Genomic DNA, 82,423 nt, shown 5'->3' with positions numbered 1-82,423 from the left:
TTCCCTATGCTTGGCAAGAGAAAGGGACGGGTTTAAGCTTACCCAGTCAACGCAGTAAGAGGTTAAATGTCGTGGGTTTGATGAATCGAAACAATGACTTATCTGCTTATGTTTTTGAACGCAGTATCACCAGTGCAGTCATTCTCGCTTGTATCGATGACTTTGCTCGTCAATCTACCAAGCCAACAGTGATTGTTATGGATAAAGCCTCTATTCATACCAGTCAAATGATTCAAGAGAAATTAGAGCAGTGGAAGAACCAGCAAGTTGAGATTTTCCAGTTACCCCCTTATAGTCCCCAGTTGAACTTGATTGAAATTTTGTGGCGTTTCATGAAGTATGAGTGGATTGAACTCAATGCATATGAATCTTGGGAAAGTTTAGTCTCTTATGTTGAAAAAGTTCTTCGAGACTTTGGTTCAACTTATGTAATTAATTTTGCTTAGCTACTTAAAAAATGCACTTCACGCCTTTTTTATTATGCACAACAAAAGAAAGTAGGGGCAATTCATGAATTGCCCCTACTTTCTTCTGTTGTATTTTTTAGACGAGGCGCACTAATTTAGCGCTCAAGTCCCACATCCGTTCTGCTCTCGCATCATCACGGGCTTGAGGAGAAACAGTCTGCACAAAGGACTGACCATCTTTTTTCTGGCGATTACCCCAGCTCCAATAAGCTCCTGACTGACGATATTCGGGATCGGCAACCACCGCCGCTACTCTTTGCCCTGATAGCTCTTGAGTGACATAGCCTTTGGTGATGTTCTTTTGGAACAATGGGAATAACTTCTGGAATAGGGGATAGTGGTTGCGGAACAGTGGCGTATCGGCAACACAACCGGGGTATAGAGAAGTAAAGGTAATACCTGTGGAATCATGGAAACGGCGGTGCAGTTCTCTCATGGTCAAAATATTGCAAACCTTGCTCTCTTTGTAGGCGCGCACAGGCTCAAATTTCTTGCCATTTGCCATCGAAATCGGTTCTTTAAAGCCTTTCTCGAAACCTTCCAAATTACCAAGGTCAGGCTGTGGTGGAATCTTACCACCCAACTCATCGGGGTTGTGGGTGACCGTTCCCAAAATCACCATGCGGCGATCGGGATAGGTAGATTTTTTCATATCCTCTAGCAAAAGATTGCAGAGTAGAAAATGGCTAAGATGATTGGTGGTCATGGTTAGCTCAAAACCTTCGGGCGATCGCAACGGGGCTTTGAGCAGGGGCATATAGATCGCAGCGTTACATAGGAGCGCATCAAGAGATAAACCTGTAGCCCGAAATTTCGCCACAAATTCACGCACGCTAACAAGAGAACCAAGATCAACTTGAATGATTGTGTAGTTATCTTTGGAAATACCGACGGATTCGGCAGCTTTCTCGGTTTTAGCGATATTACGACATGCCATGACGATATACCAGCCCTTATCGGCTAGTGCCTTGGCAGACCATAGACCCACCCCTGAAGATGCGCCTGTAATGATGACTGTAGGTTTATGTTGTTGTGCCATTATTTAAGAATAAATTTATTAACTTTGCTCAGAATTTTACAGCGATTCGGGGTGGCAAGACAAATCAGCGTCAGCATTTCATCGTGATCGGCTTGCGGGATCTATGGTTATCAGGATTTAGGAATCTTTAAGCATCGTCTTGCGATCGCAATCAGGTTTTTTAGATTTGAAAACCTTGAGTACATGGAATTGTGGTAACTTATAGAACTGCAAACAACATTTTAGAGATATTTTCGGCAACGAGCAAAAACTCCTCGCTCCTCGAAATGTTGCCCTAGAAATCCCAAACAAGCTTACTTAAATATGGCAGACATCACAACCCAACAAATTCAAGAGCTACGCGCAAGAACTGGCGCAGGCATTAAAGACTGCAAAGCAGCACTCGTTGAATCCAACGGCGATTTTACCAAAGCAACCGAATACCTAAGACAAAAGGGACTAGCCTCTGCTGTTAAAAAAGCAAGTCGTGCTGCATCTGAAGGCATTGTTCATAGTTATATCCACTTTGGCAGCCGTATTGGTGTACTAGTCGAAGTTAACTGCGAAACTGACTTCGTAGCCCGTCGTGAAGAACTCAAAGAACTAGCTGATAACGTAGCTAAGCAAATTGCGGCTTGCCCTAACGTTGAGTATGTCAGTGTTGCCGATATTCCTGCTGCCTTTGTTGAAGCAGAAAAGCAAATTGAAGCAGGTAAAGACGACCTCGCCAGCAAGCCTGCCGCCATCCGTGACAAAATTGTGCTTGGACGTATCGAAAAGCGCTTGAAAGAATTGTGCTTACTAGATCAACCATACATCAAAGATCAAAGCATTACCGTTGATGAGTTGGTAAAGTTAACTGGTACGAAACTTAGCGAAAACGTTAAAGTTCGTCGCTTTGTCCGCTTTGTCGTTGGAGAAGAATTGGCATCCGATAGCGCTGAGACCACAGCCTCATAAAGAAAAACATTTGAAAGTGCTGCAAAGCGGCACTTTCAAATGTTTTTCCAAATCATTGAGGCAACTAGCAAGAGTTGTCATTGCCTAGGCAAAACAAAAGTATTTTTAACTATGACCATGTTGTTGCGTATTGATCAAGATATTCAGAACACTCAACAGGCGATCGATGATGTGATCAGTCGGATTGATGCGATTCATCTTAAATATGCACAGGCGATCGCTGCGGCAACCCAGCAACAAATTTTATTAGCGGCTTTTAAGTTTTGCACTCAACAATGTCCTGAGGCATTTCTTGCCCTGTCATTATCAGAACGCCAAGATCTGCAAGAGCATCTCAGGGAGACGATCAAGTTACTCACTGATCAGATGCAAAGAGTTTTAGAAAATTGCGATCGCGATAGTCGCACCAACCAAGAAAATCTCGATCTCTTGCTCAGCAAACTCCTCAACGAGAGCATGGAGACATTAAACAAACTATTGGTTGAGCGCAAAATTTTAAACGCAGCCCCCACCGACGAAAATTCAACACGGATGAGTATTAGGCTTGCAGAAATTGAGTTTACAGATCGGCAAGTGATGTCCTGTCGTGGAGAATTGCGTGTTTTATCGGCAAGACTGGTGCATTTACATAAAGAACTAGACAAGAAATATCAACAAAAAACGATTGCTGAAGCCGAATTAGCATGGCGCTCAGCATGGGTAGAGTCATAAATCAAGCTAATCAAAATCAATGGTCAAAAATCGTGTAGTTTACCGCGAGTTCGGCACACCTGAAGACAACGACTCGGAACAAAATATTGTTGATTTACCACCACAGCAGCAAAATGTCCGCATTCAGGCAACAAGACGGGGCAAGGGTGGCAAAACCGTCACGGAAATCACAGGTTTTCAAACCACGCCCGAAACCTTAGCTAAACTAACAAAACAACTCAAAAATCAATGTGGTGCTGGTGGTACAGCCAAGGAGCAAGCGATCGAGATTCAAGGCGACTGTACCCAAAAAATCTTGCAGATTCTTTTAGGTCTAGGCTACAAAGCTAAAATTAGTGGCAAATAGCCAGACAACTATGAGCCACCCGCTATGTGGGTAGCTCATAAATTATTTAGCGTTAAATTATTCAGCGTAAATGCCAACATTCACGGGCAATTTCCCAATCCTCTTGGGTATGAATCACGAGAACACGCACCGACGAATCAGGTGCAGCAATATCAACATCTAATAATCTTTGATTATTCTTATTACTATCCAATTTCAGCCCTAAAAACTCAAATCCCGCACAGGCCGCCGCCCTAATCGTAGGCGCATTTTCACCGACACCTGCGGTAAATACGATCGCATCTAAACCACTAAGGCTAGCTAGCATTGCGCCAATATGCGATCGCAAGCTATGGACATACACATCAAAAGCCAATTGTGCCTGTGCATTTCCCGCCGCAATTTCCTTCAGGATTGAACGCAAATCCCCCGATATTCCCGATATTCCCCTCACGCCAGATTCGCGATTGAGAATACGATCCAGCTTCTCCACATCCATATCAGGTTGACGCAACAAATGAATGAGAATCCCTGCATCAATAGAACCTGAGCGACTTCCCATCACCAAACCTTCAAGGGGAGTAAATCCCATGGTTGTATCGATACTGCGCCCATGGCGAATTGCGGCTAGGGAACATCCATTCCCTAAATGACAAGTAATTAGTTTTAGATCTTCCAGTTTCCGATCAAGAAGCTGCGCCGCCCGATCGCTGCAATATTGATGACTAATGCCATGGAATCCATAGCGACGAATTCCTTGTTCTGTATATCGCTGGGGAATGGCATAGGTATATGCATCAGGAGACAAATGGGAGTGAAAAGCAGTATCAAATACTGCCACTTGAGGAGTCTTTCCAAATACCTGCTCGGCAGCTTCAATTCCTTCCAAATTCGCAGGATTATGTACTGGTGCAAACAATGCTAACTTTACGATCGCAGCTTTGACCACATCATCAATAATCTTACTTTGGCGATACTCTGCACCACCATGCACCACCCGATGCCCAATCATATCTATTTCCGCAGGACTGCTCACCACCGCAGTATCACCACTCCATAAAGTCTCAAACATATGGGCAATGATTTCAGGTCGGGAAGTCGCCTTCAGATCTTCTTGCAAAACTTTGCCATCATGAGTTTTGATCTTAATCTCCACAAAATCATCATGGTGTGTCCAATCTATGGCAGCTTCCCAAAGCGGTTCAGGAGCAGAACTGGGCAGCCCGTCGGCTAAATCATACAAGCAACTCTTTTGGCTACTCGAACCAGCATTGAGAACTAATATTTTCATCTTGTGATTGTTTTTTACGGGTAATGCCGAATTACTGGAGACTGTTACGCCATTTAGCTAATTGGGATCTAGTATTGCTATCAATACGATTGGCTAATAGGTTACTAGTATTGGCTTTTTTAGACTTCTGACGACTTTGGACAGATCGCAAAGTTGCCTCCACCTCCTGTGCTAGTGCCGTTGCCGATAGCCACTCTGCCCCAAAACCCACCGCCGTAAGTTGCTGGGCGCGATCGGAAGTAACCACAATAATTCTTTTTAGATGTCTCAGTGGGTCACGGCGATATTTACCACATTGTCGCTCGATATAAGTGTCCGCAGTTTCGTTGTGATCAGTAAAATACAACCTGAGATTTTTAGTAATTTTTTCAGCTTTAGCAGGAGTGGCTTGCACATAGGCATCAAAAACCAAAGTAGTTTTATAGCCATGATAGGCACTAAAGTTAACCATCGTTTCCGTTAACTGCGATCGCGCAATCTCAAACCCTTGCAGATCTCTAATTTCCTGCAAGTATCTCCATACTCCAATCACGTTATAAGCGTCCACCAACATAACTGGTGGATGTTCCGAAGCCATAATGGTAGACCGCTAGATAAAATTACCTATCTTAATTCTGACACTAGAATTTGCAAATGTTGAGTTTCTTTTGTCACAAATAAATAGTTCAAAGCTTGTGTCGCCCATTTAGCAAGATGCACAAGCTCTAGTTTTGTTTTTACCTCTGGCAGGTTGGGCTAGTTCACTGTCATAATGAGGCAGATGTATTAGACCAACTCAACCTCGAACGGCAATGGCACCGAAAAACTCCTCTGCGACGGCAAACAGTCAAGTTGATAAGTCTGCGAGCGCCCAAGCAGCAAAATCTAGCATCAGCCCTGAGAAAAAGAAAGCCCTTGATGCGATCATGCAAAAGATCGAGAAGGATCATGGCAAAGGCTCGATCATGCGGCTCGGCGATGCTACCAATATGCGCGTTGAAACCATCCCTAGTGGCGCATTACCCCTCGATCTTGCCCTGGGTGGTGGACTCCCCAAAGGACGAGTCATCGAAGTTTACGGGCCAGAAAGCTCAGGTAAAACCACCCTCGTCCTCCATGCAATCGCCGAAGTCCAAAAACGTGGTGGTGTCGCTGCCTTTGTCGATGCGGAACATGCCCTCGATCCTACCTATGCGGCGGCGGTTGGTGTAGATATTAACAACCTGCTCATTTCCCAGCCCGACTCAGGCGAAATGGCGTTAGAAATTGTTGACAACCTTGTACGATCGATGGCAGTAGACATCATTGCGATCGACTCCGTTGCAGCACTTGTACCCCGTGCCGAAATCGAAGGCGAAATGGGGGCATCCCATGTTGGCTTACAGGCAAGGTTAATGAGCCAAGCCCTGCGTAAAATTACCGCCAATGTAGGACGTTCAAACTGCATCGTCATTTTCCTCAACCAACTGCGTCAAAAAATTGGCGTATCCTACGGCAGCCCCGAAACAACCACAGGCGGTACAGCCCTGAAGTTTTACGCCTCAGTTCGTCTCGATATTCGCCGTATCCAAACCCTCAAAAAAGGCACAGAAGAATATGGGATTCGCGCTAAGGTAAAAGTTGCCAAGAATAAAGTTGCCCCACCTTTCCGTATTGCCGAATTTGACATTATTTTTGGCAAAGGTATTTCCACCCTTGGTTGTTTGGTAGACCTAGCCGAAGAAATGAGTATCATCGTGCGTAAGGGTGCATGGTATAGCTATCAAGGCGATAATATTGGTCAAGGTCGTGACAACACGATCAAATACATGGAAGACAAACCAGAGTTTGCTCAAGATGTCGAGCGTCAAGTCCGCGAAAAACTATCCGCAGGTGTAGCGGTTTCAGCAACTAAGGTTCTACCTGAAGAAATTGAACCCGAAGATGAAGACACTCTACCCGATGATTTTTAAAATCATTCTTTAACTGTCCATTACTAAAACACAAAATGACCTTGCTATTTTGTGTTTTGGTATAGTTTATTAAGTAGTGAAGCATAAATAACCTTAAAATCTAGGAGCGTGAGTCGTCTACTTTGCTAACGACTCACGCTCTGATTTTTGGTTTTAATTATGTTTAGCTAATTATTTCAAAGTATAAATAGGAGTTTGCCGTTATCGCTAAGCGATCATTAACAGCCTCAGCAGCAGGCATCAAAAAAGCTAAAAAGCGTTTTGCCAATAAGGGTTGGACTCAAGATTACCTTGCAGAAGAGGTGGGTCTAAAAACACGGCAATCAATTTGGCGTTTTTTTGCGGGAAAACCAGTTGAGCGCTATACATTTTTTGAAATTTGCGAAAGGTTAGACTTAGATTGGCAAGAAATCGCGATTATCACACCTCTAGAAGGTGAAGAGCCTGATATTAACGATAAACTTATCACTACTAGTCCCAAGAATTTAGTGACTATTGCGACAATTTCCAGTCCTCCTACAGCAGTTGATAATCGCCATTATGGACTAAATGAAAGCAGCCACTATTATTGCGCTCAGCGATCTGCCGAAGTCTTACAGAGAGATATTAAAAATTTGCGGTTAATTACTTGCAATTTGGATAACGGTTGTTCTCTTGCTGCCATTCACAATGGTCAAATTATCGATACAGCTACTGGATTTACGCCTTTAGAAGGTTTGATGATTGATTATAGTTCTGGCTCAGTTGATACTGATGTTTTAAATGAGATGATGCGACAGGACAATAACCCTGATGAGCCATCAAAGCAAGGAAGTGATCACAAATCCAATGATCCAAAATCAGTAGGCTCGGCGATTGATACAGATAACTCTCGGGCAAAGCAAGCTTTGGATATTTACATTCATCGTTTGCGGTCATGCCTTGGTTCTATGCTCATGAGCTTGGGGGGAATGGATGCGATTGTATTTACGTCAGAATTAAGTGAGAACTCAGAAATCATCCGCGAACTTATTTGTCAATCATTAGGATTTCTAGGCTTAAAACTTGACTTAAAACAAAATGAAGACGATCCTGTGGATTCAGACATTGCCACGAAGAATTCTAAAGTGCGCGTATTAGTAGTTAACCTGCAAGAAGATCCTGCGATCATCGCAAATCCATGAATTTTTGTCTTGCCCTTAATCAAGAACCTGTGGCGCTTGCACCACAGGTTCTTGATTTTTATATTTAATTACACCCAAATATTCATTAAAAATCCTGCTCAACAAGCTCACTAAAAGACCAACATCTCACGGATTAACCATTTGTCATTTTTGCGGATTAAGTCATATTCAACTTTGTAATTAGCATTCTCCGCAGATGCATCTCGATCCAGTTCACCATTGTTAAAATAATTACGAGACTCGGAGATATTAACGACGACCTTCGCCTTGTTATCACCATCGGGAATCACCTCTTGCACTTCACTAGATTTAGTTTCGTATTGCAAATAGGAATTGCTAGATTTGAGATCATTGGCTCGTCCTTGCCAATCACTCAGCGCTGGCTCATCGAGAATTTCTAATAGCAACTTATCCTCATAGTCCTTGCCCAAAGCTTTAGCTTTAGTTACTTGCCAAGTTTCAATTATTTTAATAGCCGTTTCCTTATCAAGGGGGCCAGGTTGCGCGACAGGAGACGTTGCGGTATTTTTACTAATTTCCTGAACTAGTGAAGCAATAGGCTTTTCCATTGCCACATAACTCTCTGAGTTTGAGCCGCCCATTAAGGCGCGTACTGCCAAAACCACTAACCAAATTGAGCCAACTAAAATTGCGATCGCAAGAACAATCACCGTTGCTAGTCGCTCAACCTTAAACTTCGGTTTTCCATGGGTGCTACTAGGCGCAGACTTACGCGATGACTGCTTTTTTTCCTTAACATTGTCAACAATATTTTTCGTTGCATTCTTAACAGTAGTCGAAGTACGACGAGAGCGGGAGGGATGATCTCGATTAGCAGGACTTGAGCGATTTAGTAGAGGTGCTGATGATCGCTCAAATCGATTGGGAGTCTCAGGCTCGTAAGTAGACAGTCTCGGTTCACGACTAGACACAGAATCAGCATCGCGATCATCCGCCTCATTAAAGGAGGATATCCCAGCAAAACGACTACCACCAACAGGCGAAGTCCATTCCGATGACATTGCCCCAGTATTAGGCAGTTCTTCGAGATAAGCCTGCACCTGCTCATCAGCAAAATAATCCTTAAGCGATACAATTTGGTGCATCAGATCACGGAAATGGGGATATACCTCCTCCTGCATCCAGCGTTCGCTATAGAGACATAATCCAGGGAGCAGATCGGGCGCACCCTCAGAATTTTGGCGAATAAAAGCAATCTGATCTTCTTCAGCACTATTTTCGATCGCAGTGCTAGCTTCTTCCGTCTGCCCTAGCAACAAAGCGCAAACTGCTTTTTCGAGATAAATATCCTGTTTCGCACTAAGTTTTACCAATAAACCCTTAGCACGGCGAATTAAGGCTGGCTGACGTTGCGAGAACCCCCGCGCAATTAGAGCATATACAGCCAAATAGGTCGCCACTGAGGATGGACGACGCGCTTCTTCTTCAAATAAAGTTTGCTGCTCCATCGCAGTCATATAACTGCGTAGTTGCTGAATAAATCGCAGAAAATCATCAATTCCCAGACTGGAATAGTCATTGCCTGAACCATCAATACCACGCCTTGCATCCAGCATCTCTTGCAAGAGTGACATCCCTTTGCGATGCTCGTTAGCCTGATTGTCAGGAGTCGCCAACAATTCAAGGATACGATAGGGGCGTAGGCGAAACAGATCAGCTTGGATTTCACTGCGAATACTCAGAAATAAGCCTTCCCGCAATAAAATCTCTTGGGCCGCTTCTAGGGATGCCGCCGCCGCCTCATATTTGCCCTGCTTCCAACATTCACGACCCAGATCTAAATATGCTAGGGATACAGAAAGCAATAAGTCAGGATCGTGGGGAGAGATTCTGGCTGACTGATATTCCGCCTCATCAGGGTCATAGTAGGGTTTGGCAAGGGCTAAAACTCGCTCAGACTCGCCAAGCTCATACAAAATCAGTAATAAACCGGCAAAATCCTTTTCATCAGCTTCAATTTGCGGTGGCAGAGTTAAGGATGGGCGAGCGTTCTCGACTGCATCAGTGACATCATCGGCATTTGCATTACTACCAAGGCGATCATGTTCGATCAAGGCTTCATAGGCTTTGTCAATAATGCGCTTACGGGAAGAGATCGCTGCATCAGAATATTCTCGCCTTGGCATAGAGAGTAGGCGATCGCGATGTGCTTGATGGATCTTTTCTATCCCTGATAGATGCGTCAGACCAAGGATGCGGTAGCAGTCTAGGGGAACTCTCACTGTGCTTTTCTACCCAAAACTTTAATTGGAAGTGCGGATTTGAATTTTGAGTACATCAAACGCCCGAATTATACACCAACTTCATGAGTATGTTAAAAATAGCTAGGTTTTAATCAACGTAATAGTTGCAGCATCTGAATTAAGAGTCAAGAGCGATCGCTTTATCAATTGCTAATTTTTCATTTAGACGCTGTTGATAAACTTGTAATTCCTTGGGTTTGATGCCGCTAATTATGCAAAAACTATCAGCATCAATACCACGGGCAAGCATTTCAATACACCAAGTATGGCGAGCTTGATCGATAGTCAGAGGCGAACCGTCCAAATTGCGATAGGGCTGTGTCCAACGTTCCCAGAGCTGTTCAATTGCTTCTAAAGATAGAGATTTGCGATCGCAACCCAAAAAGATGAGATCACTTTCTTCCATATTTTGATGATTACTTTGATGATTATTTCCCCCCTTCAACTCTTGCTTGAGAGAACTCTTACGACTTTTCAAATGGGCGCTTAGGGGATTATTGGTAGCCGAGCCATAACGATGACCAAGAATTTTTTGATTGAGGGGTACTGGTCGAGTTTGACCATGCAGATCACTAATTCGTAAAACACCGTGATTAGCTTGAATTTGATAATCTTGAATCCGCAAGCGAGTTATATCAATTGCAGTCATACCTGCACCAAATAGCAAATATGCGATCGCAAAGTCTTGGGCGCTACATTTCTTTGCCTGTAAAAGAATCTCGCGTACCGTCTCCGCAGGAATATCAACGATCGGTCTTGCCTGAGCAATCGGAATTACCTCTTGGATAAACATATCCACTAAGGTACTTACAAACTCATCACGATCGCGCCAGATAGTCTGTACATCACTGGTCAAGGTGATCACGGCATAACCCAAAATACAAGTGTTGAGGAGGTTAGCTAGCTTTAGTGGCGGCAACGCATACTGCAAACGTGAGTTGATCAAAACATCATGGATCGCCGTGGCAATTGTCTGATTAACCTGATTAATGCCTTGGGCAAGCGCTTGACGACTTTCGAGGGGATACTGCCCCGCTTCGCCAACTAGCGATCGCACCAATTCAGGCACACTTTCGAGCGCCCGCAATGAACTCTGGATGTAATATTTGAGAAATCTCCTTAAGTCACTCCGACTAGAGATATCTGACACCATGAGCGACTCTCCCACTTGCGCCAATACGAGATATTTTTGCAGACATTCTTGCAATACAGCTAGCAATAACCCATGTTTATTCCCAAAATGGCGAAATAAAGTTACTTCATTAACTTGAGCAAAATCCGCAATTTGGCGGGTAGTGGTCTCGGTGATTCCCTTGCTAGCAAATAACTCTAGCGCCGTATTGACAATACGTTGACGGGTGGAAATCCGAGATACAGACATGGGAGCATGTACCATTAAGATGATTTGCAAGTGATACTTGCATTATTATGTAAAAAACAGTTAGACTTAAATATAACTGTAAGTGATACTTGCATCTCCTCACCACCCCTTAAGTTACTATTTCATGACCGTCACTACTGAAGCCCCTTCAACTGAGCTGAAACTGAACTGGACAAATGTTGCGTTCTTCAGCGCTTTTCATATTGCTGCTCTAGCTGCTCCCTTTTATTTTTCATGGCAAGCTGTAGCCCTTACAGTATTCTTGCATTGGTTATTTGGTAGCATCGGCATTACTTTAGGATTTCACCGCTTACTTAGCCATCGTAGCTTTCAAGTGCCGCAGTGGTTGGAATATATCATCGCTACCATCGGAGCATTAGCACTCCAAGGTGGTCCGATATTTTGGGTGGGTGGACATCGCCAACATCACGGTTTTACAGAAGACAATCAAAAAGATCCCTATTCTGCGAATAAAGGTTTTTGGTGGAGCCACATGATGTGGATCATGTATTCCAAGCCTGAACACTTTCAGCGCTCTAACTACAGCAAATTTGCTCCCGACCTCGCGAGCGATCCATACTACAACTTTTTAGATGTGTACTTTTTGCTTTTGCAACTGCCCCTTGCTGCGTTGCTGTATGTAATTGGCGAATATGTATTGGGTGGACTTGGTATGTCTTTCTTGGTTTATGGCATGGCGGTACGTTCCGTTTTCTTATGGCACAGCACTTGGTTAATTAACTCCGCTTGTCATAAATGGGGCTACAAAAACTTTGCCGAAACTCCTGACCATTCGACTAACCTTTGGTGGGCAGCAATCTTGACCTATGGCGAAGGCTGGCACAACAACCACCACGCTTTTCCTAAGTCAGCCCGTTCTGGCTTGAAGTGGTGGGAAATTGATCCAACTTGGGGAGTGATCAATTTACTGCAATCGGTGGGTTTAGCGAAAAAAATCTATTTAGCTGAGCCTTGGCAAGCAAAGTAAGTAATTACTTTTAAATCGCTTACAACCTAAAAAAGAGGGCGCGTTGCGCCCTCTTTTTTAGGTTTTGTAAATTTCGCAAATACTGTAGCAAAAATCGATACATTGATGGGAGCAGCAATGTGTCAACCTTTTGGGCATAGGTTATTCGGTTATATAGACGCGGGAATACAAAATATATGGATCATCGTCACATTCGGTTTTGCGATCGCCACGAAGAAGTTGATTTAGTGCAGTTACAGAATTTATTGAGGGCTTCAGCATTTTGGGCGCAGGAGCGCACTCTCGCAGGACTTGCGATCGCAATAGCCAACTCCAAACCAGTGGTAACCGTTTGGGATGGCAAAAACCTAATTGGACATGCTCGCGCCACCAGTGACGGCATCTATCGCGCCACCATCTGGGATGTAGTCATTGATATCAAATACCGTGGTGCAGGCTTAGGACGCAAGCTAGTCCAAACCGTCCTAGCCCATCCCCATGTCTGTGATGTTGAGAAGGTATATCTGATGACCACACATCAACAAAAATTCTATGAACAAATTGGTTTTGTCCAAAACTCTTCGACGACATTAGTCCTACAAAACAGCACCTTACAAAATTGTAAAAGTGGGTTTAATAGTGAGCATCAATTTGCAACCTCAGAACTACCACAAGCCAATAGTCAATAAACTACTCTAAAATCAATGGCATAGTATTTGCAAATACTGTTAATCAAAACATCCTGAACTAAAATAAATATTAATTGCATGAAAGAAATATTTGTTAATTCTATTAATTCTATTAATTCTTTTTAAGTAATCTCGTGTGACATGCTGACAACTAATGGTCGAAACCTCATCTCAATCTCAAAATCAGAAACGCACAAGGAGCGACTTTGAACGCCAACTACATCGCCTAGAACAAGATTCTCTGCGAATGGGTGCGCTTGTCGAAAACTCATTTCTGTTAGCCCATGCGGCTCTATTTGAGCGGGATCTTGAAGCCGCAACTCGTATTGATCCTCAAGACAAACAAGTTGATGCCATCTATCGGCAAATTGAAATAGATTGTATTAATTTAATTGCTTTACAGTCCCCAGTAGCGAGAGATTTGCGATTATTGAGTGCTTTGATGCAGCTAATTCGTGATATTGAACGCATTGGAGACTATGCAGAAAATCTCGGCGATATTGCGATCAAACTTTTTCCCTATCCCCCATCTCCCTACCTCGGTGAATTAGAGGTGATGTCTAATCGCTGCCGCGCCATGCTAGCCATGAGCCTAGAGGCTTTGGCGAATCTTGATGAGAATATTGGTTTACAAATTAAAGCCAAGGATGATGCCGTTGATGACGACTATAAACAGATCTACAACCTTTTAGCGTCACAAAAATTATTTGGTGGAGAACCAATGGAGCCTGTCATGCTGATGGTATTAGCAATTCACCATCTAGAACGCATGGCAGACCATGCCACTAATGTGGGTTTACGAGTTGCTTATATCGTTACAGGCAAACTTGGCTAAACTAACCGAATAAAAGGCGATGCAATGCATCGCCTTTTATTTTCTGTTTTTTATAGCAATACTGACGCTATAGCAAGGTAATCTAAAGTAAGTGCTTCACAGCATATTGGACTATGTGGGAAAGTTTTAAGGATTGAAATGAAGTCATATTTGGCTGCCGCTGTGCAAATGACCAGTGTCTCGGATGTAGACAAGAATCTTACTCAAGCAGAAGATTTGATCCAACTGGCAGTAAATCGAGGTGCAGAACTAGTGTGTTTACCCGAAAATTTTTCATTTTTGGGTGATGAGAGTGAAAAGACGAAACTTTCCACAGAAATTGCCGAAAAGAGCGAAAAGTTTTTAATTACGATCGCCCAACGCTATCAAATTTTGCTCCTTGGCGGAGGGTTTCCTGTGCCTGTCACTGACAGCAATAATGGCAACCTCGGCAAGATGTATAACACCGCGTTGTTGATTGGTCGTGAAGGTGAAGAGCTAGCACGCTATCGCAAGATGCATTTATTCGATGTTAATCTTCCCGATGGCAACACCTATCAAGAGTCAGCCACAGTGCTGGCGGGTACTGAGATGCCCCCTGTCTATACTTCAGAAACCTATGGCAATCTGGGTCTATCGGTCTGCTATGACGTGAGGTTTCCAGAGCTATACCGTCATTTATCTCAAAATGGCGCAAATGTCATGTTTGTTCCTGCGGCGTTTACGGCTTTTACAGGCAAGGATCATTGGCAGGTGTTATTGCAAGCCAGAGCCATCGAAAATACGAGCTATGTGATTGCTCCTGCACAGGTGGGAATGCACACACCACGTCGTCAATCCCATGGACATGCCATGATTGTGGATCCTTGGGGCATCGTTCTTGCTGATGCAGGCGATCGAATTGGCGTTGCGATCGCAGAAATCCAACCATCACGTATTGATCAAATTCGTCGGCAGATGCCATCCCTACAACACCGTACTTTTTCGTGTTCTTAAAGAAAAGGCGGCGCAATGCGCCGCCTTTTCTTTGATATGTATTAAAATTATAATCAGAATTTCGTTGTAAATCCTTTAAGCATATTCCGCATCTCTCCTTTGACATTTCAGGTCAATCTAGATAACTACAAGACTTCAGACTTCATCAATTCCCTTTCTGGCGTGAGCAGCTATGCAACCTTTTCCAACGATTGGTAACACGATCCGTCCGCTACAACATCGTGACTTAGAGTTTATCCAGCGATTTGCTTCCCCTCAAGATCTGGAACAAATTGCTGTGAGCGATCTCAGTGGTTGCCGCAGCCGCCAAAAAGTTAGCCTACATCAGCTTGCCAGTTGGCTACCTGCTCCTGTGCAAACCCTGCTCAAGCCCTACGTCCGCGCCTATGTTTGTGAATACAACGGCATCATTCAAGGATTTATTCGAGTATCGCCATTTAATAACAACAGCAGCACTTGGCAGATTGATCGGGTCGTAGTTTTGCCCGAAGCTCAGAATGGTCAGCACAATGTCGGTACGCAACTAATTCGCTATTGCCTTGAGTCTTGTCTAGAGGCAAGAACTTGGGTATTGCAGGTTGATATCAATCAAAAAGATACGATCGCACTTTATCGCCAAAACGGCTTTCAGCCACTAGCTCAGTTTACCGATTGGGAACTTGACGCTAGCAGTCTGCATGAGCTAGCCCAGCATTCCCCCGATCTCCCCAACTTGATGCCTGTCAGCAATGCCGATGCCAGTTTGCTCTATCAACTTGATACGGCGGCGATGCCACCACATATTCGTCAAGTCTATGATCTCAATGTTGATGATTTTCGAGCAAAGACTATCGATAAGTTGGTGAACCATAGCTCTTTGCTAATTAATCATTTGCAAGATGTTTCAGGATATGTCTATGAACCACAACGCAAGGCTGCGATCGGTTATTTCTATCTTTTATTACAGCGCCCCAACATCAACCATGGCGATGAAAAACTAGTACACCACTGTCAGTTAACCGTCCATCCTGCCTATACATGGCTTTATCCTGAACTAACTTCCCAAATTGCCCGCATCGTCACTAAGCAAACCTCAGACAAAACTAACGATCAGGTCAGCTTGCAAATCTCCTCTGCCGATTACCAGCCTGAGCGCGAAGATTATTTAGAAAGCATCCATGCCCAACGGCAGGGACATTCCTTATTAATGGCAAGGTCGGTATGGCACAAAATTCGGGAAACTAAGCCCGTTCTTGATGGTCTGCAACTATCAAGAATGCTTTCAGGATTACAGCCAACGCAAAAGCCAATTCCAGGCAGAATTGACACCCTACCTCAATCTCATCAACATACTGATGAGCTTCTTTAGTATGTTCATTAATCGACAATTAAAATTAGTGAAATTATAATTAATCAATCTAATTTTGGTTCAATTGATACAAAATGATGATCCATAAGATCGCTAGGATTAATCACTGGACATATAGCCATTGGATGCACCTTTAAAAACGCTCGACTATGAAAATTCTCAAAATCCAAACATTACGTGGTCCAAATTATTGGAGTATTCAACGACATCAGCTTGTAGTTGTGCGATTAGATTTAGAGGATTTTCAGTTACAACGTGCTAGCTTTTATCAAAATCTATGCAAAGTGCTACCAAGCCTTGCGGGGAAAGAAATCGCTTATCGTGCTGATGTTAGCGACAATGATTTTTTAGCAGAAATTGTTAAAGACATAGCCCTTGCGATGCAGGGATATGTAAGTATGAAGGTTGAATTCGGCGCAGTTAAACCAACCGTCGAAAACAATATTTATCAAATTGTCTTTGAATACCAAACTGAAGAAGCAGGTCGCTATGCCGCAAGGGCGGCGGTCAGAATCTGCACCAGCATTTTGGAGACAGGAACCTATGCCACCCATGAGTTGCAAGAAGACCTCAAGGATCTTCGGGATATTCGTCTTGATGGACAATTGGGACCAAGTACCGAGTCCATTGTTGCCGAGGCAAAGGCAAGAAACATTCCTTGGTTAGAATTGGGCAGTCGTGCCATGATCCAACTTGGCTATGGTGTCCACCAAAGTCGCATTCAAGCAACTTTGTCCAACAAAACAGGGATCTTGGCAGTCGAGCTAGCCTGTGACAAAGAAGGTACAAAGAGCATTTTGCGGGCTTCTGGCATACCCGTGCCAAGGGGAACGACGATCAGATCCCCGAAATACCTTGAAGATGCGATCGCAGAAGTTGGGGGTTTTCCGATTGTAATTAAACCCCTCAGTGGCAACCATGGCAGAGGGATCACCATTGATGTGCGGACACTCAATGAAGCAATGGATGCCTTCGACATGGCACAGGAAGTGTCCGAAGAAGTAATTATTGAGCGCTTTCACACAGGGCGAGATCACCGTGTTTTGGTAATCAATGGCAAGTTTGTTGCCGTGGCAGAACGGGTTCCCGCCAATGTCACAGGTGACGGAGTTTCCACAATCTCGCAGCTAATTGAAATCACCAACCAAGATCCTCGCCGTGGCGACGGTCATGACAATGTGTTAACCCGCATTGAAATCGATCGCACTAGCATCGACATTTTGGCAAGGCAAGGATTCACCCTCGACTCCGTACCACCGAAAGGACAAATTTGTTATCTCAAGGCAACCGCAAACCTCAGCACTGGCGGCGTGTCCGTCGATCGCACCGATGAGATTCACCCAGAAAATGTGTGGCTAGCGGAAAGAGTCGCTCGTATTATCGGCTTAGATATTGCAGGAATCGACGTAGTTACCGAGGATATTTCTAAACCAGTCCGCGAAACCGATGGTGCAATCGTCGAGGTAAACGCGGCTCCCGGTTTCAGAATGCACACCGCGCCCAGCATTGGCAAACCTCGCAATGTGGCAGCACCCGTCATCGAGATGCTCTTCCCTGCTGGCGCACCAATCAGAGTGCCGATCGTCGCGATCACAGGCACCAACGGCAAAACCACCACCACCCGACTGATTGCCCATATTTTTAAACAAACTGGTAAGCGCGTGGGCTACACCACAACTGACGGTATTTATATCGGTGAATGCTTAGTCGAAAAAGGCGATACCACTGGCCCCTATAGCGCCCAAGTCATCCTCCGTGATCCCACCGTTGAGGTAGCAATTCTTGAAACGGCCCGCGGTGGCATTTTGCGATCGGGCTTAGGCTTTGAGGGATGTGATGTCGGTGTTGTGATGAACGTTGCCGCCGATCACCTTGGTATTGGGGACATTGACACCATCGAAGATCTTGCGAGACTGAAGAGCGTTGTTGTGAAAACAGCTTTACCAAGTGGTTACGCCATTCTCAATGCCGATGATCCGCTAGTAGTAGCCATGGCAAAAGAAGTTAAGTCGAAGATCGCCTACTTCAGCATGGATGCCAATAATCCGCTAATCACATCACACATCGCTGAGGGTGGTCTTGCCGCAGTCTATGAAGACGGATTTTTAACAATCCTGAAGGGCGACTGGAAACTCAGGATTGAAGAAGCAGTCAATGTACCGCTTACCCTTGGTGGACGCGCCGCTTTCAATATTCAAAATGCTCTTGCCGCCAGCCTCGCCGCCTTCTCACAAGATGTGCAAATTGAGCAAATTCGTCAAGGTTTAGCGACTTTTATCGCCTCTAGCGAACAAACGCCCGGTCGCATGAACCTATTTGACTTGGGCAAATATCACGCACTAGTGGACTATGCCCATAATCCTGCGGGATTTAAAGCGATCGCAGAATTCATTCAAAAATGGGAAGGTGAAGCAATCGGTGTAATTGGCGCACCTGGAGATCGTCGCGATGAAGACATCATTGAGTTAGGACAACTCGCCGCCGAAATGTTTAGCCGCATCTTTATCAAAGAGGATAAAGACCTCAGAGGTCGAGAACCTCGCGTGGTGGCTGACCTGCTGCGTCAAGGAGTCGAATCCGTCAACGGGAATATTCCCTGTATTACAATTCTTGACGAAGCGGAAGCGCTCACTGCTGCACTGGATAGCGCCCCTCAAAGCAGTTTAGTTGTGGTTTTCCCTGACAAAGTGGATCTGGCAATTGCTATCATTGAATCGCGAAAGTCCAAATTGTCATCGTAAAGTCCGCCTATGCCGCGTGTAATTTGTCTTGGCGAAGTCTTAATCGATCAAATAGCTGAAGATATCGGTGTACCCTATGAGCAAGTCAACTCTTGGCAGCCGTATTTTGGTGGCGCACCTGCTAATGTTGCCTGTGGATTAGCGAAGTTGGGAACCCCAGTCAGCTTAATTAGCTGTGTGGGGCAAGATGCATCGGGAACGTTTTTACTCAAAGAATTGGGCATATCGGGAGTAGAGACATCAGGGGTACAGGTTCACCCTCAAGCCACAACCCGTGAGGTGTATGTTACCCGCGACGTTAAAGGCGATCGCAGTTTTGATCGCTTTAATGGTGACGCAAATACAGTCTTTGCTGATACCTTAATGTCTGCCGATCATTTACCTGAGCATCTATTTGTCGATGCCAAATTTTTGGTACTAGGGACATTGGGGTTATCTAGTCCTCAGGCATCACGGGCAGTCGGTCGTGCCTTAAAGCTAGCTGAGCAATATTTCGTCAAAGTCATCGTTGATATTAACTGGCGGGCTATGTTCTGGAAGAATCCTGAGCAGGTAACTAAGTTATTACCAGTGCTGTTGAAATATACAGACTTCCTAAAAATGACTGAGGATGAGGCAAAGTTACTATTTCGGCTCACTAGTCCCGCCGCAATTGCTCAAGCCTATAGCCATATCGAAGGAATTTTAATCACCAATGGCGATAAGGACTGTCGTTACTATCTGGGTGAGCGTCAAGGCAAACATCCCGTATATCCCGTCCATTCCGTAGACACCACTGGTGCAGGGGATGCTTTTTTAGCGGCCTTTATCCACAAGATTTATCATCGTCCACTCACACATCTCCTTGATCCCAAGTTTGCAAATGAAGCCATTGCCTATGCCTGTGCCGCAGGAGCTTTGACCACTTTAGATATGGGTGCGATCGCCGCCCAGCCCACCGATCGGCAAATTCGCGAGTTTTTAGCCATGCGCGAGGCAAAAAATTAACAATGCACTCCCTATCTCTGCCCACATGGGTAATCCATATTTCAAGCGTCATCGAGTGGACATTAGCGATTTGGTTAATTTGGCAATATGACAAACAGCATCCCAATTGTGGTTGGCGTAACTTAGCTTGGGCAATGTTTCCTGCACTAGTTAGTGCTATGTGCGCGGTAACTTGGCACTTCTTTGATAATGCTGACTCCTTAGAGTGGTTAGTCACCGTGCAAGCAGCTATGACCCTGATCGGCAATAGTACACTTGCGATCGCAGCTTACTCGATCTGGAAAATTGCCCTCACAAAACCTCAATCGTAATTTTAGCTTTTAGCTATATAAAATAATGCCCAAAGAAGCCCTTTTTGGATTATCACTGTTTCCCTACCTCGCCTTTCTTTGGTTTGCCACCAAATCTCGGCAATTTCCCAAACTAGGGCTATGGGGTTTTTATGGAACATTGGTATTTGTGGCAATCACCATTCCCGCAGGAATTTACGCTCAAACCAAATATAACGACGTTTTAGCCAATGTCGATTGGTTACATGGTAGTGCTGAGTCATTCTTAACAATTACCAATATTCTGCTGGTACTAGGGTTTAAACATGCCCTCAAACCCAAAGACTAAGTGTTTTTTTGATTTTAAGAGCGAGAATGTTTTGCGATCGCAAAACATTCTCGCAATGCTATGTTGATAATCCTCTCGCTTCTGGTATCCCAATGCAATTAGCCCTACTAAAATCTTTTACAAACATGAATCTACATGTTTGAGAATAATTATCAAGTTTATACAGCCCGTGAAATTGTTCAACATTACAGTCAGTTACGCCAACTACAACCTGCGGAGCAAACCATCCTAGATTTGCTCCAGAATCAATGGTCAAGCATAAACATGTTGGACATCGGCGTAGGGGGAGGACGTACTACTCAACATTTCTCCAGCATCGTTCAAGAATATACGGGGATTGATTATGCTCAAGAAATGATCACCGCTTGTCAAAAACGGTTTCCCGCATCTACTCAAGCACGCTCATTTGCAGTAGGTGATGCCAGAAATATGCAGCAGTTTGCCGACAAGTCCTTCAACTTTATTTTATTTAGCTTTAATGGCATCGACTCTCTTTCTCATAGCGATCGACTACAAGTCTTTCAAGAAGTTAGTCGCGTCAGTAAGTCGGGAGGATATTTCTTTTTCTCAAGCCATAGTCTCCAAGGTCTAGAACGGGAATTTAACTGGAAAAATCAGGTTAGCTGCAATCCCCTCACGACCTATGTCAACTTAATCATGTTTGTTCTGCTACGCTTCTTCAACCGTTCAACCTCACCACAGCAAATTAAGTCTTCTAGTCACGAGATTATTCAAGATGAATCTCACAACTTTCGTCTAAAGCAATATTACGTTAGACCTCAGGAACAGATTAGGCAGCTCCAAGCGAATTTTGAAAATATCAAAATCTATTCTTGGAAAAGTGGTTTAGAAATTACCAATCCACAGGAATTGCGTGCTAACGAGGATATGTGGCTTTATTATCTCTGCACAATTAAGTAAAGCGGTTGGCAAAGCGCTGTCAACCGCTTTACTTAAAAACAAAGAGAGTTGCAGCGCTTCGCGCTGCAACTCTCTTTGTTTTTGTTTTTGTCCTAACTTAACTGGCTGGAGCTATGTTGTTATAAGAAGCTATGTTGTTATAAGAAGCTACATTTTACGTTTTATTTATATACATAATAAATAAAAGAAAACATCCATCAGTCTTTAGTTTAGATTACACACCGTAATTTGGTGAATAATATGCAGTAATTTAAATATGTGCGTTTACTAAAAGAGATATGACCCCAACTCTCCCCACCGAGCAGATCGATCGCATTGTGTGGAATCAACACCACGACCCCTTTACAGTCCTTGGTCCCCATGAAATTGAGCAAGATGGTAAGTCGGTATGGGTGGTTAGAGCGTATCTACCCGACGCAGAGGCAGTATATGTAGTTACGCCTGATCCTCACAAAGAATATCCGATGCAATCCGTGCATCATCCACACTTTTTTGAATGTATCATCACCGACTCCCCCCACCTATTCAACTATCAGTTCCGAGTTAAATCTGGTGATAGCGATCGCCTCATTCACGATCCTTACTACTTCAAGTCACCATTGTTAACAGAATTCGATAGCTATTTGTTTGGTGAAGGTACACATTACCAAATTTACGAAAAAATGGGCGCACACCCCACCACCATTGACGGTGTAAGTGGCGTTTATTTTGCAGTCTGGGCACCCAATGCCCGTAACGTCTCGATTATCGGAGACTTTAATAGCTGGGATGGACGCAAACACCAAATGCGGAAGGGCAATACAGGCATTTGGGATCTGTTCATTCCTGAATTAACAGTTGGTACTGTTTACAAATACGAAATTAAGAGTCCTGAAGGACATATTTACGAAAAATCCGATCCCTACGGCTATTTTCAAGAAGTACGCCCTAAGACAGCGTCAATTGTCACCGATCTCAATACCTACGAATGGAATGATCAGGCGTGGCTCGAAAAACGACGCACTGAAGATCCCCTCAAAAAACCAATCTCCGTCTATGAAATGCACCTTGGCTCATGGATGCACGCCTCCGCAGCCAATCCTCCCGCTAGTGGTTATCAGAGTGTATCGGCAGCAGACCTCAAACCAGGAGCAAGATTTCTCACCTATCGGGAACTCGCCGAAGACCTGATCCCCTATGTCAAGGAGATGGGCTATACGCATATCGAAATGATGCCTGTTGCCGAGCATCCCTTCGATGGCTCATGGGGCTATCAAGTGACGGGTTACTATGCCGCCACATCACGCTATGGCACACCCCAAGACTTGATGTACTTTATTGATAAGTGCCACCAAAATGACATTGGTATCATTGTCGATTGGGTTCCCGCCCACTTCCCCAAGGATGGACATGGTTTGTCCTTCTTTGATGGCACATTCCTCTATGAACCAGCCGATGAACGCATTGGTGAGCATAAAGAATGGGGCACCAAAATCTTTAACTACAAGCGTAGTGAAGTTAAGAACTTCCTGATTGCCAATGTGCTTTTCTGGTTTGATAAATATCACATTGATGGTATTCGCGTTGATGCTGTTGCTTCAATGATCTATCGTGACTATAACCGCGAACCCGGAACATGGCTTGCTAATGAGTACGGTGGTCGCGAAAGCTTAGAAGCGATCGAGCTATTCCGTCACCTGCACAGTATTCTGTTCACCTATTACCCCGGCGCTTTATCAATCGCAGAAGAATCCACTTCATGGCCAATGGTGACATGGCCCGCCTATTCAGGTGGTTTAGGCTTTAACCTGAAATGGAATATGGGCTGGATGCATGACATGCTTGATTACTTCAAGCTTGATCCCTATTTCCGTGGACATAACAACAACTATGTCACCTTTAGCATTTGGTATGCCTTTAGTGAAAACTTCATGCTGGCGCTATCCCATGATGAAGTGGTGCATGGCAAGAGTCCAATGATTGGCAAGATGCCGGGGGATGAGTGGCAGAAGTTCGCCAACCTGCGCTGCTTGTACGGCTATATGTTTACGCACCCTGGTAAAAAGACCATGTTTATGGGCATGGAATTTGGGCAATGGGCGGAATGGAATGTGTGGGGCGATCTGGAATGGCATTTACTGCAATATCCTAGCCACAAAACACTCCAAAGGTTTGTCAGTGATCTGAATAAACTTTTGCGATCGCTACCTGAACTCTACACTCAAGATTTTTCAGAATCTGGTTTTGAATGGATTGAGTGTAATGATACGCAAAATTCAGTTATTTCCTTCCTCCGTAAAGCAGACAATGGAGACTTTGCCTTAGTAGTCTGTAACTTTACGCCAGTTCCTCACCACAACTATCGCGTCGGTGTCCCTGAAAAGGGCTTCTATAAGGAAGTTCTCAATAGTGATGCCCAGATTTATGGCGGTAGCGGTATTGGTAATCTTGGCGGAAAGTATGCCGATGAGTATGGAACCCATGGCAAGCCATATTCAATCGATGTGACAGCACCACCACTAAGCGTCGTGGTTTTGAAGCATGTTAATGAATCCCAAAATTAGCAACTGATTGGATTAGAGCCTGTAAATCCTGTCATGTAGGATTTACAGGCTTTAGTTTTTTATTTTGAATTGGGCATATGGATATCCACGCATTAAGAAAAGACTACAAACCCAGCGAGCTACGTCGTAAAGATCTGCAAGATGATCCCTTTAAGCAGTTTGAGATTTGGTTTCAGCAAGCTTGTGAGGCTGAAATACTAGAGCCAAATGCGATGACCTTAGCGACGGTTTCGGCAACGGGTCAGCCATTTATGCGGACAGTTTTACTGAAATATTTTGATAATCGTGGCTTTGTGTTCTTCACCAACTATGAAAGCCGCAAAGCTCAACAAATTGGCAATAATTCCCAAGTTTCCATGTTATTTACTTGGTTGCCACTTCAACGTCAAGTCCACATTACGGGTAATGCCGAAAAAGTAACCACAGCAGAATCTTGGCAATACTTTACGTCACGACCGAGAGGCAGCCAACTGGGCGCTTGGACTTCGCAGCAAAGTTCGATCATTTCCTCGCGACAGTTGCTATTGATGCAATTTGAGCAGATTAAGAACAAGTTTTTGGACGGCGAGATTCCTTTGCCAGATTTTTGGGGTGGATATCGGATTATGCCTAATAGTTTTGAGTTTTGGCAAGGATGTACTAATCGCTTACATGATCGTTTTTTATATACCACCCAAGCTGATCAATCATGGCAAATTCAAAGACTTGCCCCTTAAAAGTTTGTCCCGCCCAAATCGCGAGAAATGGTTAACTCTAGATTAACGAGGAATACTAGTAATGCAATATAGTCTCGGCTTTGTGATGATTTTGTTGGGCTTCTTGGGGTTCTCCACGCAACAAACCTCCAATCCATTAGCAGAAGTCCATGATTCTCATATTCAAGGGAATGTCCCCTCCCAGTTTGCCAAGGTGCTTCAACGCGATCTCGACAAATATTTCCAAGATTTAAACTCAGATGTAAAAACGGTGCAGTACGAACTTTTACGACCTGTGCCTACCCAAGTTGGGGTTGGTGTACCCAAGTATTATCTCTGGGTGAAGCTATATGGACACCATGGACAAAAAAATTTGCTCGATGAAGGTGCAGTCAAAGTTGCCGCAGTGGAGCAAACTCACTTTACGGTACTGAACTATTTTGCGATCGCAGATTTACAAAAATATCCAGAGACAATCAATCAAACATTTCCCTTACCCGTGGGTGAGAAAATCCGAAAGCGAATCAAATTAAACTAGCGCCATAGATCATTGCCCCAATCAGTCCCACCTCCTGATTAAGCACAATATAAATCGGCAAATCTGCCAGTACAGGGCTAACTCGACCCTTAGCTTGTAAAATTTGTAAAAATTTGCCATCTTGAATCAACGGCAATATTTTGGCGATAATCCCTCCTGCAATATATAAACCGCCATTGGGGATTAATTTCAAAGCAAAATTCCCGACTTCCGCCGCATATGCTTCGACAAACATCTGCATTGTTTGCGTAGCTAAATGATCAGTATTAGTCGCGCTATTAATTCCACAATTAACAAGAGCAGCATTTGCGATCGCAGCTGCAGCATCCGCATTCAGATCACCCGACTCCCACCGCCTTACTTGCTCAGCCACCTCAGCAGACTCAGGTGCAAATTGTCGATCGCGCAAGAACTGATAAATCGCCACAATCCCTACTCCTGAAACTACCCGTTCCACCGAAACGCGATCATGACGCTTTCGCAAATACTGGAGCAAATCAATTTCGAGATCGTTTCGCGGTGCAAAATCTGTATGCCCTCCCTCCGTGGGATAAACCTCATAACGATCATCACACCATCCCAAAAAAGCCTCCCCCAGTCCTGTGCCTGAACCAATAACACCAATTGGCGCTCTCTCGATCACTTGCCCTGCTTGTAACGTGTACAGATCATTGGTTTGCAGACCTAACACCCCATAGCCAACTGCCACAAAGTCATTGATTAAACTCACTTTGCCATTGTCAATACCTAAGTTTATGGCTATGCGATCGCAATCTAAAGCCCAACCCAAATTAGTGAGCTGTGATTTGCGATCGCGAACGGGACCCGCCACACCAAAACAGGCAGTTGAGATGCTCGCCAATTCCCAAAAAGCCGTCTTAGCATTTACCAAAAAGCTCTGAAGCAAGTCATCAAAACTGACATAGTTGGCACTGGCAAATCTTTCCTCGTAAATCACTGTAAAGTCATCAGACTCTTTGGATACCAAGCGCAGCAAAGTCTTAGTTCCACCAATGTCGCCAGCTAAAATGATCATTATTTTTCTATCCTAAAAATATTGCAACAAAAGATGATTGCCCCGTTTTTGGTGGGGCAATCATCTTAACTAGCAACAAGCCGCTCAATTGCATATCTCGCTGCCGCTGCCACCTGTGGATGCGCGTCTTTAACCAAATAATTTAACGCCGACAAACTCTTCTCACAATTGAGATGTCCTAAGGATTCCGCCAAACGCTGTCTGGTTAACCAATCATCGGACTGAGCAAATCTCAGAATTTGATCCACACAGCGCAAATCCCCCACTTCCCCCAAAGCGGCGATCGCCGCTTGATGCAGCATAGTTTCAGGACTATCCAAGGCTTGAATTAAGGCATCATAAGCACGAACATCTCCTAAATTCCCCAACGATACAGCAGCACTAAACCGCACCAGCCACTCCGTATCCTCATAAAAAGCCCGCAACAAAGGCTCAACCGCGCGATTGTCCTGCAAATAGCCCATTGCCCCTGCCGCATCAGCCCGAATCCCATAATCATTCTCAGTTTCAAGGATCTTAGCTAAGACAGGAAAACAATCCTCCGTATGCTTCAAACCCAACGCAAATACCGCCATTGAGCGAATTTGCAAGTTTTCATCATCGATTACTTTCAAAATTAAAGGAACCGCTTCTTCAGGCGACAAATCACGTAAAGCAACTAAAGCCAAGAGGCGATCGCGAGAATTTTCACTCTCTAAACGTTGCGAGATATCTTCTAAATCTAATTTTTGGCTAGAGGACATAAATAAATGATTAGAAATAATCAGGTTAAAAACTCAAGTATAGCGATCGCAACATAATTTGAACGGAATCACCAACTATCAGGCTGCCCAACAAAAACTATAGCTACATCAGCATATCCACACAAATAATCCGATCGGATGACCAAACAACAAATCGATGTGTGTTAAGATACACTCATATCAGTAGTAATGTAAAAGTCAGCAGTCTTCGTAAAGCTAGATAGCTCGTTTGTAAAAAACTTACAAGACTTAGGTTTATGTATATTTACGACAAACAACGATTGGCATAAGCTGAAGACTTGTATAATCTATTAGTAGATTTAAAGTCTATGCTCTACACATCTAAAAATTTACTCTCGTGAGGAGTGGAATCATGAAAAAACTATCTTTGAATTTGGCTGGTAGCTTAAGTGTATTAAGCCTAATTGGCGTAGCCGCAGCAAGTCCCGCATTTGCTGAAACCGCAACAGGCGTTTCCCAAATTAGCCAAGCCATGAGCAGCGACCCTGTTGCTCAAAATGTAACTTCCGTATCTCAACTCAGCGATGTTCGTCCTACCGATTGGGCTTTCACCGCTTTGCAGTCCTTGGTAGAGCGTTACGGTTGTATCGCTGGTTATCCCGACAGCACCTTCCGTGGCAACCAAGCCACCAGCCGCTACGAATTTGCTGCTGGCTTGAATGCTTGCTTGGATAAAATCAATGAAATCATCTCGGCTGGTCTTGCTGATAAGGTATCCCAAGAAGACCTCGCTACCTTGCAAAAACTTCAAGAAGAGTTTGCTGCTGAACTAGCTACCCTTCGTGGTCGTGTTGATGCCCTTGATGCTAAGACTGCTAAGCTCGAAGCTCAACAGTTCTCCACCACCACCAAACTCTCTGGTCAAGCCATCATGGCGGTAACGGGTGCTAGTGGTGCTAGCAGCATTTTGAATAACGGTGCTGGTCCTGGCATCCTAGGTACACCAAATGCTATTCCTGGATTCCAAGATCGCACCAATGTTTTCGTGACTAGTCGTGTCAGACTTGACCTTAACACCAGCTTTAATGGCACTGACAATCTGATCACCAGATTAGAAGTTGGCAACGGTTCTGGAACAGTTCCTGGTACGGTTGGAGCTTTACCTGGCGCATTAGATACAGCATCTGCTGCATTTGGTGGTCCAGCTCTTGGTCCTATAACCAACACCAATATTGGCTTTGACACTTTTGGTCAAGATTATGCTGGTGCTTCTAGCACATTCACCTTGGCGAAACTTCGCTACGACTTTAACGTAGGCGATGCTCGTGTTTCTGTTGGTCCTGTGATGCATCCCTATGATCACATTGACAAAAACAGCTTTGCTAACGACGAAGCCGTAGATTTCTCTTCTACATTCTTCATCAACAACCCTCTCCACATGTTGATCAATGGTCAAACTGGTGGAGCAGGTGCTGCGATTGACTGGAATCTCGGTAAAAGTGACTTCACCTTACGCGCACTTTACTTAGGTGGCAATGGCGCTTCTCCAAGTACAACAGCTACTACTGCATCCAACATTACTGGCAACCCAGTATTGCGTAGTAATGGTGGTCTGTTTGGTGATCCTTACCAAGCAAGTGTTGAGCTTGAATATGCACCTAAAGGAGCCGATGGAGCTAAGCCCTTCGCGCTCAGATTGCTATACACCAATGGTGCTGTTGACAACTCCACTATTAATGCAGGTGGGGTAAACGTTGAATGGGCATTTGCTAAAAACGTTGCAGTATTTGGTCGCTACGGCTTTGGCTCTATCGACATCTCTCGCAACTTCACTGCTACAGGTGGGACTGTTCCTGTTGGTATTCCTGCCGTTAAGGGTGTATACAATCCTCAAAGCTGGATGGCTGGATTCTCATTCTCTGATGTGTTTAAGGAAGGCGCAGTCGCAGGCATTGCAATCGGTCAGCCCTTCATTGAAGGTGATGTTGGTGTTTCTAGCCAAACTAACTTGGAGCTTTTCTACAGCTTCCCTGTTACCAAGAATATCCGCATCACTCCTGATATTCAGTTGATCTTCAACCCCAACAACAACATTGCACAGCAATTCCTCAATGCTGGCGCTCTGGGTGGCGGAACTAATCCTAACGGTACTGTCTTTGTTGGTACTTTGAGAACTGTATTCTCGTTCTAATGTTCACTTAGCTTCTTACACACAAACAAAAAGAGGACGCAAAGCGTCCTCTTTTTGTTTGTGTATTTTTACCTAATGCCAATGAGTTGTTTTGCCATAGGAAAGTAGGTTGCCCATATTTTAGGGTCGGGTCGGCTAACCCAGTCTCGGCGGGACACAATTAGCTGAAGGATGATAGCAGCACGATCTTCACGCTGAGCAGTGACTTTTACCGATACGTTAGAAATTAAAACTTCACTATCAAAGGCTCTTTGAGCAGCTGATCGCGCTAGGGTTTCAGCCTTACGAGTCATTACCGTAAAGCCTTCATCTTGATTGACTAGTAAACGAATATCGACCTCACGACGCTCGGCGATCGCAGTGCCAGCAATTGCCATAGATGACAAGGATGCGATCGCAGAAACAAGTAAGAAATTAGTGACTCTACGCAAAGGATAAAGCATTGAATCCTTAAGAAAAAAAGCTGGAGAAACATGCGATTTATTTTTCATAGTTATCTTCGCCAGAAACTCACCAAAAAGTATAGGAAAATCGCTAGGATATTAGCAAAAAACTGGGAAAGATGTGTGCTATTGTCTGCTAACAAATTTGGCTTTAGAGTGTAGCTCATTTGAGGGCTAATTTGTGTACTGATCTTGCCGATTTGTCCAGCAATTCGGGTGATAGTAACTTAGATTTCAGGACTTTAACACCTGAAATCTAATTAAACTAACCTTATCTGTCGTTATGGAGGTCTTGGAAGGGTTGCTATGTCAAAAGTCCTGATTAACAATTTGATCAATGAAATTAATACATTGCTACGCCGCCCAGTGGGTTCGGTATCTAGGCATGTATCTCCAGATACGGTGCATCAAAGAGAACAGTTAAAGCAATTGCGATCGCAACTTGAGACTTTAACTGATGACGCGTATGTCGGTAGCTTAGATCAGCAATATCAGGCTTTAGTTCAACGCTTACAAGTGCAAATATATGCAAATGCCCAGCCAAGCAGTACCGAGCTAAGTACAGACATATTTAAAGCAGATAAACTAGAAATGTCCCCTCCGCCATTAGTTGCGCCATTAATTAGCAACTTATTTGATGCCGAATCTAACTTGACAAAGGAGACTAGCACAATGACAAATGGCATATCTGAGCCAGATTCTACGCTGGTCAATGATCGGATGATTGCTTCGCTTCAGCAAGCCATTCAACAGACATTGCAACAAGTTGTCAAAGAGTCAGTACAGCAATCAATCCAGCAGGTTGTCAGCCAAACTTTGGCGGTAGAGCGAGCCTTGATGGTAGGGGAAATCTCGGCAAACCTGAATAAATTTATCGAGTCACAACAGCGATCGCAAATAAACCAAGAATTAATTAATTTAAACGACAAAAAGCAAAAGCTAAGTGATGAAATATCCCAACTAGAGCTGGATCGCGCCAATTGGATGCAGCAGTTCAAGGAATTTCAGTCGACGCAGCAAGAATCATTAAATCGCTCGTTGCAGTCCGTTGACAGCTTACAGGAAACAATGGCACTCAGGGTCACTGATAGCGTTAATCAGACAGTTGCGAAAACACTCCAAGATAATCTTGCTCAATTGTCTACCGCGAACTCTAGTGTAACTAATCCAAGCATATCTGAGGTTAATCCCCCATCTGCCGAGTTTGTTAGCAAAGTCCAAGAACAAACTGATCGCTTTTTGTTGCAACTAGATCAAATGTTTAACTCAACATTTCGATCGTTAGAGCAGGAGATTCAAGGCTATCAGTCCTCGATTACGGCAAAAATTGGGCATATGGAAACCCTTGAGCAAAAGGGAGAGGAATTAATCAACACTTTAGTTGCACGGATTAGTCAACATGAGCAACAACTTGAGTTACAGTCTCCAAGCATCCCGTTATCTGATCAATTACCTGAATTGCCTGATGAAATTCCTATTCAGTATTTAGAGACTTTTACAGAGCCTGCTGACGAAAACCTCATCAATGCGCTCCTAGCTGGCGATCAATTTGGTGAAAGCATCGTTGAAGAACAGGAAGTAGTCGATGAACCTATTGAAACTAATGATGCCCTAGACAAAAGCAGCGACAAAAGCGGCAATGAGCATAGCGCTCCTGTCATGGAGAAACCCAGAGACGGGCTAGATATTGTTGAGACTGTAACTATAGAGTCACATCCAGAGCCAGATGATTCTATAACCGATAGCGCCGATGAGTACCTAACTCCTCAAACCGATGTCTTGGGCATCCAAAGTCATCAATTGGGAGGGTTTGCTGACTTGCTAGTGGATGCAGACAAAGCTGCAACCGAGTCAATTCCCGACTATCAGAGTGCAATCTCAGCCCATGAGATGAATCCCGACTTTGATCTAGAAGCAGCGACACAAATAGTTGAGAAATTTGAAGAGTTAAGCTCATTAGCAAAAGATCCTAATGATATCGACTTATTAGCTGTAAATTTTCCTGCGGAAGAATTGAGTACCAATACCGAGGAAATCAACGATCCTCAACTTCTCCAGTGGCTAGAAGCAAATAGTAATCAAACGACTGACAGCGTAAATATTGCGGAAGTATCAGCCGATGAAGACCTGCTGTTGTGGCTAGGGAATCAATCTGTTGATATCAGCAAAATCTCTACTCCAGAAGAGACAACGCCCATCAAACTCTCAGAGCTGACAACGGATCTAGAAGAAACTATTACAGAACCGACAAGGGATGATGACGAGTCACTCATCTTATTGGCTAGTCAAGATAATGAAAATGTGGAACTATCCACTTGGGAAGATTCACTAGTAAATGAGTTAAGCTCCGATCTCCAACGACTAGATGCAGGCATGATTGCCGATCCCATAATTACCGATAATCTAGATCAATTCATTCGCAATACGCCTTACGCATTAACTGATTGGGGCAATGCAGAACCGAAAGCATTCTCACCGATTATTGAAGTCGCAGCCCAGCAAACCAATGGACATACCACAGCATCTGAAACGATTACGGATGATGTATCCTCACCATCCGTGGTTGAGGATAATCTATCGATTGATAGCTTTGCCGACTCTTCCCTAGATAAAAGTGGCGCAAAATCAGAAATTGTTGTCAACATTGAAGACTTGCAGTTGTCACCCTTTAAATCACAAATAGAGGAAATTCCTATCGTTTTTGATAGTTCTACAAGTTCTAACTTATCAGATGTACAGGAATTAGAAACTGTCAATGAGCCAGACATATCAGAAGGATTGCCTGAAATTTCCTTAGAAGAAACTTCTGTGGTTTCTGAAGCTAAGGATGATGATATGGACGCTATTTTTGCAGAAGTGATTGCCGAAAATGCCGCGAAATACTCGCCATCAGTTCCCTTTGAAGTTAATGATGAACTAGACTCGTTATTTTTGCAGTCTCTTCAAGATGAATCACAAGCAGCAGCAGATCTTGATACAGAGAGAGCTTCCAATCTGAGTTCCAGTGGCGACAATGAAATTGACACTCTTTTGATGGAATTTGATACGCATAATAGTCTAGATAATTTCAATTATTTAGGAGAAGCTGACACATCAATGCAACAGATGTCTGGAGATGAAGATACAGATCTAGATACCAGTGCGGATACGATCACTACACCTTTGTCTTTTGCGGAGCCAGTTACTGAAATTTCGGAAGATTTAGAAGAACTAGATACAATTTTGCAGGGATTTAATCAGCCATCAACTACGAATCATGTTGTGGAAATTTCTACATCGCAGCCGACGAGTAGTGGTGATGGGCGTAGAAAGCAAGACAAATCGGCAACTGATTTATCGGCTGAAGAGTTTTTCGCTTCTTTAGAGGAGGAAAAGTTAAATAATTTTGCCAATGTTACCGATAGTGGCGACAGTAAATCATCGGAATTATTACTGGATGCGATCGCAGATTTGATTAACTTCGTCCCCACCGATAAGCCCGAAGAAGAGGAAGAAGATTCAATACTCAATGAGTTTGCTGATGCCCATGGGGATAATCAAACCGAAACCATTGATAGTGATTGGGATAAGTTGCTCAAGGACTTAAGCACCTTTAGCTTTAATGAGCCATTGCTAGACGATCAGCGTGAACAACTCGGTTTATCCTCAGTTGCGCCCATTAGCGACACAAGCGAGAACGTTTTAGACATTGACTCGCTCGTTTTGGAATCAGAAAGTGTGGCACTCATACCAGCCCCTCCTGAAAACGAAGTGTATAGTCTTGATGACAATTGGATTTTGGGTATTGATATTGGTAGTAGTGCAATAAGGGCAAGCTTACTGAATGCAGATACGGGGCGAGTATATTCTCTGTATCTGGATGATTCTGATGAGATACTCTGCAAAGTGGTCTGGAATGAGGAACATAGCCTCGATGATCCGATCACAAAGGATGTGCGTGTACTGCCAAAGCGATCGCAAAATCCTGACCTCGACCATGGCGAAATTGTCCTCAGCCATTTCAAACAATTGCTCAAATTGGGCTTACCCTATCGCGGCGTGAGTGTTTGGCAACCAATTATTCAATGGTCTAATTCCTATCAAATATCAATGCGCTGGTTACTTACTGCCCTGAAGAGTTTACTAGAGCAAATCCAAACCCGTGCCAATCATCCCAAATTGCCTGACCTTGGTTTGATTTTGCTCAAACTCAGTGGTGTAGTGTTTAACTACCCCAGTAACTGGTCAGACACCTATATTCTCAATGTCCGTGAAGCAATTTTACATGCAGGGCTAGTCAGTCATGCTGAGCAGATTCTTGCGGTTGAGCAGGCGATCGCTCCTGCATTGTCCTTGCTGCATAATCGCAAAATTGCCAAGGAAATTACGCTATTTATCGATGCAGGAGCAGTGACAACCAGCATTTGCTTGAGCAGAGGCTTAGATAATGGCAGAGATAGCTCTAAACTGCATGTTCGCAGCCTTGACTATGCAGGAATCAGCCTCAGTCAAGATATCGTGACGCAACTGTTTTATCCCCATTGGCAGTTAATTACCAATCCCAATCGTCATCTATGCAATTTTGATCAGCTCAGTTTGCCAGAAGTCGGGACTTCAGCACCACAGCAACGCATACTGCTTCAGCAATATTTGTTAAGTTCGACGATTGGACAGCAGATGTTAGAACTTGCCGATCGCGTTAAGGTTGCCTTTGGCAGAGATGTAGGAGTTGATAGTTGGAATGAAGACTTAATGGGGCAACCGATCGTGGTGCTGCGTCGCGAAGTCGAAAATTTGATTTTGCAACCCTTTATGCAAAGGATTAACCGTGAACTTAATTCGATTCTCAGCAATGCGGGCATCCTTGGTGAAGATGTTCAACAGGTTTTGTTGTTGGGCAGCACCATGCAGATTCCTTTACTGTCGCGTTGGTTAGCCCAAAAATTACCCAATGCCAAGATTGATCCCCTAGCTACTTCGGCAGTGGCAAATGGGTTAGCGGTCGCACCGCTCTATCCACAGTTGCAAGATGTGGCGCGTCAGCAATATTCAGATTACTTTCTCTTGCAAGAAATCTGTCGCCTCAACCTCAATCAAGCCATCAATCCTAATCAACTCCTTCAGCAATTACAAATGCGCGGAGTCAATATTAAAACCTGTCGCGATCGCATTTTGAGCATTTTGCAAGGAGATTTGCCCGAAGGTTTATTTCCTTGGCAAGAGCCAGAAAGTTCGGTAATTCTGGAAGACCCAACCCTTGGCAATGAGTTGTTTACAGGTCGATTATTTGATCTAGAAACCGACGGCACATACCAACCGAATATGGTCAAGTTCCAACAGCTAAGGGTATATTTGCAAGCGATTATCGGCAATATGCATCAAACTCTGACCGAGCCGTTAGTTTTTCCTGAAATCAAAACCATAGCACTTGCCAAATAATTGCACCGCCCAAAGCGCTGTAAAATATACTTTCTTGCCGTGATTGTGGAAAATTTGAAGAGATTATGCTAGCAAAACGCATTTTGCCTTGTCTGGATGTAAAAGCAGGTCGGGTTGTCAAAGGGATAAACTTTGTCGATCTCAAGGATGCTGGCGATCCAGTAGAGCTAGCACAAGTCTATAACCTTGCGGGAGCTGATGAATTGGTATTTCTCGACATCACAGCGACCCATGAAGATCGCGGCACAATTTTAGATGTGGTTTATCGCACTGCTGAGCAAGTATTTATTCCGCTTACCGTAGGGGGTGGGGTTCGCAATCTCGACAATATTCGTGAACTGTTGCGGGCGGGTGCAGATAAAGTCAGCATGAATTCTGCCGCAGTAAATGATCCTGACCTAATTAATCGCAGTAGCGATCGCTTTGGAAATCAGTGCATTGTCGTTGCTATTGATGCAAGGCGGAGAAATGATCCGCATAATCGCGGTTGGGATGTCTATGTACGCGGTGGAAGAGAGAACACAGGCATTGATGCGTTGTGGTGGGCGCAGGAAGTCGTCAAGCGTGGTGCTGGGGAAATCTTGCTAACGAGTATGGATGCCGATGGCACTAAGGCGGGATATGACCTTGAACTCACTCGTCAGGTTGCGGATTTAGTGGAAGTTCCTGTAATTGCATCGGGTGGTGCAGGGAATTGTGAGCATATTTTGCAAGCAGTAACGGAAGGAAGAGCAGAAGCAGCATTATTAGCTTCGTTGTTGCACTATGGGGAGTTGACGATCGCAGAAATCAAAGAGTATCTCAGTGCTAACAAGGTAGCTGTGAGGTCAATAGCTTCTTAGATATTGCGATCATTACCACACAGAGATCTCTATAACGAAACTTCAGGAAAAAAATCCTCATCTAAAGTTTGCTCAGAAGTAAAAGGAGACTCCATTGGAAAAGTAGCGATCGCTAATCCTGTTTCCGCACTGGCTAACTTCCTTGCATTTAGATAGCCATCAGCAAACTCCTGCAAAAAATACCGCTTCAAGCTAGGACTATGTTTAAAGGCTTTGTGCAATCTGAGGCGATGTTCAATGATCGTATAGCGCCAACTATTAGAACGCTTATCAGGTTGATATTTATATTTGAGAAGATGCATCAGCAAAACTTCTAAATTACTCTCGATCGCTTGTTTTTGACTGCCACCCATGCCCTCAAGTTCTGCAACTAAATTCTCAATATCTATTTCTGCAAAATTCTGCGATCGCAATAAATCGACTGCTTGCTCTAACCACAGAGCATAATCCTGCTCATACAATGTGCCATGAGTAGCAGCCTGAAATGGATTAGGTAAAGCAACAGTCATAATCTTTAGGCAAATCTTACCGCAAGTATAGCAAAGGCTAATTGATGAACGGTTTGCATAGCCGTTCATCTCTAACTACAACTTTTGTCTCAACACCTCAAAACTGTCACTGAGATTTGCGATCGCAATTGCTTCTTGATCACCAGATTCTAGCCACTTGATTTGGACTTGCCCTGCTTCAATTTCGCTATCACCGATCACAATTGCAGCTCTCGCATTGGCATTACTGGCGCGTTTGAATTGTTTATCAAACTTCGCACCACTGAGATCGAGTTCTACCATAAATCCTGCTTTGCGGAAAACCTGAGCAATTGATAGCGACTTAGATTCGGCTTTTTCACCGCGTGAGACAATGTAAAAATCAACTTGCGATCGCTTTTGTTCCGCCACCTGTTGCATCAGGATCACCAGTCGCTCTAAACCAATCGCCCAACCTACCGCAGGCACATCCGCGCCGCCGAGTTCCGCAATTAAGCGATCGTAACGTCCACCACCACAGACTGCCGACTGTGCGCCCAATTGATTAGACTGAATCTCAAAGGCAGTACGGGTGTAGTAGTCTAAGCCACGGACTAGACGCGGATTGATGCGATAGGCAATATTCAAGTCTGTTAATAGACTTTGGACTTGCTCAAAATGCTGTTGCGATTCAGGGCTTAAATAATCGAGAATGCTCGGCGCATCTTGAGAAATTTCTTGAGTGCGTTTGTCTTTGCTATCGAGAATTCGTAAAGGGTTGCGCGTCAGGCGATCGCGAGAATCAGCATCAATTTCTTCCACAAAAGGCGTGAAATAATCCACCAATGCTTGACGATAGGCAACCCGATCTTCTGCACTGCCCACGGAATTTAGGTCAACCACAAGATCCGTTAAACCCACAGCTTGCAAAAAATCACTAGCGATGGCGATCGCTTCCGCATCCGCACGCGGATCAGCGCTACCTAATACTTCTACACCTAACTGGTGAAATTGACGCTGGCGACCTGCTTGGGGGCGTTCATAGCGAAACATTGCACCCATGTACCAGAGACGCTGCACACCACCTTGAGCAAATAACTTATTTTCGATATAGGATCGGGCTACTCCTGCCGTGCCTTCAGGACGCAAAGTCAAAGAGCGATCGCCGCGATCGCTAAAGGTGTACATTTCTTTACCGACAATATCTGTAGCTTCACCGATGCCCCGCGCAAACAGCTCCGTTGCCTCAAAAATGGGCGTGCGAATCTCGGTATAGGCGGCTTGGCTAAGGATTTGCCGCGCAGTTGCCTCTAACTGCTGCCAATAATAAATTTCGGGAGCAAGGATGTCGCGAGTGCCGCGTGTGACCTGAAGTGAAGACATGGATACAAATAAAGTCTGTGATGTTAATCCAGAATACAGAATTTTTGGTCATCAAATCCTCAATTTTTGGTTGAAATTGTGGCTTGAGCATGGAGTGGCAACGTGGACTAGCAACACTTAAGCCCCTTTTATAGCTGCAGCCAGTTACCTTACAACCTACAAGGGAGTTGCGGCGCGAAGCGCCGCAACTCCCTTTTGAGTTTATGTCTTAACTTACTTAGCTATATCTATATCTGATCACTATAAAATTTAGATTGCGATCGCAATGTACATTCAGAGGGTAACAAATCTGGGTAAAATCGGCATAGCCCTAGATTAATTCAAGTTAAATAATTCTTAAAATAGTACCCATGCCAGAAGATAACGCCAACGAACCGCAAATAAACCAATCGGCTAACGAAGCAGTATTTAATGAGGTACTAAAGAGTATAGACATTGACCCTGCTTTGCTAGCCGAACTTGGCGAAGTAACGAATGATCCAGAACAAGCAATTGATACAGCTATCCGTCAGTGGTTACAACGTCGGGCAATCAAAGAAGCCGATCGCTCTCGTCCCCTCACCATGAATCCTGTCGTACCACCACGCGGCGAATGGAATGACTAATAAATGACCAGCAAATTTAAGCAAGCTTGAATAAATTCATGCAAGACTTTTGGCTACTCAATGGCTTTTTCTTAGCACTGGGTCTGGTCTATATCACCATTGCCCTAGTTTTTATCTTTGGGACAAGGCAACGCGGTTCTAGAGTTCGCCCTGAACCGCCCGTAAAAACAAGCAAACCAGTAGTATCGAGAAAAACTGTTGGCTATAATTTTTTGGCGACAGGTGTCCTCATCAGTCTGACGGCAGCCATACTTTTACTATTGGGACAGGCAGTTAACCTATTAGTCTTAGCTGCCATCAATCTTGCCGTCACCTTTACTGCCCTGAGAATTAATCTATTTCATGACGCAGAGAGTGCTTATATGCCAACCATCCGCAATAATGAAACCGAGCAATTTACAGATCAATTTCCACAGGATCAGTCAACTATAACTATCCTAGAAGAAATAATTGACACACCCCTAATCGTGGAAGAAATTTCTCAAGAGACTCCAATCGAAGCAAATCGGAAGCCCTATGTCGAAATTTCCCCTGAACTATTTGCGGAATTAGCGGAAATTTCTAGCGATCCTGCGGCGGCAGTCGATGAAGCAATTCGTTGGTGGCTACGGCGGCGAATTGTGGAACAGGATTCCGATCGTCCCAACCGTAGAAGTTTGCGCTCTAGCGAGTCTTGGCGATCGCAACAACAAAGTTGGAATGATTAGTGGGTAATACTTTAACGGCTTTTGATGCCGTGGTCGGACAAACTCAAGCAATCACCTTACTCAAGGCAGCCATGCAACGCGATCGTATTGCCCCTGCTTACCTGTTTGCAGGGACGAGTGGTGTCGGTCGCAGCAAAACTGCTTTAGCCTTTGCCGAGATTTTACTAGGCGATCACAAATCCGTAAATCGCTTGCGCGATCGCAATCATCCCGATTTGCTATGGGTCGAGCCAACCTATTTAGATAGGGGCAAAATGCTCACAGCAAAAGAGGCTGAGGCATCAGGACTAAAGCGCCGCGCCTTGCCACAGATCAGAATTGAGCAAGTCCGTGAAATCAGTGAATTTGTGAGCCGCGCCCCGCTCGAATGTCGTCGCTCGGTGGTAATTATCGAAGAGGCTCAGTCCATGGCGGAGTCTGCCGCCAATAGCCTTCTCAAAACCCTCGAAGAACCTCTCTACGCCACGATTATTCTGATTGTGCCTGATGCTGGGTCGATCTTACCCACCCTTGTTTCCCGATGTCAGCGCATCCCTTTCACAAGGCTCAATCAAGCACAAATGCAAGAGGTACTTGCCCGTGAAGGACATGCTGATATTCCGCCTGAAGTAATTGCTCTCGCCCAAGGCTCGGCAGGAAATGCGATCGATTCCTTTGAGCGTTTTAAAAGTATCCCCAATGATTTGTTAAATTCGGTGAGACAGATTCCGCAGGATGCTCGCAGTGCAATGACCATCGCCAAGCAAATCACCAAGGATTTAGAGGTAGATCTACAATTGTGGTTAATTGATTATTTGCAAAATTATTTTTGGGAGCAGCAAAAATCTAAGTCAGTGTTGCAACATCTCGACAAAGCTAGGGAATTGATTGGTCGCTATGTCCAACCAAGGCTAGTTTGGGAAGTAACTTTACTGCATATCGCAGGAAAGCTTTAAGACCCAAAAGAGAGTTGCAACGCAACTCTCTTTTGGGTTTTGGGTCTTAACTTGCTTGGCTGCTGGAGACAACTGCGGCAATTGCTTCGCTAATTACTTCTGAACCCGCACCCACAATGCAGGATTTATCAGTAATGATTCGCTTCCAGATACGGCTACCCGCCTGACCATGGAACAATTGCAACATGTGGCGCGTGATTTTATGTAAACGCAATCCCTGCGCTGTCCATGTATCAATATAGGGAATCATCGCCTCCGCCACCTCAATTCGACTACGAATCGCTGTCTCGTCACCAAAAAATTCGAGATCGCAAGTGGCAAATAGATAGGGGTTGTCATAGGCAGCACGACCAATCATCACCGCATCGACATACTGCAACTGTTGATGCACCTGCTCTAGATTAGTAAAGCCGCCATTGATTTCGATCAATAAATCAGGAAATTCTTGCTTTAAGCGATGCACATCACCGTAGCGTAGGGGTGGAACTTCGCGATTGTCCTTCGGGCTTAGCCCCTGTAGCCAAGCCTTACGCGCATGTACAGAAAAACGCTGACACCCCACCTCCGCCAAAATTTGCACAAAATTTTGCATATCTTCATAACGATCAAGCTCATCAACTCCAATGCGATGCTTGACCGATACAGGAATTTTCGTCGCCGCCATCATTGCCGCCACACATTCGGCAACTCGTTCAGGAGTTTTCATCAAACATGCCCCAAAGTGGCCACTCTGCACCCGATCGCTGGGACAGCCCACGTTGAGATTAATTTCGTCATAGCCCATCGACTCTGCAATCCGCGCACATTCTGCCAAGTCTTGAGGATTATCACCCCCAACTTGCAGTGCAATCGGATTTTCATCGGGGGAAAATCCCAATAAATAGTCCTTATCACCATGCTTAATCGCCGCACTAGTCACCATTTCGGTATAGAGCAAAGTCCGCCGCGTAATCTGCCGCATGAAGTAGCGATAGTGGCGATCGGTGCGATCCATCATGGGCGCAATACTAATGGGATAGATTTTGCGATCGCAAACTGCTTCAGAAGTTAGCGGCGATAAGAAAGTCATAAAGAGCTAAGCATTGAGATCAATTATTTCCATTGTGAAGGCTGATGAATGCTTTTTACAAAATATTGCGATCCATAAAACAAAAAAAGAAAGTTGCAACGCAACTCTCTTTTTTACTTGTTGAATCTTTATAGGTTAAAAATTAACCTTCAGCAGATAGATTTTCGTTAAGAGGACGAATATTTACAATCTTGCCACCACGACGAAGAATTGTTTGCATCTGCTCATTCATCCGATTGTAAGGAACTTGAATTAGGGCATTACCATTGTCGTTCAGAATATAGGTGTCATTCTTAGCAGGTTGGTTCTTTAGATGTAAACCAGATACCTCATAGACAAAATAGCGGGTATCAGCAGAGGAATTAGAGAGAATCATAGATATATTTTGCAATAAATTAGAAATTAAACAAAAAGTACACCCAAAGGGTGTACTTTGGCAAACTGCGAAGCTCAACTACTGAGCAACAGTCACGCTAGCGACTTTGCCGCCCATTTTGTTGATGCGTTGCAAGGTGCTATTCAATTGATCATAGGAGACAATGTATTCTCTATTGCTACGACGCACGTTAGGGTAGCGAGGTTGAGACACTGCCGCGACTTCAATGCGGTATAGACGATCTGTCGAACCTGTAGAAGAACGACCAAAAGCACGGGTAGGCATTGTGCCACGGGTCGAACGGTATGCCCAACCATCATTACCACCAGAAGCACCCACGATGGTAGATGCACTGTTTTGAGCCAGCTCAACCGCTAGACGAGAATTATTACCTTCGATCTGAGCGCGATCGCTGTTGGCATAGCCACGATAGAGGCGAAACATTCTCGTAAAACCAGTGGTTTGATCGCCAACTTTATTTTCAAAACCACGATAGTAAGGCACTGTTGAATCACCGAAGCTATCTTCGTACTCAGCCGAGTCAATGAAAGAATCAACATCAGCATCAAAACCTTCATTTTGATAGCGATCGAGGTGCTCAATTACTTCTGCTTCGTTGTAAGGAGCGCGACCCAAGAAGTGCTTGAAGTTGAGTTCAATGACACGGGTGTGGAAGTTAGGATAAAGAAACTTGTTTTTGTAAAGCTCAGATTTAGCAACACCACGCACAAAATCACGGACAGTGATTTGTCCACTGGTGAGCAAAGACTCTAGAGGCACTAGTCTCTCTGATGCCATGATGTAATCATTTCCCAACACATGGCGATAAACAGCATTGATCACAGCTTGAGCCTGTTCTGATGTCCAGTTAGGACGTAGTTCCACTGGGCTGCTATCACTATAAGCGGAAGTTCCCAAACGGGAAGCGGCATTGGTAATCACGTTATTTTATTCTCCGTAGATATTTAAATAAATTGCAGTGCGAGGAACTTAAATAAAAAATTAATCTAGCAAGTAAGAATTTTTGATACTTGCTAGATTAATAAGATTTAAGCGGGCGAAATCTGGGTAATGCGACTACCGCTCTTGTTCAGCCTTTGCATGGTGGCAGAAAGCTGGTCATAGGTCACCAAATACTCTCTGACACTGCGACGAATTTGGGTTGACTGACCACGGTTAGCTTGGACAGCCGTAACGCGATACAGACCACGATCTCCAGCAGTGTTACCAGCTAGAGCTAGACCAAAACTAGGAGTGCGAATTGCATTAGCTGTATTGCGAGCTAGATCTTCGGTCAACCAAGTTGATTTGTTTTTGCCCTGAGCGCGATCGCTATTAGCATAGCCACGATAGAGCTGGAACATACGGTTGAACGCGACATTTTTCTGACCACGCTGGGTAGCGAATCCACGATAGTAAGGTACAGTCGAGTCACCAAAGTTCTCTTGATATTCTAAGGAATCAATATAGGAATTGATTTCAGCTTCATATCCATGCTCAATGTAGCGATTGACATGTTCTGTAATCTCCGCCTCATCATTAGGTGCGCGACCTAAAAGATGCTTGAAGTTCAATTCAATAAAGCGAACTTGAGGAGTGGAAGAGAAAAATTTGGTTCGGTACAATTCTGATTGCGCTAAAGCACGAACAAAGTCTCTTACCGAAAGATTACCACTAGCCAACATTGACTCAGCCGTGGTCAAACGTTCTGACAGCATCAGGTGATCATTACCAAACACTTGGCGATAGGCAGCCGTGATCACTGACTGTATATCAGCATCGCTCCAATTCGTTTTCAATTCCACAGGAGAAGCATTAACAAAAGGCTCAAATCCTAAACGGGTTGCTGCCGCAGAACTTGTCATATCGAAGCTCCTTAAAAATAATGGGATTTTTTATAAAATATTTAAAAATATTTAGTATGGCATCTCTTAAAAATCCACACTAAACCAATGCAGAAAACGGTAAGCACTTCCCCTCAGGGTGTACTTACCGTCTTCGGGGTTTTCTTGATTCTCTAGTAACTTTAGCAATTTGTGCTGAAGTGAGAACCCAGATTTTTGTTGAAGGTACGGCGAAGCCAAACTTTCGATAGAAATCTGGTGGTTCGCTTTATTACAAATTGCTGTAACTAGAAGAAAACCTTAGCTGAGCGCATTGATTGCATAGTCGATGTAGGAGTTAGCTTCTAAAGCTGCATCGCCACCCAAACCGTGGTTAGCTCTGATGTACTTCAAAGCTTCAACATACCAGCTAGGAGATAGATCGAAAGCACGGTTGATTTCGGTCAAACCACTGACAAGGTAATCATCCATAGGACCAGTGCTACCAGCGATCAAGCAGTATGTGATCATGCGGATGTAGTAACCGATGTCACGAGAGCACTTTGCCTTACCACGAGGGGTGGAAGCGAAGTTGTTACCTTGTTGTTGGGTGGTGTAAGGATACTTCTGATAAACAGCATTTGCAGCACCTTCAGCCAAGCTAGCAGCATTAGCGCTCAAACCCTTAGCAGCATCAAGGCTAGCTGCGGCTGTGCGTAGACGACCAAATGCAGCTTGCATTTCAGGAACACTTAGAAAGCGACCTTGAGAATCTGCTGTAGCGACGGCTTCAGTTAAAGGAGTCTTCATGCTCAATGTACCTCTAAAAAATTATTTGTGTTGGAATGTAGAGAAAAAGGAAGAAAAGAAAATTATTTCAAAAAGTTTTAATGCAAGGTGCTTGCACAAAAATTTTATTGAGTGATTAGCCTACTGCTGCGGCTGCTTTGTCGAAATAGCCAGCTAGTTCAGACATAAGAGCACTACAATCACCACGAGTTACGCCATTAGGATCGTTAGCAAGTGCGATCGCAGCAGCCTTCATTTTTTCGATACCTACTGCAACAGATCCACCAGGTACGCCCAAAGCGCTGTAGGTTTCACGCAAGCCATTGAGGCAACGATCTTCTAGAACACTAGCATCACCAGCAAATACAGCGTAGGTTACATAGCGAAGGATGATGTCCATATCGCGCATACAAGCAGCGATACGACGGTGGGTGTATGCATTTCCACCAGGAGCGATCAATTGAGGTTGCTCTTCAAACAAAGCACGAGCAGCATCGGTAACGATGGAGGATGAGTTGGAGGTGATGCGGTTAACAACATCCAAGCGCTTTGTGCCGTCAGCAACCAATTGCTTGAGAGCATCAATTTGAGAATCACTTACAAAAGCTCCGCGAGTATCTGCCTGAGCAACTACTTTGGTAAAAGCGTCTAGCATTTAAAGAATCTCCTTAATAATTTTAAAGGTATATTTTAATAGCGAAATCATTCTGAACCGAGCTACTACTTGTATTGAGATTTTGAGTCAGACCAGCCAAATCAAAATCGAATAAAGCTAAGTAGCATTGCCAAGAAATCAAATAAAGCACTAAGCCCAACTTCAATTTGATTTACTCAATGGAACTAAACCGAAATAAGTTTTGATGTCATTTTTAGTTTAGTCGTTTCCGAATAATGCGATTAAAACAACTAATTTGTGCAGATTTTGTGCAAATTTAAAAATACTGTATATGAAGTTACGTAAAGAATATTTAGAATCGCTATAATCCCCTTCCAGCAAGTTTTTTTAGGGATTTGTACCTATCAAAATATTGTTAAGTATTCTTTGCATTTAGATCCATTTCTTTATATAAAGATTAATAACAAAGCTAAACTTCTTACACCTTTTGCTTTACAGAAATTGCTGATCATAAATATTGATAGAATTAGTAACTTTTACTCATGGTTATTTCTAGCCAATGCAAAATCAATATAAACAAATGTTAAGCAATTCATAAGGAATCTTTTTAATATTTTTTTAATAAGCTAGATAAGTATAAATACTGTTTAGTTCACATCAAGAGAAGCATAGAAGATATAGCGATCGCAATATCTTCTATGGCTGTAGAAATAACTTGCACAAAAAAGAGGAAGTGATTCGCACTTCCTCTTTTTTCTATAAGTAACAAGATTAATTTACGCCACAAAATCAAAGAGCATTGTAGTCATATAGCGCTCTGTCCATTCTGCACCAAAGGACTTTTCCAGAATCCTGCGCGTCTTATCGTTTTGTTGTTGCTTTTGGCAATAGTTGCGCTGACCTGCCAGAATTTGCTCGATATCTGGAGATGCAGTCAAAGGCTCAGTAGCCACTGCCAATTGACAATGTACAGTCAAAAAGTCCCGCACTCTTTGCAAAAATGCAGTTTCTTCGCTCTCGCCCATCGGACGCACAAACAAACAAAAATCTGAAAATATATCGCCCCATGGAGGTAACTCACGGGTCTGCTCAAACGCGATCGCAGGGAGATTAGACAGGGCATCGTAATAGCTGCGGGGTAAAGCGCGTTCAGGATGCACAGGCGAGAGATCTACGATCGCCGCACTGATACTGCCGCGTCCGCCCACAAGATCGGCTCCAAAAATGGGAATACCATATTGAGGGTTCGGAAACATCACACAGTGCAGAATATCCAGACCACTACCAACCTTAGCAAGTTCGAGGTGCAGCTTCCGAAATTGCGGCGTGCTATAGCAATGGTTTTCGATGACTAGACGCTCACCTTCTAAAGCTCCTTCCACATAGCCCAGATCTTCAGGAACTTGATAGGGAGATAGCTCTAAATTTTCCTGCCAAACAGATTCAATACAGTTAGCTAAATTATGAATTAGAGGATATTGTTGCTCTCGCAGCGACGTTTGTGTCAATTGGGTCATGCGGTTTCCAGTTATATTTTGATTAAAAAAGTGATGATGCTAAACATGTTATAGCTATATTCAGTCACGCTGAGACACAAACCAGAATTGAATGGCGGTGCGGAGCGCCGCCATTCAATTCTGGTTTGTCCTAATAATATTAGCTATAAACACTGAATCGTTTTAAACGGTTATGAATACGATTTACTAAGTGAATATTGACCATCGGCTTACAGAGATAGTCATCGGCTCCGACACTAAAGGCAAGATTTTGCGTATTGGCATCGGTTATCGCACTCAAAAATAGAACTGGTAAACGCTGCCAGTTAGGTTTACTTCTCAGGTCTTGACAAATCTCTAAACCATTGATTTCAGATATATTCACTTCCAATATTAGTACATCTGGCAAAATGGATTGCAAGACCGTCCAAAAGTCCCTTGCATCCGCCAAAGTGGTCACTTTAAAACCCCAAGGCTTGAGTAACTTCGGTAGCGATCGCAAATATTCCACATCATCATCCAAGATCATCACTTTAATATCTTGGGGAATCGCATCAAGAGAGTTAACAAGATTACTTCCAATAGTATTGATATTAGTGATAACTCGCTTTAGTGGTGATGATTTATGCTCATCATGAATAGAAATAGAACTTTCCGAAAGAGCGCGCACATTCATATCGGGAGCTTTGAGGTAATAGCCTCGTCCATGGACAGTTGCCACAAAATCTGATGGCGCACCTGCTGTGACTAGTTTATGGCGCAATCGGCGAATATGCGATCGCACCGTTGCTTCTGACGGAAATTCATCGGAAGACCACAGCCGATCGAGAATTTCATCGGCACTAAGCAAATGTTGACTATCGCGCAATAGCAATTCCAATAGCTCATATTCTTTATTGGTCAGCGATAGAAGTTGATTATTGTAAAAAACCTCACAGGTACTAGGATTGAGCAATAAGTCTCCCCAAACAAGCAAAGGGAAAGAAGTGGCATGGCTTCGTCGTAATAGCGCTCTAATTCGGGCAATTAATTCGGGTAGATCAAAGGGCTTAACTACACAGTCATCTGCCCCCGCATCTAATCCGCTCACCTTAGCGGTGCTATTGTTTTGAGCAGTTAAGAGCAGAATCGGCACAGTATATCCTTCCGCTCGAAACCTTTGACAGAGAGAGATTCCGTCTAAATTTGGCAAAACTATATCTAAAACGATTAGGTCATATTCAAAGGTGGAGCCATAGGTCCAACCCGCTTCCCCATCCTTGACCACATCGACAATATAGTGATGGGCTGCCAAAGCTTTGGTGAGACCAGTAATCAATGCTTCATCATCTTCGACTAGCAATATTTTCATGTTGTTCCTATGACTTGCTCATAGCTGTCCAATTCACGCCCAAAGCTTCTCATACCAATTTAGTATTGTATCAATTCAGATCAGGCAAGTCTAACGCTGTAGTAAACTTATGTCTGCACCCTTGATTTGGTGCTATTTAGTGCATTTTTTGTTATTTCGTCGTTGTTTTAGTACCGCAGCAGGTTTTTGATTTTGTCTGAAGATTTGTCCAACTCTAACTCTGTAAACACACAGATTCCAACTCTGGCAGTGCTTGCCTCTGGCAGTGGGAGCAATTTAGAAGCGATCGCAAAAGCAATTGCCCATGGACAGCTAGCAGCCAAAATTGCCGTGGTTATTTACAATGAGCCAGATGCTTTTGTAAAGCAACGAGCCGAAAAATTTGGTATTCCTGCAATTTTAGTCAATCATCGTGATTACAAGTCTCGTAAAGACCTCGATCGCGCCATTATTGACATTCTCATCACCTACAGCATTGATTTGGTGATCATGGCAGGCTGGATGCGGATTGTCACTCAAGTTTTAATTGATGCCTTCCCAGAACGCATTCTCAATATTCACCCCAGCCTACTACCTAGCTTTAAGGGTATCCATGCCATCGAACAAGCCTTTAACTATGGGGTCAAAATTACGGGCTGCACAGTGCATTTACTCAGCCTTGAAGTTGATAGCGGTAAAATCCTCAAACAAGCGGCTGTGCCAGTGTTTGAAGACGACAGGTTAGAGGATTTACAAAAACGGATTCAAGTCCAAGAACATATTATTTATCCTGCTGCGATCGCAGAATATAGCCAAACTTTACGGCTCAAGCTATCTTTACCTTTGCCAGAAGGTACGTGAACTTACAATGCTGCTAGTCACCCTCTCGGTTCTTGTCCAAGGCAAAAAAGTTTTGCTATAACTCAAGATTTTGTGCCAGAATTCTGACACATTTTGCGGCTGTGAGAGGAAATTATGCGTTTAACACAATTGCTAGAGTCAGCAGGATATCAACATTCACAGCCAGAACTAGAAGGGCTGGAAGTAAAGCGTGTAATTACCGATTCGCGATCTTGCCAAGCTGGTGATTTGTTTATTGGCATGACAGGGACTCAGGTGGATGGGGGCAAATTCGCACCACAGGCGATCGCACAGGGAGCAGTGGCAGCGATCATCTCCCATCAGGCTTTTGCGGATTTATCTGAGCAAGAAAAAAACAAGGCAATTGCCGTGGATGATGTAGTTATCGCTTGCAGCAAAATTGCGACGGCTTTTTATGAATATCCTGCTCAGAAGTTGAAGTTGGTAGGGGTGACGGGAACCAATGGCAAAACCACCACCACGCATTTGATCGAGTTTTTATTACAAACCCAGTATGCATCGGCATTGTTTGGGACTCTCTATACCCGTTGGGCTGGCTATTCGCAAACGGCAACCCATACCACTCCTTTTGCGGTGGACTTGCAGGCGCAGCTCGCGGAAGCGGTTGCCGCAGGTTGTGATGCAGGATTGATGGAGGTTAGCTCCCATGCCCTGCACCAAAGTCGAGTTTTGGGCTGTCCCTTTGAAGTGGCAGTATTTACCAATTTGACGCAGGATCATTTGGACTATCACAAAGACCTAGAGGATTATTTTCAAGCGAAGGCTTTGTTATTCGCTGATACCTATTTACAGGGTCGGGCAATTATCAACTTAGATGATACTTTTGGTCAACGTTTAGCGCAAATGGTAACAGATAAGCCGATCTGGACTTACAGTATTAGCAACTCACAGGCTGATTTTTATACTGAAAATCTTGCCTATTTGCCCAATGGTGCGACAGGAACATTGCATACGCCACAGGGTGCGATCGCATTTACGACACCCTTAGTCGGACGTTTTAATGTCGAAAATATTTTAGCGGCGATCGCCACGGCTCTGCATATGGGCATGAACTTAGCAGAGGTGGTGAGTCGTTTACCCGAATTTAAAAATGTCCCTGGGCGCGTTGAACGGGTGCAAATCAGTGATGCCCAAGATGTCACAGTGGTTGTGGACTATGCCCATACACCCGACAGTCTCGAAAATTTACTCAAGGCAATGCGTCCCTTTACCCAGCGAGAATTAATTTGTGTCTTTGGCTGTGGTGGCGATCGTGATCGCACTAAGCGCCCATTGATGGGCGGCATCGCCGCCCGACTCGCCGATCGGGTCTATGTAACTTCCGACAATCCCCGCACCGAAGATCCGCAGAGAATTCTGGATGATGTCGTCGCAGGAGTCGTAACCGATATTGGGGATAAACCGATGATTGTTGAAGGAGATCGCCGTAGCTGCATTCAACTTGCGATCGCAAATGCACAGGCAGGCGACACAATCTTGATTGCAGGTAAAGGGCATGAAGACTATCAAATTATTGGACGCGAGAAGATCCATTTCGATGATCGCGAAGAGGCGCAAGTGGCTCTTGCCAAACGATTCCAATAATCGTATAGCTGTCGCCATTCTTGTTAGGACATAAAACCCCAAAAACGAGTTGTGGCGCTTTGTGCCACAACTCGTTTTTGGGGTTTTGATTTTTCCTGATCACCATAAATAGGCAGAGTTAGGAAAACTCGGTTATGATTCAAAACAAGCATCTGTCAAACCAAGTTAAGCTTTTCACCCAAAAGTAATCACATGGGTTCGCCAACTATCCACACACCGAAACTATTAGTTATCGACGACGAACCCGATAACTTGAGCTTGTTGGTGCAGACTTGTGATGAAAATTGGCAATTTTTGTTGGCTCATAGTGGTCTAGAAGCCTTGACAATCATCAATCAGCAAGGAGAAGTATCGGTAATCATCGTTGATCTAGAAGCCATGGGCAATGATGCTGAAGTTTTACGTCAGATCGAGCGACAATATCCCGATACCATGCAGATTGTCAAATCAGAATCGTCTGCCATTGAAGGATTAAATGCCTTTAGATATGTACAGAAGCCATGGCATGAAATAGAACTAAAAGATTTAGTAAATCAAGCGATTGCCACCCATCACATTTTGCGATCGCGAACTGCTGAGTTACGCCATGCCCTACGGCAACAATCACTTTTAAATGCGATCGCCTCTTCCGTCGATAGTACAACTCCCTATCGCGATAGTATTGCCGCGATTGCCAAGGCAATTGCCAAGGATTATGATGCTTCCATCGTTTTGCTGCGCCTCATTGAAAACGAGGAACTATCAGAGGATTACATCGCTTACTGTGCAGAACCAACTGCCAATTTAGCGAACCTAGCGGAAACCCTCACATTGCTGCCACAAACCATAGCAATCAGTGACGTTGCCAGTCATCCCCACCTTGACCCATCAGAGCGTCAAGTTTATGCAGAGGCAAATATCAAATCAGTTCTCCTCGCACCCCTGATCGTCAACAAAGAACAGCTAGGCATCCTTTCCATCTATCACTGCGACCAACCACATATATGGAATGAAGACGAATTAACCCTAATGACGCTAGCCGCCAATCAATCTGCGATTGTCAGTTCCCATGCGAGAGCCTATGATCGCATTCAGGAACTTGCCGAACGGGAGTTGCTTCTCAATACAATTACTAGCACGATTCGCTCTAGCCTCGACCCGCAGAAAACATTTGCCGCAATTACCCAACAGCTTGCCGAGACTTTAAACGCAGAAAGTTGCGCCCTCTCATTATGGAAAGAAACCGATGATCATTTACGTTGCGTGGGACTGCATCTATTAGAGCCAATGGATCTCCCCTATGACCCCAATGATCCCGTCACCTCAAGCTTGCCGCAGTCCTTTGTCGATATTTCGGCAAATCCAATCTTCCAAGCGCTGATTAGCTCAAAGCAACCCGTAGCAATTAACGATTTACAAAAAAATCCTGAATGGAACGTTGCTGATTTGCCATTGCAAGCCCCTGCACGATCGCTCCTCGTTGTGCCGATGCTCTTGGATGGCAAGATTATTGGAAGCATTTCCATGCGCCAAAATCAGCAGCCAAGGCGATGGACTGATGCCGAAATTTCACTGGTGCAAGCGGTAGCAATTCAAGCTGCTATTGCTGTACAACAGGCAAATCTGTTTCAGACCACCCGACAACAAGCCCAAAAATTACTCGAACTTGATCGCCAAAAAACAGAGTTCTTTCAAAATATCTCCCACGAATTCCGCACCCCCCTAACCCTGACGATTGGACCTCTCGAATCTGCGATCGAAAAGAATGATGGACTTCCCTATGAGCAGTCCGTAATTGCCCTGCGTAACTGTCGGCGACTGCTGCGTTTAGTTAATCAATTACTTGATATTCAGCGTCTTGATGCTGGCAAAATGCAAGCCTGCTTCCGCCCCTGTAATCTGGTGGAATTTGTTAGTCAAACCATCGAGTCTTTTCGTCCCTACTGCGATCGCAAAGATATTCAGCTATTGAGCGAATTTAGCGAAGAATGTCCAGAGATTTATATAGACATCGAACAGTTCGACAAAATCATCTATAACCTGCTATCCAATGCTATGAAGTTCACGCCTAGACAAGGCAGCATCACCCTGAATATTTCCATCGATAACGAACAAAAAACCTGCATTCTCAGCGTTTGTGATACGGGCATCGGCATTAAGGAAGATCAACTACCCTTTCTATTTGATCGCTTCTGCCAAGCTGAGGGTTCTGTCAATCGTAGTTATGAAGGCAGTGGGCTAGGGCTAGCGCTGGTTAAAGAATTGGTGCATCTGCACGGTGGGACAATTTCGGTGACTTCCGAATATGGCATAGGCACAACCTTCACGATTACGATTCCTCTTGGCAGCGCACATTTACCTGCTGAGCAAGTGAGTGATACACCCACGGACTGGCAAGTATCCCACGCCAACATCGAGTTAGCCGATCTGAATATTGATGACCAGACTCTCGAAGAAATTGCGATCGCCAGCCCCGAACATCAGCTAGAGGTGATTACTGGCAACAAAATTTTAATCATTGATGATAATCACGACCTCCGCAACTATCTGCGCCGCATCCTAGAGCAAGCGGGATATCAAGTTGTTTCTGCACATAATGGCGCTAAGGGCTACGTTCAAGCCAAACAACATCATCCCGACTTAATCATCACCGACTTAATGATGCCACAGGTGTCAGGACTAGACTTAATTGCCTTAATCCGTGCCGATACAGATTTATCAGGTACGCCGATTATTTTACTCACGGCAAAAGCCAATGAAGAGTCACGGATTGAAGGCACAGAAATCGGCGCAGATGGATATTTATCAAAGCCCTTTAATGATCGCGAATTAGTTGCCGAAGTCCGCAACTTGTTAGCGCTTAAGGCTAATGAACATCGCGTTCGCCAGCTCAATTCCTATTTGACCGAATCGGTACTCAAGCGTTTTTTGCCACCAAGCCTAGTTACCAAAGCCGCCACAGGACAACTTAGCCTTGACCTCCGCCCTGAACCTAAAATGATTACGGTTTTGTTTGCCGATATTGTTGGGTTTACTCCCCTCGCCAATACTTTGCGATCGCGCAGAGTTGCGGAACTTCTCAATCAGTACCTCAGCACCATGAGCAAAGTGATTTTTGCCAATGGCGGCACTGTCGATAAATTTATGGGTGATGGCATCATGGCGTTGTTTGGTGCACCCGAAGATTGCAGCCCCAATGAGCAAGTACATCGCGCCGTCCAAAGTGCCAAACAAATGCAACGAGCTTTGTCTAAGCTCAATGAACAATGGCAATCCCAAGGCATTCCCAAGGTCAGGTTTCGTTGTGGCATCCATCAGGGAACTGCGGTAGTCGGTATGTTTGGCAGCCCAGAACGATCGGATTACACAGCGATTGGCCCCACAGTCAATATTGCCTCACGCATTCAAGCGGCGGCAGAACCCGATTGCATTCTCGTATCGGCAACGGTGGCTGACTATCTCGAAGATGAAGAAATTCACAAGCGCGACCCTCTCAAACTCAGAGGAGTTGATGAAACTGTATTAACATTTTTTGTAGATAACTAGCTATAAATATCAGCACAAAGCGCTGTATTTTTATATTTATTTAGGGCTTCATTTAGGGATTAATGACGTGGAACTAGAAGATTTTTTTGCCTTAATACATCCTGCGATCGCAATTATTGTGGTGTTTCCTCTGATCGGCATTGTCACCCATCGCTCTTGGCTAGTCCGTCAACGTCGCTTGCAAACCATTGCTGGCGAAAAAAGTAAGATCCCACCCATAGTTGGCTCTGAACATGTGGAAGTAGGAAATTGGCTAAGCATCTCCGTCGTCGGTGTGACACTATTGGGGATGGCTTACCCAATCTTTTCTCGATTCATCAGAAATGATACTTTTACCAAAGAACCTGTACGGGCAATCGCGGTAATTGCTATTTTTATAGCAACCATCGCCTCATTCACTTTCCTATTCAAAGCCAAGATCAAAAATTGGCGCAATATTTTTGCCACCTTCACAGCGATCGGCTTACTTATCTTAGGATGGCAACCAGAAGTATTTCGACGGGATAACGAATGGTTCTTTTCCCATTATTACTATGGTATCGTCGCAGCAATCTTGATGATTATTTCCGTTGCAATTACTCAAGATATTTACAAAGACAAGCAAAATCGTTGGCGCAATATTCATATCATCCTCAACTGCTTAGCCTTACTGCTCTTTATCGGACAGGGCATGACTGGCACTAGGGATTTGCTATCAATTCCTTATACTTGGCAAAAATCATATCTTGGCAAATGTGATTTTACAAATCGAACCTGTCCTCAATTACCCCCTACCCCAACAGCAAATTAACCCCACAACAACAAAAGAAGTGCCACGCAGAGCACGACACTTCTTTTGATATACGGTGAAGCAAGTTAGAACCAAGTGCGATCGCAAATTGCTTCTTGCATTTTATTAATCACCTCATCAACGGAAATTGCACCAAGTTCGCCATGCTTGCGGCTACGGATGCTGAGCGTACCAGCTTCAACTTCCTTTGCACCAATGACTGCCATGACAGGGACTTTTTCCATTTCTGCTTTGCGGATTTGCTTAGCCATGCGATCACCGCTATGGTCTAGTTGCACACGCAACCCAGCCGCTTTCATCTTGGCAGCAACCTGCTCTGCATAATCCATTTGACTATCAGAGACAGCAATGAGCTTAGCCTGTACAGGTGCAAGCCACAACGGAAAATCACCCGCATAGCTTTCAATCAATACACCAATAAAGCGCTCAACCGAACCAAACAAAGCACGGTGAATCATGATCGGTTGATGTCTTGCACCATCTTCGCCAACATATTCCATCTGGAAGCGATCGGGCAGATTAAAATCTAACTGAATCGTCGAACATTGCCAACGGCGACCGATCGCATCTTCGATCTTAATATCGATCTTTGGTCCATAGAAAGCGCCACCCCCTTCATCAACAACATAATTCCAACCCTTATGATTAAGCGCCTGCTTGAGCGCCTTAGTGGACTTCTCCCAAATCGCATCAGATCCAACATATTTCTCTGGACGAGTAGAAAGATTGATTTCGTAGTTCGCAAACCCAAAGGTAGAAAGAATCAATTCTGCTAAGTTCAGAACCCCCAAAATCTCCTGTTCAATCTGTTCTTCAGTACAAAAAATATGAGCATCATCTTGGGTAAAGCCGCGCACCCGCATCAAACCATGCATCGTACCAGAACGCTCATAGCGGTACACAGTACCAAGCTCAGCATAGCGGATCGGAAACTCCTTATAGGAATGCAGCGTATCTTTATAAATTAAGACATGAAAAGGACAGTTCATCGGCTTAAGCTGATAAACCTGATGCTCCACTTCCATCGGCTGAAACATACTTTCGCGATAGAAATCATTATGTCCAGAGATCTTCCACAGGTCTAAATTCGCCATATGGGGCGTAGTTACTGACTCGTAACCATTCTTGACATGGGTATCTTTCCAAAAAGTCTCGATCGTATTGCGGATGATCGCCCCCTTGGGATGCCAGAACACCAATCCGCCACCAGCATCTTCTTGAATACTGAATAGTTGTAGATCTTTACCGATAGTACGGTGATCACGGCGTTTAGCCTCTTCTAACATCGCATGATAAGCCTGAAGCTGCTCAGGGCTTTCCCACGCCGTACCATAAATACGTTGCAGCATCGGATTTTTTTCATCGCCGCGCCAATAAGCTCCCGCAATGCTTTCTAGAGCAAAGGCATCAGGGTGAATATCTCCTGTACTACCAAGGTGCGGTCCCGCACACAAATCCCACCAAGGTTGCTTTTCAAGCTTTTCAGGATCACCAATAAAATAGCGACTAATATTTTGTCCTTCAGGAATTGCCGCTAATAATTCTATTTTGTAAGGCTCATTCAGCTTTTCGATTTCGGCAAGCATTTCAGGACGTGGCAATTCCTGCCGCACAAGGGGCTGATTCCACTTAATGATCCGCTTCATTTCCTTAGCGATCGCTTTGAGATCGCTGGGGGCAAATGGTTCTTTACGATCAAAATCATAATAAAAGCCATTCTCAGTTGCAGGACCGATTGTCACCTTAGCATCGGGATATAACTTTTGGACTGCCATCGCCATCACATGGGAACAAGTGTGGCGAATCCGCGCTAGTTTTTCAGTATCGGCTTGCCGCAGGATATCACTCGGTTTAATATCACTGGACTTTTCTGCAACTGCATCCATAACTTGATGTCGTGACCTTTATTAGTTTACAAAATTACAAATTTAATCTCAGTCTACTATCTTAACTTTTTTTGCTAGGCATTCGACAGTTATATAGCTGTAGCAAATCTTAATAACAGTTGCAATGAATAACTAATCATCAAATAACAAAATCCCCCACATTAGTGTGGGGGATTTTGTTATTCATCTAATTTAGCAAGCTAGATTAACCGAAAGCAGTCGATGTGGAGGCAATCAGGAAGGCTGCGTAAGTAACAATGTAGCCAATCGTGAAGTGAGCCAAGCCAACCAAACGAGCTTGAACGATGGAGAGAGCCACAGGCTTGTCTTTCCACTGAACTAAACTTGCAAGAGGTGTGCGTTGGTGAGCCCATACAAGGGTTTCGATCAATTCTTGCCAGTAACCACGCCAAGAGATCAAGAACATGAAACCAGTTGCCCAAACAAGGTGTCCAAACAGGAACATCCAAGCCCAAACAGAGATATTGTTCATACCATAGGGGTTATAGCCATTGATCAACTGTGCGGAGTTGAGCCATAGGTAGTCACGAAGCCAGCCCATAATGGTGACAGAGGATTCGTTGAACTGAGCAACGTTACCTTGCCATACACCGAGGTGTTTCCAGTGCCAGTAGAAGGTTGTCCAACCGATGGTGTTCAACATCCAAAACATGGCGAGGTAGAAGGAATCCCATGCAGAGATATCGCAAGTACCGCCACGACCAGGACCGTCGCAAGGGAAGCTGTAGCCGAAGTCTTTCTTGTCTGGCATGAGCTTAGATCCACGAGCATCTAACGCGCCCTTAACCAAGATCAAGGTGGTGGTGTGTAGACCTAGTGCGATCGCATGATGAACTAGGAAGTCGCCAGGACCAACGGTGAGGAACAAAGAGTTATCACCAGAGTTGATACCAGCCAACCAACCAGACAACCAAACGTTACCGCTATTTGGCCAAGCTGTTGCAGCGATGCTATCAGGGTTAGAAAGTAGGACATCAAATCCATACAATGCTTTACCGTGAGCAGCTTGAATCCATTGAGCAAATACAGGCTCGATCAAGATTTGCTTTTCAGGAGTACCGAAAGCTTGCATTACGTCGTTGTGAACGTAGATACCGAGAGTGTGGAAACCTAAGAAGAGTGATACCCAGCTTAAGTGAGAGATGATTGCTTCTTTGTGCTCGAGCATACGTGCAAGCACGTTGTTCTTGTTAGCTTCAGGATCGTAGTCACGGACGAAGAAGATCGCACCGTGAGCAAATGCACCGACCATCAAGAAACCAGCAATATATTGGTGATGAGTATATAAAGCAGCTTGAGTGGTGAAGTCCTTAGCGATGAAAGCATAGGAAGGCATCGAGTACATGTGCTGAGCAACCAAGGATGTGATTACACCCAAAGAAGCAAGAGCAAGACCGAGTTGGAAGTGCAAGGAGTTGTTAACTGTGTCATACAAGCCTTTGTGACCATCGCCTAACAAACCACCGAAAGGAGTACCCTTAGGAGGATTGTGTGCAGACAAGATCTCTTTGATGCTGTGACCGATACCAAAGTTGGTGCGGTACATGTGACCAGCAATGATGAACAATACTGCGATCGCAAGGTGGTGATGAGCAATATCAGTCAACCAAAGAGACTCGGTTTGAGGATGGAAACCACCTAAGAAGGTGAGGATTGCAGTACCAGCGCCTTGAGAAGAACCAAACACATGACCTGCGGTATCAGGATTCTGAGCATATACGCCCCAGTTACCAGTGAAGAAAGGTGCAAGACCTGCTGGGTGAGGAGGAACGCTCAAGAAGTTATCCCAACCGACATGGATACCGCGAGATTCAGGAATCGCAACGTGAACCATGTGACCAGTCCATGCCAAGGAGCTTGCTCCAAACAAACCAGCCAAGTGGTGGTTGAGGCGAGACTCAGCATTCTTGAACCAAGAGAGACTAGGACGGAAGCTGGGCTGTAGGTGCAACCAACCTGCAAAGAGCAGGACGGCAGCAAATACTAGCATCCAGATCGCACCAGTGAATAGCTCAGCATTGGTACGCATTCCGATGGTGTACCACCAGTGGTAAACACCAGAGTAAGCGACGTTAACAGGACCAGCAGCATCAGTTTGAGTGAACGCTTCAACTGCTGCCTTACCAAAGTGAGGATCCCAGATCGCATGGGCGATGGGACGTGTGGTGAGAGGATTTTGAATCCATTGCTCGAAGTTACCCTGCCACGCTACGTGAAACAGGTTGCCAGATGTCCACAGGAAGATGATTGCCAAGTGTCCGAAGTGTGAAGCAAAGATCTTTTGGTAAAGACTTTCTTCAGTAACACCATCGTGACTTTCAAAATCGTTCGCTGTAGCGATCGCATACCAGATCCGACGGGTTGTTGGATCTTGTGCGAGAGCCTGGCTAAACTTAGGAAATTTCGTTGCCATAATTACTTCAATTTCTCCGTTAATATTAGCCAAGTGCACCGTAACGGGCTAGGAAGAATGCCCAAGTTGTGGCAATTCCACCTAAGAGGTAGTGAGCTAGACCCACTGCACGACCTTGAGTAATGCTCAAAGCGCGAGGAGAGATAGCAGGAGCGACGTTGAGCTTGTTGTGTGCCCAAACGATTGACTCGATGAGTTCTTGCCAGTAGCCACGACCACTGAATAGGAACATGAGGCTAAAGGCCCAGATGAAGTGAGCGCCTAAGAAGATCAAACCGTAAGCCGACAATGCCGAACCGTAGGATTGAATAACATTGGAAGCTTGTGCCCACAAGAAGTCACGCAACCAGCCATTGATGGTCAATGCACTCTGTGCAAAGTTGCCGCCAGCCATGTTGGTGATTGTGCCGCTTGCGTCAACAGTACCGAAGATATCGGACTGCATTTTCCAAGAGAAGTGGAAGATGACAACGGAAATACAGTTGTACATCCAGAAAAGACCGAGGAATACGTGATCCCATGCCGAAACTTGACATGTGCCGCCACGACCAGGACCGTCGCAAGGGAAGCGGAAACCAAGTTCAGCTTTGTCTGGAATCAAGCGAGAGCTACGAGCATAAAGCACGCCTTTCAGCAAGATCAAAACAGTGACGTGAATGGTAAACGCATGAATGTGGTGTACCAAGAAGTCAGCTGTACCGAGAACCATGTGAGCAGCAGCTACTTTACCGCCAACAACAAGAGTTTCACCGCCAAAGATGGGGCTAACACTAGAGGTTGCGTAAGGAGCGGTTGTACCAGCAGCAGCAGCATGGATACCTTGAATCCAGTTAGCGAAGACGGGCTTCAACTGAATTGCGGTGTCGGAGAACATATCTTGAGGACGACCCAATGCACGCATGGTGTCGTTGTGGATGTAAAGACCAAAGCTGTGGAAGCCGAGGAAAATACATACCCAGTTGAGATGAGAAATAATTGCATCACGGTGACGCAACATCCGATCAAGCAAGTTGTTTACATTCTTAGCAGGATCGTAATCGCGAACCATGAAGATACCTGCGTGAGCAGCCGCACCACAGATCAAGAAGCCGCCAATCCACATGTGATGTGTGAATAGAGAAACTTGAGTTGCGTAGTCGATCGCAATGTAGGGGTAAGCAGGCATCGCGTACATGTGCTGAGCGACGATGATGCTCAAAGAACCCATCAAAGCGAGGTTGACAGCGAGCTGTGCATGCCAAGAAGAGGTCAAGATTTCGTATAGACCCTTATGACCTTCACCAGTTAGAGGACCCTTGTGAGCTTCAAGGATTTCCTTCATGCTGTGACCGATACCCCAGTTGGTGCGGTACATATGGCCAGCAATGATGAAAAGAGTTGCGATCGCAAGGTGATGGTGAGCTTGGTCAGTTAGCCAAAGAGATCCAGTCTGAGGATTCAAACCACCCTTGAAGGTTAGGAAATCTGCATAAGCACCCCAGTTCAAAGTGAAGAAAGGTGTTAAGCCCTGAGCAAAGCTAGGGAAGATGTCCGCCATCAATTGAGGATTGGTGATGAACTCATGAGGAAGAGGGATCTGATCGGCAGGTACGCCCTTATCAAGGTAGTAGTTGATAGGAATCGATACGTGGATCTGATGTCCAGCCCAAGAGAGTGAACCCAAACCGAGTAAACCAGCCAAGTGGTGGTTCATCATCGATTCAGCATTCTTAAACCACTCAAGTTTAGGAGCTGCCTTGTGGTAGTGGAACCAACCAGCGAAGAACATTAAGCCTGCCATCACCAAACCGCCAATTGCGGTACAGAGGAGTTGATACTCGGTGGTGATACCAGATGCTCTCCACAGGTGGAACAAACCAGAAGTGATTTGAATACCTTGGAAACCGCCACCAACATCGCCGTTCAAGATATCTTGACCGACAACATTCCAGACCACTTGGGCGCTGGGTTTGATGTTGACTGGATCGGCAAGCCAACCAGTGTAGTTGGAGAATTTTGCACCGTGGTAATACATACCACTGAGCCAGATAAAGATAATACCTAGATGCCCAAAATGAGCAGAGAAGATCTTACGGGCAGTATCTTCTTCGGTTGTGAAACTGTCAAAGTCATGCACATTGGCATGAAGATCCCAAATCCATGTGGTGGTTTTTGGTCCCTTCTTAAGGGTGCGATCGAAGTGACCAGGTTGTCCCCACTTCTCGAAGGAAGTAGGTACTACATCACGATCAACCGATACCTTTACCTCTGTGTCTGGCTTTTGAGGAGTCATTGTCATGAAAATTTTCCTCTCTCAGACTGTTAAGACAAAGTAGATTAAACGATTAGGCTAGCTCTCTCATAGCGAGGAATCTATGAATGAGATAATTACTGCTTTACAAGAGTCGCTGAGCCACGATGTCGTAATTATAGATTTAGGTTTGTGTCGCTCTAGGGAGTTTGTAACAATTGTTTAGAATAAATTAGATTAGCTGAAGTATTTACCCTGCAATAATTTGAGTCATGCAAGTAAACTTTGTTAAGTAAATATCTTTTGAACTTTTCTTAACAAAACTTCATTAAATCACAAATAATCGCAATAATCTCACTTTTGACCGATATTTATTTTGGTAAAGCTACAGCCATTTACGTTATAAAAAGAGAGTTGCGGCGCGAAGCGCTGCAACTCTCTTTTTATAACCATACTTATTTAGTCTCTGTGACTCGCCAACTAAGTTTGAGGTTGAACCAGAAGTTCCAAACTGTGACGATTGCGATCGCAATCAGGTTTGCCAAATACTTATTGATGCCGAAATAGTTGTAGAGGAGATTAAGGATAATTAGGTTTAAACCAATGCCGATTAGACAAATGAGGTTGAACTTGATGAAGCGCTTGATTAGTTTGCGGATTCCAGATTGTTGCTTAGATAAATCCCTGAAAGTCCAAACATCGTTCCAAAGAAAATTATTGACAACGGCTACTTCAGCCGCAATTACTTTGCTGCGGGTGATCCCCCAACCAAGGGTAGAGGCATCGCTGAGTAAATAGAAAATTACCATATCGACAAACACACCACTAAAGCCAACGATGCCAAATTTGAGAAAACGTTTGACAGGGACGCGCAGTTTTTCTCGCAATTTGGTGATTCTCCCCCGTGATCGCAACCGCAGGAGATGCAAAATATAGTCCACATATTGCCGCCAAGTCACCTTGCTTTCGCCTTCTTGACGTTCCTGAAACACATAGCCTACTTCCGACACAGTGCCAATATTGCCCCGCCCAAGCACTTCGATGAGAATTTTGTATCCCAAGGGATTCATGGAGCAGTTTGCGATCGCACTTCGTCTCACCATAAAGTAACCGCTCATTGGGTCTGACACCCGACCGATAACGCTGGGCAAAATGATCAAGCCGAGCATCTGTGCGCCCCTTGATAGCACTCTGCGGATAAAGCCCCAGTCGCTAACACCGCCGCCTTCCACATGACGACTAGCAACGGTTAGATCTGCACCTTGTTTCATGCAGTCGAGCATCTTAATCAGGGTTTCAGGGGGATGCTGTAGATCGCCATCAATCACTCCTAAGATCTCTCCCTGCGAAGCTTGCCATCCCCTAATTACTGCTGTTGACAATCCCTTTTCCCCTTGCCTACGCATCACCCTTAATTGGGGATATATTGGCATTAGATCTAGACCTACTTGCCATGTCAAGTCAGGACTATCATCATCGACAATGATTAATTCATAGTTATCATGACAATAATCCCCTAATAATTGCGTCAATATTTCTACTAGTTTATATAAATTTTTACTTTCATTATAAGTCGGGACAATTAGAGAAAAAAACACTGATTCTTGTGCCTGTTGATTATTTTGTTGAGAACTTAATGACTCTACATTAATTAATAGTTCATTAACTTGAAACGAACCTACAGGAACTGGGATAAGAGAGTGAGACATATGATTAAAGACGAAAAAATATTTTGAGATGTAAGATTATGTATGCACTTGTTGGCAGTGAGAGCATTCCCTAGCTTTCGCCTTTTCTCTGCCTCTACTTTATCTTGCCACTGATTCAAGGACTAGTACCTAATCTTGAATTACTGAGACTTTTTTTAATAGTACCCAGATTAAATAAATCAAAATAATTAGACAAACTATCCAAGCAAACTGAATTACTATAGTTAAATGTGCTGGGAGCAAACCCGAAGCATTTTTCCAAGGAAAAAACATAATGGTGATAAAACGTTGTGACTCGTTAGCAGGAACACTACTGGGACGCAATCCCCAGTTATCAAAATTTCCTGTAAAAATAGCAACCGCATTAAGAAATCTTTGAACAACTGTAAATTGGCTAGACACATCTTTTTGTGTTAATTCCAAGTTAAAATCAAAGAGTACCGAAGATAATTGGATCAATAAGCTAACTAAGATAATTACTTTAAAAACAAATTTTTCAATAACGTTTTTTAAGCTAAATTTCATTGCTAATGGTATTGCAATCAAACTAATCAATTGTGAGGCTGTAGTTGTATACCTTGATCCCCAAGAACCAGCTCCACCCCATAAAAACCAAGTAGAATAAGTAGTTATAGTTACAAGTAACAAGAAGATTAGTGAAAGCAAAAAAGCACGTACTTTATAGGAAATATCTTTCCAATTTTTGATTGAAATATATAAAGTTACTAAAATTAATGGATTAAACAAGAATATGGATCTTTCTGGTGAAAACAAAAATCCTAAAAATCCTTCTATAAAAGGAACTGAGAAAGGGAAAGAGTTAGGTAGGTTTGGATTGTTAGATTTCATTTGCTCTGCCCAAATAGATGTGTATGAGCCGCTAAAAGTATCAAATCTCATCCAATGATAAAATCGATCTATTCCCAAGAAAAAGCCATAAACTATCGCAGCAACAGTCAAGTATTTAATTATAGATTTCTTGGTATGATTTAAATCATAAGTTGCCAATTTACTTTGAAGATAAATCTGTACTCCAGTAAATATAGCTACAGAAATACTATTTATTGCTAGGGGTAAGCGAATCAACAAGTTAAACCCCAAAGCAGATAAACCTAGCCATAGAAATAGAATCGAGTTAGAGGCTAACCATAATAAATGAAGTAAATATCCGCTAGTAGTCATTAAAAAATCTAAACTATTCTCTTGATGTATTTGTGAATAGTGTAGAAAACTTGTGCAGAATAATAAGCTTAGTGTGCCAAAAGCAGCCTGTTTTATATTAAAATCTAGATTTTTCAAAAGATTAAAACTTGCCACAATTGCTAGAATGTTAATCAATGGAAATGTCAAGTAAGATACAATTCCATTAATTAATTTGTCAGAGTTTCCTTTTTGTAAATTTAGTGCTTTAGTCAAGTTATGAGCAAATATATCTGCTGGTAACATCACCAAACTTTGTCCCATACCCCAAGTTACATAACGATTACCGTCTTTCCCGATAGCAGAAAATCCTTTGGCATTTTGGTCGTTTTCTAGAACTTGAGGAGCATTTGTCCATAATGATCGAGTAACCTGCAATCTCCTTAATGTGTCAGCACTATTAAGACTTCCCGATCCAATTAAAAAGACAGTCAGAGTTGCAATTAAAACTATATAGGGTATGGGATTAAGTAATTTTTGAGTCATTTTTTAAGTAATTGTTAAACCTATAATGGATCAGGATTTTATCCAATACATCGCATCAAAAATCGGATGTAGCAATATCAAATGAGTCGTGAGAAGTAGAATATCGCAGCAAGTAGATTAAGCACTTTACTTTTCTTACATTCTATTTAAGATTGCTGTAAACCTTCTATCTTTAATTAAAGAAACTAACATTTGCTAGTATTATAGTCAATACTAACTCGGAAAATGTTTAGTGTTATTCCGCTAATCGAAAATAAATGCAGCGCTTCTCAGTAATCGGAGATGGGTTCTGAAATGCTTACTTCATGCTGACAAGAAAGACGCAAATACGTCGATCATGTTTTAACTGTCTAGTGCCAATAAATGCAGAAACATCCATTTCATAATGATAAAAAAGACGCAAATCTATGTAGCTCAAAACACCTACACAGGTAACATTATGGTTCAAAACGTTGCAAAAAAAAGCTTTATTTCCTTAGAAGGAATTGGCAAATCTTACTTACAACCAAATGGGCAAACCATTTCAATCATTGAAAACATTAATTGTCAGTTGCAAGTAGGTGAAATTATTGCTTTGTTGGGACCTTCGGGATCTGGCAAATCAACTTTGATGAGAATGATTGCAGGATTAATTCCACCTTCTAGTGGCAAGGTTTTGTACTACAACCGCCAACTAATAGGCTTAAATCCTGGAGTGGCAATCGTTTTTCAAAACTTTGCGCTCTATCCTTGGCTAACAGTTTTAGAAAATGTAGAGCTTGGATTGAAGGCTAAGGGGGAAGCCAAGGACACCCGCATCCAAAAAGCACTGCGCATGATTGACGTAATTGGTTTAGATGGCTTTGAAAATGCTTATCCTAAAGAACTATCGGGGGGAATGCGACAAAGAGTAGGTTTTGCGAGAGCTTTGGCGGTGGAGCCAGAACTGCTATGTATGGATGAACCATTTTCGGCTTTGGATGTATTAACCGCAGAGAATTTACGCTTTGAACTGCTTGATCTTTGGTTAGAGAAAAAGATCCCCACCAAATCGATTTTGATTGTTACCCACGGGATCGAAGAAGCCGTAACTCTTGCGGATCGAGTAATTGTATTGGGTCGCAATCCTGGACGGATTCGAGCAGATTTGTCGATCACCTTGCCACATTATCGCGATCGCAAAAGTCCTGAATTCCAAGCCCTAGTTGATCAAGTTTACAAAATTCTCACAAACCCCGATTTGCCAGATCTATCAATTCAGACTAGCCCTACCACTACACCTGTTACCGAAAGCAAATCTCAACCCAAATATCAATCTCTGCCCCATGTGCGGATCGGCTCAGTAGCTGGTTTACTCGAACTCCTAGAAGGTCGTCAGGACAAGGATTTATATCGGATTGCCCAAGAATTATTGCTAGAAGTTGATGATATTTTGCCCATTGTTGATGCCAGTAAACTAATGGAACTAGTATCAATTAACGAGGGTGATATCCAGCTATCAAAAATGGGGGAGCAGTTTATCAATAGCAATATTGATGAACGAAAAGAAATTATTCGTGATCTGTTACAGCAAAATATTCGTTTAGTCCAACAAATTTGGCAGCTTTTGCAGGCAAAACGCAACCATCGAATCTCTGAAGAACTGGTCTTAGATATTTTAGAAAATTATTTCACCACTAAAGAAGCCCAACGCCAACTCAGGACTGCTATGGACTGGGGACGTTATGCAGAATTATTTAGTTATGACGAACCTTCTGGAGAAATTTTTATTGAAGAGAATGTACCCACAACCGAAGAAATTGTGTAGAAATCAAACAACTTATCTGTAAATCATCTCAAGCATTTTCTATTAACTTTTTATTCTGAATTGCCCATGTACCAGCCCACTATTAACCCCAGATCAGAATTTAGATCACGTTGGACTATTGGTGATGTTTTACTACCGTTAGCGATTATTGCTTTTATATTTATCGTTGTTCAGACTGCCAGTAATTTTACAGGTAGCTACGATAGTGGCTATGTCATTAATTTATCGTTAGGTGCTTTGCCTGTTTATGCCTTGCAAACTTTGGTGAGAATGCTTGCCGCCTATGGGATTTCGCTAGTTTTCAGTCTTGGGTATGCATATGTTGCCTATCGCTCACCACTCTGGTCAAAGGTGCTAATTCCGCTACTAGATATATTGCAATCGATTCCTGTACTTTCATTTTTACCAGCAGTGGTACTTGCTTTAGTTGGTTTGTTTCCCGGACAGCGATTAGGAATTGAGCTTGCCTCGATCTTACTAATTTTTACGGGCATGACTTGGAATATGACCTTTAGCTTTTATCAATCCCTGACCAGCATTCCTCAAGAGTTGATCGAAGCTAGCCAAGTTTATCGACTTGGAGCTTGGCAAAGGTTTTGGACATTAGAGTTACCTTCAGGTGTGGTGGGATTAGTCTGGAATAGTGTGATGTCTGTTGCGGGGGGATGGTTTTTCTTGATGGAAACAGAATCTTTCACCCTCTCCAGTCGAGACTTTACCTTGCCTGGTCTTGGCTCATTTCTGAGGGCAGCCGCAGATGCGGGAGATAACTTAGCCATTTTTACAGGTCTTGCGGTTTTGATTGGCATTATTACGGTGATTGATTATTTGGTCTGGCGACCACTAATTGCTTGGGCAGAGAAGTTTAAGAATGAAACCGTTGAAGCGGCTCAAGTCCCAGAATCAAGATTGCTGGATTTTTTGCGCCGTTCGCCGACGATGCGAATTATTAGCGATCGCATATTTATGCCAATTTCTGAGGCTGTTAATCATAGCTTTAGTGTAAAAAATACAGCTTCTTCAAATATTCAGCGTAAAACCTCACAATGGCTGAACTGGTTTAACTGGCTATTAGTGGGGGCATTAGGTTTTGTTGTTTTAAGCAGTACATGGAATGCGATCGCATTATTGAGCAGGATGCCTTTGAGTGCATGGCAACAAGTAGGCATCGGCGCTTTATTTACAGCGATTCGAGTGTTTATTGTGCTTGTCATTTCACTGATTATCACTGTTCCCATTGGTGTATCGATTGGCAGAAATCCAAAATTAGCGCAATTTTTACAGCCAATCGTTCAAATAGCTGCATCCGTACCAGCTACAGCTCTATTTCCAGTTTTACTACTATATTTAGGAAATATCGCAGGCGGGTTAGATATTGGTGCTGTGATCCTGATGACCTTGGGTAGTATGTGGTACATCCTATTTAATGTAATTGCAGGCGCACAAGCGATCCCCTCAGAGCTATTTGAAGCGGCAAGAGTATATAAACTGTCACCTTGGCAACGTTGGCAAACTTTGATTTTGCCAGGCATTTTCCCTTATTTAGTGACGGGGATCATCACAGCAGTTGGTGGCGCATGGAATGCCAGCATTGCAGGTGAATACGTCAAATTTCAGGGCAGGGTGCTGACGGCAACGGGGCTAGGCTCGACAATTACACAAGCGTCAGATGTCGGCGATTTTTCCCTGCTTTTAGCTTCGACAATTGTAATGTCTTTGTTAGTTGTGATGACCAATCGCTTGGTGTGGCGACCACTTTATAAAGTGGCTCAGGTCAAATATCAGTTGGTTGTATGAATTTTTGCAAGCCAGCCAAAGGCTGGCTTGCAAAAAACATGATTTTTATAGTACAGATTTAAATCTTCTTCTTGCCTTCTGCATCGTAATAATCAAACTTGACGATCTGTTTTGCTCTAGCAATTGCCAATGCATTAGAGTCAATATTTTCGACAATCGTTGAACCAGCAGCAATGTTTACATTTTCACCAATTTGTACAGGTGCAACCAGCACAGAATTGGAGCCAGTCTTGCTACGATCGCCAATCACAGTTTGATGCTTTTTAAAGCCATCATAATTAGCGGTAATTGTTCCAGCACCAATATTGACCTGTTGCCCAAGGGTGGCATCGCCTAGATAACTAAGATGGGCAGCATTAGTGCGTTCACCGACCTTGGCATTTTTTAGTTCTACAAAATTACCGATTCGACAGTTTGTGCCGACTACTGACTCGCCACGAATGCGGGCAAAGGGACCAATCCGACATTGATCGGCAACTTGACTATCTTCAATTACAGAAAACTGAACTACACAATTCTCACCAATATTGCTGTTGGATAATAGGCTAGAGGGACCAATTACTGAACCTGAGCCAACCTTTGTTTTACCGCGTAAATGGGAATGGGGTTCGATAATTACATTAGGTGCAAGCTCTACTTCGTCCTCGATAGTAATTGTCTCAGGGAGCAACATTGTTACACCTGCACGCATCCATTTTTCTCTAGCTCTTTTTTGCAACACCTCATAGGCATGGGCAAGCTGGATTCGATCATTAATGCCTAAACTTTCATCAGGATCGTCAAGATCGCTGGCATAAACAGAACTGAGATAATCAAAAACTTCAGTTAGATAGTATTCCTGCTGTGCGTTGTTGGTAGTTAGTTTAGGCAAGGCTTGAGCTAGCTGTTGCCAATCAAAACAATATACGCCCGTGCTAACTCGTTGGTTGAGTAGTTGTTCAGCGCTGCAATCACGATGCTCGATGATACGTTCAATTTTCATGTCGCGATCGCAAAATACACGACCATAGCCCGTGGGATTAGGTAAAATTGCTGTTAGTACGGTTGCTGAAGCTTTGTGTTGGCGATGGCTATCAATTAACGCTTGGATTGTTTCGGTACGCATCAGAGGTGAATCACCTGTGAGTACCACTAACTCACCTGTAAATCCTGCTAATGGTTCTAACAATTGCTGAATCGCGTGACCAGTTCCCAGTTGTTCTGTTTGTTCGGCAAATTCGAGTTGGGGATAGTCGGCTAGGGCAGTACATACTTGATCTGCACAGTAACCAATAATGGCAATCCGACGATCCGCATTGAGTGCATCTGTCGCATTGAGAACTCGCTCAACTAAGGATTTACCACCAAGAGGTTGTAATACCTTTGGTAAGGCGGACTTCATTCGCGTTCCTTTACCTGCTGCCAATACTGCTACTGCTAACATACACTCCTCTATCGTGATTAGAAATTATTAGAAATTAATTTGACAGGATTTGCGAGGTAATGATGGGCGGCGATTCATTACCCCTTGATCACTATTATTTTTTATTCGTTAGGGCGACTCATTTTTTCGAGATTGAGAACTTCCGCTAATTTATCCTCATCCATCAAGCCTTTATCTAAGACAACTTGGCGTAAAGATTTGCCCGTGGCTAGGGATTCTTTAGCCACGTCGGCAGCATTCAAGTAGCCAATATGAGTATTGAGTGCGGTCACCAAAGAGAGGCTACCTTCGGCATAGGCAAGGCAACGCTCTTCAACGGCAGTGATCCCACGGATACATTTACTGGCTAGGGTATCGATCGCATTTCCCAAAATCTCAATGCTATGAATCAAATCATAGGCAATCAGTGGCATCATCACGTTTAGCTCTAATTGACCTGCTTGTGCGGCAAAGGTAATTGCGGTGTCATAGCCAATCACCTGATAGCAAACCATGTTGATCATCTCAGCAATCACAGGGTTATATTTGCCAGGCATGATTGATGATCCTGGTTGGACGGGTGGTAGCTGAATTTCGCGCAAACCTGTTTTCGGGCCTGAATCCATCAAGCGTAAGTCATTGGCAATCTTGCAAGTATCTTGGGCGAGGTTACGGATTGCTCCTGAAACATTCACAAAGGGAGCCATGCTTTGCATGGCTGCCATTAAATTACTGGCAGATTTCAATTCAAAGCCTGTAATTTCGTTGAGCTTTTCGGCAACGCGATCGCAATATTGGGGATGAGTATTTAGCCCTGTACCTGAAGCACTACCACCTAATCCCAAAGTTTTGAGGTCATTGGCAGCTAAATGAATCCGATTTACATGGTCGCTAATAATCTGGGCGTATGCTTGGAACTCATCACCCAGACGGACAGGAACAGCATCTTGTAAATGAGTGCGCCCCGATTTGACAATGCCCGAAAATGCAATTGCTTTGATGCGTAACTGCTCATTGAGATTGGCTAATGCAGGAAATAGCACATGATCGAGTGCCAATAATGCCCCAATCCTAATCGCGGTTGGAATTACATCGTTAGTCGATTGACCGTAATTAACATGATCGTTGGGGTTGACATTGGCATAATTACCCTTGACATCTCCTAATATTTCTAAAGCACGATTGGCGAGTACCTCATTAATATTCATGTGATGTGATGTACCTGCACCTGCCTGATACACATCAACCACAAACTGATCACGCAACTGACCATCTAATATTTCGTCAGCTGCCGCCGCGATCGCCATGCCCATACTGACAGGGATACAGCCTAGCTCAGCATTAACCAATGCTGTTGCCTTTTTAATCAGTAAACAAGCATCAACAAAAGTTGGTAGGGGCTTGAGTCCACTAATTTTAAAATTATCAATTGCCCTTACGGTTTGGATGCCGTAGTAAACATTATCAGGTAGGGACATTTCCCCCATGGAGTCACGTTCAGTTCTGGTCATAGTTTATTTTTCGGCGGTTGAGCGGCTGTTAACTGTAGATCACTAGATCACAAACATGTTTACGTACTTACGGTCTTTCAGAGTTTTCTGGACTTACAGGAGTCGGTGTAGGTGCAGGCGTTTCCAATCCATCGATTGTTTCTGGGGTTGGTGTGGGAGATGGACTTTCCAAAGCATCAATAGCTTCAGTGGGTTGTCCCGCATCAGGAGTGGGGCTAGGAGTAGATTCTAACAATGGGCTGGGCGGTGTAGAAATATTGGGTAAGGGACTGGTCTGCACAGGTACAGTTTGAGCAGGTTTTGGCTGTGGTTTGGGCGTTGGGATAAAGTATAAAGCCGTCGCTGCGATTGCAAAACTGATTACCCCTGCGATCGCAGGTACGGTTTGCCTGCTTAATGGTGATTGCGATCGGAAATCAGAAATTTGAGTTACCAGTTTCAAATCGGGTAAGGTCGTAGGATCACCACAAAGGCGATCTAAACTTTCCATCAGATCAAAAAGCTGAATCGTATTTAATTTAATTTGTAATTGCTTAGGGTTATGGGCTTCTGCTTCATTCAATGATACTGAAAGCAAATGCGAATGCTGGTTCTGCGGCTCTAGTCGTACTTGTTGTTCAGGAATAGAAAGGGCAGTATTGCTTTTTAGAGCTTGAGCGTAAGCACCCACCACTTTAACTAACGTATTTAGTAGATCCAGTCCACCCACAATTGGCTCAGGATGGTGGTTAAAGCGACAGTTAAAACTTGTCAAGATTGACATCACATCGCCGCCTGTACTGATTCCCTCAACCAATAAAGTACAACTTGGCAAACTATAGCTGCGTTGAATCATTAGGCGACTGCTCCATCAAACAGACTATTCCACAGACGATATTCGCCTGCAACTCCACTACATAAAAGCATTCTAGTTAGCAATTGCAGCGCTAACTCGCGAATTTCTTGATTATTTAGTGGAGAAGGCGATCGCATCCGACTTATATATAAGGACGTAAAGCGACTAATATAATTTTCTAAAAAAACTTGGTTTTGCTGTAAACCTAAAGCTTCGATCTTGCCTTCAAGCATTTGCTGATGTGTACTAATCAGTAAACGCAAGCCTGTATCTAGCTGCTTGGTAATTGTACAGACTAACTTAACTAAAGCTTTTAACTCATCCCAACTAAGGCTTGCCCTTTGGTAGTTGCGACGTAAAGGATTCGTATTTCGTAGTCGCCAAAAAGCAACACGACTAGGAATCGTTTTTTCTAAGCCCAATTGTTCGATCAGGGCTAACATTACCTCAACTGCTTCTAAATCCAGCGCCTCGATCGCTAGAAGCAGATGATCAATATCCATGCGAACACTGCGGGGACAACCCCTAACAAAGTCCTTAGGAACGTGCAAGTCGAGGGTTTCTGGAGCAGAAATATTTAACTGCATAATTCGCAGTGAAGTTGAACCTAATAGAGTTTACTCAATTGGCAGTTTACCCAGTTAAAAGGCGTTCAGCTACAAGCGGCATGTCTAAGATCGCAATCCTAAGATCAACAAAGCCCGTAGCTGAGTGCTTCAACCTTAAGCTTGGCGTGAGTAGTACTCAATAACCAGCAGTTCGTTCACTTGCAATGCCACCCATTCGCGTTCAACAACGCCATTGACCTTGCCAGTCATCTTTGCTTTATCAAATTCTAAATGGCTAGGAATGTTGGACAAGCCAGGGAATTCGAGGTTACGTTCGACAATCTTGCGAGATTTTTCGTTATCTTTAACGCTGATTACTTCACCAGGACGAACACCATAACTAGGAATAGTTACGCTCTTGCCATTGATGGTGATATGCCCGTGGTTTACCAGTTGACGTGCAGCAGGGATGGTTGGGGCAAATCCCATACGGAAAACTGTATTGTCTAGGCGCATTTCTAGCAATTGCAGCAATACTAATCCTGTAGAACCCTTAACTCTTCTGGCTCGGCGCACATAGCGGAGCATTTGAGTTTCGGTAAGACCATAGTTAAAACGTAGTTTTTGCTTTTCTTCTAGACGAACAGCATATTCAGAACGCTTTTTACGATCTTGACCATGTTGTCCAGGTGGATAAGCGTGCTTAGGTTGTTTGCGACTTAGACCGGGAAGCTCTCCGAGTCTTCTGACGATTCTGAGGCGCGGACCTCTATAACGGGACATAGCTCCTTCCTTGTTACTGTTGAAAACTTGACAGCCTATCTAGTATATGGCAATTTTGCCAAAAAGCTTTATAAAAATAATCAGAATTCTCAATATAATTTTTCTAGCACACAATCTATATACAAGCCATCTATTGACAATTAGAATCAATAAAGTTAATGTAATTTAAGAACAGGGTTCTGATGCGGTTTGACTCAGCACCGTTTCATTATTCGTAGTTCAAATGCGTTGGCAGGGTTGAGTGGCAAATTCTTTGTGACAGGATTGCTGAAAATTAGGACAAGAAGATATTTGTCACTCAATTCTTTTTATATTTGTTTCTCGTTACATTTTTTAGAACTTTTAAAATTTATTAGTAATATTTATCAATAAAAGTATGTCCTTTAGACAGTCCACCTCACCTCAAGTTGTCGGTATTTGTACTAGTCAACCCCTACGTCGGTTTGATTTACCCCTATTGCGATCGCTATCGCGTCAATATGCGGTTGCCCAGTGGGAATATTGCCAAGAACCAGATGAAGCAATTGATCTAAATATGGCGATTGATTCACTACACAACTATTTAGATACCTGTGATGCACCTGTACATCTAGTCGGACATGGTATTGCTGGTTTACTAGGTTGGTTATATGCTCGCCAATATCCTGAACGGGTGCGATCGCTAACGCTGGTGTCAGTGGGTGTGAATTTATCAACTAGTTGGCATAGCCATTACTACGAGCAACGGCAACTCATGTCTTGTAATCGTGACACCATGCTGATGCGAACCGCGTTTTATTTGTTTGGTTATCGAGATAAAGACATGCTGCAATGGTTAGCCGAACTATTAAAACAGGATCTCGATAATTCTTTAATCCCCCATTCACTTTATGCTCAAACCTATACAGCCCCTACCCCGATCGCAGTGCCGCTGTTAGTTTGTGGGGCTTTGGATGACTATGTAATTGCTGGCGGCGAACATGCTTATCAAAAATGGAGATTGCATCTTAAAGAAAACGATCGCCTGTGGCTCAGTGAGCATGGCAAGCACTTCTTGCATTATTCACAATGGCAGTCTGTCAGTAAGCAAATTCGGACTTTTTGGAATTCTTTGACTTTGGTTAGCAATACATTTGCCTTGAAATAGAAGTGTTATCTTTACGAAACATCACGAAAATGGATCAATATCAGCTAGTGCGCAGGATTTCCTAAAAATTTTGCCTATCGACTATATAGATATCTTTGGGTAGGATACTAAGTGTGAGTTGTGGGACTTAAATATAAGCAACTTGCACGCATATTTTTGGTATTTTCATGAAACTAGCTGAATTCTTAAGCCAAGGAAAGTATCTAAGGCAGCAAAGTCGTTCATCGACGATTGCCTATTTTGAGAAATGTCTGCATGAGCTAGAGTCGGGCGAAGCTGATATAGCCGACCCTATTTTAAAGGCAAGGATCTTATTGGATTTAGCGGCAGAGTTAATCACTACTAGGCAGTCAGAGGCTTTAACAAGAGCAAATTCGTTACTCCAGAAAGTATCTGAACTTTTTGATCAGGAAAATTTAGATATTCCTAATGAGCAACGAGCATATCTAATTTATGTGCAGGGGATGTTGGTACTGGAGTCGGGTGATGTGAGTTCGGTGTTGGGTTTGTTGCGGTCTGCCTATGATACCTATGGCGATAATCTGGAGGGACAGTCATTGGTCAATGATGCCATTGGTCAATATTATCTACGTATAAATGATACGTCCTCGGCTTTGGAGAGTTTTGAAAAATCTCTAACGGTACGTCTTGATGGGGATAATGGCTGTGATATTGGTATAAGTTATGCTCATTTGGGGCAGTTATACTTGCTGTCTGGAGATACGAACCAAGCTTCTGGGCTATTTCATAACACCCTTGATATTGCGATCGCAAATGCCAATAACTTTTTGCGATCGCAAGCCCTCAAAGGATTAGCCAAAGTTGCGATCGCCGAATCACAGTGGCAATCTGCGATCGACATCATCAAAGATGCCATCAGTTGCCTACAAGAGCCAGAGGATTGCATTGATATTGGCTATCTATATTGTGATCTGGCTGAGGCATTGCTAGGCAAGCAAAAGATCGAAGAAAGCATTGTTTGCTTGAGCAAGGAGGCTCTACCCCGTTTTACACATCTGCAATATGAAAGGGGCATTGCGATCGCCAGATATCTATTGGCAAAAGTTCAAGTACAACAACTAATTGATGGTACTGACCATACTGATATAGAAGTGATTGAAGCCACAGAGGATGCACTGTTAGAAGCTTCCTCGGCTTTGGAAAATCTTGGCATGGCATTTGACTATGCAAAAGCCTTGTACAACTTAGCCTTTTTGTATCACTACCTATGCAGCAATGTGCAGAGACAATACGAATATAAAGGCAAAGCGTTGCGATCTCTAGAGTTATGCCTCGATATTCTCAATCATCTGGAGATGGGACATACTGAATTCGCTACACAAGTTGATACCATGCTTGAACTTGTAATGCGATCGCAAAAATCATGAATTCTTTAGCCGAAAAAGTCTCTAGCCAGAAGCGCTCAGGTAAGTCAGCTCCACATTAGGGGCAAGAGTAATAATGTCTCCATTCCGCAGATCATAGGAAGATGAAACCTTCATATGATGGTTGATGATCACCCCATTAACACTAGGCTTACCCGCTAGATCGCCATCGACGATTCTGTAAAGATATCGCCCATTTTCTTCAGGTACTCGCAGCAAGATCGCATGTTGGCGAGAGACAAAACGGGAATAAAGCTGAATGTCATTATTTACATCCCGCCCGATTGTGTACTTTAAGCCATCAAGTGCGAGCTTCCTACTGCCTCTCGCATCTGTGATTAGTAATGTGTGACTAACGTGTGTTTCGCTCATTAGCTCACCAAAAAAGAGTAGATGGCGCTTATCAGTGAAAAATATATGCTACTGATAGACATTGGATTTGATCTCGCTTTACTTTACTCTACAAGGGGATGGAATCATAGAGTTTTTAGTACGAGTTCGCAATTCTCATTTTAAGGGCTTAGTAGCGATATTTAAGTGCTACCAGTTCTAAAATTGAATTTATAGCGATCGCTACTTGCCTTAGGGCAAATAATCAAAACCCACAGACTATCACAATCATCAAAATTGGAGAAATAACTTAGTGGATGTGACGGAAATCTCGCGCCAAACCCAACTTTTATCTCAGCGCCTGAGCTATGCTCAGGACTATCTTTGACGTACCTGCGATCGCCGCAAAGATTAGTGATCTAGAACAGGTTGCGGCTCAACCTGAATTTTGGGGAGATAGTGATCAAGCCCAGAAAATAATGCGTGAGCTAGATGGACTTAAGTCTTATATTGTCACCTTTGATCGATGGCATAAAACCATCGAAAACTTGGAGACAATCATCGAACTACTTGCCATGGATGAAGACGAATCACTCAAGAAGGAAGCGCAGCAGAGTCTTGACCAACTTTTACAAGAGTTTGACCGATGGGATCTAGAACAACTGCTATCTGGCCCCTATGACAAGCATGATGCAATTTTGACCCTGAATGCAGGGGCGGGTGGCACTGACTCCCAAGACTGGACAGAGATGCTATTGCGGATGTATACCCGTTTTTGTGAGTCTCAAGGCTACAAAGTCGAGATTTCAGAAATATCTGAGGGAGAAGAGGCTGGAATTAAATCAGTCACTTTGCTAGTGCATGGACGTTATGCCTATGGCTATCTTGCCCCAGAGAAAGGTACACATCGACTGGTGAGAATTTCCCCCTTTAATGCTAATGATAAAAGGCAAACTAGCTTTGCAGGGGTGGAGGTGATGCCTTTATTAGATGAGGATATTAATCTGGAGATTGATCCTAAAGAGCTAGAAATCACGACGACACGAGCGGGTGGTAAAGGCGGACAAAACGTTAACAAAGTAGAAACTGCGGTGCGGATTACGCATTTACCCACAGGAATTTCAGTACGTTGTACCCAAGAGCGATCGCAATTACAAAACAAAGAAACGGCCATGCGGCTACTTAAAGCGAAATTGTTGATCATCGCCCAAGAGCAGCACGCTCAGAAAATCGCCGATATTCGTGGAGATATGGTGGAAGCAGCATGGGGCAACCAAATTCGCAACTATGTCTTTCATCCTTACCAATTGGTCAAGGATTTGCGTACAGGTGAGGAGACTACAAACATCCAAAATGTGATGGATGGCGATCTTGAACCATTTATTCAAGCTTATTTACGGCAACAAAATCAGCCAGTTTGAGTCAGTATTTGTAGTAGATCACTATTTAATCAAATTTTGTCTGGCTGCGGTTTTGTCTCAAGCTGAGCAAAAGCTTGATTTAGATAGACAGAAGACGTTACGTCCTAGTTAGTTTTGTTGCTCAATGACAATAATGGCAATCAGTTATGAATAGTTGGTATCAGAGGCAGTTCATTTATTTACAACACCTTAAACACAAACAGATAAACCAAAATAACAGCCTCTCCATCAATAATTTGCTCAGATGGGGGCAATTTCGATCTGGTCTATCTCGATTCAGTCTATTTTGGCTATTTGTGGTTATATCGATTGTTTTTGAACCGATCGTTACTGGTGATCGCACGGCAGCTTTTGCCGATGAAAATTGTATAAAACCATCATCGCTGCAAAACTTTCTCAATCGAGTCACCCTAGGGGATGATCCTCTTACGCGATATGCAGCAACGGCTAATGCGATCGAAAGCAAACGCTTGGAGGTATTTCGGACTGCCAAAAGTCATCCTGAGTGGAGTAATGTTGTGAAGCTAGCCGAGTCACAACAAACTAAAGTTTGTGATTTAAGTAATCCACCTTCTTTTTTGCGATCGCTATGCAATCAGTTACGCAGCTACAGCGAGGAAGAAATTTGTCGTCATGGTTTCACCACTAAGGAATTCAATCAAATTACGATTGAGCAAAATCAGAATGCTCGACTGCGTAGCATCATCCAAGATAAGCAAATGCAACTACGCGATAATTAACTAAAGACTGAGCCGACTGCTATGCGGTCGGCTCAGTCTTTTATTTTTATGTAGTCAGTACAAGCGGCGCATCAAGCCAAAAGAGAGTTGCAGTGCTTCGCACTGCAACTCTCTTTTGGCTTGATGCCTTTTTTTGTTTGTTTGCTAAAAAGACCAAAATAGTCTATAAGAAACAAGGCAAAATCGGACATATACGACATTTGTCATGATTATTTTCTTCTGTGCTATTGACAATGGTCACTATCAGTCTATAATCCCTCCATTGTTTAGTATGCCCAGTGCTACGAAAGCTACAAAACTCATAAAGACACGCTTATGTTCGGCTTAAAATTTGGCGGAAAGTCTAAAAAAGGCATCGGAATCGAAATTACTTCCGAAAAAATTAACCTAGTGCAATTACGACGCAAAGGTCAATCTGCTTACACACTCGTGACGTATGGTAGTGTCAACATTCCTGAAGGAACGGTAGAAGAAGGACGCATTCTCGATCCTGTAGCACTGGGAGAATCTATTCGCAGTTTGCTAGCGGAAAAGAAAATTAAAGTCAAGAAGGTTGCTACCGCACTCCCTGGACGCGAGACTGTGAGTCGATTGATTCGTTTGCCTGCGGAGATTCCTGATGTGGAATTACGCGAAATGGTACTCAATCAAGAGGCAAGTTTATATCTGCCATTTCCCCGTGAAGATGCTGATGTGGACTATCAAAAATTAGGAGTCGCTCTTGATGATGATGGCATTGAGCGCATTGAAATATTGATGGTGGCGACCCCAAAGGAAGTTACTGATAGCTATATGCAGGCTCTGGAAATCGCTCAACTACAGGTTGATGTTGTCGAAGTGAGCAGCTTTGCCTTAATTCGGGCAATGCATAATGAACTAGCTAAATTTAGTACCTTAGCCGAAGCTGTTGCGATCGTAGATATTGAGTACGAAGCGACAGAAATTACCGTAACAGTGGATGGCATTCCGCAGTTTTCGAGAACTTTCCCCATTGGAGCTTTGCAAATTCAGAATGCCCAGTTACGTGCAATCAATTTGCCACCTCAACGACTGACGGATTTGGATATGTTGAGTTCAACGGTTGTGCCAATTCAGTCCATGGATACGGCGGCTCTTGCTGGTGGTGCTGGTGGCAGCACACCAGGAGAGGCTGCGGTAATGCGGATGGTCGGTGATTTATCGGATGAATTAAGACGCTCTATTGATTTTTATACGAGTCAATATCCTGGATCTGATGTGGTGCAGTTATTGATTGCTGGGCCTGGAGCTTGTATTGGTCAATTAAATGAGTTCTTTAGCCAACGCTTAGGCATCGCTGCGATCGCAGTTGATCCATTAAGCACCATTGGCGTGAATGCGAATGAAGACATTCCTATGCATGAGCGGATGGCTTTGTCTGTTGCTCTGGGTCTAGGGTTGAGGGAGGTTTAAAAAATAATTGCTATGTACACACTTGATATTAACTTTTTAAGCGATCGCATTGCCGCTGCTGAGTCTCAGGCAGTGGAACGACAACCGATTGCGGATTCTCAGTTTTTAATTTATGGCGGTGCGGTGGCAGTGGTTGCTTTAGCAGTTGTTGGTGGCGCGTTTGTCTTTCTCAATGCGGCGAATGAGGGTGTTCAGCAACAGTTGTCAGCTTTGACTGCCAAAGAAGGCGAGCTTAACAGTAAATTAACAGCCATCAAAGCGCAGGAAACAGAGCTACAAGGTATCCAAGCTAGAACTGGTGAACTGGTAAATCTATTTGTTGGTAACTTACCTGCTAGTGCGATCGCCGATGACCTCCGCAAAAGAACCCCAGTCACAGTACAGGTGGATTCAATTACGCAAGCATCAGTTGCGCCAACACCAGAAGCTCCCGCCGCATCAACTATCACGATTAGTGGTAAAGCAACTAGCTATAACGAGCTAAATGACTTTATGTTGCTGCTCAAAGCATCCCCATTACTAGAAGATCGAGAAACTAGGCTTATTTCTTCGACTTTACAGCCACCAACAAATGATAAAAATTTTACCTTGGTCAACTTCCAAATTCGTACTAGTGTAACTTTCAAAAACCCTGCTGATATATTGTCTGATCTACAAAAGGCAGGAGCCGATGGTTTGGTCACAAGGGTCAACTTATTAAAGCAAAAGGGAGTAATCAAATAGATATGACAAACTTTAGTGCTGCTTCAGGAAATGAAAATGCTGGTTCGGGTGGCATTACCCTATTTGGGTTTACGCTCACATCAAAGAGCTTAGGTATTTTGATGGGTGTAGCTGGTATTGGGTTAGCAGTTTACGCGGCTACTACTTATGTAATGCCAATATGGGAACAGGTACAATCAGCTCAAACCAATATCGAGACTAAAAAGGCGGCGGTCAGTGCTTTAGAAGGTCAAGTCAATAGTAAAGCTGACATTTTGCAGCAGATTGAGGCGGCGAAGGAACAAAACAAATTTGTTCTATCTCTTTTGCCTGATGTCGATAATATTGACACCTTAATTAGAGATATTCAGGATCAAATTCCTAAGACGATCGTGATTGCTCTGCCTCCAGATTTTTCCTATGAACTTGCGGGGACATTAAGGACTTTTCAACCCTTGGAGCCTGTGAAGGGAGCGCAATATGATACCTATACGTTTAATATTGGCTTTGATGGCAAATTTGAAGATGTCTTAATGACGGTGCAAAAGATTGAACGTTTGAGACCACTATTAATTGTTAAGGATCTCAAGCTAACCCGCAAGCCTTTGCCAACTACAAAATTTACTTTCTCTCGTCCCATTGCTGAGGGTAAAGAAAAAGAAATTTTGGATAGTCTGCCACCTTTGCTAGGCGCTGATTTTACATTACAAGCGTTTGTACCGAAGACTGAGGAAGAGCTAAAAGCTGCTGCTGAGGCTGCCGCTGCCGCACCACCACCAAAATAAATAAATAATTTAGCAAAGCAAATAGTGTTGTTAAGGGAGACAGGCTAGAAGCCTATTAACAGACTAGAAACCTGTCTCACATTTTCTATTTAATTTCGACCAGCTACTTAGACATACAAATTCTTGTTTGTCTGGGGTTGTCGTTAAGCTAGTCCTGCTTGGGCATTGCTATTATTTTTTTGATTTAAAACTGACAAAGTATGGTATAATCTCGCACCATAATCGCGTCAATTCTGTCTTGGTTATGCTGTTCCCTTTTAGTGGGGGGATATGCAGGTTGTTACAGGTTTACTACAACGATTAAGTGTATGGAGTTCCGTGAGGAGCAAGTGGAGTGTAATTATGAATGACAAGATGAATGACAAATTGAATGCCCAATTGAGCGGTAAGTCTCTGGCTTGCTGGTTTTTGATTGCCGCAACTTGCCCTCAAGTCCTAGCGATCGCAGCGCCAAGTCAAGCTGAAAACCAGACGAAGATTGCTGCTAGTCAAACTGATCTAGCATTGGTGTCTAGTCGCATTACGGGCATTGATACAAATATGTCTGGCGATCGGCTAAACCTAACTTTGAATTTTGCAAGTAGTGAGCGCCCAAAGGTGACTTATACCAAGCAGGGAAACTCTTGGGTTGCTTTGCTCAATGGTGCACAGCTCCAGTTGGCTGATGGAAATGTTAGCTATCTCCGTGCTAATCCGATCGCAGGGATTAGTTCGATTGAGGCAACCCAATATGCCACTAATAGAGTCCGCATTCGGGTAACTGCAACTAATCCAGAGATGATTGATGAGTTAGCGAAGCGTCAAGACACTGGGGATAGCATGGTATTTAGCCTTGGGATGACACAACCTGTTGTGTCCCAATCTAATTCAATCTCCCGTGCTAATGCACCTGAATCTGGTGTCCTTAGCCAAACTCCTACGGATTCTGATCGAGTGTTAGTCGCACAAACTCCAGGTTCTTCGGTGGGACAAGCATTATTTGAGCCAAAGGTTACCGTCACCGCAGCCGATGGTACAACTCGTGTAGCCCAGACCTCTGCACCAAACACGACACCACCACCTGTTGCTAATCCTGTCACTCCACAATTACCAGGGCGTGTTCCTGGGATTGTGCCTCCTTTCCGTCAATTACGCACTCCTCCCGTCGGCGATATTGCCACAACTTCTTCCAAATTACGTCCTGACATCATTGAATTAGGAACGGCTGAACGTGTACCGCGCATCACTTTGCGTGATGCGCCTGCGATTGAAGTCCTGACTCTGATTGGTCGTGTTGCTGGGTTAAGTGTTGTTTCGGCGGAAGCCCCTTCTACCACTGGCACTTCAACGCCCACAGCAGCTACTAGTGCAGGTACGGGCTTAAAGCAACCAGTCAGTCTTGATATTGAGAATGAACCTGCTCAGGATGTGTTTAATCAGAAGTGTTGAATCAGAAATGAAATCAGCCTAAAATCGGGCACACTATTCCTGTAAAGATGGTGATTTTAGCTTAAAATTACCATCTTTCTAAACCAATG

General features: G+C 43.8%; 68 protein-coding genes. 39 read left to right on the top strand and 29 right to left on the bottom strand.

Translation table 11 applies throughout. The features are described from left to right. On the top strand, positions 1-446 hold a 446-nt coding region (locus tag H6F41_RS08950; protein WP_190401942.1), incomplete at its 5' end, for an IS630 family transposase. Positions 447-543: 97 nt separating this feature from the next. On the opposite strand, the gene H6F41_RS08945 is transcribed toward H6F41_RS08950, so the two are convergent. Next, on the bottom strand, positions 544-1,506 hold the full coding sequence (locus tag H6F41_RS08945) for a protochlorophyllide reductase (RefSeq protein WP_190403132.1): 963 nt from the start codon (positions 1,504-1,506) through the stop codon (positions 544-546). Positions 1,507-1,809: 303 nt separating this feature from the next. Here H6F41_RS08945 and tsf point away from each other — a divergent pair, with 303 nt between their 5' ends. The 3 genes from tsf to H6F41_RS08930 are packed head-to-tail and all read left to right on the top strand — an operon-like array spanning position 1,810 to position 3,502. After that, positions 1,810-2,445, top strand: a complete 636-nt coding sequence (tsf, locus tag H6F41_RS08940; RefSeq protein WP_190403131.1) for a translation elongation factor Ts — start codon at positions 1,810-1,812, stop codon at positions 2,443-2,445. A gap of 39 nt (positions 2,446-2,484) precedes the next feature. Continuing rightward, positions 2,485-3,156: a hypothetical protein gene (locus H6F41_RS08935; protein WP_190403130.1), complete on the top strand. Its 672-nt coding sequence runs from the start codon at positions 2,485-2,487 to the stop codon at positions 3,154-3,156. A gap of 19 nt (positions 3,157-3,175) precedes the next feature. Then, a complete protein-coding gene (locus H6F41_RS08930) occupies positions 3,176-3,502 on the top strand; it encodes a translation initiation factor (protein ID WP_190403129.1) in 327 nt (108 codons plus the stop codon). Between the two features lie 61 nt (positions 3,503-3,563). On the opposite strand, the gene H6F41_RS08925 is transcribed toward H6F41_RS08930, so the two are convergent. Together H6F41_RS08925 and H6F41_RS08920 are read right to left on the bottom strand one after the other, a co-directional pair. After that, positions 3,564-4,772 carry an acetate kinase gene (locus H6F41_RS08925; protein WP_190403128.1) on the bottom strand — a complete coding sequence of 403 codons (1,209 nt, stop codon included), beginning with the start codon at positions 4,770-4,772 and terminating at the stop codon, positions 3,564-3,566. A 31-nt stretch (positions 4,773-4,803) separates the two neighbouring features. Next, complete coding sequence (locus tag H6F41_RS08920; RefSeq protein ID WP_190403127.1) at positions 4,804-5,349, bottom strand: NYN domain-containing protein; 546 nt, start codon at positions 5,347-5,349, stop codon at positions 4,804-4,806. A 214-nt stretch (positions 5,350-5,563) separates the two neighbouring features. Between H6F41_RS08920 and recA the strand changes: the two genes are divergently transcribed. After that, on the top strand, positions 5,564-6,703 hold the full coding sequence (gene recA, locus H6F41_RS08915) for a recombinase RecA (RefSeq protein ID WP_190403126.1): 1,140 nt from the start codon (positions 5,564-5,566) through the stop codon (positions 6,701-6,703). A 302-nt stretch (positions 6,704-7,005) separates the two neighbouring features. Next, positions 7,006-7,866: a hypothetical protein gene (locus H6F41_RS08910; protein WP_190403125.1), complete on the top strand. Its 861-nt coding sequence runs from the start codon at positions 7,006-7,008 to the stop codon at positions 7,864-7,866. A 110-nt stretch (positions 7,867-7,976) separates the two neighbouring features. Here the strand turns inward: H6F41_RS08910 and H6F41_RS19260 are convergent, their stop codons facing one another. Together H6F41_RS19260 and H6F41_RS08900 are read right to left on the bottom strand one after the other, a co-directional pair. Continuing rightward, complete coding sequence (locus H6F41_RS19260; protein WP_190403124.1) at positions 7,977-10,109, bottom strand: ARC6/PARC6 family protein; 2,133 nt, start codon at positions 10,107-10,109, stop codon at positions 7,977-7,979. A gap of 139 nt (positions 10,110-10,248) precedes the next feature. Beyond that, a complete protein-coding gene (locus H6F41_RS08900) occupies positions 10,249-11,511 on the bottom strand; it encodes a TetR family transcriptional regulator (RefSeq protein ID WP_242022976.1) in 1,263 nt (420 codons plus the stop codon). Positions 11,512-11,635: 124 nt separating this feature from the next. On the opposite strand from H6F41_RS08900, the gene H6F41_RS08895 reads away from it, so the two are divergent. The 13 genes from H6F41_RS08895 (at position 11,636) to H6F41_RS08835 (ending at position 25,368) form a co-directional block, all read left to right on the top strand. Continuing rightward, positions 11,636-12,499: an acyl-CoA desaturase gene (locus H6F41_RS08895; RefSeq protein WP_190403122.1), complete on the top strand. Its 864-nt coding sequence runs from the start codon at positions 11,636-11,638 to the stop codon at positions 12,497-12,499. Between the two features lie 176 nt (positions 12,500-12,675). Then, positions 12,676-13,167, top strand: a complete 492-nt coding sequence (locus H6F41_RS08890; protein WP_190403121.1) for a GNAT family N-acetyltransferase — start codon at positions 12,676-12,678, stop codon at positions 13,165-13,167. A 154-nt stretch (positions 13,168-13,321) separates the two neighbouring features. Continuing rightward, the gene (phoU, locus tag H6F41_RS08885) at positions 13,322-14,002 is read left to right on the top strand and encodes a phosphate signaling complex protein PhoU (protein WP_190403120.1); all 681 of its coding nucleotides are present in this window, start codon (positions 13,322-13,324) and stop codon (positions 14,000-14,002) included. A gap of 138 nt (positions 14,003-14,140) precedes the next feature. Continuing rightward, positions 14,141-14,977 (top strand): carbon-nitrogen hydrolase family protein, encoded by an 837-nt coding sequence (locus H6F41_RS08880; protein WP_190403119.1) that lies wholly within the window; start codon positions 14,141-14,143, stop codon positions 14,975-14,977. Between the two features lie 172 nt (positions 14,978-15,149). Continuing rightward, the gene (locus H6F41_RS08875) at positions 15,150-16,325 is read left to right on the top strand and encodes a GNAT family N-acetyltransferase (RefSeq protein ID WP_190403118.1); all 1,176 of its coding nucleotides are present in this window, start codon (positions 15,150-15,152) and stop codon (positions 16,323-16,325) included. A gap of 149 nt (positions 16,326-16,474) precedes the next feature. Continuing rightward, complete coding sequence (gene cphA / locus H6F41_RS08870) at positions 16,475-19,066, top strand: cyanophycin synthetase (RefSeq protein ID WP_190403117.1); 2,592 nt, start codon at positions 16,475-16,477, stop codon at positions 19,064-19,066. 9 nt (positions 19,067-19,075) lie between these two features. Beyond that, entirely contained in the window at positions 19,076-20,053 is a 978-nt protein-coding gene (locus tag H6F41_RS08865) for a carbohydrate kinase family protein (RefSeq protein ID WP_190403116.1), read from the top strand. A gap of 2 nt (positions 20,054-20,055) precedes the next feature. Continuing rightward, positions 20,056-20,364, top strand: a complete 309-nt coding sequence (locus H6F41_RS08860) for a DUF2499 domain-containing protein (protein WP_190403115.1) — start codon at positions 20,056-20,058, stop codon at positions 20,362-20,364. Between the two features lie 25 nt (positions 20,365-20,389). After that, the gene (locus H6F41_RS08855; RefSeq protein ID WP_190403114.1) at positions 20,390-20,671 is read left to right on the top strand and encodes a DUF3593 domain-containing protein; all 282 of its coding nucleotides are present in this window, start codon (positions 20,390-20,392) and stop codon (positions 20,669-20,671) included. A 135-nt stretch (positions 20,672-20,806) separates the two neighbouring features. Beyond that, positions 20,807-21,592: a class I SAM-dependent methyltransferase gene (locus H6F41_RS08850; protein WP_190403113.1), complete on the top strand. Its 786-nt coding sequence runs from the start codon at positions 20,807-20,809 to the stop codon at positions 21,590-21,592. 278 nt (positions 21,593-21,870) lie between these two features. Continuing rightward, on the top strand, positions 21,871-24,135 hold the full coding sequence (glgB, locus tag H6F41_RS08845) for a 1,4-alpha-glucan branching protein GlgB (protein ID WP_190403112.1): 2,265 nt from the start codon (positions 21,871-21,873) through the stop codon (positions 24,133-24,135). A 77-nt stretch (positions 24,136-24,212) separates the two neighbouring features. Continuing rightward, the gene (gene pdxH / locus H6F41_RS08840; protein WP_190403111.1) at positions 24,213-24,851 is read left to right on the top strand and encodes a pyridoxamine 5'-phosphate oxidase; all 639 of its coding nucleotides are present in this window, start codon (positions 24,213-24,215) and stop codon (positions 24,849-24,851) included. A 61-nt stretch (positions 24,852-24,912) separates the two neighbouring features. Further along, positions 24,913-25,368 (top strand): hypothetical protein, encoded by a 456-nt coding sequence (locus H6F41_RS08835; protein ID WP_190403110.1) that lies wholly within the window; start codon positions 24,913-24,915, stop codon positions 25,366-25,368. On the opposite strand, the gene H6F41_RS08830 is transcribed toward H6F41_RS08835, so the two are convergent. Beyond that, a complete protein-coding gene (locus H6F41_RS08830; protein WP_190403135.1) occupies positions 25,355-26,407 on the bottom strand; it encodes a glucokinase in 1,053 nt (350 codons plus the stop codon). The genes H6F41_RS08835 and H6F41_RS08830 overlap by 14 nt on opposite strands. 62 nt (positions 26,408-26,469) lie before the next feature. Beyond that, the gene (locus tag H6F41_RS08825) at positions 26,470-27,147 is read right to left on the bottom strand and encodes a HEAT repeat domain-containing protein (protein ID WP_190403109.1); all 678 of its coding nucleotides are present in this window, start codon (positions 27,145-27,147) and stop codon (positions 26,470-26,472) included. A gap of 373 nt (positions 27,148-27,520) precedes the next feature. On the opposite strand from H6F41_RS08825, the gene H6F41_RS08820 reads away from it, so the two are divergent. Continuing rightward, complete coding sequence (locus H6F41_RS08820; protein WP_190403108.1) at positions 27,521-29,299, top strand: iron uptake porin; 1,779 nt, start codon at positions 27,521-27,523, stop codon at positions 29,297-29,299. A 68-nt stretch (positions 29,300-29,367) separates the two neighbouring features. Here H6F41_RS08820 and H6F41_RS08815 read toward each other — a convergent pair whose 3' ends face one another. Further along, a complete protein-coding gene (locus tag H6F41_RS08815; RefSeq protein ID WP_242022975.1) occupies positions 29,368-29,790 on the bottom strand; it encodes a hypothetical protein in 423 nt (140 codons plus the stop codon). Between the two features lie 258 nt (positions 29,791-30,048). Here H6F41_RS08815 and H6F41_RS08810 point away from each other — a divergent pair, with 258 nt between their 5' ends. Together H6F41_RS08810 and hisF are read left to right on the top strand one after the other, a co-directional pair. Continuing rightward, complete coding sequence (locus tag H6F41_RS08810) at positions 30,049-35,160, top strand: hypothetical protein (protein ID WP_190403107.1); 5,112 nt, start codon at positions 30,049-30,051, stop codon at positions 35,158-35,160. 65 nt (positions 35,161-35,225) lie between these two features. Next, the gene (gene hisF / locus H6F41_RS08805) at positions 35,226-36,002 is read left to right on the top strand and encodes an imidazole glycerol phosphate synthase subunit HisF (RefSeq protein ID WP_190403106.1); all 777 of its coding nucleotides are present in this window, start codon (positions 35,226-35,228) and stop codon (positions 36,000-36,002) included. 29 nt (positions 36,003-36,031) lie between these two features. On the opposite strand, the gene H6F41_RS08800 is transcribed toward hisF, so the two are convergent. Then, on the bottom strand, positions 36,032-36,511 hold the full coding sequence (locus H6F41_RS08800; protein ID WP_190403105.1) for a DUF29 domain-containing protein: 480 nt from the start codon (positions 36,509-36,511) through the stop codon (positions 36,032-36,034). Positions 36,512-36,586: 75 nt separating this feature from the next. Next, on the bottom strand, positions 36,587-37,852 hold the full coding sequence (hisS, locus tag H6F41_RS08795) for a histidine--tRNA ligase (protein ID WP_190403104.1): 1,266 nt from the start codon (positions 37,850-37,852) through the stop codon (positions 36,587-36,589). 350 nt (positions 37,853-38,202) lie between these two features. On the opposite strand from hisS, the gene H6F41_RS08790 reads away from it, so the two are divergent. Genes H6F41_RS08790 through H6F41_RS08780 form a run of 3 tightly spaced genes read left to right on the top strand, consistent with a single transcriptional unit; the run spans position 38,203 to position 40,099 of the window. After that, complete coding sequence (locus H6F41_RS08790; RefSeq protein WP_199288714.1) at positions 38,203-38,457, top strand: hypothetical protein; 255 nt, start codon at positions 38,203-38,205, stop codon at positions 38,455-38,457. Between the two features lie 38 nt (positions 38,458-38,495). Continuing rightward, positions 38,496-39,164, top strand: a complete 669-nt coding sequence (locus H6F41_RS08785) for a hypothetical protein (RefSeq protein WP_190403103.1) — start codon at positions 38,496-38,498, stop codon at positions 39,162-39,164. Continuing rightward, entirely contained in the window at positions 39,164-40,099 is a 936-nt protein-coding gene (locus tag H6F41_RS08780) for a DNA polymerase III subunit delta' (RefSeq protein WP_190403102.1), read from the top strand. The genes H6F41_RS08785 and H6F41_RS08780 overlap by 1 nt, the downstream gene beginning before the upstream one ends. A 46-nt stretch (positions 40,100-40,145) precedes the next feature. On the opposite strand, the gene dusA is transcribed toward H6F41_RS08780, so the two are convergent. From dusA to H6F41_RS08740, 8 genes are all read right to left on the bottom strand, one after another. Next, the gene (gene dusA, locus H6F41_RS08775; RefSeq protein ID WP_190403101.1) at positions 40,146-41,168 is read right to left on the bottom strand and encodes a tRNA dihydrouridine(20/20a) synthase DusA; all 1,023 of its coding nucleotides are present in this window, start codon (positions 41,166-41,168) and stop codon (positions 40,146-40,148) included. Positions 41,169-41,310: 142 nt separating this feature from the next. Continuing rightward, positions 41,311-41,544 carry a phycobilisome linker polypeptide gene (locus H6F41_RS08770; protein WP_190403100.1) on the bottom strand — a complete coding sequence of 78 codons (234 nt, stop codon included), beginning with the start codon at positions 41,542-41,544 and terminating at the stop codon, positions 41,311-41,313. Positions 41,545-41,622: 78 nt separating this feature from the next. Further along, positions 41,623-42,486: a phycobilisome rod-core linker polypeptide gene (locus tag H6F41_RS08765; protein ID WP_190403099.1), complete on the bottom strand. Its 864-nt coding sequence runs from the start codon at positions 42,484-42,486 to the stop codon at positions 41,623-41,625. 107 nt (positions 42,487-42,593) lie between these two features. Further along, complete coding sequence (locus H6F41_RS08760; protein WP_190403098.1) at positions 42,594-43,409, bottom strand: phycobilisome linker polypeptide; 816 nt, start codon at positions 43,407-43,409, stop codon at positions 42,594-42,596. 279 nt (positions 43,410-43,688) lie between these two features. Then, complete coding sequence (gene cpcA / locus H6F41_RS08755; protein WP_190403097.1) at positions 43,689-44,177, bottom strand: phycocyanin subunit alpha; 489 nt, start codon at positions 44,175-44,177, stop codon at positions 43,689-43,691. 115 nt (positions 44,178-44,292) lie between these two features. Continuing rightward, entirely contained in the window at positions 44,293-44,811 is a 519-nt protein-coding gene (locus H6F41_RS08750) for a phycocyanin subunit beta (RefSeq protein WP_190403096.1), read from the bottom strand. Positions 44,812-45,548: 737 nt separating this feature from the next. Further along, entirely contained in the window at positions 45,549-46,289 is a 741-nt protein-coding gene (locus H6F41_RS08745) for a phycocyanobilin:ferredoxin oxidoreductase (RefSeq protein ID WP_190403095.1), read from the bottom strand. 139 nt (positions 46,290-46,428) lie between these two features. Then, the gene (locus tag H6F41_RS08740) at positions 46,429-47,619 is read right to left on the bottom strand and encodes a response regulator transcription factor (protein WP_190403094.1); all 1,191 of its coding nucleotides are present in this window, start codon (positions 47,617-47,619) and stop codon (positions 46,429-46,431) included. Between the two features lie 192 nt (positions 47,620-47,811). On the opposite strand from H6F41_RS08740, the gene purN reads away from it, so the two are divergent. The 4 genes from purN to H6F41_RS08720 all read left to right on the top strand — a co-directional run bounded on the left by purN (position 47,812) and on the right by H6F41_RS08720 (position 54,379). Beyond that, positions 47,812-48,459, top strand: coding sequence for a phosphoribosylglycinamide formyltransferase (purN, locus tag H6F41_RS08735; RefSeq protein ID WP_242022974.1), 648 nt, complete (start codon positions 47,812-47,814; stop codon positions 48,457-48,459). Between the two features lie 114 nt (positions 48,460-48,573). Beyond that, positions 48,574-50,064: a UDP-N-acetylmuramoyl-L-alanyl-D-glutamate--2,6-diaminopimelate ligase gene (locus tag H6F41_RS08730; RefSeq protein WP_190403093.1), complete on the top strand. Its 1,491-nt coding sequence runs from the start codon at positions 48,574-48,576 to the stop codon at positions 50,062-50,064. A gap of 192 nt (positions 50,065-50,256) precedes the next feature. Next, positions 50,257-53,589 carry a response regulator gene (locus H6F41_RS08725; protein ID WP_190403092.1) on the top strand — a complete coding sequence of 1,111 codons (3,333 nt, stop codon included), beginning with the start codon at positions 50,257-50,259 and terminating at the stop codon, positions 53,587-53,589. Between the two features lie 67 nt (positions 53,590-53,656). After that, complete coding sequence (locus tag H6F41_RS08720; protein WP_190403091.1) at positions 53,657-54,379, top strand: DUF4079 domain-containing protein; 723 nt, start codon at positions 53,657-53,659, stop codon at positions 54,377-54,379. A gap of 65 nt (positions 54,380-54,444) precedes the next feature. On the opposite strand, the gene thrS is transcribed toward H6F41_RS08720, so the two are convergent. From thrS to H6F41_RS08695, 5 genes are all read right to left on the bottom strand, one after another. Continuing rightward, a complete protein-coding gene (gene thrS / locus H6F41_RS08715) occupies positions 54,445-56,265 on the bottom strand; it encodes a threonine--tRNA ligase (RefSeq protein WP_190403090.1) in 1,821 nt (606 codons plus the stop codon). Between the two features lie 205 nt (positions 56,266-56,470). Next, positions 56,471-58,699 (bottom strand): photosystem I core protein PsaB, encoded by a 2,229-nt coding sequence (gene psaB / locus H6F41_RS08710; RefSeq protein WP_190403089.1) that lies wholly within the window; start codon positions 58,697-58,699, stop codon positions 56,471-56,473. A 25-nt stretch (positions 58,700-58,724) separates the two neighbouring features. Further along, on the bottom strand, positions 58,725-60,977 hold the full coding sequence (gene psaA / locus H6F41_RS08705) for a photosystem I core protein PsaA (protein WP_190403088.1): 2,253 nt from the start codon (positions 60,975-60,977) through the stop codon (positions 58,725-58,727). A gap of 407 nt (positions 60,978-61,384) precedes the next feature. Then, a complete protein-coding gene (locus tag H6F41_RS08700) occupies positions 61,385-62,638 on the bottom strand; it encodes a glycosyltransferase (protein WP_190403087.1) in 1,254 nt (417 codons plus the stop codon). A 129-nt stretch (positions 62,639-62,767) separates the two neighbouring features. After that, positions 62,768-64,324 carry a hypothetical protein gene (locus H6F41_RS08695; protein WP_190403086.1) on the bottom strand — a complete coding sequence of 519 codons (1,557 nt, stop codon included), beginning with the start codon at positions 64,322-64,324 and terminating at the stop codon, positions 62,768-62,770. 439 nt (positions 64,325-64,763) lie between these two features. Here H6F41_RS08695 and H6F41_RS08690 point away from each other — a divergent pair, with 439 nt between their 5' ends. Together H6F41_RS08690 and H6F41_RS08685 are read left to right on the top strand one after the other, a co-directional pair. Next, positions 64,764-66,110, top strand: a complete 1,347-nt coding sequence (locus H6F41_RS08690; protein ID WP_190403085.1) for an ABC transporter ATP-binding protein — start codon at positions 64,764-64,766, stop codon at positions 66,108-66,110. Positions 66,111-66,176: 66 nt separating this feature from the next. Further along, complete coding sequence (locus tag H6F41_RS08685; RefSeq protein ID WP_190403084.1) at positions 66,177-67,907, top strand: ABC transporter permease; 1,731 nt, start codon at positions 66,177-66,179, stop codon at positions 67,905-67,907. Positions 67,908-67,965: 58 nt separating this feature from the next. Here the strand turns inward: H6F41_RS08685 and glmU are convergent, their stop codons facing one another. The 5 genes from glmU to rpsD all read right to left on the bottom strand — a co-directional run bounded on the left by glmU (position 67,966) and on the right by rpsD (position 72,986). Further along, positions 67,966-69,330, bottom strand: a complete 1,365-nt coding sequence (gene glmU, locus H6F41_RS08680; protein ID WP_190403083.1) for a bifunctional UDP-N-acetylglucosamine diphosphorylase/glucosamine-1-phosphate N-acetyltransferase GlmU — start codon at positions 69,328-69,330, stop codon at positions 67,966-67,968. A gap of 101 nt (positions 69,331-69,431) precedes the next feature. After that, positions 69,432-70,820, bottom strand: coding sequence for an aspartate ammonia-lyase (locus tag H6F41_RS08675; protein ID WP_190403082.1), 1,389 nt, complete (start codon positions 70,818-70,820; stop codon positions 69,432-69,434). A gap of 67 nt (positions 70,821-70,887) precedes the next feature. Then, entirely contained in the window at positions 70,888-71,655 is a 768-nt protein-coding gene (locus H6F41_RS08670) for a DUF4335 domain-containing protein (RefSeq protein WP_190403081.1), read from the bottom strand. Further along, positions 71,655-72,242, bottom strand: a complete 588-nt coding sequence (locus tag H6F41_RS08665) for a DUF3038 domain-containing protein (RefSeq protein ID WP_190403080.1) — start codon at positions 72,240-72,242, stop codon at positions 71,655-71,657. Before H6F41_RS08665 ends, H6F41_RS08670 begins: the two co-directional genes overlap by 1 nt. Before the next feature lie 135 nt (positions 72,243-72,377). Continuing rightward, complete coding sequence (rpsD, locus tag H6F41_RS08660; RefSeq protein ID WP_009628000.1) at positions 72,378-72,986, bottom strand: 30S ribosomal protein S4; 609 nt, start codon at positions 72,984-72,986, stop codon at positions 72,378-72,380. A gap of 376 nt (positions 72,987-73,362) precedes the next feature. On the opposite strand from rpsD, the gene H6F41_RS08655 reads away from it, so the two are divergent. Together H6F41_RS08655 and H6F41_RS08650 are read left to right on the top strand one after the other, a co-directional pair. Further along, positions 73,363-74,112: an alpha/beta fold hydrolase gene (locus tag H6F41_RS08655; RefSeq protein WP_190403079.1), complete on the top strand. Its 750-nt coding sequence runs from the start codon at positions 73,363-73,365 to the stop codon at positions 74,110-74,112. Positions 74,113-74,279: 167 nt separating this feature from the next. Continuing rightward, on the top strand, positions 74,280-75,500 hold the full coding sequence (locus H6F41_RS08650) for a tetratricopeptide repeat protein (protein ID WP_190403078.1): 1,221 nt from the start codon (positions 74,280-74,282) through the stop codon (positions 75,498-75,500). A 21-nt stretch (positions 75,501-75,521) separates the two neighbouring features. Here H6F41_RS08650 and H6F41_RS08645 read toward each other — a convergent pair whose 3' ends face one another. Beyond that, on the bottom strand, positions 75,522-75,869 hold the full coding sequence (locus H6F41_RS08645) for an FHA domain-containing protein (RefSeq protein WP_190403077.1): 348 nt from the start codon (positions 75,867-75,869) through the stop codon (positions 75,522-75,524). A gap of 271 nt (positions 75,870-76,140) precedes the next feature. Here H6F41_RS08645 and prfB point away from each other — a divergent pair. From prfB to H6F41_RS08615, 6 genes are all read left to right on the top strand, one after another. Then, positions 76,141-77,248 (top strand): peptide chain release factor 2 gene (gene prfB, locus H6F41_RS08640; RefSeq protein WP_190403076.1). Its coding sequence is split into 2 segments (ribosomal slippage): positions 76,141-76,212 and positions 76,214-77,248, totalling 1,107 coding nucleotides; the frame shifts between segments, so codons are not numbered across the junction. A 296-nt stretch (positions 77,249-77,544) separates the two neighbouring features. Further along, complete coding sequence (locus tag H6F41_RS08635; RefSeq protein WP_190403075.1) at positions 77,545-77,988, top strand: DUF4168 domain-containing protein; 444 nt, start codon at positions 77,545-77,547, stop codon at positions 77,986-77,988. A 315-nt stretch (positions 77,989-78,303) separates the two neighbouring features. Further along, positions 78,304-79,419, top strand: coding sequence for a type IV pilus biogenesis protein PilM (gene pilM, locus H6F41_RS08630; protein WP_190403074.1), 1,116 nt, complete (start codon positions 78,304-78,306; stop codon positions 79,417-79,419). Positions 79,420-79,431: 12 nt separating this feature from the next. Beyond that, the gene (locus tag H6F41_RS08625; RefSeq protein ID WP_190403073.1) at positions 79,432-80,142 is read left to right on the top strand and encodes a PilN domain-containing protein; all 711 of its coding nucleotides are present in this window, start codon (positions 79,432-79,434) and stop codon (positions 80,140-80,142) included. 2 nt (positions 80,143-80,144) lie between these two features. Then, the gene (locus tag H6F41_RS08620) at positions 80,145-80,906 is read left to right on the top strand and encodes a glycoside hydrolase family protein (protein WP_190403072.1); all 762 of its coding nucleotides are present in this window, start codon (positions 80,145-80,147) and stop codon (positions 80,904-80,906) included. A 270-nt stretch (positions 80,907-81,176) separates the two neighbouring features. Continuing rightward, on the top strand, positions 81,177-82,334 hold the full coding sequence (locus H6F41_RS08615; RefSeq protein WP_190403071.1) for an AMIN domain-containing protein: 1,158 nt from the start codon (positions 81,177-81,179) through the stop codon (positions 82,332-82,334). The last annotated feature ends 89 nt before the right edge of the window (positions 82,335-82,423 follow it).

The sequence above is a fragment of the Pseudanabaena mucicola FACHB-723 genome (assembly GCF_014696385.1).
Lineage (GTDB): Bacteria > Cyanobacteriota > Cyanobacteriia > Pseudanabaenales > Pseudanabaenaceae > Pseudanabaena.
Note: the sequence above shows the minus strand (reverse complement) of the source record. Positions and strands in the feature narration are given on the sequence as shown.

Coding starts and splice junctions, on each gene's coding strand:
- thrS (WP_190403090.1), bottom strand. CDS start 56,265: ATGGATGCAGTTGCAGAAAAGTCCAGTGATATTAAACCGAGTGATATC.
- rpsD (WP_009628000.1), bottom strand. CDS start 72,986: ATGTCCCGTTATAGAGGTCCGCGCCTCAGAATCGTCAGAAGACTCGGA.
- H6F41_RS08670 (WP_190403081.1), bottom strand. CDS start 71,655: ATGATTCAACGCAGCTATAGTTTGCCAAGTTGTACTTTATTGGTTGAG.
- H6F41_RS08750 (WP_190403096.1), bottom strand. CDS start 44,811: ATGCTAGACGCTTTTACCAAAGTAGTTGCTCAGGCAGATACTCGCGGA.
- H6F41_RS08760 (WP_190403098.1), bottom strand. CDS start 43,409: ATGACAAGTTCTGCGGCAGCAACCCGTTTAGGATTTGAGCCTTTTGTT.
- H6F41_RS08730 (WP_190403093.1), top strand. CDS start 48,574: ATGCGTTTAACACAATTGCTAGAGTCAGCAGGATATCAACATTCACAG.
- H6F41_RS08650 (WP_190403078.1), top strand. CDS start 74,280: ATGAAACTAGCTGAATTCTTAAGCCAAGGAAAGTATCTAAGGCAGCAA.
- H6F41_RS08880 (WP_190403119.1), top strand. CDS start 14,141: ATGAAGTCATATTTGGCTGCCGCTGTGCAAATGACCAGTGTCTCGGAT.
- H6F41_RS08815 (WP_242022975.1), bottom strand. CDS start 29,790: ATGAAAAATAAATCGCATGTTTCTCCAGCTTTTTTTCTTAAGGATTCA.
- H6F41_RS08875 (WP_190403118.1), top strand. CDS start 15,150: ATGCAACCTTTTCCAACGATTGGTAACACGATCCGTCCGCTACAACAT.
- H6F41_RS08900 (WP_242022976.1), bottom strand. CDS start 11,511: ATGTCTGTATCTCGGATTTCCACCCGTCAACGTATTGTCAATACGGCG.
- H6F41_RS08935 (WP_190403130.1), top strand. CDS start 2,485: ATGTTTTTCCAAATCATTGAGGCAACTAGCAAGAGTTGTCATTGCCTA.
- H6F41_RS08675 (WP_190403082.1), bottom strand. CDS start 70,820: ATGACCAGAACTGAACGTGACTCCATGGGGGAAATGTCCCTACCTGAT.
- H6F41_RS08740 (WP_190403094.1), bottom strand. CDS start 47,619: ATGAAAATATTGCTAGTCGAAGATGATGAAGCATTGATTACTGGTCTC.
- recA (WP_190403126.1), top strand. CDS start 5,564: ATGGCACCGAAAAACTCCTCTGCGACGGCAAACAGTCAAGTTGATAAG.
- psaA (WP_190403088.1), bottom strand. CDS start 60,977: ATGACAATGACTCCTCAAAAGCCAGACACAGAGGTAAAGGTATCGGTT.
- dusA (WP_190403101.1), bottom strand. CDS start 41,168: ATGACTTTCTTATCGCCGCTAACTTCTGAAGCAGTTTGCGATCGCAAA.
- H6F41_RS08785 (WP_190403103.1), top strand. CDS start 38,496: ATGCAAGACTTTTGGCTACTCAATGGCTTTTTCTTAGCACTGGGTCTG.
- H6F41_RS08865 (WP_190403116.1), top strand. CDS start 19,076: ATGCCGCGTGTAATTTGTCTTGGCGAAGTCTTAATCGATCAAATAGCT.
- glgB (WP_190403112.1), top strand. CDS start 21,871: ATGACCCCAACTCTCCCCACCGAGCAGATCGATCGCATTGTGTGGAAT.
- H6F41_RS08655 (WP_190403079.1), top strand. CDS start 73,363: ATGTCCTTTAGACAGTCCACCTCACCTCAAGTTGTCGGTATTTGTACT.
- pilM (WP_190403074.1), top strand. CDS start 78,304: ATGTTCGGCTTAAAATTTGGCGGAAAGTCTAAAAAAGGCATCGGAATC.
- H6F41_RS08790 (WP_199288714.1), top strand. CDS start 38,203: ATGCCAGAAGATAACGCCAACGAACCGCAAATAAACCAATCGGCTAAC.
- H6F41_RS08665 (WP_190403080.1), bottom strand. CDS start 72,242: ATGCAGTTAAATATTTCTGCTCCAGAAACCCTCGACTTGCACGTTCCT.
- H6F41_RS08620 (WP_190403072.1), top strand. CDS start 80,145: ATGACAAACTTTAGTGCTGCTTCAGGAAATGAAAATGCTGGTTCGGGT.
- hisF (WP_190403106.1), top strand. CDS start 35,226: ATGCTAGCAAAACGCATTTTGCCTTGTCTGGATGTAAAAGCAGGTCGG.
- cphA (WP_190403117.1), top strand. CDS start 16,475: ATGAAAATTCTCAAAATCCAAACATTACGTGGTCCAAATTATTGGAGT.
- tsf (WP_190403131.1), top strand. CDS start 1,810: ATGGCAGACATCACAACCCAACAAATTCAAGAGCTACGCGCAAGAACT.
- H6F41_RS08645 (WP_190403077.1), bottom strand. CDS start 75,869: ATGAGCGAAACACACGTTAGTCACACATTACTAATCACAGATGCGAGA.
- H6F41_RS08695 (WP_190403086.1), bottom strand. CDS start 64,324: ATGACTCAAAAATTACTTAATCCCATACCCTATATAGTTTTAATTGCA.
- hisS (WP_190403104.1), bottom strand. CDS start 37,852: ATGTCTTCACTTCAGGTCACACGCGGCACTCGCGACATCCTTGCTCCC.
- H6F41_RS08820 (WP_190403108.1), top strand. CDS start 27,521: ATGAAAAAACTATCTTTGAATTTGGCTGGTAGCTTAAGTGTATTAAGC.
- H6F41_RS08890 (WP_190403121.1), top strand. CDS start 12,676: ATGGATCATCGTCACATTCGGTTTTGCGATCGCCACGAAGAAGTTGAT.
- H6F41_RS08685 (WP_190403084.1), top strand. CDS start 66,177: ATGTACCAGCCCACTATTAACCCCAGATCAGAATTTAGATCACGTTGG.
- pdxH (WP_190403111.1), top strand. CDS start 24,213: ATGGATATCCACGCATTAAGAAAAGACTACAAACCCAGCGAGCTACGT.
- H6F41_RS08860 (WP_190403115.1), top strand. CDS start 20,056: ATGCACTCCCTATCTCTGCCCACATGGGTAATCCATATTTCAAGCGTC.
- H6F41_RS08925 (WP_190403128.1), bottom strand. CDS start 4,772: ATGAAAATATTAGTTCTCAATGCTGGTTCGAGTAGCCAAAAGAGTTGC.
- cpcA (WP_190403097.1), bottom strand. CDS start 44,177: ATGAAGACTCCTTTAACTGAAGCCGTCGCTACAGCAGATTCTCAAGGT.
- H6F41_RS08825 (WP_190403109.1), bottom strand. CDS start 27,147: ATGTCCTCTAGCCAAAAATTAGATTTAGAAGATATCTCGCAACGTTTA.
- H6F41_RS08800 (WP_190403105.1), bottom strand. CDS start 36,511: ATGACTGTTGCTTTACCTAATCCATTTCAGGCTGCTACTCATGGCACA.
- glmU (WP_190403083.1), bottom strand. CDS start 69,330: ATGTTAGCAGTAGCAGTATTGGCAGCAGGTAAAGGAACGCGAATGAAG.
- phoU (WP_190403120.1), top strand. CDS start 13,322: ATGGTCGAAACCTCATCTCAATCTCAAAATCAGAAACGCACAAGGAGC.
- H6F41_RS08920 (WP_190403127.1), bottom strand. CDS start 5,349: ATGGCTTCGGAACATCCACCAGTTATGTTGGTGGACGCTTATAACGTG.
- H6F41_RS08725 (WP_190403092.1), top strand. CDS start 50,257: ATGGGTTCGCCAACTATCCACACACCGAAACTATTAGTTATCGACGAC.
- H6F41_RS08690 (WP_190403085.1), top strand. CDS start 64,764: ATGGTTCAAAACGTTGCAAAAAAAAGCTTTATTTCCTTAGAAGGAATT.
- H6F41_RS08615 (WP_190403071.1), top strand. CDS start 81,177: ATGCAGGTTGTTACAGGTTTACTACAACGATTAAGTGTATGGAGTTCC.
- psaB (WP_190403089.1), bottom strand. CDS start 58,699: ATGGCAACGAAATTTCCTAAGTTTAGCCAGGCTCTCGCACAAGATCCA.
- H6F41_RS08930 (WP_190403129.1), top strand. CDS start 3,176: ATGGTCAAAAATCGTGTAGTTTACCGCGAGTTCGGCACACCTGAAGAC.
- H6F41_RS08850 (WP_190403113.1), top strand. CDS start 20,807: ATGTTTGAGAATAATTATCAAGTTTATACAGCCCGTGAAATTGTTCAA.
- H6F41_RS08835 (WP_190403110.1), top strand. CDS start 24,913: ATGCAATATAGTCTCGGCTTTGTGATGATTTTGTTGGGCTTCTTGGGG.
- H6F41_RS08745 (WP_190403095.1), bottom strand. CDS start 46,289: ATGACCCAATTGACACAAACGTCGCTGCGAGAGCAACAATATCCTCTA.
- H6F41_RS08810 (WP_190403107.1), top strand. CDS start 30,049: ATGTCAAAAGTCCTGATTAACAATTTGATCAATGAAATTAATACATTG.
- H6F41_RS08895 (WP_190403122.1), top strand. CDS start 11,636: ATGACCGTCACTACTGAAGCCCCTTCAACTGAGCTGAAACTGAACTGG.
- H6F41_RS08700 (WP_190403087.1), bottom strand. CDS start 62,638: ATGTCTCACTCTCTTATCCCAGTTCCTGTAGGTTCGTTTCAAGTTAAT.
- H6F41_RS08625 (WP_190403073.1), top strand. CDS start 79,432: ATGTACACACTTGATATTAACTTTTTAAGCGATCGCATTGCCGCTGCT.
- H6F41_RS08945 (WP_190403132.1), bottom strand. CDS start 1,506: ATGGCACAACAACATAAACCTACAGTCATCATTACAGGCGCATCTTCA.
- H6F41_RS08770 (WP_190403100.1), bottom strand. CDS start 41,544: ATGATTCTCTCTAATTCCTCTGCTGATACCCGCTATTTTGTCTATGAG.
- H6F41_RS08855 (WP_190403114.1), top strand. CDS start 20,390: ATGCCCAAAGAAGCCCTTTTTGGATTATCACTGTTTCCCTACCTCGCC.